This is a genomic window from Methylobacterium nigriterrae (assembly GCF_037106235.1).
Taxonomy (GTDB): domain Bacteria; phylum Pseudomonadota; class Alphaproteobacteria; order Rhizobiales; family Beijerinckiaceae; genus Methylobacterium; species Methylobacterium nigriterrae.
On sequence record NZ_JBAWTG010000012.1, the window covers coordinates 1 to 100,463 of the forward strand.

General features: G+C 70.5%; 89 protein-coding genes, 2 tRNA genes and 1 riboswitch. Of the genes, 50 read left to right on the forward strand and 41 right to left on the reverse strand.

What is annotated here, in order from left to right:
* A partial coding sequence (locus WDW90_RS09150) for a TCP-1/cpn60 chaperonin family protein (RefSeq protein ID WP_336487079.1) occupies positions 1-636 on the forward strand: 636 nt, incomplete at its 5' end.
* Between the two features lie 82 nt (positions 637-718).
* Here WDW90_RS09150 and WDW90_RS09155 read toward each other — a convergent pair.
* The gene (locus tag WDW90_RS09155; protein ID WP_336487080.1) at positions 719-1,429 is read right to left on the reverse strand and encodes a peptidase inhibitor family I36 protein; all 711 of its coding nucleotides are present in this window, start codon (positions 1,427-1,429) and stop codon (positions 719-721) included.
* Between the two features lie 23 nt (positions 1,430-1,452).
* Entirely contained in the window at positions 1,453-2,085 is a 633-nt protein-coding gene (locus WDW90_RS09160) for a 2OG-Fe(II) oxygenase family protein (RefSeq protein WP_336487081.1), read from the reverse strand.
* Positions 2,086-2,302: 217 nt separating this feature from the next.
* On the opposite strand from WDW90_RS09160, the gene WDW90_RS09165 reads away from it, so the two are divergent.
* The 4 genes from WDW90_RS09165 to WDW90_RS09180 all read left to right on the forward strand — a co-directional run bounded on the left by WDW90_RS09165 (position 2,303) and on the right by WDW90_RS09180 (position 6,288).
* On the forward strand, positions 2,303-2,608 hold the full coding sequence (locus tag WDW90_RS09165) for a hypothetical protein (protein ID WP_336487082.1): 306 nt from the start codon (positions 2,303-2,305) through the stop codon (positions 2,606-2,608).
* A 200-nt stretch (positions 2,609-2,808) separates the two neighbouring features.
* Positions 2,809-4,923: an ABC transporter ATP-binding protein/permease gene (locus WDW90_RS09170; RefSeq protein ID WP_336487083.1), complete on the forward strand. Its 2,115-nt coding sequence runs from the start codon at positions 2,809-2,811 to the stop codon at positions 4,921-4,923.
* Between the two features lie 216 nt (positions 4,924-5,139).
* Positions 5,140-5,433 (forward strand): hypothetical protein, encoded by a 294-nt coding sequence (locus tag WDW90_RS09175; protein WP_336487084.1) that lies wholly within the window; start codon positions 5,140-5,142, stop codon positions 5,431-5,433.
* A gap of 129 nt (positions 5,434-5,562) precedes the next feature.
* Positions 5,563-6,288 (forward strand): Crp/Fnr family transcriptional regulator, encoded by a 726-nt coding sequence (locus WDW90_RS09180; RefSeq protein ID WP_336487085.1) that lies wholly within the window; start codon positions 5,563-5,565, stop codon positions 6,286-6,288.
* 26 nt (positions 6,289-6,314) lie between these two features.
* Here the strand turns inward: WDW90_RS09180 and eda are convergent, their stop codons facing one another.
* From eda to WDW90_RS09195, 3 genes are all read right to left on the reverse strand, one after another.
* Complete coding sequence (gene eda / locus WDW90_RS09185) at positions 6,315-6,932, reverse strand: bifunctional 4-hydroxy-2-oxoglutarate aldolase/2-dehydro-3-deoxy-phosphogluconate aldolase (protein WP_336487086.1); 618 nt, start codon at positions 6,930-6,932, stop codon at positions 6,315-6,317.
* 100 nt (positions 6,933-7,032) lie between these two features.
* Complete coding sequence (gene edd, locus WDW90_RS09190) at positions 7,033-8,856, reverse strand: phosphogluconate dehydratase (protein ID WP_336487087.1); 1,824 nt, start codon at positions 8,854-8,856, stop codon at positions 7,033-7,035.
* Between the two features lie 197 nt (positions 8,857-9,053).
* On the reverse strand, positions 9,054-10,193 hold the full coding sequence (locus WDW90_RS09195; RefSeq protein ID WP_431311005.1) for an asparaginase: 1,140 nt from the start codon (positions 10,191-10,193) through the stop codon (positions 9,054-9,056).
* Positions 10,194-10,476: 283 nt separating this feature from the next.
* Between WDW90_RS09195 and WDW90_RS09200 the strand changes: the two genes are divergently transcribed.
* A complete protein-coding gene (locus WDW90_RS09200; protein ID WP_336487088.1) occupies positions 10,477-11,106 on the forward strand; it encodes a hypothetical protein in 630 nt (209 codons plus the stop codon).
* Between the two features lie 98 nt (positions 11,107-11,204).
* On the forward strand, positions 11,205-11,480 hold the full coding sequence (locus tag WDW90_RS09205) for a hypothetical protein (RefSeq protein ID WP_336487089.1): 276 nt from the start codon (positions 11,205-11,207) through the stop codon (positions 11,478-11,480).
* A 78-nt stretch (positions 11,481-11,558) separates the two neighbouring features.
* On the opposite strand, the gene WDW90_RS09210 is transcribed toward WDW90_RS09205, so the two are convergent.
* The gene (locus WDW90_RS09210) at positions 11,559-11,789 is read right to left on the reverse strand and encodes a hypothetical protein (protein ID WP_336487090.1); all 231 of its coding nucleotides are present in this window, start codon (positions 11,787-11,789) and stop codon (positions 11,559-11,561) included.
* 204 nt (positions 11,790-11,993) lie between these two features.
* On the opposite strand from WDW90_RS09210, the gene WDW90_RS09215 reads away from it, so the two are divergent.
* A complete protein-coding gene (locus WDW90_RS09215) occupies positions 11,994-12,566 on the forward strand; it encodes an NMCC_0638 family (lipo)protein (RefSeq protein WP_431311006.1) in 573 nt (190 codons plus the stop codon).
* A gap of 325 nt (positions 12,567-12,891) precedes the next feature.
* Positions 12,892-13,767, forward strand: a complete 876-nt coding sequence (locus tag WDW90_RS09220; RefSeq protein ID WP_336487092.1) for a DUF4336 domain-containing protein — start codon at positions 12,892-12,894, stop codon at positions 13,765-13,767.
* 164 nt (positions 13,768-13,931) lie between these two features.
* Here the strand turns inward: WDW90_RS09220 and WDW90_RS09225 are convergent, their stop codons facing one another.
* From WDW90_RS09225 to WDW90_RS09245, 5 genes are all read right to left on the reverse strand, one after another.
* Entirely contained in the window at positions 13,932-14,153 is a 222-nt protein-coding gene (locus WDW90_RS09225) for a hypothetical protein (protein ID WP_336487093.1), read from the reverse strand.
* Positions 14,154-14,182: 29 nt separating this feature from the next.
* Entirely contained in the window at positions 14,183-14,464 is a 282-nt protein-coding gene (locus WDW90_RS09230; RefSeq protein ID WP_336487094.1) for a hypothetical protein, read from the reverse strand.
* Between the two features lie 175 nt (positions 14,465-14,639).
* Positions 14,640-14,726: transfer RNA gene (locus WDW90_RS09235), tRNA-Leu, on the reverse strand.
* A 43-nt stretch (positions 14,727-14,769) separates the two neighbouring features.
* Complete coding sequence (locus tag WDW90_RS09240) at positions 14,770-15,960, reverse strand: FAD-dependent monooxygenase (protein WP_336487095.1); 1,191 nt, start codon at positions 15,958-15,960, stop codon at positions 14,770-14,772.
* 18 nt (positions 15,961-15,978) lie between these two features.
* A complete protein-coding gene (locus tag WDW90_RS09245; protein WP_336487096.1) occupies positions 15,979-16,236 on the reverse strand; it encodes a zinc-finger domain-containing protein in 258 nt (85 codons plus the stop codon).
* Positions 16,237-16,431: 195 nt separating this feature from the next.
* Here WDW90_RS09245 and map point away from each other — a divergent pair, with 195 nt between their 5' ends.
* The 8 genes from map (at position 16,432) to WDW90_RS09285 (ending at position 24,821) form a co-directional block, all read left to right on the forward strand.
* Positions 16,432-17,262, forward strand: coding sequence for a type I methionyl aminopeptidase (gene map, locus WDW90_RS09250; protein ID WP_336487097.1), 831 nt, complete (start codon positions 16,432-16,434; stop codon positions 17,260-17,262).
* Between the two features lie 40 nt (positions 17,263-17,302).
* Entirely contained in the window at positions 17,303-18,013 is a 711-nt protein-coding gene (radC, locus tag WDW90_RS09255) for a RadC family protein (RefSeq protein WP_336487164.1), read from the forward strand.
* Positions 18,014-18,269: 256 nt separating this feature from the next.
* Entirely contained in the window at positions 18,270-19,709 is a 1,440-nt protein-coding gene (locus tag WDW90_RS09260) for a circularly permuted type 2 ATP-grasp protein (protein WP_336487098.1), read from the forward strand.
* Between the two features lie 97 nt (positions 19,710-19,806).
* A complete protein-coding gene (locus WDW90_RS09265) occupies positions 19,807-20,751 on the forward strand; it encodes an alpha-E domain-containing protein (protein ID WP_336487099.1) in 945 nt (314 codons plus the stop codon).
* Positions 20,752-20,869: 118 nt separating this feature from the next.
* Positions 20,870-21,712, forward strand: a complete 843-nt coding sequence (locus tag WDW90_RS09270; RefSeq protein ID WP_336487100.1) for a transglutaminase family protein — start codon at positions 20,870-20,872, stop codon at positions 21,710-21,712.
* 570 nt (positions 21,713-22,282) lie between these two features.
* A complete protein-coding gene (locus WDW90_RS09275) occupies positions 22,283-22,630 on the forward strand; it encodes a helix-turn-helix domain-containing protein (RefSeq protein WP_336487101.1) in 348 nt (115 codons plus the stop codon).
* A 168-nt stretch (positions 22,631-22,798) separates the two neighbouring features.
* Positions 22,799-23,740 carry a hypothetical protein gene (locus WDW90_RS09280; protein ID WP_336487102.1) on the forward strand — a complete coding sequence of 314 codons (942 nt, stop codon included), beginning with the start codon at positions 22,799-22,801 and terminating at the stop codon, positions 23,738-23,740.
* A gap of 331 nt (positions 23,741-24,071) precedes the next feature.
* On the forward strand, positions 24,072-24,821 hold the full coding sequence (locus WDW90_RS09285) for a proteasome-type protease (protein ID WP_336487103.1): 750 nt from the start codon (positions 24,072-24,074) through the stop codon (positions 24,819-24,821).
* A 20-nt stretch (positions 24,822-24,841) separates the two neighbouring features.
* Here the strand turns inward: WDW90_RS09285 and WDW90_RS09290 are convergent, their stop codons facing one another.
* The 8 genes from WDW90_RS09290 to WDW90_RS09325 all read right to left on the reverse strand — a co-directional run bounded on the left by WDW90_RS09290 (position 24,842) and on the right by WDW90_RS09325 (position 34,280).
* The gene (locus WDW90_RS09290) at positions 24,842-25,516 is read right to left on the reverse strand and encodes a thiamine phosphate synthase (RefSeq protein WP_336487104.1); all 675 of its coding nucleotides are present in this window, start codon (positions 25,514-25,516) and stop codon (positions 24,842-24,844) included.
* Positions 25,513-26,328, reverse strand: coding sequence for a thiazole synthase (locus tag WDW90_RS09295; RefSeq protein WP_336487105.1), 816 nt, complete (start codon positions 26,326-26,328; stop codon positions 25,513-25,515). The genes WDW90_RS09290 and WDW90_RS09295 overlap by 4 nt, the downstream gene beginning before the upstream one ends.
* A 5-nt stretch (positions 26,329-26,333) precedes the next feature.
* Positions 26,334-26,546 carry a sulfur carrier protein ThiS gene (gene thiS, locus WDW90_RS09300; protein ID WP_336487106.1) on the reverse strand — a complete coding sequence of 71 codons (213 nt, stop codon included), beginning with the start codon at positions 26,544-26,546 and terminating at the stop codon, positions 26,334-26,336.
* On the reverse strand, positions 26,543-27,748 hold the full coding sequence (thiO, locus tag WDW90_RS09305; RefSeq protein ID WP_431311007.1) for a glycine oxidase ThiO: 1,206 nt from the start codon (positions 27,746-27,748) through the stop codon (positions 26,543-26,545). Before thiO ends, thiS begins: the two co-directional genes overlap by 4 nt.
* Positions 27,749-27,826: 78 nt before the next feature.
* Positions 27,827-27,954: riboswitch (TPP riboswitch) on the reverse strand.
* Positions 27,955-27,981: 27 nt separating this feature from the next.
* Positions 27,982-29,250 carry an adenylate/guanylate cyclase domain-containing protein gene (locus tag WDW90_RS09310; RefSeq protein WP_336487108.1) on the reverse strand — a complete coding sequence of 423 codons (1,269 nt, stop codon included), beginning with the start codon at positions 29,248-29,250 and terminating at the stop codon, positions 27,982-27,984.
* A 364-nt stretch (positions 29,251-29,614) separates the two neighbouring features.
* Positions 29,615-31,621, reverse strand: a complete 2,007-nt coding sequence (rpoD, locus tag WDW90_RS09315) for an RNA polymerase sigma factor RpoD (RefSeq protein WP_336487109.1) — start codon at positions 31,619-31,621, stop codon at positions 29,615-29,617.
* 200 nt (positions 31,622-31,821) lie between these two features.
* Positions 31,822-33,732: a DNA primase gene (dnaG, locus tag WDW90_RS09320; protein ID WP_336487110.1), complete on the reverse strand. Its 1,911-nt coding sequence runs from the start codon at positions 33,730-33,732 to the stop codon at positions 31,822-31,824.
* A gap of 83 nt (positions 33,733-33,815) precedes the next feature.
* On the reverse strand, positions 33,816-34,280 hold the full coding sequence (locus tag WDW90_RS09325; protein ID WP_336487111.1) for a GatB/YqeY domain-containing protein: 465 nt from the start codon (positions 34,278-34,280) through the stop codon (positions 33,816-33,818).
* Positions 34,281-34,464: 184 nt separating this feature from the next.
* Between WDW90_RS09325 and carA the strand changes: the two genes are divergently transcribed.
* The 9 genes from carA (at position 34,465) to WDW90_RS09370 (ending at position 45,271) form a co-directional block, all read left to right on the forward strand.
* Positions 34,465-35,715 (forward strand): glutamine-hydrolyzing carbamoyl-phosphate synthase small subunit, encoded by a 1,251-nt coding sequence (gene carA / locus WDW90_RS09330; RefSeq protein WP_336487112.1) that lies wholly within the window; start codon positions 34,465-34,467, stop codon positions 35,713-35,715.
* Between the two features lie 154 nt (positions 35,716-35,869).
* Positions 35,870-36,244: a hypothetical protein gene (locus tag WDW90_RS09335; RefSeq protein WP_336487113.1), complete on the forward strand. Its 375-nt coding sequence runs from the start codon at positions 35,870-35,872 to the stop codon at positions 36,242-36,244.
* A gap of 239 nt (positions 36,245-36,483) precedes the next feature.
* On the forward strand, positions 36,484-39,957 hold the full coding sequence (gene carB, locus WDW90_RS09340; RefSeq protein WP_336487114.1) for a carbamoyl-phosphate synthase large subunit: 3,474 nt from the start codon (positions 36,484-36,486) through the stop codon (positions 39,955-39,957).
* A gap of 125 nt (positions 39,958-40,082) precedes the next feature.
* Positions 40,083-40,559 carry a transcription elongation factor GreA gene (gene greA / locus WDW90_RS09345; RefSeq protein WP_336487165.1) on the forward strand — a complete coding sequence of 159 codons (477 nt, stop codon included), beginning with the start codon at positions 40,083-40,085 and terminating at the stop codon, positions 40,557-40,559.
* Between the two features lie 5 nt (positions 40,560-40,564).
* Positions 40,565-41,080 (forward strand): hypothetical protein, encoded by a 516-nt coding sequence (locus tag WDW90_RS09350; protein WP_336487115.1) that lies wholly within the window; start codon positions 40,565-40,567, stop codon positions 41,078-41,080.
* 118 nt (positions 41,081-41,198) lie between these two features.
* Positions 41,199-42,143: a mitochondrial fission ELM1 family protein gene (locus WDW90_RS09355; RefSeq protein ID WP_336487166.1), complete on the forward strand. Its 945-nt coding sequence runs from the start codon at positions 41,199-41,201 to the stop codon at positions 42,141-42,143.
* 23 nt (positions 42,144-42,166) lie between these two features.
* A complete protein-coding gene (gene trxB, locus WDW90_RS09360) occupies positions 42,167-43,144 on the forward strand; it encodes a thioredoxin-disulfide reductase (RefSeq protein WP_336487116.1) in 978 nt (325 codons plus the stop codon).
* Positions 43,145-43,487: 343 nt separating this feature from the next.
* Positions 43,488-44,378, forward strand: a complete 891-nt coding sequence (locus tag WDW90_RS09365; RefSeq protein WP_336487117.1) for a LysR family transcriptional regulator — start codon at positions 43,488-43,490, stop codon at positions 44,376-44,378.
* A gap of 494 nt (positions 44,379-44,872) precedes the next feature.
* The gene (locus WDW90_RS09370; RefSeq protein ID WP_336487118.1) at positions 44,873-45,271 is read left to right on the forward strand and encodes a hypothetical protein; all 399 of its coding nucleotides are present in this window, start codon (positions 44,873-44,875) and stop codon (positions 45,269-45,271) included.
* Between the two features lie 78 nt (positions 45,272-45,349).
* Here WDW90_RS09370 and msrP read toward each other — a convergent pair whose 3' ends face one another.
* The 4 genes from msrP to WDW90_RS09390 form a co-directional block, all read right to left on the reverse strand.
* Entirely contained in the window at positions 45,350-46,303 is a 954-nt protein-coding gene (msrP, locus tag WDW90_RS09375; RefSeq protein WP_336487119.1) for a protein-methionine-sulfoxide reductase catalytic subunit MsrP, read from the reverse strand.
* A gap of 153 nt (positions 46,304-46,456) precedes the next feature.
* Complete coding sequence (locus WDW90_RS09380; RefSeq protein WP_336487120.1) at positions 46,457-48,151, reverse strand: AMP-binding protein; 1,695 nt, start codon at positions 48,149-48,151, stop codon at positions 46,457-46,459.
* Between the two features lie 55 nt (positions 48,152-48,206).
* A complete protein-coding gene (locus WDW90_RS09385; protein WP_336487121.1) occupies positions 48,207-48,941 on the reverse strand; it encodes a hypothetical protein in 735 nt (244 codons plus the stop codon).
* A 64-nt stretch (positions 48,942-49,005) separates the two neighbouring features.
* Positions 49,006-50,505: a leucyl aminopeptidase gene (locus WDW90_RS09390; RefSeq protein ID WP_336487122.1), complete on the reverse strand. Its 1,500-nt coding sequence runs from the start codon at positions 50,503-50,505 to the stop codon at positions 49,006-49,008.
* Positions 50,506-50,721: 216 nt separating this feature from the next.
* Between WDW90_RS09390 and lptF the strand changes: the two genes are divergently transcribed.
* From lptF to rsmA, 5 genes are all read left to right on the forward strand, one after another.
* On the forward strand, positions 50,722-51,879 hold the full coding sequence (lptF, locus tag WDW90_RS09395; RefSeq protein WP_336487123.1) for an LPS export ABC transporter permease LptF: 1,158 nt from the start codon (positions 50,722-50,724) through the stop codon (positions 51,877-51,879).
* A gap of 12 nt (positions 51,880-51,891) precedes the next feature.
* A complete protein-coding gene (gene lptG, locus WDW90_RS09400) occupies positions 51,892-52,980 on the forward strand; it encodes an LPS export ABC transporter permease LptG (protein WP_336487124.1) in 1,089 nt (362 codons plus the stop codon).
* Between the two features lie 55 nt (positions 52,981-53,035).
* Positions 53,036-55,621, forward strand: coding sequence for an LPS-assembly protein LptD (locus WDW90_RS09405; protein WP_336487125.1), 2,586 nt, complete (start codon positions 53,036-53,038; stop codon positions 55,619-55,621).
* 123 nt (positions 55,622-55,744) lie between these two features.
* A complete protein-coding gene (pdxA, locus tag WDW90_RS09410) occupies positions 55,745-56,869 on the forward strand; it encodes a 4-hydroxythreonine-4-phosphate dehydrogenase PdxA (RefSeq protein ID WP_336487126.1) in 1,125 nt (374 codons plus the stop codon).
* A complete protein-coding gene (gene rsmA, locus WDW90_RS09415) occupies positions 56,866-57,729 on the forward strand; it encodes a 16S rRNA (adenine(1518)-N(6)/adenine(1519)-N(6))-dimethyltransferase RsmA (RefSeq protein ID WP_336487127.1) in 864 nt (287 codons plus the stop codon). The genes pdxA and rsmA overlap by 4 nt, the downstream gene beginning before the upstream one ends.
* Positions 57,730-57,760: 31 nt before the next feature.
* Here the strand turns inward: rsmA and WDW90_RS09420 are convergent, their stop codons facing one another.
* The 3 genes from WDW90_RS09420 to WDW90_RS09430 form a co-directional block, all read right to left on the reverse strand.
* On the reverse strand, positions 57,761-58,729 hold the full coding sequence (locus WDW90_RS09420; RefSeq protein ID WP_336487128.1) for a TIM44-like domain-containing protein: 969 nt from the start codon (positions 58,727-58,729) through the stop codon (positions 57,761-57,763).
* A 177-nt stretch (positions 58,730-58,906) separates the two neighbouring features.
* Positions 58,907-59,998 (reverse strand): ATP-binding protein, encoded by a 1,092-nt coding sequence (locus WDW90_RS09425; protein ID WP_336487129.1) that lies wholly within the window; start codon positions 59,996-59,998, stop codon positions 58,907-58,909.
* 109 nt (positions 59,999-60,107) lie between these two features.
* The gene (locus WDW90_RS09430) at positions 60,108-60,740 is read right to left on the reverse strand and encodes a S24 family peptidase (protein ID WP_336487130.1); all 633 of its coding nucleotides are present in this window, start codon (positions 60,738-60,740) and stop codon (positions 60,108-60,110) included.
* Positions 60,741-60,963: 223 nt separating this feature from the next.
* Between WDW90_RS09430 and WDW90_RS09435 the strand changes: the two genes are divergently transcribed.
* The 3 genes from WDW90_RS09435 (at position 60,964) to WDW90_RS09445 (ending at position 62,882) form a co-directional block, all read left to right on the forward strand.
* The gene (locus tag WDW90_RS09435; RefSeq protein ID WP_336487131.1) at positions 60,964-61,311 is read left to right on the forward strand and encodes a DUF952 domain-containing protein; all 348 of its coding nucleotides are present in this window, start codon (positions 60,964-60,966) and stop codon (positions 61,309-61,311) included.
* Positions 61,308-62,384: a quinone-dependent dihydroorotate dehydrogenase gene (locus tag WDW90_RS09440; protein WP_336487132.1), complete on the forward strand. Its 1,077-nt coding sequence runs from the start codon at positions 61,308-61,310 to the stop codon at positions 62,382-62,384. The genes WDW90_RS09435 and WDW90_RS09440 overlap by 4 nt, the downstream gene beginning before the upstream one ends.
* A gap of 174 nt (positions 62,385-62,558) precedes the next feature.
* Entirely contained in the window at positions 62,559-62,882 is a 324-nt protein-coding gene (locus WDW90_RS09445) for a hypothetical protein (RefSeq protein WP_336487133.1), read from the forward strand.
* Between the two features lie 6 nt (positions 62,883-62,888).
* On the opposite strand, the gene WDW90_RS09450 is transcribed toward WDW90_RS09445, so the two are convergent.
* On the reverse strand, positions 62,889-63,188 hold the full coding sequence (locus WDW90_RS09450) for a hypothetical protein (RefSeq protein WP_336487134.1): 300 nt from the start codon (positions 63,186-63,188) through the stop codon (positions 62,889-62,891).
* Positions 63,189-63,368: 180 nt separating this feature from the next.
* Positions 63,369-64,253 carry an HpcH/HpaI aldolase/citrate lyase family protein gene (locus tag WDW90_RS09455; protein WP_336487135.1) on the reverse strand — a complete coding sequence of 295 codons (885 nt, stop codon included), beginning with the start codon at positions 64,251-64,253 and terminating at the stop codon, positions 63,369-63,371.
* Positions 64,254-64,567: 314 nt separating this feature from the next.
* Here WDW90_RS09455 and WDW90_RS09460 point away from each other — a divergent pair, with 314 nt between their 5' ends.
* A complete protein-coding gene (locus WDW90_RS09460) occupies positions 64,568-64,924 on the forward strand; it encodes a hypothetical protein (protein WP_336487136.1) in 357 nt (118 codons plus the stop codon).
* Here the strand turns inward: WDW90_RS09460 and WDW90_RS09465 are convergent.
* Both WDW90_RS09465 and WDW90_RS09470 read right to left on the reverse strand, forming a co-directional pair.
* Positions 64,893-66,266: an MATE family efflux transporter gene (locus tag WDW90_RS09465; protein WP_336487137.1), complete on the reverse strand. Its 1,374-nt coding sequence runs from the start codon at positions 66,264-66,266 to the stop codon at positions 64,893-64,895. The genes WDW90_RS09460 and WDW90_RS09465 overlap by 32 nt on opposite strands.
* Positions 66,267-66,382: 116 nt before the next feature.
* Positions 66,383-66,739, reverse strand: coding sequence for a DUF6460 domain-containing protein (locus WDW90_RS09470; RefSeq protein ID WP_336487167.1), 357 nt, complete (start codon positions 66,737-66,739; stop codon positions 66,383-66,385).
* 265 nt (positions 66,740-67,004) lie between these two features.
* Here WDW90_RS09470 and WDW90_RS09475 point away from each other — a divergent pair, with 265 nt between their 5' ends.
* From WDW90_RS09475 to pdeM, 3 genes are read left to right on the forward strand one after another with little or no spacing between them, the layout of a single operon-like run.
* The gene (locus WDW90_RS09475) at positions 67,005-67,967 is read left to right on the forward strand and encodes an alpha/beta hydrolase (RefSeq protein ID WP_336487138.1); all 963 of its coding nucleotides are present in this window, start codon (positions 67,005-67,007) and stop codon (positions 67,965-67,967) included.
* The gene (locus tag WDW90_RS09480; protein WP_336487139.1) at positions 67,960-70,521 is read left to right on the forward strand and encodes a ligase-associated DNA damage response DEXH box helicase; all 2,562 of its coding nucleotides are present in this window, start codon (positions 67,960-67,962) and stop codon (positions 70,519-70,521) included. The genes WDW90_RS09475 and WDW90_RS09480 overlap by 8 nt, the downstream gene beginning before the upstream one ends.
* A gap of 35 nt (positions 70,522-70,556) precedes the next feature.
* On the forward strand, positions 70,557-71,270 hold the full coding sequence (pdeM, locus tag WDW90_RS09485) for a ligase-associated DNA damage response endonuclease PdeM (RefSeq protein WP_336487140.1): 714 nt from the start codon (positions 70,557-70,559) through the stop codon (positions 71,268-71,270).
* A 22-nt stretch (positions 71,271-71,292) separates the two neighbouring features.
* Here pdeM and WDW90_RS09490 read toward each other — a convergent pair whose 3' ends face one another.
* Positions 71,293-71,607 (reverse strand): hypothetical protein, encoded by a 315-nt coding sequence (locus WDW90_RS09490; RefSeq protein ID WP_336487141.1) that lies wholly within the window; start codon positions 71,605-71,607, stop codon positions 71,293-71,295.
* 73 nt (positions 71,608-71,680) lie between these two features.
* Complete coding sequence (msrQ, locus tag WDW90_RS09495; protein WP_336487142.1) at positions 71,681-72,562, reverse strand: protein-methionine-sulfoxide reductase heme-binding subunit MsrQ; 882 nt, start codon at positions 72,560-72,562, stop codon at positions 71,681-71,683.
* A gap of 334 nt (positions 72,563-72,896) precedes the next feature.
* On the opposite strand from msrQ, the gene ligA reads away from it, so the two are divergent.
* Both ligA and WDW90_RS09505 read left to right on the forward strand, forming a co-directional pair.
* Entirely contained in the window at positions 72,897-75,332 is a 2,436-nt protein-coding gene (gene ligA / locus WDW90_RS09500; RefSeq protein ID WP_336487143.1) for an NAD-dependent DNA ligase LigA, read from the forward strand.
* Between the two features lie 343 nt (positions 75,333-75,675).
* Positions 75,676-76,593, forward strand: coding sequence for a 3'-5' exonuclease (locus tag WDW90_RS09505; protein ID WP_336487144.1), 918 nt, complete (start codon positions 75,676-75,678; stop codon positions 76,591-76,593).
* 67 nt (positions 76,594-76,660) lie between these two features.
* On the opposite strand, the gene WDW90_RS09510 is transcribed toward WDW90_RS09505, so the two are convergent.
* Positions 76,661-78,859, reverse strand: a complete 2,199-nt coding sequence (locus WDW90_RS09510) for a 3-hydroxyacyl-CoA dehydrogenase NAD-binding domain-containing protein (RefSeq protein WP_336487145.1) — start codon at positions 78,857-78,859, stop codon at positions 76,661-76,663.
* A gap of 106 nt (positions 78,860-78,965) precedes the next feature.
* Here WDW90_RS09510 and WDW90_RS09515 point away from each other — a divergent pair, with 106 nt between their 5' ends.
* Entirely contained in the window at positions 78,966-79,748 is a 783-nt protein-coding gene (locus WDW90_RS09515; RefSeq protein WP_336487146.1) for an EAL domain-containing protein, read from the forward strand.
* A gap of 60 nt (positions 79,749-79,808) precedes the next feature.
* Here WDW90_RS09515 and WDW90_RS09520 read toward each other — a convergent pair whose 3' ends face one another.
* The 3 genes from WDW90_RS09520 to WDW90_RS09530 all read right to left on the reverse strand — a co-directional run bounded on the left by WDW90_RS09520 (position 79,809) and on the right by WDW90_RS09530 (position 83,631).
* Complete coding sequence (locus WDW90_RS09520; protein WP_336487147.1) at positions 79,809-80,291, reverse strand: DUF2059 domain-containing protein; 483 nt, start codon at positions 80,289-80,291, stop codon at positions 79,809-79,811.
* 122 nt (positions 80,292-80,413) lie between these two features.
* Complete coding sequence (locus WDW90_RS09525; protein ID WP_336487148.1) at positions 80,414-81,622, reverse strand: acetyl-CoA C-acetyltransferase; 1,209 nt, start codon at positions 81,620-81,622, stop codon at positions 80,414-80,416.
* A 215-nt stretch (positions 81,623-81,837) separates the two neighbouring features.
* Positions 81,838-83,631, reverse strand: coding sequence for an acyl-CoA dehydrogenase C-terminal domain-containing protein (locus WDW90_RS09530; protein WP_336487149.1), 1,794 nt, complete (start codon positions 83,629-83,631; stop codon positions 81,838-81,840).
* Positions 83,632-84,019: 388 nt separating this feature from the next.
* Here WDW90_RS09530 and WDW90_RS09535 point away from each other — a divergent pair, with 388 nt between their 5' ends.
* From WDW90_RS09535 to WDW90_RS09545, 3 genes are all read left to right on the forward strand, one after another.
* Positions 84,020-87,379, forward strand: coding sequence for a hypothetical protein (locus WDW90_RS09535; RefSeq protein WP_336487150.1), 3,360 nt, complete (start codon positions 84,020-84,022; stop codon positions 87,377-87,379).
* A 148-nt stretch (positions 87,380-87,527) separates the two neighbouring features.
* Positions 87,528-87,965 carry a DUF3429 domain-containing protein gene (locus WDW90_RS09540; protein ID WP_336487151.1) on the forward strand — a complete coding sequence of 146 codons (438 nt, stop codon included), beginning with the start codon at positions 87,528-87,530 and terminating at the stop codon, positions 87,963-87,965.
* A 153-nt stretch (positions 87,966-88,118) separates the two neighbouring features.
* Positions 88,119-89,132 (forward strand): adenosine kinase, encoded by a 1,014-nt coding sequence (locus WDW90_RS09545; RefSeq protein WP_336487152.1) that lies wholly within the window; start codon positions 88,119-88,121, stop codon positions 89,130-89,132.
* 34 nt (positions 89,133-89,166) lie between these two features.
* On the opposite strand, the gene WDW90_RS09550 is transcribed toward WDW90_RS09545, so the two are convergent.
* From WDW90_RS09550 to ubiG, 3 genes are all read right to left on the reverse strand, one after another.
* Complete coding sequence (locus WDW90_RS09550; protein WP_336487153.1) at positions 89,167-90,144, reverse strand: NADPH:quinone oxidoreductase family protein; 978 nt, start codon at positions 90,142-90,144, stop codon at positions 89,167-89,169.
* A 63-nt stretch (positions 90,145-90,207) separates the two neighbouring features.
* Positions 90,208-90,780, reverse strand: coding sequence for a YbhB/YbcL family Raf kinase inhibitor-like protein (locus WDW90_RS09555; RefSeq protein ID WP_336487154.1), 573 nt, complete (start codon positions 90,778-90,780; stop codon positions 90,208-90,210).
* Positions 90,781-90,826: 46 nt separating this feature from the next.
* Positions 90,827-91,576, reverse strand: a complete 750-nt coding sequence (gene ubiG / locus WDW90_RS09560) for a bifunctional 2-polyprenyl-6-hydroxyphenol methylase/3-demethylubiquinol 3-O-methyltransferase UbiG (protein ID WP_336487155.1) — start codon at positions 91,574-91,576, stop codon at positions 90,827-90,829.
* Between the two features lie 210 nt (positions 91,577-91,786).
* On the opposite strand from ubiG, the gene WDW90_RS09565 reads away from it, so the two are divergent.
* From WDW90_RS09565 to WDW90_RS09585, 5 genes are all read left to right on the forward strand, one after another.
* On the forward strand, positions 91,787-93,022 hold the full coding sequence (locus tag WDW90_RS09565; RefSeq protein ID WP_336487156.1) for an aspartate kinase: 1,236 nt from the start codon (positions 91,787-91,789) through the stop codon (positions 93,020-93,022).
* Positions 93,023-93,113: 91 nt separating this feature from the next.
* On the forward strand, positions 93,114-95,378 hold the full coding sequence (ptsP, locus tag WDW90_RS09570; protein WP_336487157.1) for a phosphoenolpyruvate--protein phosphotransferase: 2,265 nt from the start codon (positions 93,114-93,116) through the stop codon (positions 95,376-95,378).
* A 98-nt stretch (positions 95,379-95,476) separates the two neighbouring features.
* Positions 95,477-96,562 carry a peptide chain release factor 1 gene (gene prfA / locus WDW90_RS09575; protein ID WP_336487158.1) on the forward strand — a complete coding sequence of 362 codons (1,086 nt, stop codon included), beginning with the start codon at positions 95,477-95,479 and terminating at the stop codon, positions 96,560-96,562.
* Complete coding sequence (gene prmC, locus WDW90_RS09580; RefSeq protein ID WP_336487159.1) at positions 96,559-97,518, forward strand: peptide chain release factor N(5)-glutamine methyltransferase; 960 nt, start codon at positions 96,559-96,561, stop codon at positions 97,516-97,518. Before prfA ends, prmC begins: the two co-directional genes overlap by 4 nt.
* Positions 97,519-97,965: 447 nt before the next feature.
* Complete coding sequence (locus WDW90_RS09585; RefSeq protein ID WP_336487160.1) at positions 97,966-98,982, forward strand: DUF4167 domain-containing protein; 1,017 nt, start codon at positions 97,966-97,968, stop codon at positions 98,980-98,982.
* Positions 98,983-99,060: 78 nt separating this feature from the next.
* On the opposite strand, the gene WDW90_RS09590 is transcribed toward WDW90_RS09585, so the two are convergent.
* Positions 99,061-99,207, reverse strand: a complete 147-nt coding sequence (locus tag WDW90_RS09590) for a hypothetical protein (protein WP_336487161.1) — start codon at positions 99,205-99,207, stop codon at positions 99,061-99,063.
* Positions 99,208-100,020: 813 nt separating this feature from the next.
* Here WDW90_RS09590 and WDW90_RS09595 point away from each other — a divergent pair.
* Positions 100,021-100,185, forward strand: a complete 165-nt coding sequence (locus WDW90_RS09595; protein ID WP_336487162.1) for a YqaE/Pmp3 family membrane protein — start codon at positions 100,021-100,023, stop codon at positions 100,183-100,185.
* 63 nt (positions 100,186-100,248) lie between these two features.
* Here WDW90_RS09595 and WDW90_RS09600 read toward each other — a convergent pair.
* Positions 100,249-100,325 (reverse strand) — tRNA-Met (locus WDW90_RS09600).
* Between the last annotated feature and the right edge of the window lie 138 nt (positions 100,326-100,463).

Here is a 100,463-nt window from a genome sequence, read left to right on the forward strand (position 1 = left end):
GCCGGCGAGAAGTCGGACATCGAGGCCCGCGTCGGGCAGATCAAGGCGCAGATCGAGGAGACCACCTCGGACTACGACCGCGAGAAGCTGCAGGAGCGCCTGGCCAAGCTCGCGGGCGGCGTCGCGGTGATCCGCGTCGGCGGTGCGACCGAGGTCGAGGTCAAGGAGAAGAAGGACCGCGTGGACGACGCGCTCAACGCCACCCGCGCTGCGGTGGAAGAGGGCATCGTTCCGGGCGGCGGCACCGCGCTGCTGCGCGCCAAGAAGGCGGTCGCGGGCCTGTCGAGCGACAATGCCGACGTCGCGGCCGGCATCAAGATCGTCCTGAAGGCGCTCGAGGCCCCGCTCCGCCAGATCGCCTCGAACGCGGGCGTCGAGGGCTCGATCGTGGTCGGTAAGATCTCCGACAACACGGGCTCGGAGACCTACGGCTTCAATGCCCAGACCGAGGAGTACGTGGACATGATCCAGGCCGGCATCGTCGACCCGGCCAAGGTCGTGCGCACGGCGCTCCAGGACGCGGCCTCGGTTGCCGGCCTCCTCGTCACCACCGAGGCGATGGTCGCCGACGCTCCGAAGAAGGACGCGCCTCCCCCGATGCCGGGCGGCGGCGGCATGGGCGGCATGGACTTCTAAGAGGTCCGGCCACGGCCAACGGAAGAGGGGTCGCCGAGAGGCGGCCCCTTTTTCGTCGGGCTCGACGGAAGGCTTCGAGCGCTCAGCCGGCGCGGCGAGAGCAGCGCACGTAGGACGATGACCCCTTGCCGCTCGTCCAGGTGAGGCGGTCGCCGTCGACGAGGAGCCGCACCTGCGACGACCAGCGGCGGCCGCGGTCGCTGCAATCGGCCGCCATCACCCAGGCGTTCCCGCTGCGGCGCCCATCGTGGAAGTTGCAGGTGGTGCGCCCGGCCCGCGCCCCGTCCTCGGTGATCGTGGCGGGCAGGTAGCCGCGGCGGCGCGAGCGCGCGCCGCAGGCCGCGCCGGTCGGCCCCCAGGTGCCGACGTAATCGGCCCGCTCCGCCGTCATCGAAGCGGACTGGGCGGCCCCGAGGTTCGAGCCGGGGGTCGGGGCGATGTCCGGCCCCAGGCCCACGAAGGCGACCGGACGCGGCTGGACCGGCTCCTCGGCGGCCGAAGCCTCGGCCCGGCGCCGCGCCGTCGGCAGAGCGCCGGACGTGCGGGCCAGCTCGTTCGGAACCTCGAAGCCGGCCGTCTCGGATCGGCTCGGATCGAGCCGGGCGGGCGCCGCGCCGGGCCTGAGGGGCAGGTCCTCGGACAGGAACACGGCGCTGTAGCTGAACAGGGCTCCCCAGCCGGCCGCCAGGGCAAGCAGCATCGCGAACCATCTGACAGAGCCATCGCCCCGATCCGCGCGGGCCGCCTCCCCCGACGCGCCACCGGTCAGGGCCCCCTCGATCCCCACCGCCATGTCCCAATCCCCCGGTTCAACCCTCAGCGGCCGAAGATGCCCTTCAGGAACTGCGCGGTGCGGTTGCGCTTCTTCTTCCGCTCCAGTTCCGCCGCGTCCTTCAGCCACGCCACCTGCACGACCCGGCGCTCGCCCTCGAAGGGCTCGTGGCCATGCCAGGAATTGTCCGCTCGCAGGAATGCGAACATCGTGCCCATCGTCGGCGGCACTTCGACCGCGAACGGCGCATAGTTCTTGCCGTCGTAGAGGACGCGCAGGCGGCCGGCGGCGGGCGCGTCCCAGGCGTCGTTCATGTAGACGAGCAGCGTCAGGACCTTCGACGGGCCGTCGGTGTGGATCGAGCCGTACTTCAGCTGCGAGCGCTTCATGATGGTGGTGAGGCGCGGGCAGGACACGAGATCGACCCCGAACTTGTCGCCCAGGATCTTCGAGAAAGCGTCGCTCTCGAGCTCGTCGATCAGAGCCTTGAAACGGCCCTTGAGGGCGACCTCGTCCACCGTCAGGTAGCCGGGCTTGCCGATATCGGGGAAGTCGCGCCGGATCTCGTCGATCGCCTCGGCCTTGAGCACCCCGTCCGCCAGGGCGTAGCGATAGGGCTCGTGGCTGAGCGGCGCGGCGCGCACCGCATCGACATTGAGGATCGACAGACCGGACATCGAAGGTTTTTCCGCAATCGAGAGTTGAAGGTGCGCCGGTCGAATCCGTCAAGTTCACGGGCAACGGAATCTTAGCGAGTCTTCCTGCGCTGGGAATCCCCTAAATTCTCAGATTGCGGCGAGCGCGCGGCGGTTGCGGTGCGAGACCCTTTCCGCCCGGAACGGAAACTGCCATGCTTCACATCCTCGATGCTGCAAAGGCGGCCGGCCACCCGCGATGAGACGTCCTGCCCTCGCGCTTCTGCTCGGCCTCGCGACCGCGATGCCGGCCAGTGGGCAGACCCGCTCGGCGACGCCGCGCATGCTGTGCGCGGAGGCGATAGCGCTGGTGAAGCGGGAGGGCGCGGTGGTCCTGGGAACCGGAACCGCGCCGCCCGAGCGCTTCGTTCGCGACCGCAGCTTCTGCGAGTTCACCGAGATCGCGGAACTGCGCTTCGTGCCGACCCGCGACAACCCGCAATGCCCGATCGGCTATCGCTGTAAGGAGCCGGGCCTCGAGGATTGGGATTGGGACTGGAAATAGCACGCGCCGTCGCGGTGAGGACGCGACCGCGCGCCGCGGCCTCGCCGCGAGGTGCGTTCCATGACCAAAAATTCACAAGACAAGCCGTGAGTTGCGCCACTATCTCGCCATGAGCCGCCGTCACTGGCGGCCGGCCGGCCCTTGCGGAGCAGGTCTTGCCGCGGCCGGCCGGTGAAGGCGAAGGAAAAGGGGAGATGCGCGTGGCCGCAATCAGGAGCGGGCTCGGCTTCCAGGCCGCCCTCACGGCGATCTTCGCCCTCGTTCTGCTGGCGGCTCCAGGCGTGCCGTCGCCGCCCCTCTACGTGTCGCTGGCCGGCTTCGTGATGGCCGGCATCCTGCTCGCCTCGGCCCACCTCTCGGCCTACCTGAAGGTGTTCGTCTCGGTCTACGGCCTCGGCTACCTGATCCTGGCCGGCGGCAAGACGCTCGCCGCGATGGGTCTCCTGCCGCCGACGCTGGCGGCTCTGCTGCCCCCCTCCTTCGCGGCGACCGGCGCCGTCGTGTTCGGCGCGATCGTGCTCGGCATCTCGTATCTCGGGCCGATCCGCGACATCACGCTGATCGCCGACCCGTACTTCGCGTCCCGCGACGAGCCCACGCGCGAGATCGGGCCGTTCCGCTTCTTCGGCGCCACCGAGGGCAAGGTCGGGCAGCGGCTCGTGGCGCTCTCGATCTTCATCACCTTCGCGCAGGTGGCACTGCAGCTGCGCCTGAACTTCTGGTTCCGCGACCTCTTCAACGCGCTGCAGGAATACAATTCCGAAGTCTTCTGGTACCAGCTGATCTGGGTGTTCGGGCCGCTCGCCACGATCTGGGTGATCGTCGGCATGGTCGACACCTTCGTCGACGCCTCGCTCCATCTGCGCTGGCGGACCTGGCTGACCCGCAGCCTCTACGAGCGCTGGCTCGACGGCGGCACCCATTACCGCATCCCCTTCACGGGCGAGCACGCCGACAACCCGGATCAGCGCATCCAGTCGGACGTGAACCTGTTCATCTCGCAGACGACGACGCTGTCGATCCGCCTGCTCTCGCAGGCCGCGACGCTCGTCTCCTTCATGGTGATCCTCTGGGGCCTGTCGCGGGACTTCGTGCTGCCCTTCACCGACACCGTGGTGCCGGGCTTCCTCGTCTGGCTCGTCGTCGGCTACGCGGTCGTCGGCACCTGGCTGACCCATCTGATCGGACGGCCGCTGATCGGGCTCGATTTCCGGCAGGAGAAGGTCGAGGCGGACTTCCGCTTCTCGCTCGCCCGTTCGCGCATCTATTCCGAGCAGATCGCGCTGCTGCGCGGCGAGCGCGCCGAGAGCGTGCGGCTGTGGGGCCTGTTCCGCGAGATCATCGACAACTACCTCGGCATCATCTACCGGCGGATCAAGCTCGGCAGCTTCACGCTGTCCTACAGCCAGCTCAGCGTGGTGTTCCCCTACATCCTCGCGGCGCCCTCCTATTTCCTGAAGAAGATCACTCTGGGCCAGTTCCAGCAGACGGGCGACGCCTTCTCGAGCGTGCAATCGTCCCTGTCCTTCTTCATCAACTCCTACGTGACCATCGCGGCCTACAAGGCGAACACCAACCGCCTCGCTTCCTTCAAGCGGGCGATGACGAAGGCCGAAGCCCTGTCGGGCGCCGGATACGGCCTCGCCCAGGGCAACGAGACCAGGGCCGACGTGACGGCGTCGGGCCTCGCGCTGGCGCTGCCCGACGGCCGCGAGATCGTGACGGCCGACCGGCTCTCGCTCCCGAAGGGCGCCGCCACCCTCGTGACCGGCCCATCGGGCTCGGGCAAGTCCACCCTGTTCCGGGCGATCGCGGGCATCTGGCCGTTCGGCAAGGGCCGGGTCGACGTGCCGAAGGGTCAGTCGGCGCTGCTGCTGCCGCAGCGGCCCTACATCCCCCTCGGCAGCCTGCGCGGCGCGGTGGTCTATCCCAACACGACCGATCAGTTCTCGGACGCGGCGATCCGGGAGGCGCTCGTCGCTGCGCAGCTTCCGCAGCTCGTCGACCGGCTCGACGAGGTCGATGCCTGGGATCAGCGGCTCTCCGGCGGCGAGCAGCAGCGCCTCGCCATCGCGCGGGCCGTGCTGGCGAGGCCCGACTGGCTGTTCCTCGACGAATCGACCGCGGCCCTCGACGAACGGAGCGAGGCCGGCATCTACCGGATGCTGCGCGAGCGCCTGCCCGGTACGACGATCGTCTCGATCGGCCACCGCTCGACGCTGCACGAGCACCATGACCGACGTCTCGACATGCAGGCTGCGGCCGACGGCCGCTTCGAGCCGCGCGACCTGCGCCATGCCGTGCCGGCCGAGTGACCTGATGTCCACCCGGCCGGGCTCGCAATTGTCAAGTTTTAGACGATTGCATGCGTCGCATTCATCGATCTTGCCGCAACGCAAAAGGATTTGACGGCGTCGATCAACGGTAAGAGCCCGGAAGAGAGATAGATTTCACGGCTCCGCCTGGCGTTTATTTGGAACCGACTGCGAGATCGGTCGTTTTGCTCTGCGTTAATCATTTTGGAGGAACGCATGAGAAAGCTCACGACCGTCGCCGGCGCCTTTCTGCTGATGAGCTCCGCCGCCATAGCGGCGCCCTGCACGACGGGCACCACCGTCGGCAACCAAGCCAACAAGGACACGAGCTCGAACGTCGATCCAGGCTCGACCGCGAAGGTGAGCCCAGGCGCCAAGGCCGAGTCGCCCGGCACGGTCGGCGCCATGAGCAATGCCGGCTCGACGGGCGCGAACTCGGCGAACGACGTGAAGAGCCAGTCCGAGGGCAAGCCGACCGCTTCGCAGCAGGCGAACAAGGACGGCTGCTGATCCGGAACGGGCGCATCGCCCTGCATTTCGCCGACGCCCGCCCGGCCCTCGCCGCGGCGGGCGTCTCGCGTCGGAGCGCGGCGCCGGGCCGGCAGATCCGGATCGGCCCGTGCCACGTTCGAGAGAGCGATGCACGACCCGCTCGCTAAGAAACTGGCCTGCCTCGACCGCCTCTCGCCAGCGGAGGAGGGCATCCTTCGGACGATCGTCGCGCAGGTCCGCATCATCGAGCCGCGCCACGACCTCGTCGAGAACGGCAGCCGCCCGAGCAACAGCACGATCCTGCTCGACGGGTTCGCGGGTCGCTACAACCTCACGGATGATGGGCGCCGCCAGATCACCTCGATCCACGTCGCGGGCGATTTCGTCGACCTCCACAGCTTCCTCTTGAAGACGATGGACCACGGTGTCACCGCGCTCACGCGCTGCCGCGTCGGCCTCGTCCCGCACGCCGTCCTGGCGCAGATCACCGAGACGCAGCCGCATCTCACGCGCCTCCTCTGGCTGACGACGCTGATCGACGGGGCGATACACCGCGAATGGCTCCTCACCATGAGCCGCCTCTCGGCCCTCGAACAGACCGCGCACCTGTTCTGCGAGTTGTATACCCGCCTGAGCGCCGTCGGCCTCGCCAACGCGGCTGACCGCAGCATCCTCCTGCCGCTGACCCAGGGCGAGCTCGGCGACGTGCTCGGCATCACGACGGTCCACGTCAACCGCGTGCTGCAGGAGATGCGCGCCCGCACCCTCGTGGTCTGGAACGGCGGGCGCCTGATCATCCCGAACTGGGACCGGCTCGCCGAGGTCGGGCTCTTCAACCCGCTCTACCTGCATCAGCACAGCGAGCCGCGCTGAGCGCGTACCCCGGGCGTGACGGCGTGTCAGCCCCGCCGCAGCCTGGCGGCGGCCTCCGCCGCGCGGCGGATCGCGGCGACGTCCGGCGCACCGGCGGGAACGACCCAGCTGCCTCCGACGCAGAGAACCGGCTCGAGGGCCAGCCAGTTCGGCGCAGTCGCCTCGGTGATGCCGCCGGTCGGGCAGAAGCGGACCTGTCCGAACGGGCCGGCCAGCGCCTTCAGAGCCTTGATCCCGCCGGCCGCCTCCGCGGGGAAGAACTTGAACCGGTCGAGCCCGTGATCGAGACCGCGCATGATGTCGGCGGCATTCGCGACGCCCGGCAGGTAGGGGATGCCGCGCTCCAGGGCCGCCTTCGTCAGCGGTTCGGTCAGGCCCGGGCTGACGATGAACTGCGCGCCCGCGCCGATCGCCGCGTCGAGGTCGCGCGGGTTCAGGACCGTGCCGGCCCCGACGACCGCACCCTCGACCCGCGCCATGGCCCGGATCACCTCGAGGGCCGCAGGCGTCCGCAGCGTCACCTCGAGCGCGGTCAGGCCGGCTTCGACCAGCGCCCGCGCGATCGGCTCGGCATGGGAGGCGTCCTCGATCACCAGGACGGGAATCACGGGGACGGAGCGCATCAGGGCGTCGATGCTGGTCATGGCCGGTTCCTCTCGATGCAGGGGAGATGAGGCTGAGGGATCGCGCGCCGCCCGCAGGCGGGCGGCTCGGCGCGCAGGCAGCGGCGAAGGGCCCGGGGCCTCAAAGCCCCGCCGCCGCCAGCATCGCGGAGGCGCCCTGCTCGGCCCCGTCCGCACCGTGGCGCATGAAGGCGAAGAGTTCGCGGCCGGTGCCGGAGGCGGGTGCGGGCGGCGCGGACTCCTCGCGGGCGGCGAACTCGGCCTCGTCGACCAGAACCTCGAGCCGACCCTCCTCGGCGCTGAGGCGCACGATGTCGCCGTCGCGGATCCGGCCGATCGGGCCGCCGCCGATGGCCTCGGGGCTGAGATGGATCGCGGCCGGCACCTTGCCGGAGGCGCCCGACATGCGCCCGTCCGTGACGAGCGCGACCCGGTGGCCGCGGTCCTGCAGGACGCCGAGCGGCGGCGTCAGCTTGTGCAGTTCCGGCATGCCGTTGGCGCGCGGGCCCTGGAAACGCACCACCACGATCACGTCACGCTCAAGTTCTCCGGCCTTGAAGGCCCTCAGCACGTCGTCCTGGTCGGCGAAGACCCGGGCCGGCGCCTGGATCGTCCGGCGATGCGCCTCGACCGCGCTGGTCTTGAAGGTGGCGCGGCCGAGATTGCCCTTCACGAGGCGCATGCCGCCGTCGGCCTGGAAGGCGCTGTCCGGCCGGCGCAGCATGGTCTCGTCGTAGCTCTTCTCGGGGGCGGCCTCGTAGACGAGGTCCTCGCCGTCGAGCTTCGGGTCGCGGGCATGGTCGCGCAGGCGCGCGCCCGACACCGTCATGATGTCGTCGTGCAGGAGGCCCGCATCGAGCAGGCTCGCGATGACGAAGCTCATGCCGCCGGCCGCGTGGAAATGGTTCACGTCGCCCGAGCCGTTCGGGTAGACGCGCGCGATCAGCGGGACGACGGCCGAGAGCCGGTCGAAATCCTCCCAGTCGAGCACGATGCCGGCTGCCCGCGCGATCGCCGGAAGGTGGATCGCGTGGTTCGTCGAGCCGCCCGTGGCGAGGAGCCCGACCACGGCGTTGACGATGGCCTTCTCGTCGACGCAGCGCCCGAGGGGACGGTAGTCGTTCCCGTCCGCGCCGATCTCGGTGAGCCGGTGCACCGCGGCGCGCGTCACGGCCTGGCGCAGCTTGGTGCCCGGGTTGATGAAGGAGGCGCCCGGCATGTGCAGCCCCATCACGTCCATCATCATCTGGTTCGAGTTGGCGGTGCCGTAGAAGGTGCAAGTGCCCGCCCCGTGATACGAGGCGGCCTCCGATTCGAGCAGTTCCTCGCGCCCGACCTTACCTTCCGCGTAGAGCTGGCGGATGCGCTGCTTCTCCTTGTTGGCGAGCCCCGACGGCATCGGGCCGGCCGGGATCAGGATGGTCGGCAGATGGCCGAAGCGCAGCGCCCCGATCAGCAGCCCCGGCACGATCTTGTCGCAGATGCCGAGAAGCGCCGCCCCGTCGAACATGCCGTGGCTGAGGGCCACCGCGGCCGAGAGCGCGATGGTGTCGCGCGAGAACAGCGACAGCTCCATGCCGCGCTGGCCCTGCGTGACGCCGTCGCACATGGCCGGCGTGCCGCCCGCCACCTGGGCGGTGGCGCCGCGCTCGCGGGCGAAGAGCTTGATCTGGTCCGGATAGCGCCCGTAGGGCTGATGGGCCGAGAGCATGTCGTTGTAGGCGGTGACGATGCCGATGTTCATCGTCCGCCCGGCCCGGATCGCGGCCTTGTCCTCGCCGGCCGCCGCGAAGCCGTGGGCGAGGTTGCCGCAGGCGAGCGTCGGACGGTGCACGCCGCCCTCGCGCTCGCGCTCGATCAGGTCGAGATAGGCCCGACGCGAGTCCCGCGAGCGCTCGATCACGCGGGCGGTGACGGCTGCGATCTCGGGATGGGTCTCGGTCATTCCTCGTCCTTCCTGCTGTCCGCGAGCGGGCCCCGCCAGGCGCCGGCTGTAGACGGGCCACCGTCCCTTGTAAACGTTTACAAGATGCTCGGGAAGGTTCGCCGGGCTTCCTGCCGCCTCACTTATGCGTGCCCGCCCGCGATGGAAGGGGCGACGGTTCCCCGCGATCGGGCGAGCCGTCGCCGAGGACCGCCGGGTCAGTACTCCCAGAAGATGCGCTGCAACTCCTTGGTGTCCTGCGTCCTGGTCAGGGCCACGGCCGCGAGGATCTTGGCCTTCTGGGGATTGAGGTCGTGGGCGACCACCCAGTCGTACTTGTCGTCCGGCTGCTCGGCGTTGCGCAGCACGAAGCCGTCCGGCACGCGCGATGAGCGGACGATCAGCGTGCCGTTCGCCCGGATGTCTTTGAGCTTGTCCACGATGTAGCCCGGCACCGAGCCGTTGCCGGTGCCGGCATTCACGATCGCCTTGGCGCCGGCCTGGACGGCCGCGTCGTAGGCGCCCGGGTACATGTTGCCGGAGCCGTACACGATGGCGACGAGCGGCAGGCTGTCGATCGTCTCGATGTCGAATTCCGACGACGTGTTGTGGCGCTTCGTCGAGGCCCGGAGGAAGTAGGTCTTGCCCTCCACCACCATGCCGAGAGGGCCCCATTGGCTGAAGAAGGCGCTCGGCACGATGTTCGTGCGCTTCGTCGCGTCCCGGCCGGAGAAGATGTTGTCGTTCATGGTGACGAGGACGCCCTTGCCGACCGCCTCCTTGCTGGCGGCGGCCGTGACCGCGTCGAGGAGGTTCAATGCGCCGTCGGCCGAGATCGCGGTCGAGGGGCGCATCGAGCCCACCACGACGATCGGCTTGTCGCTGCGCACGACGAGGTTCAGGAACAGGGCCGTTTCCTCGAGCGTGTCGGTTCCGTGCGTGATCACCACGCCGTCGACGTCGTCCTGCTTGAGGAGTTGCGAGACGCGCTTGCCGAGTTGGACGAGCTGCGCGTCGGTGAAGCTTTCCGAGGCGATCTGGAAGATTTGCTCGCCGCGCACGTTCGCGACGTTCGCCATGGCGGGCACCGCGGCGATCAGCTTGTCCACCGGCACCTTGGCGGCCTGATAGGTCGCGCTGTTGCTGGCATCGGCACCCGCGCCCGCGATGGTGCCCCCGGTCGCCAGGATGACGACGTTCGGCTTGCCCGCCACGGTGGCGCTGCCGGATTCCGGCATCTCGCGGGCTTGGAGCGGCGTTACTGCGGGAACCGCTCCCATGGCGCCGATCAGGAAGGCCACCTGGGCGAGGCGCGCGGCGCGGCGCGGGCGGGCGGGACGAAGCTGGGCTGAGGGCATCGGCGAACCTTGTCTCAGGGAACGGCCGAGATGAGCATTCCTGGCCGCCGCAACGCAAGACGGAGACCGCCCGCCACGCCTGCGCGCCGTCGCGGAGCCGTCGGGCGGGCCGGATTTGCGACTCTCGGTCGTGTTATACGGCTGGATTCAACTCCGACGGGGAGATCCGCGTCCCAACGTCCGGCCGCGTACGCCGGCGGATTCGCGCGAGCATCCGGGGCGCGCGTGCCACGGCAGCGTCAAACTCGGACCCTACCCGCAGCAGGGGAAATAGAGGGTCCTGATGCACGCAAGAATCCTGAGTGCCGCCATCCTGCTCGCGACGCCTGCCTGGGGGCAGGATTACAACCGAACCGACCTGATCCGCGGTCTCTGCCAACCCGACGGATGCGACGAGTTCGGCATCGTCGCGGTCGAGCCCGTCCGGACGACGCCGGAGGGCAGCCTGAAGCGGACCCGGCTGAGAACCTTCCACGCCAGCTATGGCGGCCGCGTGTCCCGCGGCGAGGAGACGGGCTATGTCTATTGCTCGCCGACCAGGCCCGCGGTCATCGCCGAGAAGCAGGGCCGCACGGTGGGGATCCTGCTGGCGCCCTTCGCGACGGAGGATTCCCGCGAGACGGTCCGCCGCTACACCAACTTCACCGCCACCTACTTCGCGATCTGCCACGGGCCGGAGGCGGGCCGCCGGGCCGTGCGCGACCTGCGCGGCGTCGCGCAATCGCTCGGCTACCGCGCGGGCGCGACCCGCTCGCAGGTGGTCGACCTGAAACGGGCCGAGGACATCCTCATGCCGGGCCAGGGCAGCACTCCGGCCGTGGCCGGGCCGGAACCGAGGCCCGCGCGCGAGGCCCATGCCCGCCAGGACGACGCGGACGGGGCCCCGCCCGCCGGCGAGATCCCGGAAGACTGACCGGCGCCCGCGTGAGGGCGATCACAGTCGCCGGGCGCGTCCGACGTCATTCCAGCCTCCGCGGCCGAAACGATCGGCTGCCCAGATAGGAGGCATGAATGATTCGTTCGGTTCGGGTTATGGCCGCGCTCGTCGCGGTCGGTGTCGCTGCACTCGGTGCGACTGAGGCGTCCGCGCGCGGGGGCTTCGGCGGCGGACATGGTGGTTTCGGCGGCGGCTTCGGCCGCGGCTTCGGGCATCACGGCGGCTGGGGGCGGCATTACGGCTGGGGACCACGCTTCGTCGGCGTTGTCCCGGCCTATTACGGCACCTGCTACGTCAAGCGCTTCATCAACGAGGACGGCGACCTCGTCGTGCGCAAGATCTGCGAATGAAGCGGCGGTGGATGACGCGCGAGGGTCCTTCGGCCTCTCGCGCGTCTCCGATTCGGGCCTTGAGCCGCCCGCGAAAGGCTACTGCCCCTGCGGCTGCCCCTGGCCGCCGCTCTGCTGCTGGTCCTTCTTGTTGGCCTTGTGGTGGCCGACGGCGCATCCCGCGGCCGCGCCCATCTTGCCATGCCCGGCAACGCTGCCGGCCGCCCCACCGACGACCGCGCCCTTGATGCAGCCCTTGGCCTGCACGGCCGTGCCGCCGGCGAGCAGGGCGAGCGCGAGCACGGCGGCGAATGACACGGGATATCTCATGATGACCCTCTCGGTTGTACGCCGAACTCAACCGAAGGGATCGGCTCGGCGTTCCGCCCCGACACGACAGGCCGGGCGCGGCCGTGGCGCATTCGCGCCCGGTGCTGTCGCCCGTGGCCGACGCCGAATAGAAGCCGCGTTAAGCTGAGCCCCGCTGAAACGGGAAAGAAATGGAGATTATATCGTTTTCGCACCAGCCGCCGGATGTCGTATGCCGCGCCTCCTGGGAGAAACCGAGTGAGACTTCATCCCCTCGTTGCCGTAACGATTGCAACCGCATCGACATTCTCGCGACCCGCTTCGGCTCAAGCGCCTGATAATCCCTCTCCCGCTGCCGCTCAGCTGATCGGGCTCTTCACTCAAACTTGCGTGCAGTTCGCAGGGCGGCGGGATGCCTTGCGTGATTTCCTCACGCGGAAGGGCGTTCCGGAATTGAGCGAAGGAGGCAAGGCGATCTTCCTTCGAGCCCGCAAAGGCGTCGGCTACGACGCCACGAACAAGGTCACCCGTTTGGCGCTCGTATCCGAGGACAACGGCGCCTGCACGGCATTCATGGGGGAAGGCGGCAACGCCGATATTATCTCGCAGGTTCGTTCGCTCTTCAGAGGGCTGCATGTCCAGTTGGAACAGGTCTCAGATGACCAGAAGCCGGACAGGAGAACGGCGATCGACAGGCTGACGGTTGGTGACAAGGCGTACAATCTCGTCACGAGCACGAACGGTAATCCGAGCGCGTCGATACAAGCGGCGATCACTCTCTCATCCGCAGCTCTCTAGCTTTTTCTGCCTTCGGCTTCGGCCCGCCGACCGCACGCAGCGCCGTTTCGGGCCGGACCGCGCATCCGGAGGCGCACCACGCAGGTCGAGCGGGCGCCTGCTCTTGGTGCGGACGGCGGGAGACCCTCCGTACCAACGGACATCATTGAGAACGTTGATGTTTTTCGTTCGCCTTCGAGAGGCTTTGCAGCGACCTTCGTCGCGGCTGGCGAGTGCCTTCACGATGGGCTGGCGGTCGCCCTGTTTGGCTGACCAGCTCGCGGGACCCATGTGCTCCGAGGATAGGTTTTTGGAGAGAACCGAGAGCTGATGGGAGTTCGCGAGCTTGCCACACGAGACCAGTTACCCGCCGCTCAACGTCCCAAAGCAGGTTGCTGACGGGGTCTGGATCGTGGACGCACCGCCGCTTCGTGCGGGTGGTATGCCCCTCCCGGTCCGAATGACGGTGATCCGCCTCTCCGGCGGTGAGCTGCTCCTTCACTCGCCGGTCGCGTACACCGCCGGACTTCAGCGTGCACTCGAAACGATAGGACGCATCGGTCACCTGGTCGCGCCCAGTGTTGGCCACTGGCTGTTCCTAAGGGACTGGCAGTCGGCGTGCCCCGGTTCAGTGACCTGGGCGGTGCCAGGGCTTCGTGATCGCGGGCAGGTGCGCCGCGCTGGCGTTCGGATCGATGCTGAACTGGGGGACGAGCCACCCTCCATCTGGGCGGGCGAGATCGACCAAGTGCTCGTCGTCGGGCCGGTGTTCAAGGAGGTTTGCTTGTTTCATCGTCCGAGCCGGACGCTCCTCCTGACGGACCTTGTCATCAACCTGGAGGCCGATCGCCTGCCGCTGCTCGCGCGGCCCCTGGCTCGTCTGCTGGGGATTGTCGCTCCTGACGGCAAGGCCCCACTGTACCTCAGGCTCCTGCTGCGCACGAAACGGCACGAGGTGGCTCTGGCAGCGAGACGGCTCGTGGAGTTCGACCCGGAACGGGTCATCTTCGCTCATGGACGGTGGTTCCGACGTGATGCCGCCGAGCAGTTGCGTGACTCCCTAGCGTGGCTTCTAGGGCCGAGCGGCGGCGCCGGACGTGCTCGCGTTTCCGCGTTCGGCGATCGGACGCCAGCGCCGGCCCGGGTCTCCACTTTGTTCGCCGGGGTGGCGCTCATCTGCGTCATCGGAGCTCTTGCCTACGCGAGGCGGCGGAGTCGGTAGACCCGTGGTGCCTCCGGCAGCTTCGTTCGTGACGCGTGGGCCTGCGGTTCTCGCGGTCTCGGCCTTCCGGCCGGGAAGCCGCGGTGTGAGGTCCAAGGCCACGCGTGTGCCGCTCCGACGATCGGCCTGCCCCGGGCCATATCGGCGAGCGTGTAGCCGAAGGATCACTGCGTCAGGTCGCCTATGGCCCTGCCCCGCACCTCCTCGCATCGGAACCAAGCCGAGCCTGCCCGTACGCCTCGTGCGGACAGCTCGGTGAGCGCCTGCTCGACAGCCATCTGCCCGACCCGCTCGCAGCGGTCCCTGGTGTCGAACACCGCTGCCACGCCATCATCCCGCCGGGCGCCGGCGATGATGGTCAGGATGAGGAGGAAGCCCGTCTTCACTGACGAGTCCAGAGGCGCGACGGCTGCACCTACTGGCGCCCTGCCATCAGGTCGTGCGTGAGCACCGCGAGCTTGCCGATCAGGCTCGTGACATCGCCTCGCTGGCAAGACCACTGCGTGCCGACGGCCTCTCCGTCTGACGATACGGAGACGACAGCGACGGAGCGGAGCTTGCCCTCACGCGCGAGCGCGAGCTGGTCCTGGAGAACTTCGATCACGGAGGCGATCTCCTCATTCGCCTCCACAGGCGCAACGCGCGGTGTGAAGGCCACGACCGATGCACTCGTAGACGAACGCTCTGTCCGGTTCATCCTGCTACCCCTTGCTGCGATCAGTCCAGGGCGAGGTAGTCGCGGGGCATTGTGCGAGCAGTGTGGCAGCTTGGGTGTGCGTCCTTGCTCGCCTACGACCTTGCTCCGGCAGCGATGCCGGTCGGGGTGCCCTGACCGGAGAGAAAGCTGGCGATGGTCATGTTTCCGAGGACCATGGTGCGGACGGCGGGACTCGAACCCGCACGGCCTTGCGGCCGCAAGATTTTAAGTCTCGTGCGTCTACCGGTTTCGCCACGTCCGCATCCGCGCCTGCGGTAGCGAGGCGGGGTCGGCAGATCAAGCGCTCAGCCCAGCGGCCCGGGCCTCCAGCCGTAGAGCCAGGCGTAGCGCTCGCGCATGCCGTGCGGGCCGAGGCGGCGCATTACGGCGTTGCGGATGACGGCCGGGAGGCCGCGCGCGTGATAGGCGCGGCCGTTGCCGCGGGCCGCCTTCTGGACGCGGCGGGCACGGGACGCGCGGGCGTCGGCGTAGGCGGCCAGCGCCGCGGGCACGTCGCCGGCCGCGAGGCAGCGCGTCAGCACGGCCGCATCCTCGATGGCGAGCGCCGCCCCTTGAGCCAGGAAGGGCAGGACCGGATGACCGGCATCGCCCAGGAGCGCCACCCGCCCGCGCGCCAGCGGGCGGGAGACCGGACGCTCGACGAGGGACCAGACGAGCCAGGAATCGGGCATCGCCAGGAGCTCGGAGAGATCCGGCGCGACCCTGCGGAAATGCGCCCGCAGCACGGCCGGCTCGCCGAGGCGGCCCCAATCCTCGTCGCCCTGCCGTTCGGGCACGATCGCCACGACATTGATGCGCTGCCCGCCGAGGATCGGGTAATGCACCACGTGCCGCCCGGCCCCGAGCCAGAGGCCGGTCGCGTCGCCCTGCAGGTCTGGCGGGGCGGATTCCCGCGGCACCACGGCGCGCCAGGCCGCCATGCGGCAGGCCGAGAGCGGCCGCGGGTCGAGGTGCTGGCGCACGCGCGAGCGCAGGCCGTCGGCGCCCACCACGAGATCGGCGCGCAGGGTCTCGCCCTTGCCGCCGTTGACGCTCTCGACGGTCAGGGTGGCGGCGTCCGCGGTCTCGCTCAGGCCGGTGACGTCGCGCCCGACGAAGAGGCGGATGCCGGGCCGGGCCCGCAGCGCGTCGAGGAGCAGCGTCTGCAGGTCGGCCCGGTGGATCACGTAGTAGGGCGCGCCGTAGCGCTCGCGCGCCGTCGGCCCGAGCGTGACGGCGCCGATCCGGCGACCCGATTCGAGCGCCCGCACGGTCACGCCCGGCGGCTCGGTGGCGGCCCGCCGCAGCGGCGCCGAGAGGCCGAGATCGGCGAGCACCCGGCTCGCATTCGGCGAGAGCTGCAGGCCCGCGCCGACCTCGCTGAAGCCCGTGCGGCGCTCGATGAGCGTCACCGCGTGACCCGCGGCGTTGAGAGCGAGCGCCGCGGTCAGGCCGCCGATCCCGGCACCGACGATGGCGATGTCGAGGGTGCTCACGGCGATGGACCGCGCCTCCTACTCCGCCGCGGCCACGGTGCGGTCGATCCAGACGCAGGATTCCGGGTCGGCGTGGCCCGCCTTCAGACTCGGGCGATACCGGTAGAGCGTCGAGCAGTACTGGCAGATGATCTCGTGGTCGGCGCCCATGTCGAGGAAGACGTGCGGGTGGTCGAAGGGCGGCAGCGCGCCGATGCACATGAACTCCCGCGATCCGACATGGATCACGGCCACGCCGATGTCGTTGTGGAAGTGCGGTACCGCTTTGTCAGCCATCGCGTTCCTGCCTGCCGCCTCGGTGGCGGGCTCCATCCTATCCGCGCCGGGGCCGTCAGGCCACGGACGGCCATGCCTCTAGCCGCTCGCGGGGCGCAATCCTAGTGCGCGTTGCGCGCCTTCGGGTTGGCGCGCCCGCCCGCGCGCCGTACATAGGGCGTTCGAGACCGACGGCTTCACGAAGACCCCTCCCCGATGACCCAGCAAGAGCAAGCGTCCGCGCAAGGCGCGCGCCGCGCCCCCGAACCGCCGATCCACGGCCCGGAGGACTTCGAGGGCATGCGCCGCGCCGGCCGCCTGACGGCGGAGGCGCTCGACATCCTGATGGAGGCGGTCGCTCCCGGCGTCACCACGGAGCACCTCGACCGGCTCGCCTACACCTTCGCGATGGACCACGGCGCCTACCCGGCCTCGCTGTTCTACCGGGGCTACCCGAGATCGATCTGCACCTCGATCAACCACGTCGTCTGCCACGGCATCCCGAACGACAAGCCGCTGCGCGAGGGCGACATCGTCAACCTCGACATCTGCCTGATCCTCGACGGCTGGCACGGCGATTCGAGCCGGATGGCCTTTGTCGGCGAGGTGCCCCGCAAGGCGCAGCGCCTGTGCGAGATCACCTACGAGGCGCTGATGCGCGGCATCGCGGCGATCAGGCCGGGCGGCTCGACGAACGACATCGGCCGCGCGATCCAGGCCTTCGCCGAGGCCGAGCGCTGCTCGGTGGTGCGCGACTTCTGCGGCCACGGCCTCGGCCGCATCTACCACGACGCGCCGACCATCCTGCACTACGTCGAGCCGAGCTACGACGTCCCCCTGAAGCCCGGCCAGTTCTTCACGGTGGAGCCGATGATCAATCTCGGCCGCCCCGCCGTGAAGGTGCTCTCCGACGGCTGGACGGCGGTGACCCGCGACCGCTCGCTGTCGGCGCAGTTCGAGCACACGGTCGCGGTGACGGAGACGGGCGTCGAGATCTTCACGGTCTCGCCCAAGGGCCTGCACCAGCCGACGAATCCGCTGGCCTGAGGCGCCTTCCGTGAAGCGGCCGGCGCCGGGCGCCGATCTCCTGAGCGACGCCGTCGCGCCGGCGGCGGAGACCGGCGAGGCGCCGCATTATCTCGGGCATCGCGACCGCCTGCGCGCCCGCTTCGCGCAAGGCGGCGCCGACGCGCTGCCCGACTACGAACTCCTCGAGCTCGCCCTGTTCCGGGCGATCCCGCGCCGGGACGTGAAGCCGCTCGCCAAGGCCCTGATCCGCCGCTTCGGCAGCTTCGCCGAGGTGGTCAGCGCCGAGCCCGCGCGGCTCGCCGAGATCGACGGGATCGGGCCCGGCGTGATCGCGGACCTGAAGCTCATCGAGGCGGCCGGCCACCGGCTCGCCCGCGGCGCCATCGCGGAGCGACCGCTCCTCTCCTCCTGGGCCGCCGTGCTCGACTATTGCCGCGCCACCATGGCGTTCTCGCCGCGCGAGCAGTTCCGCATCCTGTTCCTCGACAAGCGCAACCACCTCATCGCCGACGAGGTGCAGGGGCGCGGCACGGTGGACCACACGCCGGTCTATCCGCGCGAGGTGGCCCGCCGCTCGCTGGAGCTGTCGGCGACCGCCATCATCCTGGCGCACAACCACCCCTCGGGCGATCCGGCCCCCTCGGCCGCGGACGTGAAGATGACGCGCGAAATCATCGGCGTGCTCGACCCGCTCAGGATCGTCGTCCACGACCACATCATCCTCGGCCGCAACGGGCATTCGAGCCTCAAGGGCCTGAAGCTGATCTGAGCGTACGCTTCCGGATATTTCGGGCCGGCCGGCGGAATCGATCGGACCGGCCACGAGATCTCGCCGGCACCGGGGCCATTCCTGCACGGAAGCGGCGCTGCATTGTCTCGTTCGCGCGGCTTTTACTGGCCTGTTCAGGCGCTCATCGGTCGACACGCCCCGCTCCGCCGCGTTGTGTGCGGCTTTGTCGTGGCCCTCTTAACCCTTTGCGTGGCGCGCCTCTTGCCTCTAGCCTGAGGTGTCAGGGAGGCAGGCAATGGCGCGCGCGGCGTTCGACGAGATGACCGGTGGCGACATCGGCGCGATGGACCCTACGGCGGTCCGCGAGGCCTACGGCCAGCTCAAGACCTGGCTCGACTCGACCCCGCCCGAGCATTTCAACACCCGGCGCAGCCAGGCGGAACTGCTCTTCCGGCGCATCGGCATCACCTTCGCGGTCTACGGCGACAACGAATCGACCGAGCGGCTGATCCCCTTCGACATCATCCCCCGGGTCCTGACGAAGCCCGAATGGGGGTTCCTGGAGCGCGGCCTCAAGCAGCGCGTGACCGCCATCAACGCGTTCCTCAGCGACATTTACGGGCCGCAAGACTGCATCAAGGCCGGCATCATCCCGGCCGACCTCGTCTACCGGAACGCCCATTACCGCATGGAGATGCGGGCGTTCCGGGTGCCGCACGACCTCTACGTGCACATCGCCGGCATCGACATCGTGCGGACCGGCGAGAACGACTTCTTCGTGCTGGAGGACAATGCCCGCATCCCGTCGGGCGTCTCCTACATGCTGGAGAACCGCGAGGTGATGCTGCGCCTCTTCCCGGACCTGTTCTCGCGCCATCGCGTGGCGCCGGTGGAGAACTATCCCGACGCGCTGCTCGCGACCCTGCGCAGCCTCGCGCCCACGACCGCGACCCGCGATCCCACCGTCGTCCTGCTCACGCCGGGGCGCTACAACTCGGCCTTCTACGAGCATTCCTTCCTGGCCGACAAGCTCGGCGTCGAGCTCGTCGAGGCGTCCGACCTCTTCACCAAGGACGACGTCGTCTACATGCGCACCACCGAGGGACCGCGCCGGGTCGACGTGATCTACCGCCGCCTCGACGACGACTTCCTCGACCCGCTGGTGTTCCGGCCCGACTCCGTGCTCGGCGTGCCGGGCATCATGAACGCCTACGAACGCGGCTCGGTGACGCTCGCCAACGCCGTCGGCACCGGCATCTCCGACGACAAGGCGGTCTACAGCTACATGCCGGAGATCGTGAAGTTCTTCACCGGCGAGGAGCCGATCCTGCACAACGTGCCGACCTATCGCTGCCGCGAGAAGGAGGCCTTCGCCTACGTGATGGACAACCTGCACGAACTCGTCGTGAAGGAGGTGAACGGATCCGGCGGCTACGGCATGCTGGTGGGGCCGCACGCCACCAAGCGCGAGATCGAGGAATTCGGGCGCCGCCTGCGCCACGCGCCGGAGGGCTTCATCGCGCAGCCGACGCTCTCGCTCTCCACCTGCCCGACCTTCGTCGCCTCCGGCGTCGCGCCGCGCCACGTCGACCTGCGGCCCTTCGTGCTCTGCGGCGCGGACGAGATCCGGATCGTGCCGGGCGGCCTCACCCGCGTCGCGCTCAAGGAGGGCTCGCTCGTGGTGAATTCGAGCCAGGGCGGCGGCACCAAGGACACCTGGGTCCTCGATGCCTGACGTCCGCCTGAAAATTGGGCAGGCGAACCTGCCCTGATCCGAGGCATTTTTCGCCGTCGGCCGCCCCGGCGGCCGCGGCCTTCGTAGCGAAGATCCCATGCTGTCCAGGACCGCCGACAACCTCTACTGGCTCTCGCGCTACGTCGAGCGCGCCGAGTTCGTGGCCCGCATCCTCGACGCGGCGCACCGCCTCGCCTCGCTGCCCACCGCCTATGGCGGCGGCGAGACGAACGAGTGGGCCTCCGCGCTCGCCTCCGCCGGCGACACCGCGGTGTTCAAGCCGCTCTACGACGGCATCAACGCCGACACGGTCAGCAACTTCCTGGCCTTCAGCCCGCTCAATCCCTCATCGATCCGCAGCTGCATCGAGACGGCGCGGGAGAACGCCCGCAGCGTGCGGACGGCGCTCACCACCGAGATGTGGGACACGATCAACGGCGCCTGGCTGGAACTGCGCAACTACGAGGGGCGCGACCTCAACCGCGAGGAATTCTCGCGCTTCCTGGACTGGGTGAAGGGCATCTCGCTGACCTTCGACGGCTCGGCCTACCGGACGATGCTGCGCAACGACGCCTACTGGTTCACGCGGCTCGGCACCGCCATCGAGCGGGCCGACAACACGGCCCGCATCCTCGACGTGAAGTACCAGATCCTGCTGCCGGCCCACGAGAAGGTCGGCGGCAGCCTCGACTACTTCCAGTGGACGACGATCCTGCGCGAGGTCTCGGCCTTCAACGCCTATCACTGGGTCTACCGCGAGAGCATCAAGCCGCTGCTGGTGGCCGACCTCCTGATCCTCAACCGCCAGATGCCGCGCTCCTTCGCGAACTGCTACGGCGTCCTCGTGGAGCATCTCGACCTGATCGCCGACGCCTACGGCCGCCGCGGCGCGAGCCAGCGGCTGGCGGGCAACCTGCTCGCGCGGCTGGAGAGCGAGGACATCGACCGGGTCTTCGCCGCGGGCCTGCACGAATTCGTCAGCGCCTTCATCGAGGAGAACAACCGGGTCGGCGAGGCGATCATCGCGCAGTACCTTGTCTGACGAGGACGCCTTGTCGAGGCTCCGGGCCTGAGGCTACCCTTGAAAACCAAGCAATTCCGCAACGCGTTACGGCTGGTCCCGTGCCGGCGGAAGCGGTTCTGAACGGCAGTATCCAGGCATGCGCATCCGCCTCGTCCACGAGACCATCTACGCCTACGAGCAACCGGCGCGCGGGCTGATCCAGGTCATGCGGCTGACCCCGCGCGACCATGACGGACAGTACGTGCGGCGCTGGCGCATCGAGCCCTCGGTGGACGGGCGGATGACCGAGCGCGAGGACGGGTTCGGGAACATCGTGCACTGGTTCACGCCGGACGAGCCGGCCGACGCCCTGACGGTCCGGGTCTCCGGTGAAGTCGACACGAACGAGACGCACGGCATCGTGCGGGGCGCGGTGGAGCGCCTGCCCGACCTGTTCTACCTCCGCGAGACCGACCTCGTCTCGCCGAGCGACGAGATCCAGGAACTGGCCGAGCGTACGCAGGCCGCGGGGGACCGGTCGGTGCTGCCCTGCCTGCATCGCCTGCTCGCCGCCGTGCACGACCACATGGATTTCGAGCCGGGCCCGGCCAGCGCGAGCACGACGGCGGCACGGTCCTTCGAGGCCGGAAAGGGCGTCTGCCAGGACCTCACCCACGTCTTCATCGCGGCCGCCCGCCACCTCGGGATCCCGACCCGCTACGTCTCGGGCTACTTTCACCGCCGCGACGGGACGGCCGAGCAGGAGGCCGGGCACGCCTGGGCCGAGGCGCTGGTGCCCGACCTCGGCTGGGTCGGGTTCGACCCGTCACAGGGTCTCGGCACGGACGAGGCCTATATCCGGGTGGCGATCGGCCTCGACTATCTCGGGGCCGCGCCGATCCGCGGCAGCCGCACGGGCGGCGGCACCGAGACCCTGGACGTGCGCCTCCGCGTCGAGCCGGCACAGGCGCAGGTCCAGCAGCGGCAGAGCCAGGCCTGACCGTTTTTCGTCCGACCCGGCCGCCCCCCTGCACGCGATCCGTGCGGGCGCATGAGCTCCCAGGATCGCACATCGTGACGGGCGACAGACTTCTGGATGTGGCCCGCCCCTCTCCCGTCCTGGCTTGGCGTTTCACCCATCGCGGTCGGCGATGATCCTGTGACACACGCCGCGCTTCCCCTCCCGCTGGGAGGAGCGGCGCGTCGCGAGGCGTGAGCGCGCAAGCCCGCCGAGAGACGGCCTGGGATAGGCGGCGACCCTTCCGGATCACGCGTCCCCGCGCCCGGTCCAATCCGCGAACGCAACCTCTCCCGCAGGGGAGTGTCGGATCGATCGCCATCCGCGCCGCGTCCGGGCAGGCGCGGCATGCTGGTCACATCCGCCGAGCGTTGCGATCGTAAATTGTCTCACGCCCGGCGACGCGCTCGGGACGCGAAAGTATCGCGCCTGATCTCGCGCCCACGCAGACAAACATTACCTAAGCGATCTTTTGACTGGTAAATATCGTTCTGGTTGCCAAGTTTCTCGCCTAGAGCGGCCCGCACCAGGAACGAAGGCAACGCGTTCGGAATGTCCACACGCGGGCAAAGGCTTGTCGAGGCGATGAAGTTGCGCGGGATTCAGAAACAATTCGCACTGGCCTATAACGTCAACGTCAACGAGAGCACGATCACGCGATGGAAGAACGACGGGCCGATGTCGATCGATAACGCAATATCCGTATGCCAGTACCTGGATATATCGCTTGACTGGTTCTTAACGGGGAACGGCTTGATCGATCAGCACAAGCTGACATCGTCTCCCAGCATTGATGCGGATGACAACCTCGTGGCGTCGTTCCGGCCGCTGACACACCTCATGACCGAAACGTCGAGATCGCTACTCTTGAGGTTCTTCGATTCTCTCGCCGACCGCTGAGGCCGCGCGGCGCCGCAAATTGCACGTTGCGCAAGACTATTCTTCAGATATTGCCTGCAAAGCAATTCCCAACGGAACACACGAAAATAATCCGATCTATGATCGCTGCGGGTGAAGCATCGAGCAAAACTCTCGATGAGCCCAACATGATCATAGCAGGATATTGCGATGCCAACTCCAATCACGATCAATGTGAGGAATAACAGCCTCTCAGCGCAGAGCTTCTTCTTTTTCCAAGCGCCCGCGATCTATAGCGGCGGCTCGGAATTCTATACTAATAGCCTCTATACGCAGACCCTGCTTCCGTATAGCCAGTCCGGCGCGGTGCTGACATTCTCGCTGGTCCTCCAGTTTCTCGCCGGGGTTCAGCAGCAGGTCCAGCCGCCCGTCGTCGGTCAGCCGTCCGGGCAGCTCGCGGCGAGCCAGCCGATCGGCCTGACGCCGGCGCCCGGCGGGGCGCCCACGAACAACACGACGACGATGATCCTTCCGTCGTTGGGATTGACGATCCCGGTCTCGACGCAGGGTCCTCAGCCGGGGTCGTTCCGGATCGTCACGCCGCCCTTCAATCCCGCCCTGCAGAGCTACAATGCCGGCTCAGCGATCCAGAACGTGTCCGGCGGCATCACGCTCTCGAACTTCGTGACGGCGTTGCCGAACAGCAATCTCGACTGCCAGCCGGTGCTGCAATTCTACGTCGCGACCGGAAACTACACGCCCGGCACCGTGATGAATTTCACCTCCTCGTCGGCGACGGCCGCGCTCTGCGACGCGACGCCGGGCTATCAGTCGTTCAACGTCACCTATAATTCGGACGGCACCTGGACCGTGCAGCCCTCCGCAGCGCTCCGCGTCTCGCGCGCGAACGCGCCACCGATCGCGCCGCCTGTCGCGCCGCCGAATGCCGAGATCCTGAACGAGGCGGGAACCGGCGTGGTGGCGCAGGGTTACGCGGGCAACTTCAACGCTCCGGTCATGGTCACGGACCTCGTTCCCCCGAACTCGGTCGACCGCCTCAAGGAGTACCAGGTCGGTCCGGTCGGCGGTCCCTATCGGGGACGCACTTGCACGTATGTCGATTACCTGACCGACAGTGCGACCTTCAGCTGAACCCGGATGCGGGCGGACGCGATCCGACCTCATGACGACGCCGTGCGGCGGCAGACCGCCCGGACCGCCGATTGAGCCGCTGATCCGCGTGGCCCGCAGCGACCTCGGGTTGCCGAGCGTGTGATCCGGGCGGCCCCGGGAGCGAGAATCGCGCCCCGGGGCCGTGGCCTTTCGCCTGTCACGGCGCCGAACGGGCCGAGGTCAGCGGCGGTCGGCGTGCGGTCCGGCTGGCCTGCACGGTGGCGGCCCCGGTGAAGGGCACCCTTGCCAGTCTGGAATCGACGTGCCATCGGGCTTCTTCCACGCCGGATCCTGTCCCAGGCCATTCGCGATGACCTATTGCGTCGGACTCCTCGTCGAAGATGGCCTCGTGATGATCGCCGACACCCGCACCAATGCGGGGCTCGACGACATCTCGACCTACCGCAAGCTTCATCACTTCAACGTGCCCGGCGAGCGGGTGATGATGCTGGCCTCGGCCGGCAACCTGTCGGTGACGCAATCCGTCCTGAGCCTGCTCGCCGAAGGCGTCGAGGGCGACGACGGCGAGCCCAGGATGAGGCTCGTCGAGGCGCCGACCATGTTCCAGGCGGCCCAGCTGATCGGCCGCGCCATCCGGCGTGTGCGGACGATCGAGAAGGACGGGTTCGAGGCAGCGAACCTGCGCTTCTCGGTCTCTCTCCTGTTCGGCGGCCAGATCGGCGTCGAGCCGATGCGCCTGTTCCTGATCTACTCGGCCGGCAACTTCATCGAGTGCAGCGGCGACGCGCCCTTCCTGCAGATCGGCGAGCACAAGTACGGCAAGCCGATCCTCGATCGCGCGGTGAAGTTCCAGACCGATCTCTACGACGCCCTCAAGGTCGGGCTCGTCTCGATGGACTCGACCATGCGGTCGAATCTCGGCGTGGGCCTGCCCATCGACATCGCGGTCGCCCGCCGCGGGGCCCTCGACCTCGAGGTCAACCACCGCATCGAGGCCGGGGAAACCTACTTCCACGACCTGCGCGAGCGCTGGTCCGCGGCCCTGCGGGCGGCCCACCGGGCGATCCCGCGGCCGCCCTACGGTCCGGCGCCGAAATAGGGCCGGGGCGCGCCGGCCGGTCAGGCCGCGGGCGGCAGGCGCGGCGGGTTCTCGGCTCCGGTCGGGTCCCCGCGCTCCCAGGCGCCCAGGAACGCCCGCGTCGCGGCGGCCGGATCGCGCGCCCGCATCAGCCCGCCCATCACGGCGATGCCGGCCGCGCCGGCCGCGCGGCAAGCGGAGGCGTTACCCGCCCCGACGCCACCGAGGGCGAGGACCGGCAGGCCGTGCGCCGCCGCCGCGGCGCGAAGCCCGGCAAGCCCGAGGGCCGGGCCGTAGCCGGGCTTGCTCGCGGTCTCGAAGATCGGGCTCAGCGTCACGTAATCGGCGCCGGCCGCGGCGATCTCGGCGAGTTCGGACGGTCCGTGCGCCGAGACGCCGATCAGCGAAGCCGGGGCCAGGATCCTGCGGGCGGCCGCGATCGCCCGCGGCCGCGTCCCCCCGGGCAGGTGCACGCCGTCGGCGCCGATGGCGGCGGCGAGCGCGGCGTCCCGGCCGATCGTGAGGCTGGCGCCGGCCGCGCGCGCGAGCGCCAGCAGGCTCTCGGCGAGGCCGCGCCGCGCGGCCGGGTCGAGGTCGGGATCGCGCAGCCAGATCCAGCGCCCGCCGCCATCGAGGATCGCCCGCACGGTGTCCGCGAGGCCCGCGGCGCGCCCGTGCCGGTCGGTGACCGCGAGGAGCGCCGCCGGCAGGCTCACGAGCCGACGAGGCCGAGCTGGGGGCTCGACGGCTCGGCCCGGCCGCGGCGGGGGATGCGGCCCGCGAGATGCGCCTGCCGCCCGGCCTCGACGGCGTGGCGCATCGCCCGCGCCATCCGGACCGGGTCGTCGGCCCTCGCCACCGCCGTGTTGATCAGGCAGGCGGCGGCGCCGAGCTCCATGGCGATGACGGCGTCCGAGGCGGTGCCGATGCCGGCATCGACGATCACCGGCACGCCGGCGCGGCGGCAGATCAGCTCGATATTGGCCGGATTCGCCACGCCCATGCCCGACCCGATCAGCGAGCCCATCGGCATCACGGCGGCGCAGCCGATATCCTGCAGGCGCTGGCAGGTGACGGGATCGTCGTTGCAGTAGGGCAGAACCACGAAGCCGTCATCCACGAGATGGCGGCACGCCTCGATCAGCTCGGCGACGTCCGGATAGAGGGTCTCGCGGTCGCCGATGACCTCGACCTTGATCCAGTTGGTGTCGAGTGCCTCGCGGGCGAGCTCGGCCGTCATGATGGCGTCGCGGGCCGTCTCGCAGCCCGCGGTGTTCGGCAGGAAGCGGTAGCCCTTCAGCATCCGCACCGTGTCGGAGCCGTGGCCCTGCAGCGAGACGCGGCGGATCGAGGCGGTGACCATCTCGGCGCCCGAGGCCGCGACGGCGTCGCGCATGATGGCCTGCGTCGGGTAGCCGGCGGTGCCGATCAGGAGGCGCGAGGAGAGCCGCACGCCCGCGATGACGAGGGCGTCGTCGTCCGGCGCGCGCAGCGGCGTGACGGTGTCGACGGTGTCGGTCGAACTCATGGCTCCTAGCCTCCCTGCATGGCGCGGACGATCTCGACGCGGTCGCCCTCGGCGACCGGCGTCCGGGCCCAGTCGCGGCGGCGCACGACCCGGCCGTTCAGCGCGATGGCGATGCCCTGCGGGCCCTCGATGCCGGTCTCCTCGGCCTCGACGCGGAACAGGGCCTCGATGTCGGCGGCCTCGCACTCGCGGGGCTGCCCGTTGACGGTGAGCTTCATGCCGATGCCCTCAGGGTGCCGGTGCGGGCGAACCGGGACAGTCCGAAATCGCGGGCGAAGGCCGGCACTGCGCCGGTCTCGACCAGGGAAGCGACCGCCTCGGCGGTCGCCGGGCCGAGGAGATAGCCGTTGCGGTGATGCCCGGTCGCCACGACGAGGCCGGGGGCGATCTCGCCGATGATCGGCGCGTCGTCGTCCGAGGTCGGGCGGTAGCCGCTCCAGACCGCGTCGACCTCCATCTCCTCGATGCCGGGCAGGACCCGGCGCGCGCCCTCGAGCAGGGCGTAGAGCCCGCCCGCCGTGACGCCCTCGCGAAATCCGCAATCCTCGACCGTGGCGCCGACGATGAGGTGGCCGTCGCCCTTCGGGGCCATGTGGATCTGCTCGGTCCAGACCATGTGCCCGAGCGTGCCGGTGCGCCGCGTGGTCCTGAGCGCCAGCGACTGGCCCTTGATCGGGCGCACGGGCAGGCTCAGGGGTTCGGGCAGGAGGCTCCCCGCCCCGCTCCAGGCGCCGGCCGCCAGGATCACTGTCCCGGCCGCGATCGGGCCGGCTCGCGTGCGCAGGCCGGTGACGCGCCCGTTCGTCCAGTCGAGCGCCTCCGCGGCGCATCGCTCGACGATCGTGACGCCCGCCCGCCGGCAGGCCTCGGTGAGCGCCGCCATGACGAGGCGCGGGTCGACCTGGTGGTCGAGCGGGCAGAACACGCCGGCCGTGACGGAGGGGCGCAGCGCCGGCTCGCGGCGGCGGACCTCGCTCCCGGCGAGCCACTGCGCCGCGACGCCCGAGCGCCGCTGAAGGTCGTAGCGGAAGCGCAGGCGCTCCACCTCGTCCCGCCCGATCGCGAGCACCAAGGTGCCCTCCTGACGGTAGTCGATATCGGTGCCCGAGGCGGCCTGCAGCGCGTCCCGGAAGGCCGGCCAGCGGCGCAGGCTGTCCAGCGCCAGAGGCAGCAGCAGATCGGAACCGGGCTCGTGCTCGGCCGCGGGCGCCAGCATGCCGGTGGCGGCGAGGCTCGCGCCGGCCCCCACCGTCTCGCGCTCGACCACGGTGACCGAGCGCCCGCTCTCCGCGAGCCTCCATGCGGCCGACAGGCCGATCAGGCCGGCACCGACCACCACGATGTCGGCGCGCTCCGGCAGGCCGGCAGCGGCAAGGGTCGAGGGCGCCGCACGGCGCTGTCCGATGGGTGATGTCGGCACGGATGCCAAGACGAGATCTCCGCGATGGCCCGCAGAGATTGGTGTCCCTCAGCTTCTCTCGGAAGCAACCGGGTCTTCGGGAAACCCGCGGTCCAATCCCTACGCCGGTATGAGCCGGATCAGGTTCGAAGGATTTCCGCGCCGCCATCCTGCCGGATGGCCCATCGGTTTCTCAGCCCCTTGCCGGGGATCTCCCTGGAACGCCCCTAGATTGGGGCGTGGCTCTCGCCGGGTCAAGCCCGCTTCAGGCAGGCGGCGGGCTTGCGGCCGGGCCGGTAGACCAGCATCGGCTCCGGGAAGCCATCGAGGACGTGCTCGCCCAGGGGCTCGGGATCGCCCCAGAGGAAGTCCACGAAGGGCTTGGACATCAGGAGCGGCTCGCCGAGGGTCCGGTTCAGCCGGGCGATGCGGCTCGCGAGGTTGACGTCGCGGCCGATCACCGTGAAGTCGAGGCGCGCACCGGAGCCGACATTGCCGTAGGCCGCCTCGCCGTGATGGAGCGCGATGCCGGCCGCCACGGGATTGGCGAAGCGGCCGAGGCCGTTCGCCTCGTCGAGCGCCGCGAGGGCCGCCTGGGCGGCCGTCAGAGCCCCCTTGGCGGCGCCGCCGAGATCGTCGCCGGGCTCGCGGAAGATCGCGAGGAGCCCGTCGCCCAGATACTTGAGCACCTCGCCGCCCTCGCGCTCGATGGCCGGCACGAGGCAGTCGAAGAAGATGTTCAGGAGGTCGACCGCCTCCTCGGGCGTCATGTCGGCGGAGATGTGCGTGTAGTCGCGCATGTCCGCGAACAGGATCGCCGAGCGGATGCGCTGGACATGGCCCCGGCGGATCGAGCCCGACAGGATCGCCCGGTGCGGCTCGTCGCCGACATAGATCCTGAGCACCTGGTCGAGCTGCTTGTTGATGAGGCGCATCTCCATCACGGCCGCGAGCGTGGGCATGATGAAGCGCAGGATCGCGATGTCGTCGTCGCGAAAACCCGCCTTCGCGCGGGTGGCGAAGGTGATGCCGTTGCGCGCGCCGTTCGTGAAGATCAGCGGCGCGACGAGATAGTGCCGATACCCCGCCGCCCTCAGCTCCGGCAGGATCGCGTAACGGTCGGCGGGCGTCTCGTCGAGGTCGAGGATGAGCCACTCGCCGGTCTGGTGCACCGTGTAGAAGGGGCTGGCCCGGTAGGCGTTGTCCGAGGCCTCGCCGTGCGGGAACAGGCGCACCGTCGCGCCCTCCTCGCGGCTCCACGAGCGGCCGACGCCGGCATATTCCGAGTGCAGGGTGTCGATCGCCGTGCTCGCCCGGTCGACCGGCACGTCGAGCTCGTTCAGGCGCTCGGCGAGACCCGCCAGGAGATCGTCCGCCGCGAGCACACGGGTGCCCTCGCTCAGCAGCCAGTCCCGCAGGGCGACGCATTCCTGGAGCAGGCCGAACGGCACGCCCTCGGCCTCCGAGCCGTCGGCTTCGGCGGTCGGCGAGGGCGGCGACTTCTGTGGGCCAAGGTCGAGCATACGGCCAAGGTGGTGGTGCGGCGGGCGGTCAGCAATGGTCGCGCACGGAATCGCGACACGCGGACAATACTGTCGGTTGTCCGAAACCAGAAATAGGGGCGCGGCTTTCAGGTTCAGCCACCTCCACGCGCTTCTCCTCGCCGCGGATCTCAGGCTCGGCCGGGATACTCCCTCGCCTGCCCAGGTCGGGCAGGATCGGTCCGCGCGGGGACGGGAAGGGCGTCGCGGCCCGACAGCTCGTCACCCGACAGCTCGTCACCCGACGCGACGCGCCGTCGGCAAACCCGCACGGGCGGGCGCCAAGCCGTTCCCGCGCGCCGCCGGGCGAACCCGCGCGCTCGCCCTGGAACGGGCCCGCCCCCGCTCAGTTGTCGAGGAAGCTCCGGAGCTTGCGCGAGCGGCTCGGGTGCTTGAGCTTGCGCAACGCCTTCGCCTCGATCTGGCGGATGCGCTCGCGGGTCACCGAGAATTGCTGGCCGACCTCCTCCAGGGTGTGATCGGTGTTCATGCCGATGCCGAAGCGCATGCGCAGCACGCGCTCCTCGCGCGGCGTCAGCGACGCGAGCACGCGCGTCGTCGTCTCGCGAAGATTGCTCTGGATCGCCGCGTCGATCGGCAGGACGACGTTCTTGTCCTCGATGAAGTCGCCGAGGTGCGAATCCTCCTCGTCGCCGATCGGCGTCTCCAGCGAGATCGGCTCCTTGGCGATCTTCAGGACCTTGCGCACCTTTTCCAGCGGCATGGCCAATTTCTCGGCCAGTTCCTCCGGAGTCGGCTCGCGGCCGATCTCGTGCAGCATCTGGCGCGAGGTCCGGACGATCTTGTTGATCGTCTCGATCATATGCACCGGGATGCGGATGGTACGGGCCTGGTCGGCGATCGAGCGGGTGATCGCCTGCCGGATCCACCAGGTGGCGTAGGTCGAGAACTTGTAGCCGCGGCGATACTCGAACTTATCGACGGCCTTCATCAGGCCGATATTGCCTTCCTGGATCAGGTCTAGGAACTGCAGGCCGCGGTTGGTGTACTTCTTGGCGATCGAGATCACGAGCCGGAGGTTGGCCTCGATCATCTCCTTCTTGGCCTGGCGGGCTTCGCGCTCGCCCTTCTGGACCATATTGACGATCTTGCGGTACTCGCCGATCTCCAGGCCGGTCTCGGAGGCGAGCGTCAGGATCTGCTCGCGCAGGTCCGCGACCTGCCGGCCGCCCTTCTCGACGAGGTTCTTCCAGCCCTTTCCGCCGAGCGTCCCGACCCGGTCCATCCAGTTCGGATCGAGCTCCCAGCCCTGGTAGTGGCGCAGGAACTCGTCGCGGGCGACCCCGTGGCTCTCGGCGTAGCGCATCAGCCGGCCCTCGTGGGAGAGGAGCCGCTTGTTGATGTCGTAGAGCTGCTCGACCAGCGCCTCGATGCGGTTGTTGTTGAGCGAGAGCGACTTCACGTCGGCGACGACGACGTCCTTCAGCTCGTTGCGCTTCTGGTCCTGGCTGCGCGTCGCCTCGCCGCCACCCGCCTTCAGCTCGGCATGCTCGTTCTGGAGCCTGCGCAGCTTGCGGTAATTGTCGGCGATCGCGTCGAACGTCTCGAGGACGCGCGGCTTGATCTCGGCCTCCATCGCGGCGAGCGAGACGTTGTTCTCCATGTCGTCGTCGTCGTCGCCGCCCTCGGGCGGCGCCGGGGGCTCGCCGTCGCCCTCCTCGCCCTCCTCGCCCTCCTCGCCCTCGGCGATCTGCGGCGCGTTCTTGCCGTCGGGGCCGGCATAGGTGGCTTCGAGGTCGATGATGTCGCGCAGCAGCACCTTGCCGTCGACGAGCTCGTCGCGCCAGATGATGATGGCCTGGAAGGTCAGCGGGCTCTCGCAGAGGCCCGCGATCATCGCCTCGCGCCCCGCCTCGATGCGCTTGGCGATGGCGATCTCGCCCTCGCGGGAGAGGAGCTCCACGGAGCCCATCTCGCGCAGGTACATGCGCACGGGATCGTCCGTGCGGTCGGTCGGCTCCTTGGTGGTGGTCGCGACGGCGACGGCCCGCGCGGGCGACACCTCGGCAACCTCCGTGCCCTCGGCCGCCTCGTCATCCTCGGCCGCCTCGCCGTTCGCCGGGCGCTCGCCCGCTGCCTCGTCGGTCTCCTCCGCCTCGACGACGTTGATGCCCATCTCGGAGAGTTGGGCCAGCACGTCCTCGATCTGGTCCGGGTCCGATTGCCCATCGGGCAGGACCTCGTTGACCTCCTCGTAGGTGACGTAGCCGCGCTTCTTGGCGAGCTTCACCATCCGCTTGACCGAGGCATCCGTCAGGTCGAGAAGCGGCCCGTCGGTCTGCTGTTCCGGAGCGGTGTCCGTCTCGTCCCGTTCAGTTGCCTTCGTCGCCATGATCAGCCTATTGTTTTCGTGGCCGCGTGATGCAGGGGCTTTGGGGCTGCTCTCCGCCATCGACGCCGCAATGCATGTGAACCCGCGGCCGGTTCGCGCGCCGGCCGCTTCAATCCCAGATCCCGGTATGCAAGCAAGACGCTTGACCGATTGTTAACTATGCGACGCAGACACGTCGCGTCCCCGCCTTTGCACCAGCTTCACGGCGCGGTCGAGTCGGTCGTCTCGGGCAAGTCCGCCTCGGCCTCCGCTCCGGCGATGACGGCCAAGCGCTCCTTGACGTCGCACAGCCACGCGAAGTTGGCCTCGGTTTCCTCCTCGACCAATGCCCGTTCCGCCTGGCGGAGTTCGCTATTTAGCGCTCCCGCCTTGCGGTGCAAGATCACGGCCTGACGCAATGCGTCTTCGAGACGCAGCGGATCCGCGTGCGGATCGAGCGCCCAGCGGTCTCCCGGACGCACGCGCGCCGCGAGGCGTGCCGCCGCCGCCTCGAGCCCGGCCCGCTGCAGGCGGTTCCCGACAACGGAGGAGTCGGCCTCGGCGGCATCGGCCGCGCGGTCGAGCAGGAACGAGCGGAGGGCGTGGGCGTCCGGATCCTCGAGTTCGAGCGCGGCGAGGTCCTCGACATTGAGGCCGAGAAGCTCCGGGTGCGCGAGCAGGCTCGCCACGATCATCGCTTCCCGGAAATGACCGCCGCCGGCGAATCCGGTGGAGCGGGCGAGCAGCGGACTCGGGCCCGCGGTCAGCCGGGGCGACGGCGGCGGGTCCCCCGGCCGGCCGGCCCGGCGCTGGAAGCCGTTCGGCCGACCGCCTGGTTGATAAGCGCCGCGCTGATGCCCGGCGCGCGGCGAGAGCGCGCGCAGCCTCTCCTCGATCTCGTCCCGGTAGAAGCGCCGGACGGTCTCGTCGCGGATACCCAGGACGGTCTCGCGCAGGCCCTTGGCGAGGCCCGCCCGACGCTCCGGGGTGTCGCGGGGACCGGCCTCGACGGCGCGCGCCCACAGAATCTCGACGAGGGGCTTGGCCGCGTCCAGCACCCGGTCGAGCGCCGCCGAGCCGCCGGAGCGCAGCAGGTCGTCCGGATCCTGTCCTTCCGGCAGCAGGGCGAAGCGCAGCGACTTTCCGGGCTCCAGCAGCGGCAGCGCCACGTCGAGCGCCCGGAAGGCGGCGCGCTGACCGGCACCGTCGCCGTCGAAGCAGAGCACCGGCTCGTCGGCGTGGCGCCACAGGAGGGCGACCTGCTCCTCGGTGAGCGCGGTGCCGAGGGAGGCGACCACGTTCGGATGTCCGCCCATCGTCATGGCGATGGCGTCGACGTAGCCCTCCACCGCGACGATCGTGCCGCGCTCGTGCGCGGGCTTGCGGGCCTGGTGCAGGTTGTAGAGCCCCTGGCCCTTGTGGAAGAGCGGGGTCTCGGGGGAGTTCAGGTACTTCGCCTTCGCGTCCGCCTGCATGGCCCGGCCGCCGAATGCGATGACGCGCCCGCGCAGGTCGGCGATCGGGAACATGATCCGATCGCGAAACCGGTCGTAGGGGACGGCGACCCCCTCGCCCGCGTAGAGAAGGCCGAGCTCGGCCATGAGGTCCTTCTCGACGTCCTTGGCGGCGAGGAAGTCGCGCAGGCCGTAGCGCTCGGGCGTGGCGTAGCCGAGCCGGAAGCGGGCGCGGATCTCGCTCCCGAGGCCGCGCCTGTCGAGATAGGCGCGGGCCTGCGCGCCCGCCGGCCCACGCAGGCACTCCTCGTAATAGGCGGCGGCGAGTTCCATCACCTCGACGGCGCCGCGCCGCCGCGTCTCCATCTCGCGCGCATCCGCACTCGGGGCCGGCAGGGCGACGCCGGCCTCGGACGCCAGCCGCTCGACGGCTTCGGGAAAGCTCAAGCCCTCCGTCTCCATCAGGAAGGTGAAGACGTCGCCGTGCTTGCCGGACGAGAAGCAGTGATAGAACTGCTTCTGGTCGTTCACGTAGAAGGAGGGCGTCTTCTCGGCGTTGAACGGCGACAGGCCGCGCCACTCGCGGCCGGCCTTCTTCAGCCGCACGCGCCGGCCGATCACGTCGGAGGCCGGCAGCCGGGCGCGGATCTCTTCCAGGAGGTGGGGCGGGTAGCGCACGCTCAGGTCCGGGCTGACGGGCCGAGCATCATACGGGTTCGCCGCGGCGGAGTCTCAGGCGGGGCGCCGACTGTGCCCGTGATTCACCCCTGAGCCCCGAGGACCGCCTTCACCAGCCCGCTCGCCTTGGCGAAATCCATGCGGCCCGCGTACCGGCCCTTCAGGGCGCCGATGACCTTGCCCATGTCCTTCGGACCGGCGGCCCCGGTCTCGGCGACCGCGGCCTCGATCGCGGCCTTCATCTCGCCGTCGGTCATCTGCTGGGGCAGGAAGCCCGCGATGATGGCGGCCTCCGCCCGTTCGTTCTCGGCGAGCTCGGGGCGGCCGCCCTGATCGTAGACGCCGGCCGATTCGTTGCGCTGCTTGATCATCTTCTGCAGGAGCGAGAGGATCTCCTCGTCTGTGGCAGGCTCCTTGCCGAGGCCGCGCGCCTCGATGTCCTTGTCCTTCAGCGCGGCCTGGATCATCCGCACGGTGGCGAGCCTGCTCTTGTCGCCGGATTTCATGGAAAGTTTCATCTCGGCGGTGAAGCGCTCGCGCAACGACATCGTGGACTCCAATTCGAAAACCTGTTGGGTGGCCTGCAATTGGCGCCGGTTGAGGCGCGGGCGGGCCGGGTCCACATTGACCCCGACGCGGCCCGCTCGGTATGAGCGCGGTTGCGTTTCAAGCCACCCCTGCGCGCCAATCCGAACGGCGCCGGGTCGGCCGGACATAAGCGAGATCACGCCGATGCTGCAAGACGATGGCGCGCCCGCGCATTCCCGCCCCGCGCCCGGGCGGTCATCGCCCGAGCCCTGGGCCGAGCCGCTGGTCACGGCCCTCCTGGTCCTGGCGGATGGAACGGTCCTCGAGGGATTCGGCATCGGCCGGACGGGCGTCGCCGACGGCGAGGTCTGCTTCAACACCGCGATGACGGGCTACCAGGAGATTCTGACCGATCCGTCCTATGCCGGGCAGATCGTCACGTTCACCTTCCCGCATATCGGCAATGTCGGCACCAACGACGAGGATCTGGAGAGCCTCGAAGCGGCGCCGGCTTCCGGCGTGCGCGGCGTGGTGATCGCCTCGGCCGTGACGCAGCCCTCGAACTGGCGCTCATCGAGCCACCTCGACGCGTGGCTCAAGGCCCGCAACATCACGGGCATCACGGGCGTCGACACCCGCGCGCTCACCGCCCTGATCCGCGACCGCGGAATGCCGAACGCGGTGATCGCCAACGATCCGGAGGGCCGATTCGACCGCGAGGCTCTCAAGGCACGGGCGGCCTCACTCGCTCCGATGGAGGGCCTCGACCTCGTGCCTCCCGTGACGAGCCGCGAGAGCCGCGACTGGACCGAGACGGTCTGGGCGGTGAAGGGCGGCTACGGCAAGCGCCAGCTCGGCCAGGGCTTCCGCGTCGTCGCGATCGATTACGGCGTGAAGCGCAACATCCTGCGGCTGCTCGCCGATGCCGGCTGCGACGTGACCGTGGTGCCGGCCACCACCAGCGCCGAGGAGATCCTGGCGCTGAAGCCCGACGGGGTCTTCCTCTCGAACGGCCCCGGCGACCCGGCCGCAACCGGCACCTACGCGGTGCCCGTGATCCGCAAGCTCCTCGACGAGCGTGTGCCGACCTTCGGCATCTGCCTCGGGCACCAGCTCATGGGCCTCGCGCTCGGTGGGCGCACGGTGAAGATGGCGCAGGGCCACCACGGCGCGAACCACCCCGTGAAGGACAAGACCACCGGCAAGGTCGAGATCGTCTCGATGAACCACGGTTTCGCGGTCGATCCGCAGAGCCTGCCGGGCAACGCGGTCGAGACCCACGTCTCGCTCTTCGACGGCTCGAATTGCGGCCTCACCTTGAGCGATCGCCCGGCCTTCTCGGTACAGCACCACCCCGAAGCCTCACCGGGCCCCAAGGACAGCCATTACCTGTTCGAGCGGTTCGTCATGCTGATGCGCGAGAACAGGCCGGAGCCCGAGATGCGTGAGGGCTGAGAGGGACCAAGCGCTGCCATCATGATGGCGCCGGCCGGGCCGCCGGCGTCATAAAAAACTCGGCTTTGCCTCTCAGAACCCGCGGCAACCGCCCCTTAACGACGATACCGCAACGATCGTCCGGGGGCGCTTGGCTGATTGAAGGGGCTGCCGGATGACCTTGGACGACGCGCGCGACGACTTCTCGCGGCTGCATCGCATCTTCACCTTCCATCTGGGCGTCGCGGTCGGGCTGTCGTGGATGACGGCGCTCTACGCCGCCTGCTACGCGCCGTGGGTCCGCAACATCCGCGCCTTGCTCGATCCGACGAGCCTCGATCGCGTCGAGAGCACGCTGTCCTTTCTGTTCGTGATGCCGGCGGTGCTCACGATGGCCTGGATCACGGTCTATTTCGGCCGCGAGGTCATGCGCCGCTCGCAGACCCTGTCCAACCTCGCCCTCGAATTCGCTGCCGCCGCGGCGGTCGCCTTCGGGGTGTTCTATCTCTCGATCGACCGGGCCGTCGCCGCCCTCTACATCGGCCTCTGAGGCCGCCGAGCGGCGCCGGTTGATGGCGCCCGCAAGCGTTTTGTGCCTGCCGACACGGCGGACCGCGAAGAGGCGCCTGGCCCCACAGCCCGCGCCTATCGTGCTCTTTCAAACGTGATCGGCTGCGTGTACACGCGGGCCTCAACGACAATCCACGCCGCACGCGCTCGCCTCGATGCCGCCCCGCTGCCCGCGGCGCCGCGCGAGGTCGGGTGCGCGTGCCTGCAAGAAGGCGTCCGATGCCCAAGCGCACCGACATCTCCTCCATCCTGATCATCGGTGCGGGCCCGATCATCATCGGGCAGGCCTGCGAGTTCGACTATTCCGGCACTCAGGCCTGCAAGGCGCTGCGCGAGGAGGGCTACCGGATCGTCCTCGTCAACTCGAACCCCGCGACCATCATGACCGACCCGGACATGGCGGATGCGACCTATGTCGAGCCGATCACGCCCGAGATCGTCGCCAAGATCATCGAGAAGGAGCGCCCCGACGCGATCCTGCCGACCATGGGCGGCCAGACCGCGCTGAACTGCGCCCTCTCGCTCCAGCGCATGGGCGTGCTCGACAAGTTCGGCGTGCAGATGATCGGCGCCACGGCCGAGGCCATCGACAAGGCAGAAGACCGCCACCTCTTCCGCGATGCGATGACGAAGATCGGCCTGGAGACGCCGAAATCCGCCCTCGCCAACGCCTCGGCCGCCAAGAAGGCCGACCGCGAGAAATACCTCGCGGAATTGGCTCGCATCGAGGCCGCCAGCGCCGATCCCGAGACCCGCAAGGCAGCGCTCGCCGAGTTCGAGCGGAAGTGGCAGGGCGCGGAGGGCGACCGGCGCAAGCGCTACGGCGAGCACGCGCTCGGCCAGGCGCTGATCGCGCTCGCCGAGGTGGGGCTGCCGGCGATCATCCGCCCCTCCTTCACCATGGGCGGCACAGGCGGCGGCATCGCCTACAACCGCGAGGAGTTCCTCGAGATCGTGGAGCGCGGCATCGACGCCTCGCCGACGAACGAGGTTCTGATCGAGGAGAGCGTGCTCGGCTGGAAGGAGTACGAGATGGAAGTCGTCCGCGACAAGGCGGACAACTGCATCATCGTCTGCTCGATCGAGAACGTCGATCCGATGGGGGTGCACACCGGCGATTCGATCACAGTCGCCCCGGCGCTGACGCTCACCGACAAGGAATACCAGGTGATGCGGGACGCCTCGCTCGCGGTGCTCCGCGAGATCGGCGTCGAGACCGGCGGCTCGAACGTGCAGTTCGCGATCGACCCCGAGAACGGGCGCATGATCGTGATCGAGATGAACCCACGCGTGTCGCGCTCCTCGGCGCTGGCCTCGAAGGCCACGGGCTTCCCGATCGCCAAGGTCGCGGCGAAGCTCGCGGTCGGCTACACGCTCGACGAGATCGCCAACGACATCACCGGAGGCGCCACGCCCGCCTCGTTCGAGCCGACGATCGACTACGTCGTCACCAAGATCCCCCGCTTCGCCTTCGAGAAGTTCCCGGGGGCCGAGCCGACGCTGACCACCGCCATGAAGTCGGTCGGCGAGGCGATGGCGATCGGGCGCTGCTTCGCGGAATCGCTGCAGAAGGCCCTGCGCTCACTGGAGACGGGGCTAACCGGGCTCGACGAGATCGAGATCGAGGGCCTCGGCAAGGGCGACGACCACAACGCCATCAAGGCCGCGATCGGCACGCCGACCCCGGACCGTCTCCTCAAGGTCGCGCAGGCTCTGCGCCTCGGCGTCAGCCACGAGGAGGTCCACGCCTCCTGCAAGATCGATCCCTGGTTCCTCGAGCAGCTCCAGGCGATCGTTGATCTCGAGAACCGGGTGAAGGCCCATGGCCTGCCGACGACGCCGGGCGCGTTCCGCCAACTCAAGGCGGCGGGCTTCTCCGACGCGCGCCTCGCCGTGCTCGCGGGAACCGACGAGGCGAGCGTGCACGGGAGGCGCCGGGCGCTGTCGGTGCGGCCGGTCTTCAAGCGGATCGACACCTGCGCGGCCGAGTTCAAGGCGCCGACCGCCTACATGTACTCGACCTACGTCGCGCCCTTCGCCGGGACCGTCGCGGACGAGGCGCAGCCGAGCGAGGCCAGGAAGGTGATCATCCTCGGCGGCGGCCCGAACCGGATCGGCCAGGGCATCGAGTTCGATTATTGCTGCTGCCACGCCTGCTTCGCGCTGTCGGAAGCCGGCTACGAGACCATCATGGTCAATTGCAACCCGGAGACGGTCTCGACCGACTACGACACCTCGGATCGGCTCTACTTCGAGCCGCTCACCGCCGAGGACGTGCTGGAGATCATCGAGACCGAGCGCCAGGCGGGCACGCTCCACGGGGTGATCGTGCAGTTCGGCGGCCAGACGCCGCTCAAGCTCGCCCGGGCGCTCGAGGCCGCGGGCGTGCCGATCCTCGGCACCTCTCCCGACGCGATCGACCTCGCCGAGGACCGCGACCAGTTCAAGCGCCTCCTCGACAAGCTCGGGATGAAGCAGCCGAAGAACGGCATCGCCTACTCGGTGGAGCAGAGCCGGCTGGTCGCGGCCGATCTCGGCTTGCCCTTCGTGGTACGCCCGAGCTACGTGCTCGGCGGGCGCGCCATGGCAATCATCCGCGACGAGACGCAGTTCGCCGACTATCTCCTCGATACGCTGCCGAGCCTGATCCCGTCGGAGGTCAAGGCGCGCTACCCGAACGACAAGACCGGCCAGATCAACACGGTGCTGGGCAAGAACCCGCTCCTGTTCGACCGCTACCTGTCGGACGCGGTCGAGGTCGACGTCGACGCGGTCTGCGACGGCGAGGAGGTCTTCATCGCCGGCATCATGGAGCACATCGAGGAAGCGGGCATTCACTCGGGCGATTCCGCCTGCTCGCTGCCGCCGCGCTCGCTCTCCCCCGAGATCATCGCCGAGCTCGAGAGGCAGACGAAGGCGATGGCGTTGGCCCTCAAGGTCGGCGGCCTGATGAACGTGCAGTTCGCCATCAAGGACGGAACAATCTATGTGCTCGAGGTCAATCCCCGCGCCTCCCGCACCGTGCCGTTCGTCGCCAAGGTGATCGGCAAGCCGATCGCCAAGATCGCGGCGCGGATCATGGCGGGTGAGCGCCTGGCGGGCTTCGGGCTCGCGCCGACGGCGCTGCCGCACGTCGCCGTGAAGGAAGCGGTATTCCCGTTCGCGCGCTTCCCCGGCGTCGACGTGCTGCTCGGCCCCGAGATGCGCTCGACCGGCGAGGTGATCGGCCTCGACGGCGGATTCGGCGTCGCCTTCGCCAAGAGTCAGCTCGGAGCGGGCTCGCCGATGCCGAGGACCGGGACGGTGTTCGTGTCGGTGCGCGACGCCGACAAGGCCCGCATCCTGCCAGCGATCCGCCTCCTCAAGGATCTCGGCTTCACCATCCTGGCGACGGGCGGCACGCAGCGCTTCCTCGTCGAGAACGGCGTTCCGACGGAGCGCATCAACAAGGTGCTGGAGGGCCGGCCGCACGTGGTCGATGCCATCAAGAACGGCGACATCCAGCTCGTCCTCAACACCACCGAGGGAGCCGGTGCGCTGTCCGACTCGCGCTCCCTCCGGCGAGCGGCCCTCTTGCATAAAGTGCCGTACTACACCACTCTAGCCGGCGCGATGGCGGCGGCCGAGGGGATCAAGGCCTACCTCGAGGGCGACCTCCAAGTCCGCGCCTTGCAGGAATACTTCGCGGCCTGAACCTTCTGACGGGACGTGCTTGATGCGTCCCGCGGCGTCCGGGGTTCAGGGCCTTCTCATCATGGCCCGGAGGGAGCGAAGTCGTTCCCGGCCGGGCCTATTCATTGTGGCGCGAGACGATGACGATAGACAAGGTTCCGATCACGGTGCGTGGCTTCGCGGCTCTCGAGGAGGAGCTGAAGCATCGCCAGCAGGTCGAGCGGCAGCGGATCATCCAGGCGATCGCCGAGGCGCGGGCGCTCGGCGACCTCTCGGAGAACGCCGAGTACCACGCTGCCAAGGAGGCGCAGTCCCACAACGAGGGCCGCGTGCTCGAGCTCGAGAGCATGATCTCGCGCGCCGAGGTCATCGACGTCACCAAGCTGTCGGGCAACAAGATCAAGTTCGGCGCGACCGTGAAGCTCGTCGACGAGGACACCGAGGAGGAGAAGACCTACCAGATCGTCGGCGAGCCCGAGGCGGACGTGCGCTCCGGCCGCGTCTCGATCACCTCCCCGATCGCCCGCGCGCTGATCGGCAAGGGCGTCGGCGACACCGTCGAGGTGACGACGCCCGGCGGCGGCAAGTCCTACGAGGTCGTCGGCGTCCAGTACGGCGCCTGAGCGTCATGGCCGCACAGCCCCTACTCCGCCGGATCGCCGGCCTCGCCGCCCTGTTTCTCCTTGGCGGCCCGGCCGCGGCCGGCGACTTCCCGAATCTCAACGGCGCGCGCTTGTCCGACGTGCGCGTCGACGTCCGGCCCCTGATCGCACAGGGAAACGGGCCGCAGGCCGAGGCGCTCCGCGCCGACCTGACGGCCGCGCTCAGGCGCAGCTTCGCCGACCGTCTCGGCGGGCGCGGCCCGAGCCTCGTCGTGCTGATCCGCGGCCTCTCGCTGCGCTCCTATGTCGGTCCCGACCATGGCGGCCGCGGTTTCGGCGGCGGCGGCCAGAACGATTACCTCGACGGCGAGGCACTCCTCGTCGGGCCGCGCGGCGAGATCCTCGGTCGTCATCCCCAGCTCACCGCGACGCCGTCGAGCTACGGCGGCGCCTGGTACGATCCGCTCTCGGAGCGCCGCCGCGTCACGGCCATCGCCGACATCTACGCCGGGTGGCTGCGCCGCCAGCTGCCCGTGGACTGACGTGGCCGACCTCCTCGCCCGACCCCCCTCCGCCGATCCGGCCGCGGGTGAGCCGGCCGCGGCCCGGCCCGACGCGGCCCCGGCCCCGCCGGCCGCTCTCGCCCGCGCGCGGGCCTGGATCGTCACGGACGGGAAGGCCGGCGACGAGAACCAGTGCGTCGGCATCGCCGAAACCCTCGGGCTCGCCTATGAGATCCGGCGCATCCCCGCCCGCGGACCCTTCGGCTGGACCGCCCCCTGGGGCCCGATCGACCCGCGCGAGGCGCCGGGGCGCCAGGCCGGCGCCCTGTCGGGAGATTGTCCCGACATCGTCCTGGCCTCGGGCCGACGCTCGGTGCCCTATCTGCGGGCCCTGCGCCGGGCCGGTGCCGGCCGCACCTTCACCGCCTTCCTCAAGGATCCGCGCACCGGGCACGACAGCGCCGACTTCATCTGGGTGCCCGATTACGACGACCTGCGCGGACCCAACGTCTTCACGACCCTGACGGCCCCCCATCTCGTCACGCCGACCCGGATCGCGGCGGCCCGCGCCAGGCCCGACCCGCGGCTCGCCGACCTCGCAGGCCCCCGCATCGCCGTGCTGATCGGGGGCGACAGCCGCCATCTCAGCTACCGCAAGGCCGACATGAAGCGGCTGCTGGCGGATCTGCGCAAGCTCGCGGGCAGTGGCTGCCGCCTGATGGTGACCGTATCGCGGCGCACGCCGGCCCCGCTGAGCGACGCCCTGCGCAGGCTCGTCGCCGAGACCGGCGGCTTCTTCTGGGACGGGACCGGCGAGAACCCCTACATCCACATGCTGGCTCTCGCCGAGAGCGTCGTCGTGACCTCCGATTCCGCCAACATGGTCAGCGAGGCCGTCAGCACCGGGGCGCCGGTCCTGCTGTTTGACCTGCCGCGTACCTATATCCGGCATCGCCGCATGTTCGCGGGCCTCGCGATGGCCGGTGCGCTCAAGCCCTTCACCGGTCGTTTGGAGGCTCTGGACTACAAGCCGATCGACGCGACGCCCGTGATCGCACGGGCGCTCGCCGAGGCTTACGCGGCGCACCGCACGGCCCGCTGACGGGCCGACGAAACGAGGACGATATGGCCCATACCCACGCCAAGCTCGTGATCATCGGTTCCGGGCCGGCCGGCTACACCGCCGCGATCTACGCCGCCCGCGCCATGGTCGAGCCGCTGCTGATCTCCGGCTTCCAGCCGGGCGGGCAACTGATGATCACCACCGACGTCGAGAACTATCCGGGCTTCGCCGAGGCCATCCAGGGGCCCTGGCTGATGGAGCAGATGCGCCTCCAGGCCGAGCATGTCGGCACCCGGATCGTCTCGGAATACATCACCAAGGTCGATCTGAAGACCCGGCCCTTCCGGCTCGAGGCCGATTCCGGCGAGACCTATTCCTGCGACGCGCTGATCATCGCGACCGGCGCCCAGGCGAAATGGCTCGGGATCCCCTCGGAGGCGAAGTTCCAGGGCGGCGGCGTCTCGGCCTGCGCCACCTGCGACGGCTTCTTCTTCCGCGGCAAGGACGTCGCGGTGGTCGGCGGCGGCAACACGGCCGTCGAGGAGGCGCTCTACCTCGCCAACCTCGCCCGCAAGGTCACGGTGATCCACCGCCGGGGCGAGTTCCGGGCCGAGCGCATCCTGCAGGAGCGTCTGTTCAAGCACCCGAACGTCGAGGTGCGCTGGCATCAGGCCGTCGAGGAGGTCTGCGGCGAGACGCAGCCGGCGCCCGCCGTGACGCATCTGCGCCTCAGGGACACGCGCAGCGGCGCGATCAGCGAGGTGAGAACCGACGGCCTCTTCGTGGCGATCGGCCACCAGCCGGCCACCGCGATCTTCGAGGGGCAATTGCCGATGCGGCAAGGCGGCTACCTGACGGTGACGCCCGGCACCACGACGACCGAGATCCCCGGCGTGTTCGCGGCCGGGGACGTCACCGACGACGTCTATCGGCAGGCCGTGACGGCCGCCGGCATGGGCTGCATGGCCGCGCTCGAGGCTGAGAAGTACCTGGCGAACCTCGAGGTGGGAGAAACCCCGCAGCAGGCGGCTGCCGAGTGATTCGTGGCCCGGCCCGGCGCAACCCCGGGCCGGACCGCCGCGCGGCGGTCCGTCGAGGAACGGAATCTGCTCCGGCGAATGCGGTCCCGCCCGTCGTCAACAAAATCTTCGCAAATGGACTTGCGCTGAGGCGCGCCCAAATCGCAAGAGGGAAGTCCTATCCTGACGATGGCGGCGCGGACCGACATCGTCTCGTTGCGCACGGGCGGCGTCGGACCTTTCGGCCGGTTCCGCGAATGCTTGGCGCGCAACCAGGGCGGCGGGGGCAGGCTCCATCCGGCGGCGGCGACCGGCGGCGTGGGCTGCGGGCCCTCGGGGCCGGTTTGCGTTCGGGAGTTACGCCGTGGATTGGGACAAGATCCGGATCTTCCTCAACGTGGCGGAGGCCGGCAGCTTCACGAAGGCGGGCGACGATATCGGGCTCAGCCAGTCGGCGGTGAGCCGGCAGATCAGTGCGCTGGAACGCGAGCTCAAGGCGCCCCTGTTCCACCGGCACGCCCGCGGCCTGATCCTCACCGAGCAGGGAGACCTGCTGTTCCGGGCCGCGCGCGACATGAAGCTGCGGCTCGAGAACACCAAGGCCCGGCTCGTCGAGACGAGCGAGCGGCCCTCCGGCGACCTGCGGGTGACGACGACGGTCGGCCTCGGAACATCCTGGCTCGCGCAGCGCGTCGCCGAGTTCCTCGACCTCTACCCGGACGTGCGCATCGAGCTGATCCTCACCAACGAGGAGCTCGACCTCGCCATGCGGGAGGCAGACGTGGCGATCCGCATGCGCCGCCCGGCCCAGCCCGACCTGATCCAGCGCCGGCTCTTCACGGTGCATTACCACGCCTTCGCCAGCCAGGATTACATCAAGCGCTTCGGCGAGCCGAAGACGATCGACGATCTCGACGAGCACCGGCTCGTCTCGTTCGGAGGCAACGAGCCCTCCTACCTGCTCGCCGCGCACTGGCTCGCGAGCGTCGGGCGCGAAGGCCGGGAACGGCGCCCGATCCATTTCACGGTGAACAACGTGGCGGCACTCCAGCTCGCCATGGAGACGGGCGCGGGCATCGGCATCCTGCCGGACTACGCGATCAACGGCGAGGGAAGCCTCGTTCAGGTCCTGCGCGAGAGCGAGATGCCGAGCCTCGAGAGCTACCTCGTCTACGCCGAGGAGATGCGCACCGTGGCGCGCGTGCAGGCGTTCCGCGACTTCCTCGTCTCCAAGGCGCAGCGCTGGACCTATTGACGCGCCCGCGGCCACGACTGGTCCTCAGCCAAGCATTGACCCGCCCGATCTGTTTATTTTCGAACGGGCGCACGTTGTGCCCAACCGATTATTAATGAGATCAAGTCTAGGATCCGGGCGCCTGCAATCGCGCAGATCGGAACCGGGAACAGCGTCCGCGGGCCGTGGTCCCGTCGATAGGAACAGTCATGACGGCTGCAGCCTCCGCGAATGTCGCACCCCCACGCAACGGCCTTCAGAGGAGGGACGGCGCGCCGGGAGTTGCGGGCAAGCCGGCCGGAGCGCCCAAGCCCCAGGCGACCGCCGCGCCGGCGAGGAGCGCGGGCCAAGCTGTTTCGGTAACGCTGTCGAATCAGGCCAGGGCTGCTCTGGCGACGAGGTCCGCGGCCGATCCCGCGGGGGAGGTCCCGGCCGACACGTCTCTCGCCGGTCTGGCGCAGCGGAAGACCGACGCGTTGGCCGAGCGTCTTGCCTCGGCGTTCAAAAATCTGGGCATGCCGCTCGATGACGAGACCACGCTGAAGCTCGACAGCTTCGGCAACGTCACCACCGACAGCCCCTACAAGAAGAAGATCGAGAAGTACTTCTCCCTCGATCCCGAGGCCGCGAAGGCCTTCAGGGAGGTCGCTTCGCTCAACGCGATGCGCGCCGCGCAGCGGGCACTCGAGATGTATGCGGAGGAAAAGCGCCGGGCCAGCACGGACGATGAGAAGACTCTGGCGTTCAACCGGTACACGGCGCGCGGCATCGTCATTCAGAACCTGTCGGGCGAGATGTCTTTCCAGGACGGCAAGCTCACCTCGGCCTCGATGACCTACATCTCGGCGATATCCGACCTGCGCGGCTCGAAGGCGCCGGATCGGGGCGCAGCGCCGGTGTCCCTCCTCGTCTGAGGGAGATGGATCGGCCGGCAAGCCGGAAGCCGGCACCAGGCGCCTCGCATCGGCCGGAGCGGTCGAACGGAGATCCCGTCACACGAACAGCCGCTCCCTCTCCAGCCCCTTGTAGAGGCCGGCGACCTGCTCGCCGTAGCCGTTGTAGATCAGCGTCGGCACCCGCTGGTCGGTCCCGAGCACGCGCTCGCTCGCCTGGCTCCAGCGCGGATGGGGCACGGCCGGGTTCACGTTCGCCCAGAAGCCGTACTCGGAGGATTGCAGCCCTTCCCAGAAGGTCTTCGGCCGCTCGGCGACGAAGGAGACCCTGACCAGGGACTTCGCCGACTTGAAGCCGTACTTCCACGGCACGGCGAGGCGGATCGGCGCGCCGAACTGGTTCGGCAGCGGCTTCCCGTAGACGCCCGTCACCAGGAAGGCGAGGTCGTTGCCGGCCTCCTCCATCGTCAGCCCCTCGATGTAGGGCCAGGGGTAGAAGAACTGTCGCTGGCCCGGCGCCACCGCCTTGTCGAGGAAGGTCTGGAACTGGACGTACTTGGCGCCCGATGCGGGCTTGGCGAGCGCCACGAGCTTCGAGAGGGGAAAGCCCGTCCACGGCACCGCCATGGACCACGCCTCGACGCAGCGATGGCGGTACAGCCGCTCCTCCAGCCCCGCCTTCCGGATCAGATCCTCGACGCCGATCTCGAAGGGCTTCTCGACGAGGCCGTCGATCTTGATGGACCAGGGCGAGGTCTTGAGCGCGTTGGCGGCGGGCAGCACCGTCTTCGAGGTCCCGAACTCGTAGAAGTTGTTGTAGTCGCCGCTGAAGCGCTCCGGCGTCACCGCCCGGTCGAGCGTGTAGGCCTCGTTGCGCGGGGCAGGATAGGTGGCCGCGGCAGCGGTCGCCGCGTCGGCCCGGGACGGGCCGAGCACCGCGGCGGCGGCAAGGCCCGCCGCACCGCCGATGAGGCCGCGGCGGCTCAGGAAGACGTCCTCGGGCGTTGCGAGATGCTCGGGGACCTCCCAGCCGCGCCGACGCTTGATCAACATGCTCACTCCTCCGGGCGCGCGGCGCGGTGTCCCGAGACTTGTCCCGGCGCCTGCGCGGCGCAAGCGGCCACTGGCTCACCATTCGGCGAGGATGAGACTCGGTTACGCGACGGGACCGGCGAAAGTTCTGGCCCGCGTCGCCGCGACGCGCCCTCAGCCCGCCGGCGCGTCGTCGCGCAAGGCCCGCCGCAGCACCTTGCCGACATTGGTCTTCGGCAGGGCATCGTGGAAGACCACCCGCCGCGGCACCTTGTAGCCGGTGAGCTGCTCGCGGGCATGCGCCCGGATCGCGTCCGCGGTGGCGGCCTTGTCGCGCAGGACGACGTGCGCGACCACCATCTCGCCGGTCTCCGGAAAGGGCGCGCCGACCACGGCGCATTCGAGCACGGCCGGATGGCTCGCCAGCACGTCCTCGACCTCGTTCGGGTAGACGTTGAAGCCCGAGACGAGGATCATGTCCTTCATCCGGTCGACGATGCGCACCTGACCGTCCGGCTCCATCACGGCGACGTCGCCGGTGCGGAAGAAGCCGTCCGCGGTGGTGGCGCGGGCGGTCTCGTCGGGGCGGTTCCAGTAGCCCTTCATCACCTGCGGGCCCCGCACGCAGATCTCGCCGGGAACACCCAACGCTGCCGGCATGCCGTCGGCGCCCCGGATCGACACCTCGGTCGAGGGCAGCGGGTAGCCGATCGTGCCCGACCAGTCCGTCAGCCGGTAGGGGTTCACACAGACCACCGGCGAGGTCTCGGACAGGCCGTAGCCCTCGATGATCGTCTGCCCGGTCACCTCCTTCCACTTGGCCGCCACGGCCTTCTGCACGGCCATGCCGCCCGCCACCACGTAGTCGACCCGCGAGAAGTCGACCGTGCCGATCTTTGGGTGGTTCACCAGAAGGTTGAACAGGGTGTTCACGCCCGAGAAATGCGTGAAGCGGCTCTTGGCGAGCGTCTTGATGAACCCGTCCGCGTCGCGCGGATTGGGGATCAGCAGGCAGCACCCGCCGTTCTTCATGAAGAAGAAGAAGCAGCAGGTCAGCGCGAAGATGTGGTAGAGCGGCAGCGCCGTCACCATGACGCGGCCGGGCTCGGGATCCGTCGCCTCGAACCAGAGCTGGCTCTGCTCGATATTGGCCATGATGTTGCGGTGGGTCAGCATCGCGGCCTTGGCGACGCCGGTCGTGCCGCCGGTATATTGCAGGAAGGCAAGATCCCCGGGCTCGATGCTCGGCCGCCGGCGGCTCAGGCCCCTGCCCTGCCTGACGACGGCGTCGAGGCGCGTCGTGCGGTTCGCCGGCAGGGCGAAGGCCGGCACCGCCTTCTTGATGTGGCGCGAGGCGAGGTCGATCACCTTGCCCTTCAGGCCGAGCCCGTCGCCCGGCCCGGCCACCACGATCCGCTCGAGCCCGGCCAGGTTCGGCAGCGCCTGCGCGACCGTGTGGGCGAAGTTCTCCAGCACGAACAGGGCACGCGCGCCCGAATCCTGGATCTGCGCGGTCAGTTCGCGGGGCGTGTAGAGCGGGTTGACGTTGACCACGGTGCAGCCCGCGATCAGAACGCCGAACAGGCTCGCGGCGTAGGCCGGCACGTTCGGCATCATGATGGCGACGCGGTCGCCCTTGGCGAGGCCCTGCGCCTGCAGCCAGGCGGCGATCGCCTCGGCCGAGGCGCCAAGGGCGGCGTAGGTGACGGACTTGCCGAAGCAGGTCACCGCCGGCCGGCCGGCGTAGCGCGCCAGGCTGGTCTCGAACAGATCGACCAGAGTCCCGAGGCGATCGAGCTCGATCTCCGCGGGCATGCCCGGCGGATAGGCCGAAAGCCATGGACGCGTGGCTCGGAAGTCCTGGATCACGACGATCCTCCCTGATGGCGCGGCAGCATGGGTCTGCCCTCGGGTTATGGCCCCGTTAAGCCAGGCTGTAGCGGGATCGAGGCCCCTTGATCAAGGCTTTGATGAAATTAGTATGTGCGCGCCGTGCCACGATCACGCTGTGCGGAAGGAGGGCGATGAGCACCAATCCGGCGCCGATTCCGAATTCCGGTATGGTGAGCGGCCGCTTCGGCCAGGGCCCGATTCCGGCCTCGCGGGCAAGGCCCAGCACCGCGAAGGCGAACCACAGGGCGAGGTAGCGCTGCACGAGGCCGGCGCTTCCCGAGACGAGCCCCCGGCGCCAGCCCCGGCGCGGGCGCAACGGGTTGCCGGAGAGCGCCGCCGGGATGCCGACCGCGCAGCCGTAGCTGAACGCGACGGCCGCGGCGCCGAGTGCGTAGGCGAGCCAGAGGGGCAGCCCCTGCAGGAACGCGATGCCGCCGGTCATGAAGCCGCTGCGCAGGATCGCGCCTCCGAAGGTCGGGTGCAGGCTGAGGGCGAGGAGCGCCGCGACGCCGAGGAGCGCGAAGGCGAAGCGGCGGGCGGGGCCGGCCGGGCCCGGCGCGCATGCCGCCGCCAGGATGCGCGCCAGCCCGTAGACGAGCGCGGCGGCGTAGAGCGGGTAGCGGTCGAGGAAGAAGCCGTAGAACCGGCTCTCGGCCCAGGGCGCCAGCGCGGCGCGCTGATCGAAGCCCGTCGCCGCCGCGAGCGCGACGGCCAGGAGCGCGGCGAGGAGGGGCGCGGCGGCTTCGGCGACAGACGCGGGTTTCACGCGGCCTCCCGGGATGTGGACCGTCCGGCCTCCCGGCGAGCCGGGAGGCACGGGCAGCACGCGCCTACCGCGCCTCGTAATGCTCGCGCACGAGCCGGTCGAGCAGGCGGACGCCCCAGCCGGCGCCCCAGCTGCGGTTGATCTCGTTGGCGGTCGAGGACATGCCGACGCCCGCGATGTCGAGATGGGCCCAGGGCACCTCGTTCACGAAGCGCTTGATGAAGGTCGCCGCCGTGGCCGCGCCGCCGTGACGGCCGCCGGTGTTCTTCATGTCGGCGAATTTCGAATCGATCGCCTTGTCGTAGGCCGGGATCAACGGCATCCGCCACACCTTCTCGCCGGTCGCCTCGCCGGCCGCCGTGATCCGGGCGGCGAGCTCATCGTCGTTCGAGAACAGGCCCGCGATGTCCTGCCCGAGCGCCACGATGATGGCGCCGGTCAGCGTCGCGAGGTCGATCATGAGCTTCGGCTTGTAGGCGCTCTGCACGTGCCAGATCACGTCGGCCAGCACGAGGCGGCCTTCGGCGTCGGTGTTGATGACCTCGATGGTCTGGCCCGACATCGAGGTGACGATGTCGGAGGGCCGGTAGGAGGCTCCGTCCGGCATGTTCTCGACGATGCCGATGGCACCGATCACGTTCGCCTTCGCCTTGCGCGACGCGAGGGCGTGGAGCGTGCCGACCACCGCGGCCGCGCCGCCCATGTCGCCCTTCATGTCCTCCATGCCGCCGGCCGACTTGATCGAGACGCCGCCGGAATCGAACACCACGCCCTTGCCGATCAGCGCCACCGGGGCCTCGGAGCGGTCGGCCGCCCCGTTCCAGCGCATCACGACGACCCGCGGCTCGCGGGCGGAGCCTTGCGCCACCGCCAGCAGCGCCCCCATGCCGAGCTCCCGCATCTTGGCGGGCTCGATCACCTCGACCTCGACGCCGAGCTTGGTCAGCTCCGAGGCGCGGCGGGCGAATTCTTCCGGGTGGAGCACGTTCGGCGGCTCGTTGATGAGGTCGCGGGCAATGACGACGCCCTCGGCCACGGCCGCGCTCGCGCGCGCGGCCGATTCCGCGCCGGCATGGTCGACCAGCATCACGCTGAGGCTCGTGCCGCCGTTCTCGTCGGCGTCGGGCTTCTTCTTGGTCTTGTAGCGGTCGAAGCTGTAGCTGCGCAGGCGCGCCCCGAGGGCGAACTCGGCGGCGTTCTCCGGGGAGACCTGCGCGCCCGGCCAGTCGAGGAGAACGCGCGCGCTGCGACCCGAGACCTTGCCCGCCGTGAAGCCCCCGAGCACCGGCCATTCGACCTTGGCGCGGTCCTTCTCGGAGCCGAGCCCCACGACGACGAGGCGGTCCGCATCGATGCCGGCCGGGGCGGGCACGCTGAGCGCCGAGAGCGGGCGGCCCTTGAAGCGCTCGCCCGCCGCGGCCCGCGCCACGAGGTCGGTACCGGCGCTGCCGAGGACGTCGCGGGCGGCGCCGCCGAGCGACAGGTCGTCGCCCACGAACACGACGAGATCGCCGGGGCCCGCCGGAGAGACCGGACCGAAGCTGATGGTGATACCGTCCGCCATGTCGTTGCTTTCCGTCCTGCGATGATGTCTCTGGCCCGGGCCGGGCGCGGCCGGCTTCCTGTGTAGCCGCTGAGGCGGAGAACGCAACGCGGCCGCTGCGCCCATAAAACGGCCCAAGTTGAGGAGCCCTGAGCCATCCGTGACCGTGTGGGGGGCGCACCGCACGATGGGGCGAGCCCGGACGCGCGTCCGGCGGGGGCCTGATCGCGAGACCCGATGACGCAGATCGAGCGCTACATCTTCCGCATCGCGCTCTCGGCCTTCCTCGCCTGCCTGCTCGGCCTCACGGGCACGATCTGGGTGACGCAGGCCCTGCGCGAACTCGACCTGATCACCGCCAAGGGTCAGACGCTCCTGATCTTCCTGTTCGTGACGGGCCTGTCGCTTCCGACCCTGATCGTGGTGATCGCCCCGATGGCCCTGTTCATCGCGGTCCTCTACGCGCTGAACAAGCTCAACGGGGATTCCGAGCTCATCGTGATGTCGGCGGCGGGGATGAAGCCCCGCAGCATCCTGCGGCCCTTCCTGACCCTGGCGCTCGCCGTGAGCTTCCTCATCGCCTTCCTGACGATCCAGGTGATGCCGTCGAGCTTCCAGGAACTGCGCGACGTGGTGACCCGCGTGCGCGGCGACTTCATCGCGAACGTCGTCAAGGAGGGGCAGTTCACGGCGCTCGACAACGGCATCACCTTCCATTTCCGCGAGCGCGGACAGGGCGGCACGCTGCTCGGCCTGTTCATCCAGGACAAGCGCGAGGCCGGCAAGACCAAGGTCTATCTCGCCGAGCGCGGCCAGGCGATCGACGTCGACGGGCAGAGCTACCTGGCGCTCGAGAAGGGCAGCGTGCACCAGCAGCAGAAGGACTCGCGGGATTCCTCGATCCTCACCTTCGAGCGCTACACGATCGACCTCGCCGCTTTCGCGCCGCCCGACGCGGACGTGATCTACAAGCCGCGCGAGCGCTCGACGATGCAGCTCCTCTTCCCGGACCGGAGCGAGGGCTACTACAAGCTTCAGAAGGGCCGTTTCCGGGCCGAGCTCCACGACCGGCTCTCCTCCTGGCTCTACCCGCTTGCGCTCGCCTTCATCGCCTTCGCGGCGCTCGGCGACGCGCGCACCACGCGCCAGGGCCGGGGCCTCGCGGTGGCGGGCGCGGTCCTGGCCGTGGTGCTGCTGCGCATCGCGGGCTTCGCGGCGAGCAGCGCGGCGGCCCGCAGCCAGGCGGCGGTCGTCGCCGTCTACGCGGTGCCGCTCCTCGCCATCGCGCTCTCGGCGCTCGTCATCTTCCACGGGCCGGCGGTGCGGGCCTCGGGCGCGCGCCTGCGGCGCGCCCTGAGCCCCCGCCCGCGCAGGCCCCGCCTCGCGGCGAGCTGAGGAGGCGGCCCCGTGCTGATCGGCGCGACCCTCGGACGCTACTTCGCCATGCGCTTCGTGCGCACGGTGCTGGGCGTCTTCGTCACCGTCTTCGCCCTCGTCTACACCCTCGACTTCGTGGAGCTCCTGCGGCGGGCGGGCGACGCCGAGGGCGCCTCGCCGGGGCTGATGGCGCAGCTCTCGCTCTACCGCACCCCGGCGGTCGCCGAGGGGGTGCTGCCCTTCGCGGTGCTGTTCGGCTCGATGGCGGCCCTGCTGCAGCTCTCGCGCAAGCTCGAGCTCGTCGTGGCACGCGCGGCCGGCATCTCGGCCTGGCAGTTCCTGCAGCCCGGAATCTTCGTGGCACTGGCGCTCGGCGCCTTCACGGTCGGCATCTACAATCCGCTCTCGGCGGTGCTGAAGCAGCGCTCCACCGAGATCGAGGCCAGGATCTTCGCGCGCTCCACCAAGGCGAGCTCCGGCAAGGACCTGTGGATCCGGCAGAAGAGCCTCGACGGGCAGGCCATCATCCGGGCCGAGACCGCGGTCGAGGGCACGACGACGCTGGCGGGCGTCTCGGTCTTCACCTTCGACGAGGCCGGCTCCTTCGTCTCGCAGATCGAGGCCGCGCTGGCGACCCTGCACGACGGCTACTGGGAGTTGAGCGAGGCACGCCTGCTCGCGCCAGGCACGCCGCCCGAGAGTTTCGGCACCTACCTGATCGCCTCGACCCTCGAACCGGGGCAGGTGCGCCAGCGCTTCACCCCTCCGGAATCTGTGCCTTTCTGGCAACTTCCCGAGACCATCGCGCGCAGCGAGCGGGCCGGGTTGGATGCGACCCGCTACCGACTCCAGTATGATGTGCTCTGGGCCCGGCCGATCCTCTTCGTCGCCATGGTTCTCGTCGCGGCAACCGTTTCCTTACGGTTCTTCCGCTTTGGTGGCGTGGGCAAGCTCGTGCTGGGAGGGGTTGCGGCGGGGTTTGCCCTCTACGTCGCCCGTCAGGTCATGGAAGGTCTGGGAGCCTCCGGCATCGTGGCGCCGCCGGTGGCGGCATGGTTCCCGGCCGTGGTAGGGAGTCTTCTCGGTACACTCACGCTTCTGTACCAGGAGGACGGCTGAGGCTTCGGCCCGGACGGGAGACGAGGGATGGCCGTGGCTGAGGTTGAAACACGCGTTGCGTAACGTCGCCGACATTGCGAGGAAGGCCGGCTTGGCCGCGTTGCTGACGGCTGCCGCGCCTCTCGTGGCGGACGCCGTGGCGCCCGCGGCCGCGCAGAGCCTGCCGAAGAGCGCCGCCGGCAAGCCCGGCGACAAGCTCCTCGTCGAGGCCGACGAGCTGATCTACGACAACGACAAGAACACGGTCACCGCGCGCGGCAATGCCGAATTGCATTATGGCCCGCGCACGCTCCAGGCCGACCGGGTCCGCTACGACCGGGCCACGAGCCGCGTCTTCGCCGAGGGCAACGTCCGCCTCACCGACCAGGACGGCGCCGTCGTCACCGGCGACCGGATGGAGCTGACCGACGATTTCAAGAACGGCTTCATCGATTCCCTGCGCATTCAGCAGACGGTCGAGAAGAAGGGCGAGGTGGTCCGCACCCGGTTCTCCGCGCCCCACGCCGAGCGCGTCGACGGCGAGCAGACGAGCTTCGACTACGGCACCTACACGGCCTGCGAGCCCTGCAAGGACCATCCCGAGAAGCCGCCGCTCTGGCAGGTGCGCGCCGCCAAGATCATCCACAACAACGAGACCCACACCGTCTCGTTCGAGGACTCGACGCTCGAGCTCGCCGGCATCCCGGTGGCCTACCTGCCCTATTTCGAGGCCGCGGATCCGACCGTGAAGCGCAAGAGCGGCTTCCTGACGCCGCGCTTCATCTCCTCGACCGCGCTCGGCACCGGTGCGGCCGTGCCCTACTTCTTCAACCTCGCGCCGAACTACGACCTCACCCTGTCGCCGGCATTCGTGAGCCGCCAGGGCGTGCTCGGCCAGGCGGAGTTCCGGCACCGGCTCGAGACGGGCTTCTACAACCTGCGCCTCAGCGGCATCTTCCAGACGACGCCGAGCGCCTTCCTGCCCGGGCCCCTCGGCGCGGGCGACCGCGACTTCCGCGGCTCGATCGAGAGCCGGGGCCGGTTCTACATCAACGACCGCTGGCGCACCGGATGGGACGTCGTCGGCGTCACCGACAAGTGGTTCCTCGACAATTACCGGATCCGCAACCAGAACATCACCACGGACTATTTCCGCGAGGCGGTCTCGACCGGCTACCTGATCGGCCAGGGCGACCGTTCGTGGTTCGAGGCGCGCGGCTACTACTTCAAGGGCCTGTCGAGCTTCGACTGGCAGAAGGAGCAGCCCGTCGTCACGCCGGTGATCGACTACGACAAGCGCATCAACGGCCCCGACCCGCTCGGCGGCGAGGTCCGCTTCGAGGGCAACATCACGAGCCTGAGCCGGCAGGCGACCGACTTCCAGGGCCTGCCGCGCACGGGCAGCTACCTGTTCAGCCCGAGCTTCAACGGGATCAGCTATCCGCTCTACGAGACCTGCACGATCTTCAACCGCGCGTCCTGCCTGATCCGGGGCCTGGCCGGCGAGGATACGCGCGCCTCCGCGCAGGTCTCCTGGCGGCGCAGCTTCATCGATGCAGCCGGGCAGGTCTTCACGCCCTTCGCCTATCTGCGCACCGACGCGTTCTTCGTGAACCCGAGCCTGTCCGGCTACCAGAACGCGCTCGCGCCCACCTTCGCCAATTTCGACGATGGTTTCTCGGGCCGCGTGATGCCGGCGATCGGCCTCGACTACCGCTACCCATTCGTCAGCGATTTCGGGCCGCTCGGCGTCCATACCCTGGAGCCGATCGCCCAGGTCATCGCGCGGCCGAGCGAGACCCGGATCGGCCGCCTGCCGAACGAGGACGCCCAGAGCCTCGTGTTCGACGACACCTCGCTGTTCGAGTGGGACAAGTTCTCGGGCTACGACCGCGTCGAGGGCGGCGTCCGCACCAATCTCGGCGGCCAGTACTCCGTCGTCACCCCCGCCGGCTGGTATGCGAACGTGCTGTTCGGCGAGTCGATCCAGCTCGCGGGCGTCAACTCGTTCCGCCGCGGCGACTTCGCCAATGTCGGCTTCGACTCGGGCCTCGAGACCAGCCGCTCGGACTTCGTGGGGCGCTTCCAGCTCTCGCCGAACCAGAACATCAGCCTGATCACCCGGGCTCGGTTCGATCATTCGGACTTCAAGGTCAACCGCTTCGAGACCGGCGTCACCGCCCGCTTCTCGCCCTTCCTGCCGCTCTCCCTCTCGGCCTTCTATTCCTTCTACGAGGCGCAACCGCTGCTCGGCTTCAGCCACCGCCGCGAGGGCATCACCGCCTCGGCGACCTACAACATCACCCCGAACTGGTTCGTCACCGGCTCGGCGCTCGTCGACCTGACCCATTACCTCGACACGCGCGACGTCTATGCGGACGCCTTCAGCGCCTACCTCGCCAACCCGGTCGGCATCGTGCCGATCTACCAGAACCCGGGCCGCTTCTACCTGTCCGGCATGAGCGTCGGCGGCGGCTATCAGGACGAGTGCACCACAGTCTCGCTGAACTACATCGTCTCGCCCATCGCCACCGCGATCGGCGTGCGCGAACGCAACCAGACCGTGCTCCTTCGGGTCGAGCTCAAGACGCTCGGCGAGGCGGACCTGCGCCAGAACGTCGGCACGTCGAGCACGGCCGACGGCATCGCCTCGGTGCGCTGAGCGCTCGCGGAGACATCCCGGGACTGTTAGAAGGCCGGCAACCGACGGGTGAGCGCGCATCGTCCTATCGGGGCGCCGGGATGCCCGGCGGCTTCACGCGTCGGCCCCGGAGGCGGACCTTCCATGACCCCCCTCGCCCTCACCCTCGGCGATCCGGCCGGAATCGGGCCGGAGCTCGCGCTCGCGGCCTGGGCGGCCCGGACCGTGCATCCCGCCTTGCCGCCCTTCTTCCTCGTCGGCGATCCGGCTTTCCTGGAGCGGCGCGCGAGCCGCCTCGGGCTGCACGTGCCGGTGGCGGAGATCGACCCGGAGACCGCCGCCGAGGTCTTTCCGCGGGCGCTCCCGGTGGTGCCGTTGCCGAGCGGCACCGCGATCGAGGCGCAGCCGGGCAAGCCCGACCCCGTCAATGCGGGCGCGACGCTGGAATCGATCACCGCCGCCGTCGGCTTCGTGAAGGCCGGCCGGGCCTCGGCCGTCGTCACGAACCCGATCGCCAAGTACGTGCTCACCCAGGTCGGCTTCGCCTATCCCGGCCATACCGAGTTCCTGGCCGCGCTGTCGGTGCCCCCCGGGACGCCCGCGCCGCTCCCCGTCATGATGATCTGGAGCGAGGGGCTCGCGGTCGTGCCGGTCACGATCCACGTGGCGCTCCGGCGCGTGCCCGAGCTCCTGACGCAGGAGCTCGTGGAGCGCACCGCCCGCATCGTCGCGCGCGATCTCACGGCCCGCTTCGCGATGGCGCGCCCGCGCCTCGTGCTGGCGGGCCTCAACCCGCATGCGGGCGAGGCCGGCACGATGGGCACGGAGGACCGGGACGTGCTCGCGCCCGCGGTCGAGCGGCTGCGGGCCGAGGGCCTCGACATCCGGGGTCCGCTGCCCGCCGACACGCTGTTCCACGCCCGCGCCCGCGCGACCTACGACGTGGCGCTGGCACCGACCCACGACCAAGCGCTGATCCCGATCAAGACCATCGCGTTCGACGACGGGGTGAACGTGACGCTCGGCCTTCCCTTCATCCGGACCTCGCCCGACCACGGCACGGCCTTCGACATCGCCGGCCGGGGCGTCGCGCGCCCAGACAGCCTGCTGGCAGCGCTGCGCCTCGCCGACCGGCTCGCCCGCAACGTCGCGGCCGCCAAGCCTGCCCGGGCACCCAACGCCGACGTGATTCCGCTGAGCGCCTACGCCGACCGGCCACGCCCGGTCACGCATTGGCCCACGCATTTCGACCCGACCGACGAATTATGACGGCGCCCGACGGTCTGCCGCCGTTGCGCGAGGTGGTGCAGCGGCACGGGCTCGAGCCGAAGAAGGCGCTCGGGCAGAACTTCCTCTACGATCTCAACCTCACGGGCCGCATCGCCCGCGCGGCCGGGTCGCTCGCCGGCGTCACAGTGGTCGAGGTCGGCCCCGGCCCCGGCGGCCTCACGCGGGCGCTCCTCGCGGCCGGCGCGGGCCGGGTGGTCGCCATCGAGCGCGATCCCCGCGCCCTGCCGGCGCTCGCGGAGATCGCCGATCGTTATCCGGGCCGGCTCACCGTGGTCGACGCGGACGCGCTCGCCTTCGACCCTCGCCCGCTCGTAGGCGCCGGACCCGTCCGGATCGTCGCCAATCTTCCCTACAATGTCGGCACGGCGCTGCTGACGGGGTGGCTCGACGGAGAGACGTGGCCGCCCTGGTGGGAATCGGCGACCCTGATGTTCCAGCGGGAGGTGGCCGAGCGGATCGTGGCGGACGAGGGCGCGCGCGCCGATTACGGGCGCCTCGGCGTGCTCTGCGGCTGGCGCACCGAGGCGAGCATTCTGTTCGACGTCGCGCCGTCCGCCTTCGTGCCGCCCCCGAAGGTGACGTCGAGCGTGGTGCGCCTGGTGCCCCGCGCCGAGCCCCTTCCCTGCCGGATCGGGACGCTCGAAGCCGTGACGCGCGCGGCTTTCGGCCAGCGCCGCAAGATGCTGCGCCAGAGCCTGAAGTCCCTCACGCCCGAGCCTGGCAGGCTCCTCGCCGCCACCGGCATCCCCGAGACGGCACGGGCCGAGGAGGTGCCCGTTGCGGGATTCGTCGCGCTCGCCAACGCCTACGACGCGCAAACGAAAGCCGGCGCCGCGTGAGCAGCGCCGGCTGATCGCGTCGGGACGATCCTCAGTTCGTCTGCTGGATCGCCGAGAGGATCCAGGGCCGGCCCTGCTGGCGGACGAACGTCCACAGCTCGGTCGCCTCGGAGGGCTCGGTCTCAACCACCCGGTTGGTGTTCCGGTCGAGCTTCACGTCGTTGAGCGCGTAGCGCATCGCGACGGTGGCGTACTCGGTCGGACCCTCGCCCCAGGCTTCCGCGAGATCGCCTTGCAGGAGCTTGACGTTCGAGATCCGGTTGACCACGCCGCGGGCGGCATTCGCCTGCAGCTCCTCCTCGAAATAGCCCGCCATCTCCGGGGTGGCGAGATTGCGCAGGGCGACCCGGTCCTCGTGGGAATAGGCATCCTGGATCTCGCCGAGCAGCCGCTCGAAGGCCTGATAGTCGTTCGGGCCGATCTGGACCGGACGCTGCTGAACGGGACGCTGGGGGGCGCCACCCATCATGCCGCCGATGCCGCCCTGGCCAGGATTGCCCGGATTGCCGCCCGTGCCGTTGTCGAGCCCGGAGCGCGCGTAGGGCGCACCAGCGCCGGCCGGCTGGCCCTGGCGGCGGCGGAACCAGCGCACCGCGAAGGAGACGAGCAGCACGACGAGGCCGACCTGAAGCAGGAGGCCCAGGAACGACGCGATGCCGCCGAGCCCCCCGAAGAAGCCGCCCCCGAGCAGCGCGCCGAGCAGGCCCGCGCCGAGGAGACCCGCGAAGAAGCCGCCGCCGAAGCGCCGTCCCTGGCTCGGGGCCTGCATGCCGGGATTGTTGAAGCCCGCGCCGGGCTGGGTCTGCGAGCGCTGGATCGGCGCGGCGCTGCCCGGCGCCGTCGGTGTCGCCGACGGCGCGTTGAAGGTGCGCGACCCGCGCGAGCCGGCGCTGCCGCCGCCGCCCGGGCGAGCCTCGACGACGGGCGCCGCGACCGTCAACGCGGCCGCGAGCGCCAGGAGGGCCGCCGTGCGCTTGCGACGGGTGGTGGAGGTGAGCATCTGTTCGCCTCTGTGCGTGGAACCGTTCGAGAATACATCGTGGCGTGGTCGCCATCGATAATGTGGGGACGGTTGAGGCGGTGTTTTAGTCCGTCGAACGGCAAAGTTTTCGTGGATGAAAATCGCCCGGCGGACGTGCTTGGTCAAGAATACCCGTTCCCGCGCGACTCGTTCCCGTCATCCCGCCGCGGGAAAGATCAGGCGCACGCTCGTCCCCTCGCCCGGGTGGCTGTCGAGCGCGATGGTGCCGTTCTGGCGCTTCATCAGGCCATGCACGATGGCCAGGCCGGCACCGCGCCCGGCCTCGCGGCTCGTGGCGAACGGGGCGAGCGCGCGCGCCAGCATCTCGGGCGACATGCCGGAGCCGGTATCGTCGATCGCGATGCCCACCGCTCCGTCGCCGGGACGCTGCAGGCCGCGGTCGCCCGGCGCCACGCGGAAGGTCGCGATCCTGATCCGCCCTCCCTGCGGCATCGCCTCGCAGGCATTGGCGACGATGTGGCCGAGGGCGAGCTCGACCTGGGTCGGGTTGCTCAGCGCCGGCGGCAATTCGGGCGTCGGCTCGACCTCAAGGGTCACGCCCGGCGGCAGGTTCGGGCGCAATTGCTCCGCGATCCCGGCCACGACGGCGTCGAGGTCGACCGGGCGCACGTCCGGGGCGATCCGGCGCGAGAAGGCGAGGAGCTGCCGCGTGAGGATCGCGGCGCGCTCGGCCGCGTCGGTCGAACGGGTGACGGCGCGCTGGACGAAGGGCTCGGGCCGGTCGCCGAGCCGGCGCTTGAGCCCGTCGATATAGCCGATCAGTATCTGCAGGAAGTTGTTGAACTCGTGCGCGACGCTGTTCGTCAGGAGCCCGAGCGCCTCGCGCTGGCGCGACAGCCTGAGCGCGCCCTCCGCCTCCCGGCGCCGCGTCACGTCGACGATCTGTCCGAGCCTGAACGGGCCCCCGCCCACGGGCGCGAGCGTCAGGCTCGCCCAGAAGGAGGTGCCCCCTCGGGTGATCGCCAGGAACTCGGCGGTCTCCGACCCGGCGACCTCTTCCGTCCCCGCCGCCGGCACCCGCTCGCCGAGGAGGCCGATCAGGTCGCGCCCTTCGACCGCGCTGCGATCATAACCGGTGAGCGCCAGGAAGGCCGCATTCGCGTAGACGATCGTGCCCTCCGCACCGGCCAGGAAGGTCGGCACCGCGGCGGCGTCGAGAAGCGCGATCCAATCCGGATCGACGCCGGCACGGGGCCCGTTCCGAACGTCCGCTACGGGCTCCGCCATGATCCATCCCGGCTCGACGGGCCGCGAGCCCCGACGACCTATCGATAGCGGCATCGCGGTAGGGGGCCAAGCGGAAGCACAACCGTGGGACGGAACGCGGCCGGGCCCGCTACTGGCGCACCCACATCACCCGGGCCATCCAGGCGATCTCGCCGACATTCACGACGCGGTCCTCGTGGTCCGGGTTGAGCGACGACAGCTCCACCGTGCGGGCGGTGCGGCGCTTCAGCTCCTTGGCCAGCACCTCGCCCGCATGCAGGCGCACCACCACGCGGTCGCCCTTGCGGACGCCGGCGGTCGGCGAGACGATCAGCACGTCGCCGTCGCGGTAGAGCGGGATCATCGAATCGCCCTGGACCTCCAGCGCGAAGGCCCGCTCCTCGCCGAGATCCGGAAACTCGATCTCCTCCCAGCCCGGCCCTCCGGTCGGCATGCCCTCGTCCGTGAAGAGGCGGCCGGCGCCCGCCTGCGTCATGCCGATCAGCGGGATCATCGCCCGCGGCGGCCCCTCGCGCGGTTCGATCAGCCGCAGGAACTCGTCGAGGCTCGCGCCCGTGGCGGCGAGCACCTTCGAGACCGATTCGGTTGAGGGCCAGCGCTTGCGCCCGTCGGGCCCGATCCGCTTCGAGCGGTTGAAGCTCGTGGCGTCGAGTCCCGCGCGGCGGGCCAGCCCGGAGGCGGAAAAGCCGTGACGCTCGGCCAAGCGATCGATCGCGGTCCAGATCTGCTCGTGGGACAGCATGTCGGGCCCAAGCCTGCGCCGGCCGCTAAGACGCACGGCCTAGTTGTAGGAAACTAGAACTAATCGGCCGGAAAGGCAATTGATCTTCTGCGTATTTCGCCACTCGTTTCCGCACCGTCCCGGCTGGTACCCGGCGCGTCCGCCAGCGGGGAGCCGCGCGCCGGGCGCGGTTGCGGAGGCCCCGCCACTCGCCTAATCGACGGCCGCCAACCGGACGCTATCGATGCCCCTCATCTACAAGATCTGCCCCCGCGCCCTCTGGCGGGAGGCCGAGGCCGCGGGCCGCTTCGACGGCGCGCCCGTCGACCGCGCGGACGGTTTCATCCATTTCTCCACCGCCGCACAGGTGACCGAGACGGCCGCCCGGCACTTCCATGGAGCCACCGATCTCCTGCTCGTGGCCGTGGAGGCGGATGCCCTCGGCGCAGCGCTCCGCTTCGAGCCCTCGCGCGGGGGCGACCTGTTCCCGCATCTCTACGGCGCGCTTCCCTTGAGCGCCGTGCGCTCCGTGGACGACCTGCCGCTCGGGGCGGAGGGCGGTCACGTCTTCCCGGCCGGGATCCCGGCATGATCGGCGCCCTCTTTCCGCTTGTGCGCCCGGTTCTGCACGGCCTCGATGCCGAGAGCGCGCACAACCTAACCCTTCGGGCCCTCAGCCTGATGCCGCCGCGACGGCCCGCGCCCGATGATCCGCGCCTCGCGGTCGATCTGCTCGGCCGCCGCTTCCCCAACCCGGTCGGGCTCGCCGCGGGCTTCGACAAGGGCGCCACGGTGCCGGACCAGCTCCTCGGGCTCGGATTCGGCTTCGTGGAGGTCGGCGGCGTGGTTCCGCGGCCTCAGCCCGGCAACCCGCAGCCCCGCGTGTTCCGCCTGACCCGCGACGGCGGCGTCATCAACCGGTTCGGCCTCAACAGCGAGGGGCTCGCGGTGGTCTCGCGACGGCTCGCCGCTCGGGCCGGCCGCCCCGGCATCGTCGGCGTCAATATCGGGGCCAACAAGGACTCCGCCGACCGTCTCGCCGACTACGCCGCCTGTACGCGCGCGCTCGCGCCGCTCGTCGGCTTCGTCACAGTCAACGTGTCCTCGCCCAACACGCCCGGCCTGCGCGACCTGCAGGGCGAAGCCTTTCTGGACGAGTTGCTGGCGCGCGTCATCGAGGCGCGGGACGCGGTGCATCCGGCCACCGCCGTGCTCCTCAAGATTGCCCCCGACATCGCCCTCGACACTCTCGACGCGATCTGCGCCACGGCAGTCCGGCGCGGCGTCCAGGCTCTCGTCGTGTCGAACACCACCATCGCGCGGCCCGATTCGCTCGCCGAGGCAGCGCTCGCGCGTGAGACCGGCGGCCTCTCGGGCCGGCCCCTGTTCGGCCCCGCGACGCGGCTTCTGGCCGAGACCTACCTGCGGGTCGGCGGGCGGGTGCCGCTCGTCGGCGTCGGCGGCATCGATTCGGCCGAGGCTGCCTGGACCAAGATCCGGGCGGGCGCGAGCCTGCTGCAGCTCTACTCGGCGCTCGTCTATGCTGGCCCGGGACTCGTCCCGGACATCAAGGCCGGGCTCGTCCGGCGCATGAAGGCGGAGGAGCTGACCGGCCTCGCGCAGGTCGTCGGGCGCGATGCCGGGGACTTGGCGCGCACGGCCTGACACTTGCGCGAAGGGGAGCCTGACAAGCTTTCGGACAGTTCCCATTGCGACGGATGAAGATGTGGAAATCTTTCCATCGGACGATAAGAGGATTGTAACGTTTTCGGTGCAGGCTCGGTCAGCGATATTCAGTCATCGCAGCTGGAATGCCGATCAGACGAGCCGGCCTCGACCTTGTCGGGCGCCGGCGGGATGGCCGCCATGTTCTCCTGGATCCGTGCGCCCTTCATCAAGACCCGCGCTCCGCACGCGGCACCCGCTCGCTACAACATCCGGGCGACGATCCGCGACGGTCGCGCGAGCCACGCCTGCATCATTCGCGAGTTGAATCGCACAGGCGCGTTCATCGAGTTCGAGCGAAGGCCGGCGGGCAAGCTCGGATCGACGTTCGACCTCCGGCCGGAGACCGATCGCACCTTCCGGCGTGTCAGACTCCTCTGGCAGCACAACGATCAGGCGAGCGTCGAATTTCTCACCGCCTGGGCCATCGCGCGATAACGGCGATCACGGTCGCCGGCCGGTCCCGGCCAGCACCGCGCAGGCGGCGCCGGCCCCGAGCAGCAGCCACTTCACGGGCAGCCATGCGGCGCCCTCGCCGGGGACGGGACGGTCGACGAAGCGGCCGGGCGCAACCTCGACGCCGGGCCTGCCATGGGCCTGCGCGTCCGCGATCTGGCCCGGCGTGACCGCCCATTGCGCGTCCCGTGCGCGGTCATAGGCCATCATCGCGAGGCCGACCGCGAGACCGGCGACGAGCGCCGCCAGGATCCGCACCCGCATCCGCAGGAAAGGTATTCGGGTCATCACTGCCGCATAAGTCGAGCGGGCGCCGGGCTCAAGCGCGCGCCCGATTCCGTTGCGTGCGTGAGGGCAAGCCGTACCCGCCTGAGAGCCTAGGGAGACCGCCTGCCCAGTACCTCTTGGATGAGAGGTCCGCGCCGAGACGCGCTCGCCGGGCTCGAGGAAGCGGCGGCTCGGGGCGGCCTAGAAGCCTTTCGCCGAGATGGCGTCCGACCATGCGACCGCGCGCTTGGCCATGCCGATATGCTGGCGCTCGTACATGCGGCCCTCGACCTTGATGGCGCCGCGCTTGGCATTCTCGGGCTTGTCGAAGGCTTCGATCACGAGACGGGCGCGACGCACTTCCTCCTCGGTCGGCGCGAAGGAGGTGTTGGCGGGCTCGATCTGATTCGGATGGATCAGCGTCTTGCCGTCGAAGCCGAGGTCGCGGGACTGGCGGCACTCGGTGCGGCACCCCTCGACGTCGGCGATGTCGTTCCAGACGCCGTCGAGGATGGTCAGGCCCTCCGCCCGTGCGGCGGCGAGCGTGAACATGATCCAGGGCAGCATCGGCACGCGGCCGGGCACGAGCTGCGCCCAGGTATCCTTGGCGAGATCGTTCGTCCCGAGCACGAAGCAGGTGAGGCGCGTGCGCGGGTCGCGCCGGGCAGCGGCGATCTTCTGGATGTTGAGGATCGCGGCCGGGGTCTCGATCATCGCCCAGACCTTGATCTCGGGCGGCGCGTCGAGGGCCTCGAGATGGTTGGCGATGCTCTCGAGCACCGCGGGCGAGGACACTTTCGGCATCAGGATCGCATCCGGGCGCGCCTCGATGGCGCTGCGCAGGTCGGCCTCGCCCCAAGGGGTCGGCGGCGCGTTCACCCGAATGATCAGCTCCCGGTCGCCGTAGCCGCCGCTCTTGACGGCGGCGCAGACCTGCTCGCGGGCGATGTCCTTCTCCTCCGGCCCGACCGCGTCCTCGAGATCGAGGATCAGCGCGTCGGCCGGCAGGGTCTTCGCCTTCTCCAGGGCGCGCAGGTTCGAGCCCGGCATGTAGAGGACGCTGCGGCGGAGACGGAGATCGGACATGGTGTGACCCTTATTTCGGTTTGCGCGCGACCCTAGAGCACGGCGCCGCCCGCACCAATTCGTTGAATTCTAAATGCGCGATAGACGGCTCCGTTTGACACCGACTCGCGCCGGCCGAGGTTACGCGAAGCCGGATCCGGCCGGATGCCCGGCGGTCGCTGCGGAGGCAACCCGCATTGACGGCCCGGGTCAGCCGGCAACACCCTGATTCGCCGCGCGGCGCCAAGACCAGCAAAATCCTGCGCCTCCGCGCGCCCCCTTTTGGTCACGTTCGATTGGTCAAAGGCCGCCCGAACCATTGGGGGTGTCGTAGGATGAAGGCGATCTGTTTCGGCCTGATGCTGGCCGTGGCCGCGCCGCAGGCCGCATCGGCGGCGAGCAACACGGCGGTCGGTGCCGGTTCCGGTGCCGTGGCGGGCGCGCTCGTCGCCGGGCCCGTCGGGGCGGTGGCGGGCGCCATCATCGGGGGCGTCATGGGCTCCTCGACCGAGCGGGCGGCCTCGCGCCGCCATCGCCGGGTCCGGGCCCTGCGCCGCCGCGCCCAGGTCATGCCGGTCCGCGGCACTGTCCAGCGAAGCGCCGAGCGCGAAGCCGCGCCCCGCACGCTGACGCCGACGGCGCCCGCGGCGACCGGCTCCGTCAGCGGGACGGCCTGGAAGGATCCGCGCTGAAGCGGCCGGGCGCGGTGCGGACTTCGCCGAAGGTCCGGCGGGCGAGACCCGGATAGGCGAGCGCCTGGCCGATTCCGCGGGCCGCCAGGAAACCCAGGAAGGACAGCCACAGGCCGGCATTGCCGAGGTCGGCATACCGCACGGCCGCGAGTGCGAGCCCGTAGGCGAGGAGCGCGGCCAGCATCAGGTCGCGCATCGCCCGGGTCCAAGTGGCGCCGATATAGATGCCGTCATAGGCAAACGGCGTCGCGGCGATGAAGGGCGCTGCCGCCGCGAAGGCGAGGTAGCGCCGCGCCGCCTCTCGCACCTCCGGGCTCGTCGTCACGGCGTCGATGAAGGCGCCGCCGAGCACGAGGCAGATCACGCTCACCCCGAGGCCGAAGCCGATGCACCAGCGCAGGCAGAGCGAGACGGCGCGCCGGAAGGCGGCGGCGTCCCGCGCGCCGACCGCCTGCCCGCACAGGGTCTCGGCCGCCGTTGCGAAGCCGTCGAGGAAGAACCCGCCGATCAGGAAGAGATTCCAGAGGACGGCGTTCGCCGCCAGCACCGTGTCCCCTGAGCGGGCGCCGAGTGCCGAGAACAGCGCGATGGCGCTGACGAGGGCGAGCGTGCGTGCGATCACGTCGGCATTGACGCTCAGCATCCGCCGCAGCGAGGCCGGATCGCGCACCGCCGACAGCGGCACGCGGAACGGGTAGGAACCGAGCCGGGCGAGGACCAGCAGTCCGAGGCCGAGCCCGGCGGCCTCCGCCAGCACGGTGGCGAGCGCCGCGCCCGCGAGTCCGAGCCCGAAGCCCAACACGAGCACGAGGGTGAGCGCGATGTTGGCGAGGTTGATCACCACCTGCAGGAGAAGGCCGAGATCCGTGCGACCGCGGCCGAGCACGGACCCAAGCACCGCGTAGTTCGCGAGCGTGAAGGGTGCGGCGAAGATGCGGATGTGGAAATAGACCGCGAGGCCCTGCGTCACCGCTGGGCTTGCGCCGCTCAGCGCGAAGGCGCCGGCTGCCAGCGGCCCCTGCAGCAGGACCAGGGCGAGGCCCGCGAGCGCGCCGGCCGCCAGCGCCCGCGCCAGGGTGCAGTCCACCTCGCCGGCATCCCGCGCGCCGACCGCCTGCGCGGTCAGGCCGGCCGTCGCCATGCGAAGCGACCCGAAGGACCAGAAGATCGCGTCGAAGATCACGGCCCCCAGCGCCACCGCCCCGAGAAGCGCCGCGTCGCCGAGACGACCGATTACCGCGGCGCCGACGAAGCCGAGGAGCGGCGTCGTGACGTTCGCGAGCGTCATCGGCAGGGCGAGCGCGAGGACGCGCCGGCCGGTCGCGGGACCGGGGGAGGTCATCGTCTAGGTGAAAGGTTCGTGTTGCGGATTCGTGTCTCGGCGTAGGATCCGCGCGCAGCCGGATCAAGCCGGCGCGGCTCACGAAGGCGGGAGCGGCCGGTCGCTCTCGGACAGCCCTACTTGGACACTGCCAACAGCCGCGAGATCAGCCAGAGCGGCACCACCACCACGGCGCCTGCCAGGATCCAGCCGCCGAAATCGTGGAAGGTCTCCAGGCCGAGGTCGATCAGCACGCGCAGGGTGTCGTAGGCGTGCCAGAACAGGCGGGCGGGTGTCAGCCCCAGCATCGCCATGAGGGCGCCCACGACCACGGACAGGAACAGGAGGCGCACGAACACCGCCGCCGGCGAGCCGCCGAGGAAGCGGTGCAGGCCCGAGCGGGTGCGGTAGCCTGGATGGCCGGAATCCCGGTACCCTGGCGGCGGGGCTCCGTATTGCGGTCCCTGACGGCGCGGTTCGTGCTCGACGATCATGCGTGTCCCCTGAAAGCGCTCTTCCAAGCGCCCGAACCCGGCGGAAGCGTGACGCATGCGTCACACCTTCGCGAAACCACATCGCTCCCCGGGCGTTAGGCCGTTTCGCAGATCGACCCGAGATGGCAATGCGGCGCCGGCCCGCCAAGATGCCGGTGCAAGGCGCGCTTTGCGCATTCCGCCCTGCGTGCGCCGGGCGGACAAATCGTCCAAGCTTGCGCACAACCGTGTTACGCTCGACCACTTCTGACGAGACTGGCCCACGATGATCGACCACGCCCTCTTCGACCCGGCGACGATCGATCCCGAGACCGAACGGCTCAATGCCGAGATCGTCGCCGCCCATGCCGCGCAGGCGGATCCCTGGGATCTGCCGATCGCGGAGGTGCGCGCTCGCCGGCGGCGCGGCACCCAGGCCTCACCCGCGATGCCGCGGAGTGCGAGGGCCGAGACGACGATCATCGAGGGGCCGGGCGGGCCGCTGACTCTGCGGGTGATCCGTCCCCGGCTGAAGCCGGGCCAGACCGCCCGCGGCGCCTACCTGCATATTCACCGGGGCGGCTGGGTCTGGGGCTCGGCCGACGAGCAGGACCCCTGGCTGGAGCGGATCGCGGATCGGTGCGGGTTCGTCTGCCTGTCCGTCGAGTACAGGCTCGCGCCCGAGCATCCCTACCCGGCGGCGTTGGAGGATTGCGAGGCGGCGGCCCTCTGGCTTGCCGGCCCCGGCAAGGCCGAGCTCGGCGTCTCCGCGCTCACGATCGGAGGCGAATCGGTCGGCGCGCACCTCGCCGTGATGGTGCTTCTGCGCCTGCGGGACCGGCACAAGCTGCCGCGCTTGTTTCGGGGCGCGAACCTCAACGCCGGCTTCTTCGACCTCGGGCTGACCCCGAGCGTGCGCAACTGGGGCGACGAACGCCTCGTCGTGAATACGCGGGACCTGACCAACTTCGCCAATGACTACGTCCGGGAGGGCGTCGACCGGAGGCGTCCTGACGTCTCGCCCCTCTACGCCGATCTCAAGGGACTGCCGCCGGCCCTGTTCACCATCGGCACGGCCGACCCGCTCCTCGACGACACCCTCTACATGTCGGCCCGCTGGGCGGCTGCCGGCAACGGCGGCCATACGGCGGTCTATCCGGGCGGCTGCCACATCTTCATCCGTTATCCGGGCGCGATGACGGAGCGGGCGCTGGAACTGATCGACCGTTTCCTCACGGCCCTTGCCTGAGGATCCGCTTCTCCCCCCCGCCTTCGCGGAGTGGTTCGCCGGACGCGGTTGGCGCCCCCGCGCGCACCAGCTCGACCTCCTGCGCCTTGCCGGCCGAGGACGCTCCGCACTCCTCGTCGCGCCGACCGGTGCGGGCAAGACGCTGGCGGGCTTCCTGCCGAGTCTCGTCGCGCTCTCCGGGCGTCGGGCGAGTGCGCGCCCAGGCGGCCTCCACACCCTGTACGTCTCGCCCCTCAAGGCGCTGGCGGTCGACATCGCCCGCAACCTCGAGGCGCCGGTCGCCGAGATGGGCCTGGGCATCCGGGTCGAGACCCGTACGGGCGACACCCCGGCCCACAAGCGCACCCGCCAGATCGACCGCCCGCCCGACATCCTGCTGACGACGCCCGAGCAGCTCTCGCTCCTGATCGCCCATCGGGAGGCGGCGGACCTCTTCGCGGCCCTGCGCTGCGTCGTCCTCGACGAGCTGCACGCCCTGGTCACCTCGAAGCGCGGCGACCTGCTGTCGCTGGCTCTCGCGCGCCTGCACCGTCTCAGCCCGGGCCTCACGGCGATCGGCCTCTCCGCGACCGTGCGGGAGCCGGACGCGTTGCGGCGATATCTCGTGCCGCAGAAGGCGCTGCCGGGCACCCCCGATCGGGACCCGACTCCCGCTCCCCCACGGGAGAGCGAACCCACGCTCGACCCTCCGCCCATGGCCGACCTCGTCGTCGTTCAGGGCGGCGCGAGGCCCGATCTGCACATGCTCGAGATCGGCCAGCGCCTGCCGCTCGCGGGGCACACCGCCTACCAGTCGATGCCCGCAATCTACGAGCTGATCCGACGGCACCGCACGGTTCTCGTCTTCGTCAACACGCGGCTACAGGCCGAGTACACGTTCCAGGAGCTGTGGCGGCTGAACGACGATGTGCTGCCCATCGCGCTCCACCACGGCTCGCTCGACGCCCAGCAGCGCCGCCGCGTCGAGGCCGCGATGGCGGCGGGACAGTTGCGGGCGATCGTCTGCACCGCCACCCTCGATCTCGGCATCGACTGGGGCGACGTCGACCTCGTCGTCAACATCGGCGCGCCGAAAGGCGCGAGCCGGATCATGCAGCGGATCGGGCGCGCCAACCACCGGATGGACGAGCCGTCCAAGGCCTATCTCGTGCCGGCCAACCGCTTCGAGATGCTGGAATGCCGGGCCGCCCTCGACGCCGTCGAGGAGGCCGCGCAGGACACGCCCGACGCCCGCCTCGGCGCGCCGGACGTGCTCGCCCAGCACGTTCTCGGCATGGCCTGCGCGGACGCCTTCGACCCGGTGGCGCTCTACGAGGAGGTCACCGCGGCCGCGCCCTATGCCGGGCTCTCCTGGGAGGAGTTCGAGCAGGTCGTCGACTACGTGGCGACCGGCGGCTACGCCCTGCGCGCCTACGAGCGCTTCGCCAAGATTCTGCGCGGTGCCGACGGCCTCTGGCGGGTGCGCGACGCGCGCGTCGCCCAGCAATACCGCATGAATGTCGGCACCATCATCGAGGCCGCGAAGGTCAAGGTGCGCCTTGCCCGGTCGCTGCGCGGAAAGCCCGGCACGGTGCTGCCCAGGACGGGCCGCGTACTCGGGGAGATCGAGGAGGACTTTGCCGAGACGCTCACGCCCGGCGACACCTTCCTGTTCGCCGGCGAGGTGCTGCGTTTCGAAGGCCTTGCCGAGGACGAGGCGATGGTCACGAAGGCAGGTCCCGGCACGGACCCTGCCATACCCTCCTACGCGGGCGCCAAATTCCCGCTCTCGACATTCCTGGCCGCGCGGGTGCGCGCGCTGATCGCCGATCCGTTCGAGTGGGACCGGCTGCCGAGACAGGTTTCCGATTACCTTCTGCAGCAGCGCCGCCGCTCGATCCTGCCGGGGCCGCGCGACCTTCTTGTCGAGACGTTCCCGCGTGGGGGGCGCCACTACCTCACGGCTTTCCCGTTCGAGGGGCGCCTCGCCCACCAGACGCTCGGCATGCTGCTGACGCGCCGGCTCGAACGGGCGCGCCTGCGTCCGCTCGGCTTCGCCGCCAACGATTACGGTATCGCGATCTGGACGACGCGCGACGTGGGCGAGCGCATCGGGTTCGAGCCGGCCTTCCTTGAGGAGCTGTTCGCCGAGGACATGCTTGGCGACGACCTGGAGGCGTGGCTCGACGAATCCGCCATGATGAAGCGCACCTTCCGGCAATGCGCAGTGATCGCGGGCCTGATCGAGCGGCGCTTCCCCGGCCAGAGGAAGACGGGGCGGCAGGTCACGATCTCGACCGACCTCGTCTACGACGTGCTGCGCAAGCACCAGCCCGATCACCTACTTCTGCGTGCAGCCCGCCAGGATGCGGCAACCGGACTCCTCGACGTGAGGCGCCTCGGTATGATGCTACAGCGCATCCAGGGGCGAATCATCCACAAGGCGCTCGACCGCGTCTCGCCGCTCTCCGTCTCCGTCATGCTCGAGATCGGGCGCGAGCGGGTCTACGGCGAGGGGGCCGACGAGATTCTGGCCGAGGCCGAGGCGCAGCTTCTCGAAGAGGCGCTGGCGTGAATGGTGAACCCGCTCCGTCATCTGAGGATGCGATCTTGGCGCTCGGCCAGAGACTTGAGAAGACTGGCAAATCTCCCGGCCTGGAGCTTGCCGGCGAGACCCTGACCCTCGATCTGTGCGGCGGCCTCTGGCTCGAGGCCCACCGAACCCTGATCGTCTCCGACCTGCATCTGGAGAAGGGGTCCGCCTTCGCGGCGCGGTCGGGCCAGTTCCTGCCGCCCTACGATACCCGGGAGACGCTGGCCTGCCTGCACGAGGCGGTTGTGCGCTTCGATCCCGCTCGGGTGGTGGCGCTCGGCGATTCCTTCCACGACGCGCGGGGGCCGGAGCGGATGGAACCGGGCGACCGTGCCATGGTGGCGGCCCTGCAGGAGGGGCGCGACTGGGTCTGGATCGCCGGCAACCACGACGCGAGCGTCACCGAGGGCGTCGGTGGCCGCTACGCCGAGACGCTGATGCTCGGCAATCTGAAGTTGCGCCACGAACCGACCCCCGGCGCCGCCGCGGGCGAGATCGCCGGCCACCTCCATCCCTGCGGCAAGGTGGCGATGCGGGGCCGCGCCGTGCGGCGGCGCTGCTTCGTCACGGACGGGCACCGGCTGGTCATGCCGGCCTTCGGCGCCTATGCGGGCGGCCTCAACGTGCGCGACCGGGCCTTCGAGCCCCTCTTCCCGAACGGCTTCACGGCGCATCTCCTCGGCGACGGGCGCGTCTTCGCGATCGGCCGGGCGATGCTGGCGCGGGACTGAGGAACCGGCAAACCGGGCCGGGCTACTGCAGCGTCCTCACCTCGCACTGCGCGTAATCCGCGCTGCCCTTCACGTAGGCGTTGAGCTTCTGCAGGTAGGCCTCCGCGAGGGGGCGGAAGGCCTGGAGCTCGGCGTTGTAGGCCTTGACCGCGTCGTTGTAGCTGTAGGCCTCCCAGCCTGGGCAGCCGCCCTTGGCGTCGAGGCAGGCGGGCTTCGGCGGCAGGGCGGGCTTCGTCGGCTTGGCCTCGGGCGGCGGCGGCTCGGGGCGCGTGCAGGCGGCCCTCGCCGGGGCTCCGAGCGCGAGGGCGAGCCCCAGCGCGATGACGGTCCGTCGCATCGTTGCATTCCCGTGGCCGAGACCGGCCGGAAGCCCGCTTGTGCCGGCTCCCGGGCCCGGGAACAAGGCGCCCCTACTCGGCCGGGGCGATGCGGGCCGGCCGCGCGGGGGGCCGAGCCCGCGCGCCGTCCGGCTCGCCGCGCAGGAGGCCGACGAGGGGCAGCGCGAGGCCGGCGGCGAGCACCCACCAGGCCGGCCGGATCATCCCGGAGAAATCGAGGTTGGCCCCGAGCACCATCGCCGGCGGGATGCCGTTGCGCAGGCCGTACCAGGCCGCCTCGAGGAGCGCGGTCGCGAGCGCGGTGCCGGCCGCGAGCCCGAGGAGCGGCAGCGGCCGCGAGGGCAGGCCCGCCCGGTGCAGGCCCCGCCAGCCCATCAGGAGCAGGAACAGCCCCGTCCAGAAGACCGGGTCGGAGACGTCGATCTTCGACTGCAGGAAATAGTGCAGCAATCCCAAGGCGGTGATGGCGTAGACGAGCCGGTGCAGACGGTTCCAGCCCTGGCCCATCCGGCGGATCGCCGCGTCGGTCGAGGTCACCCCGAGCGCGATCAGGCCGACGAGCGCCACGAAGCCGATCGTCAGGTAGACGCGCAGCGCGATCTCGCTGACGACCTTCGTGAGGACGAAGTTCTGATCCACCACGTAGAGGGCGAGGTGGATCAGCGCGTAGGCGAGCGCCGTCAGCCCGAGCATGCGGCGCAGGTTGATCAGCCTCGGCCAGTTCGCGATGCGCCGGAGCGGCGTGACGGCGAGCGAGAGCAGCAGGAAGCGGATGCACCATTCGCCGGTGCCGTGCAGGAGCGCCGTGATCGGCTTCGCCCCGAGCGCATCGAGGCGGTAGGCGGCCGCGAGGTAGAGGCCCGGCGCGAGCGCTGCCAGGAAGGTGGCGAGCTTCGGGAACGAGAGACGGCCGGCGCGGTCGAGCCAGGGCAGAGGGAGCGTCCGAGAGGCCATCGCGGGGTCTGACTGTTCCTGGAAGTTGTGCAACCGAGAGGTCGGAGGCGCGGGGCGCGCGCCGGTCATTCGCCGCGCCGAGACCTGCCGTTACGTCCCGGATATGGGTTTTGTTGGGAAGCGCGGCCGCTTCAAAACGTCGCCCGCGAAACGGAACAAGTCATGAACACTGGTGCCGTTCCGCGCCGCCGGGGCAAACGGGAAAGATCACGTCACGGCGCCGCTTCGGCCGGGGACGGGTGTGGAATGCCCGGCACCGAGCCGTCGCGCCGCCGATGTCCCTGCGTTAGGTTCGCGGCCCGCCCATTCCCGAAAACGGACGCATCACCCCTCCATGGCTGCCAGAACCCAACGGGAGACCGCGCGAGCGGGGGCCGACCTCGACGCGATGACGTCCGAGGAGGCGCGGGCCCGGCACGAAGCTCTGTCCGTCGAGATCGCGGAGGCCGACGAGGCCTATCACGGGGCCGACGCGCCGATCATGACGGACGCCGAGTACGACGCGCTCCGGCGCGCACTCGAGGACATCGAGGCGCGCTTCCCCGATCTCGCCGGCACCGGCGCGGCGAGCGTCTCGGTCGGCGCGAAGCCGTCGGAGAAGTTCGCGAAGGTGCGGCACGCCGTGCCGATGCTCTCGCTCGGCAACGCCTTCGCGGACGAGGAGGTCGAGGAGTTCGTCGCCCGCGTCCGGCGCTTCCTCAACTGGCCGGAGGGCGAGCCTCTCGATTTCACCGCCGAGCCCAAGATCGACGGGCTCTCCCTCTCGCTGCGCTACGAGCGGGGCCGGCTCGCCACGGCGGCGACGCGGGGCGACGGCGAGGTCGGCGAGAACGTCACCGCCAACGCCCGCACCGTCCCGGACATCCCCGGGACGCTCCGGGGGACGGACCTGCCGGAGGTCTGCGAGGTGCGCGGCGAGGTCTATCTCAGCCACGCCGACTTCGCCGCGATCAACGCCCGGCAGGAGGCGGCGGGCAAGCCCCTCTTCGCCAATCCGCGGAACGCCGCGGCGGGATCGCTGCGCCAGCTCGATCCCGCCATCACGGCCTCGCGGCCCTTGCGCTTCTTCGCCTATGCCTGGGGCGAGGTGAGCCCGCCCTTCGAGGGCACGCAGCACGGGGTGATGGAGCGCTTCCGCGCCTGGGGCCTGCCCGTGAACCCCCGCACGGCGCTCTGCGACGGGGCGCGGGCGATGCTCGCCCATTACCGGGCGATCGAGGCCGAGCGGCCGGATCTCGGCTACGATATCGACGGCGTCGTCTACAAGGTGAACGACCTGAGCCTGCAGCGCCGGCTCGGCTTCGTCTCGCGCGCACCCCGCTGGGCGCTCGCGCACAAGTTCGCGGCGCAGACGGCCTTCACGGTGGTGGAGGGCATCGAGATCAATGTCGGCCGCACCGGCTCGCTCAACCCCCTCGCCCGGCTCCGGCCCGTGACGGTCGGCGGCGTCGTCGTGTCGAACGCGACGCTCCACAACGAGGGCTACGTGCGGGGGGTCGGGGCGGATGGCGAGCCGATCCGCGAGGGCCGCGACATCCGGGTCGGCGATACCGTCGTGGTGCAGCGGGCGGGCGACGTCATCCCCAAGGTGATGGACGTCGTTATCGAGAAGCGGCCGGCCGATGCCGAGCCGTATGAATTCCCCACCACCTGCCCGGCCTGCGGCAGCCGGGCGGTCCGCGAGACCAACCCGCGCACGGGCAGGCTCGACGCGGTGCGCCGCTGCACCGGCGGCCTGATCTGCCCGGCCCAGAGCATCGAGCGGCTGAAGCACTTCGTCTCCCGCAACGCCTTCGACATCGAGGGCTTCGGCGAGACCTACATCGAGGTGCTGTTCGAGGCCGGCGTCGTGCGCCAGCCGGCCGACCTGTTCCGGCTCGACTTCGAGCGGCTCAAGGCCGCGGTCCTCGCCCGCCGCGAGGCTTTGTCCGCCGAGCGCCGCGCCGCCGGCGAGCCGCCCCCGAAGAAGGCCGCGAAGCGGAAGGGCGAGGACGAGGACAGGGCGATCAAGAACCTCGTGGCGGCGGTCGAGGCGCGCCGCAGGCTGCCGCTCAACCGCTTCCTGTTCGCGCTCGGCATCCCGCAGATCGGCGAATCGACCGCCAAGGCGCTCGCCAAGCGCTTCCCCGACATGCCGGCCTTGATCGCGGCGTTGCGGGCGGCCGCCGACGCGCAGGCCGGCCCGGACTGGATCGAGATCTCGACCGTGCCGCGGATCGGCCCGACCACGCGCGACCGTCTGCTGCGGGCCGAGGGCGAGGAGGGCGAGGAGGGCCCGCGCGCGCGCCTCACGGCGAGCCAGCGCGAGAGCCTGACCGCCCATTACGGGAGCCTCGAGGCGGCCGAGGCCGCGCTCGCCCGCGCCGCCGCGCAGCAGCCGGGCGAGGCCTATCACCACTTCGCCGATGACGGCGAGATCGGCCCCGTCGCGACCGATTCGCTGATCCAGTTCTTCTCCGAGCCCCACAACGAGGCGGCCGTGCAGGCGCTGCTCGCCGAGGTCGCGGTCGAGCCCATGCAGGCGGCGGGCTCGGCCGCCGCCTTCGCTGGCAGGACCGTGGTGTTCACCGGCTCGCTCGAGCGGATGACCCGCAACGAGGCCAAGGCCACGGCCGAGCGCCTCGGCGCCAAGGTCTCGGGCTCGGTCTCGGCCAAGACCGACCTCGTGGTGGCCGGCCCCGGGGCCGGCTCGAAGCTCAAGGACGCCGAGAAGCACGGGGTCAAGGTGATCTCGGAGGAGGAGTGGGTCGCGATGGTGGAGAGCGCCTGATATGGCGCCCGCCCGATCCCTTCGGTTCGGCGCAAGTCCTCCCACCTTCCCCTCATCCTGAGGAGCCGCAGCGCAGCGGAGGCCTCGAAGGAGGGCTCCAGAGAGGCCAAGAGGCCGCTGGAGGCCTCCTTCGAGGCCGCTGGCGCGGCGCCTCAGGATGAGGTCGAGGGGTGGGATGAGGGCGAGGGTGGGAGCTCTTACCCGCGCCGACGGGACCACGCGGATTTGGCATGAGGCCGGTCGTCTCCGCGGGGTCGGGCCTCCCGCCCCGCTGCGGCCCAACGGCCCGTTCGGGTGAAACCCGGTTGCGCCGCGACTCCCCCTCCCCCTATCGTCGCCGCCGATGACAATCCTGGCGATCGATTTCGAGACGGCGAACGAGCGGCGCGACAGCGCCTGCGCGGTGGGGCTCGCGTGGATCGAGGGGAACCGCGTCGTGCGGCGCGAATCGCGGCTGATCCGGCCGCCGGAGCTGCGCTTCGCGCCCGGCAACATCCGGGTCCACGGCATCCTGCCGGCCGACGTGCGGGGCGAGCCCGAATTCCCGGCCGTGATGGCGGAGTTCCTGGCCGATCTCGAAGGCGGGCTGATCCTCGCCCACAACGCGCCCTTCGACCTCGGCGTGCTGCGCGCGGGGCTCGCCGCCTACGGGCTGCCGGTGCCGGCCTTCTCCTATCTCTGCACGCTGCAGATCGCCCGGCAGGTCTTTCCGGACCCGGCCGGCTGCGGCCTCGGCAAGGTGGCGGCGCGGCTCGGCATCCGCTTCGAGCACCACGATGCGGGCGAGGACGCCTATGCCTGCGCCGAGATCGCGCTGGCAGCCGTGCAGGAGACCGGCGCGGAGGACGTTGCGGGGCTGCCGCGGGTGCTGCCGCTGCGCGTGACGACGCTGCCCGCCGGACCGGACCTGCCGCGCTGGCGGCCGCCCGGACGCGAGGGCCTCGGCGGCCGGGCGGCCTTCGTGGCGCGCCGCGGCCGGCAGGCGGAGGACGAGATCCGCTTCGCCATCCGTGGCAGCACCGGCAACCGCTACGAGGTGGCGCTCGAGGAGCGGCCCTTCGGCCTGTATCTCCGCTGCACCTGCATGGCCGGCCGCAACCGCCGCCGCTGCCGCCACGTCGACGCGATGGTGGACGGGGACGTCACCGACTTGGTCTCGACCAATCTCGCGGATGTCGAGCGCCTGCGCCGGCTGATCGCGTCGGCGCCGGCCGGGCACCGCGTCGAGCCCGAGCGGGTGCGGCGGGTGCAGGCGGCGTAGATCGATCGGTGGTGCGCAACCCCTCTCCCGCCTGGCGGGGAGAGGGGTGCCGTCGCGGGCGCCGCGCCTACGCCGCGTCCTTCACGGCGCCGTAGAAGGTGCCGCCGGTCTCGGCCATGCGGGCGAGGTTGTCGGGCACGGCGAAGCGCGGGCCGTGCTTGGCCTCGAGGCTGCGGGCGAGGTCCGCGAAGGTCTTGGCGCCCATGAAGTCGATGTAGGACAGGGCGCCCCCGGTGAAGGGCGCGAAGCCGAAGCCCAGGATCGAGCCGACATCGGCCTCGCGCGGATCCGTCACCACGCCCTCGCCGACCGTGCGGGCGGCCTCCAGCGCCTGCACCACGAGCAGGCGGTGCTTCAGCTCCTGCACGTCGATCGTGTCGGGGTCGAGATGCGTCGGCTGCAGGTCCCTGAGGCCGGGCCAGAGGCGCTTCGGGGCCGCGTCCGGGTAATCGTAGAAGCCCTTGCGGTTCTTGCGCCCGAGCCGGCCCTGATTCTCAACGAGCTCGACGAGGAGCGCCTTCTGGCCCGGATCGACCGCGTCGGGGCCGAGCTGCGCCTCCGTGGCCCTGGCGATCTTGAGGCCGAGATCGAGCGCGACCTCGTCGTTGAGCGAGAGGGGCCCCACCGGCATGCCGGCCATGCGGCCGGCCGCCTCGATCATCGCGGGTGGCACACCCTCGAGCAGCATCTTGTGCCCCTCGAGCAGGTAGGCGGTCACGCAGCGATTGGCGAAGAAGCCGCGCGAGTCGTTGACGACGATCGGGGTCTTCTTGATGGCCCGCACGTAGTCGAGGGCGGTGGCGATGGCGCGCTCGCCCGTGCCCTCGCCCTTGATGATCTCGACGAGCATCATCTTCTCGACCGGCGAGAAGAAGTGGATGCCGACGAACTGATCCGGGCGGCGCGACGCCTTGGCGAGGCCCGAGATCGGCAGCGTCGAGGTGTTGGAGGCGAAGATCACGTCCTCGCCGATCACCGCCTCGACCTTGGCGATCACCTCGGCCTTCACCTTCGGGTCCTCGAACACGGCCTCGATGACGAGGTCGCAACCGGCGAGGTCGGCGTAGTCGGCACTCGTCCGGATGCGGGCGAGCAGCGCGTCGCGGTCGGCCGTCTTGGCGCGGCCCTTGTTGATCTGGTTGGTGACGAGCGTGTGGGCGTAGGCCTTGCCCTTCTCGGCAGCCTTCACCGACTGGTCGATCAGCACCACCTCCATGCCGGCATTGGCGGTGACGTAGGCGACGCCCGCGCCCATGAAGCCGGCGCCGACCACGCCGACCGTCCCGACGCTCGTCGGGGCCACATCCCTCGGCCGGCGCGCGCCCTTGTTCAGCTCGCCCATGGAGATGAACAGGGTGCGGATCATGGCCGCGGCTTCGGTGGAGCGCAGGATCTTGGCGAAGTATCGGCTCTCGACCCGCAGCGCGAGGTCCATCGGCAGCTGCAGGCCCTCGTAGACCGAGGCCAGGATCGCCTTGGCGGCCGGATAATTGTCGTGCGTCTCGCGCCGGTAGATGGCGTTGGCGGGCGGCCAGATCATCATGCCGGCGGGCGAGTAGACCTTGCCGGAGGGCGCCTTGAACTTCGGCACGTCCCAGGGTGCGACGGCCGAGCCGCCGGCCTTGATCCACTCCTTCGCCCTGTCGACGATCTCCTCCTTCGGGGCGACGGCGTGGACGAGGCCCATGTTCCGCGCCATCAGCGGGCGGATCTGCTCGCCCTTGAACAGCATCTGCAGCGCGTCGCCCGTCTGCATCAGGCGCGCCACGCGCTGCGTGCCGCCGGCGCCGGGAAACAGGCCGACCTTGATCTCCGGCAGTCCGACGCGGGTCCTGTCGTCATCTGCCAGGATGCGGTGGTGGCAGGCTAGCGCCAGCTCGAAGGCGCCGCCGAGGCAGACACCCGAGACCGCCGCCGCGAAGGGCTTCCCGCAGGTCTCGAGCCTCCGGTAGAGGAGCGTCAGGCGGCGCGATTCCTCGAAGAAGTGGCGCATCGCCGCCTCCTCGCCCTGCTCGGCCTTGAGGCGCTCGTATTCCCGGCCGAGGCCCTGCAGCATGGTCAGGTCGGCGCCGCCCGAGAAGTTGTCCTTGCCCGAGGCGATGACGCAACCCTTGATGGCGGCGTCGCCCGCGACGGCGTCGACGATCTGCGCGAGCTCGTCCATCACCTCCGGCGTGATGACGTTCATCGAGCGGCCGGGCATGTCCCAGGTGGCGAGCGCGATGCCGTCGGCATCGGTCTCGAAGCGGAAATTGACCAAATTCATCGCTGATCCTCGTTCTGCCGGGTCATGATCTGTCGGGACGTTAAGGAGACGGGAGGGAACGTCACCCTAGAGTTGTGCTCGGGGGGATCACCAGGTCCTGAACACGATGAGCCATCTCAAGCCGTGCCGCGCCTGCCGCGACGGCGCCGAACTCGACTTCGCCTTCACGATGGCCTTCCAGCCGATCCTCGACCTGGCTCGGGACCGGGTCTGGGGCTACGAGGCCCTGGTGCGCGGGCCGGAGGGCCAGTCGGCCGCCTCGATCCTCGACCGGGTGACGGACGACACGCGCTACCGGTTCGACCAGGCCGCCCGCGTCCGGGCGATCGAGCTGGCCGGCCGCCTGTTCCCGCGGGACGGCGAGACGCGCCTGTCGATCAACTTCATGCCGAACGCGGTCTACGAGCCCGCCGCCTGCATCCGCGCCTCGCTGGAGGCCGCCCGCCGCGTCGGCTTCGCCCACGAGCGCATCATGTTCGAGTTCACGGAGAACGAGCGCTTCCGCGACACCGAGCACGTGCGCCGGATCGTCTCCGAGTATCGCCGCCAGGGTTTCCTGACGGCCCTCGACGATTTCGGCGCGGGCTATGCGGGCCTCAGCCTGCTGGCGAATTTCCGCCCGGACCTGATCAAGATCGACATGGACCTGATCCGCGGCATCGATGCGGACGAGGGCCGGCGGGGCATCGTCGCCGGCCTCGTCGCCATCGCGCGCGCCCTCTCGGTCACGGTGTTGGCCGAGGGGATCGAGACGCGGGGCGAGCTCGATGCCCTGCGGGACCTCGGCATCACCCTGTTCCAGGGCTACCATTTCGCGCGTCCTCTCCTGGAGGGCCTGCCGGAGGTCGCCGGCTTCGGGGAGCCGGCGTCCCTGGAGCGGGTTGCCTAGGATCTGCATGCTCTGACCGCGCCCCCGAGGCGCTCCCCGAATCCGCGCCGATGCCGGCCCTCAGCGGGCCGGCATCGGCATCCCGGCCGGGCCGCCCTCGCCGTCCCCCGCCGCCGCCACCGACAGCATGTTGAGGAGCTTGGTCACCGCGTTCTGCGAGATCGTGGTGACCGTCGAGGACGGATCGGCGTTGATCGCCTGGAACTTCTGGTAGGTCTTGTCGTCGTAGATCGCGTTGATGCGCTTCAGCTCGTCGAGCGAGAACTTGTCGGCGTATTCCTTGGCGAGGCCGTCCAGCATGACGGTGCGCTGGCGCTCGAACTCGGCGCGCACCTCCTTGCGGACGGCGTCGGCCTTGTCGTCCTTCATGGGCGCCACGGTCTTCTCCAGGGCGCCATTGAAGCCGTTCTCCAGGTTCTTGATCAGGGTCTTCTGAACCAGGGCCTTGGCCTCCGCGAGCTTGTCGGCGGCCTCGTCGGCGCGGGCGGCGAGCGGCAGGGCGAGGGCCGTAGTCAGGCAGAGGGCGGCGAGCAGTCGCGTCATCGTGGCGTTTCCCTTGTGCTGTCTCGGTCCGTCGCGCCTCGGCGACGGCCGGGCCGCCCTCTACCAGTGTTCGCAAGGGTTTGGGAGGCGCGCCCCCGCGCCGCACCCCTCGGGCGTCCGGGTCAGACCCGCTCGATGATGGTCGCCGTGCCCATGCCGGCGCCGATGCAGAGCGTCACCAGCGCCCGCTCCTTGCCGGTGCGCTCCAGCTCGTCGAGCACGGTCCCGAGGATCATCGCGCCGGTGGCGCCGAGCGGATGGCCCATCGCGATGGCCCCGCCATTGACGTTGACCTTGGCCGGGTCGAGGTCGAAGGCCTGCTGGAAGCGCAGCACCACCGAGGCGAAGGCCTCGTTGATCTCGAACAGGTCGATGTCGGAGAGCTGCATGCCGGCCCGCGCTAGCACCTTGCGGGTTACGTCGACCGGGCCGGTCAGCATCAGGGCCGGATCCGAGCCGATATTGGCAAACGCGCGGATGCGGGCGCGGGGCTTGAGGCCCGCGGCGTCGCCGGCCTCCTTCGAGCCGATCAGAACGGCGGCCGCGCCGTCCACGATGCCCGAGGAGTTGCCGGCATGGTGGACGTGCTCCACCGCCTCGACGTCCGGATGCGCGTCGGTCGCGACCGCATCGAAGCCGCCCATCTGGCCCATCTGCACGAAGGAGGCCTTGAGGCTCGCCAGCGACTGCATGTCGGTGCCGGGCCGCATATGCTCGTCCCGGTCGAGCAGCGTGATGCCGTTGACGTCGCGCACGGGCACGACCGAGTTCTTAAACAGGCCCTGCTCCCACGAGGCCGCCGAGCGCTTCTGCGACTCGACCGCGTAGGCGTCGCAGGCGTCGCGGCCGAAGCCGTACTTGGTGGCGATCAGGTCGGCCGAGACGCCCTGGGGCATGAAGTAGGACTTGATGGCGATGGCCGGGTCGACCGGCCAGGCGCCGCCCGAGGCGCCGAGGCCGACGCGGCTCATCGACTCGACGCCGCCGCCGACCGTCATGTCGTGCTGGCCGGCCATGACCTGCGCCGCCGCGAAGTTGATCGCGTCGAGGCCCGAGGCGCAGAAGCGGTTGATCTGCACGCCCGGGACGTGGGTGCCGTAATCGGCCACGAGCGCGGCCGCGCGGGCGATGTCGCCGCCGGCCTCGCCGACCGGATCGACGCAGCCGAGCACCACGTCGTCGACCCTGCGCGTGTCGAGGTCGTTGCGCTCCTTCAGGGCGCGCAGGGCGACCTCGGCGAGGCGCAGAGCCGTCACCTCGTGCAGCGACCCGTCCGGCTTGCCGCGCCCGCGCGGGGTGCGCACGTGATCGTAGATGTAGGCCTCGGGCATGTGTGTTTCCTCATTCAGACGAAGCCGACGCGATCCGTCCTCCCTCCCCTACCTCATCCTGAGGTGCCCGCGTGAGCGGGCCTCGAAGGAGGGCTCCAGACCGCGCATGGACCGCTGGAAGCCTCCTTCGAGGGCGCTCGCGCGCCACCTCAGGATGAGGTCGGGGGCGGGACGGATGGCGGAGCGATCATGCCTGTCGTTCGATACGCGCGTCCTCAAAACGCCTCGGCCGGCAGCGCCATCGTGCTGTCGGCACCGGCCTTGATGCGGGCGAGGCGCAGGGCCGTCTCGGGCAGCATCCGCTCCATGTAGAAGCGGCCGGTGACGAGCTTGGCGTCCATCCGCTCCGCCGAGGCTGCGTCCTCCCGCTTCCTGGCCAGCGCCGCCTTGGCGATGCGCGCCCACATGTAGCCCATCGCCACGAGACCGAGGAGGTGCATGCAGTCGCTGGCGCCCGCGCCCGCGTTGTCGGGCTTCGAGAAGGCGTTCTGCATGAACCACATGGTAGCGCCCTGCAGGTCGTTCAGGCCCGCCTGGAGGGGGGCCGTGAAGCCCTTCAGCGCCTCGTCCTCGCCGTGGTCCTTGATGAAGGTCTGGACCTCGCCGAGGAAGGCCATCATGGCGCGGCCGCCGTCCTTCGGCAGCTTGCGGCCGATCAGGTCCATCGCCTGGATGCCGTTGGCGCCCTCGTAGATCATGGCGATGCGGGCATCGCGCACGAATTGCGACATGCCCCATTCCTCGATGTAGCCGTGGCCGCCGAACATCTGCTGGGCCGCGACCGCGTTGTCGAAGCCCCTGTCGGTGAGCACGCCCTTCACCACCGGCGTCATCAGGCCCATGTGGTCGTCGGCCGCCTGACGCTCCCTGGCGTCCTGCGAGCGGTGCACGATGTCCGATTGCAAAGCCGTCCACAGCACCAGGGCGCGGCCCGCCTCGTTGAAGGCGCGGATCTGCATCAGGGTGCGGCGCACGTCCGGGTGGACGATGATCGGGTCGGCGGACCGGTCCGGCGCCTTGGCGCCCGTGAGCGCGCGGCCCTGCAGGCGGTCCTTCGCGTAGGCGACCGCGTTCTGGTAGGCGACCTCCGACTGGCCGAGCCCCTGCACGCCGACCGCGAGGCGGGCCTCGTTCATCATCACGAACATGGCGTTGAGCCCGCGATTCTCCTCGCCGACCAGCCAGCCCGTGGCGCCGTCGTAGTTCATCACGCAGGTCGAGTTGCCGTGGATGCCCATCTTGTGCTCGATCGAGCCGCAGGACACGCCGTTGCGCGCGCCCGGCGAGCCGTCCGAGTTCACCAGGAACTTCGGCACCACGAAGAGCGAGATGCCCTTGGTGCCGGCCGGCGCGCCCTCGATGCGGGCGATCACCAGGTGGACGATGTTCTCGGCCATGTCGTGCTCGCCGGCCGAGATGAAGATCTTGGTGCCGGTGAGGCTGTAGGAGCCGTCGCCGTTCGGCACCGCCTTGGTCTTGAGGAGGCCGAGATCCGTGCCGCAATGGGGCTCGGTGAGGTTCATGGTGCCGGTCCAGGCGCCCTCGACCATCTTCGGCAGGTAGGTCCTCTTCTGCTCCTCCGAGCCGTGGACGAGGAGCGCCGCGACCGCCCCCTGCGTCAGGCCCGGATACATGCCGAGCGCGAGGTTCGCGCCCGAGACGAATTCCTGGATCGCGGTGTTGAGGGTGTGGGGCAGGCCCTGGCCGCCGAATTCCTCCGGCACCGACAGGCCCATCCAGCCGCCCTGCGCGTAGGCGTCGTAGCCGGCCTTGAATCCCTTCGGCGTCGTCACCGAGCCGTCGGGGTTGCGCGCGCAGCCCTCCTCGTCGCCGATGCGGTTGAGGGGCGCGAGAACCTCCTCGGCGAGCTTGCCGCCCTCCGACAGGACCGCCTCGACGACGTCGGGCGACGCCTCCGAGAAGCCCGCGAGGTTGTCGTGGCGATGGAAGCCGAGCACGTCGTTCAGCAGGAACAGCACGTCCTCGACCGGGGCGCGATAGCTCGGCATCTCGTATCCTCCGCATCCGGCGAACCTTGCGGTCGGGCGACCGGCGATTCCCTCGATAGTTCATATGTAAACTATCTGGGGCGGCAAGGGCAAGGGGGAGAGCAAGGGGGAGCGCGAGGGGACCGGCCACGATCGGCGCGCGCCGCGCTCGGCTCCGGCCCGCGGGATGCCCGGCACCGTGTCGGCCTCCGCACGGTCGATGCCGCGCCGGGCCGGCGCCCGAGCGGGCGACATCGGCGAATGTTCGAATTGAGACAGTGCTTAACGGCCTGTTTACCAAGAAAGTCAAATGTTGCTCACAACCGACCCGATGTCGCGCGTCCAGGGCCCGTCCCGAGACGCCGCGACGCATCGGAGCGGGCGCCGGAAGCCGCCGACCCCAGGTCCGATGATGAGACGTAACGCCACGCCGAGCTTCGAGAGCTTCGATCCCGACGTGCTGGACGCGGCGCGCGAGGTGGCGCGGCGGGCGGGCGTGCCGCTGGAGACCTGGATCGCCTCCGTGGTTCCCGCCGAGGCCAAGCCGCAGGCCCGCAAGCGCCGCCGCGCCTCCGACGCGGCGCCGGGGGCTCCCTCCGGGGATCCGCCGCCGCAGCCCCGCGCGACGCCGGCCCAGAGCCGCCGGGCGCCGCCGAGGCCGGACGCGTCACCCCAGCCGCGGGCCGTCGCGCCGGCCCCTGCCGACCGCTTCGCCGAGACCGTCGACACGCTGATGCGGCGGCTCGACGCCATCGATCGGACCATCACGCAGGACCGGCAGGCCTCGCAGGACGCGGCCGCGCGCCGGATCGCCGATATCGAGGGCCGGATCAGCGACGCCCTCGGCGCCGGCTCGGCCCCGGTCCGGCAGGTGGCCGAGCGCCTCGGCGACATCGAGCGCCGGATGACGGAGCTCGGCGAGCAGCTCGCCCAGCCGCGCCCGCTCGGGCGCCGCGGCCGGCCCGCCCTCGCGGAGGTGCGGGATGCCGTCAGCGAGATCCGCCAGCGCCAGCGCGAGCTCGATGCGGGCGCGGCCACGCCGGACTCGGGCGAAGTGGCGGATCCGGGCGTGGTGGCGGCGATGCGCCAAGACCTCGCCCGGCGGCTCGACGCCACCACGCCCGAATCCGGCGAGCGGACGCCCTCCCCAGCCATTTCCGAGCTTCAGCGCGAGACGAACCGGCTGCGCGAATCGATCGGCGGCCTCGCGACCGGACGCGACGTCGGGGCGCTCGAACAGGCCATGCTGACGCTCGCCAGCGGCGTGCAGCGCGCGCAGGAGCCGGCGGACCTCGCCGCCATCGCAGCGCCGATCGAGCTGATCCGCGTGCAGGTCGAGCGGCTGGCCGACGACGTCGCCGACAACGTCCATGCCCGCGTGGCGAGCGACGTGGAGCGCCTCGCGAACCGTGTCGACAGCGTGCTCGCCGGGGGTGCCGGCGGCTTCGCCGACCGCGACGCCCTCTCGGACCTGTTCCGTGAACTCGACGAGATCCGCCGCCTGATCGCCTCGCTGGCCGGTCCCGAGCGCATCCAGGGACTGGCGCAGGGCCTGCAGGCGATCAGCTCGCAGATCGCGCAGCTCCAGACCGGCTTCTCCGCCGACCATCCCGACATGGCCGAGCTGCGGCCGCTCCTCGAGGAGATCCGCAGCGGCCTGAAGACGCCGAGCGCCGGCGCCATCGCGGGGCAGATCCAGGCGCTCGCCGCCAAGGTCGACGCCCTCCACGACAGCGCCGCGCGGGGTCTGCCGCAGGATTCCCGGGCGATCCTCGGGCGGATCGACGCGCTCGCCGACAAGGTCAACCCGGTCGGCGAGCTGATCGGCCGCCTCGAGGATCTCGGCGAGAGCCTGCGCCGGCCCGCGGCCCAGAGCGGCGAGATCGCCTCGATCCAGGGCATGCTGCGCAACCTCGCCGAAAAGGTCGACCGGGTCGGCGCGCGCTCGGGCGGCGAGAGCCTCGACGCGCTGGAGAAGCAGGTCCTGGCGCTTGCCAGCCGCCTCGATTCCCGCGGCGCCGATCCGGCGCTGGCGGGCCTCGAGCGCAGCATGGGCGAACTCATCGCCCAGGTCTCGACCCTGCGCGACGAGGCGCCGATCGCGGCGGCCGTCGAGCGGGCGACCCGCAGCGCGGTGGCCGAGGCGAAGGAATTCGGGCAGCTGCGGGCGGGACTCGCGGACCTGCGCAGCCAGCAGGCTGCGGCCGACCAGCGCATTCTGGCGACTCTGGAAGGCGTTCAGACCGCTCTCGATCGCCTCGCGATCCGCGTCGGCCCGGAGGCGGCGGGCGGCGCCCCCGCCCTGGCGACGCCCGCAGCCCGGGCCGAATCCCTCGAGGACAGGCTCCTGTCCTCCACCGGCGTGCAGCCGCCGCGCGCCCGCGCCACCCGCCGGCCGGACATGCCCCGCGTCTCGGTCGCGGCCGCCGAGGCGGCCCAGATGAGCGACGAGCTTCTGGAGCCCGGAGCGGGCCGCCCCGCGCGCGAGCGCCAGGCTCCCGCCCACGAATACCCGGAGCCCGGCCCGGAGGCCGCCTCCGACATCAAGACGAGCTTCATCGCGGCCGCCCGCCGGGCCGCGCAGGCCGCCCAGGCCGAGGTCGCCACGGAGGCGGGCCTCGCCGGCGAGCGCCGCGACGACCGGCTCGGCCTCCGCCGTACGGTGGCCGGCTCGGAGCCGGGGGCGCCGGGCCGGGTCGCGCGCCTGCGGGCCGAGATCGACCGGCGCCGCCGGCCGATCCTGCTCGGCCTCGCCGCCATCGTGCTGATGCTCGGCGCGCTCCAGGCCATCACCATGCGGGGCGATCCCGAGCCTGCCCCGGCGCCGCCCCGCATCGTCGAGGCCGCGCCCAAGGAGACGCCCCCGGCGGCCGCCGAGGCACCCGCGGCGGCTCCGGCTCCCGCCGAGCCCCCGGCCGCGCCTGCGCCGGACCCCCAGACCACGCAGGCGATTCCCGGCGGCGGCGAGGCGCAGCCGGCACGCCCGCCGGCGCCGCAGACGCGCTCGGCGCTGCCGTCCGTGCCCGGCATGTCGGCGCTCGGCGGCGAGCTCGCCGGAATCCCGACCGGCCTGTCGAAGCTGCGCCAGGCGGCGCTCGACGGCGACGGCGCCGCCATCTACGAGCTCGCCTCCCGCGAGGCGGACGGGCGCGGCATGCCGCGCGACCTCGCGCTGGCCGCCAAGCTCTACGAGAAGCTCGCCCAGGCCGGCTACGCGCCGGCGCAGTACAAGCTCGCCGGGCATTACGAGAAGGGCTCGGGCGTGGTGCGTGACCTCGGCCCGGCCAAGCTCTGGTATGGCCGCGCCGCCGAGCAGGGCCATGCCCGCTCGATGCACAACCTCGCGGTGCTCTACGCCGAGAACCCCTCGGCCTCGGGCCGGCCCGACTACGCCACCGCCGCGTCCTGGTTCCGGCGCGCGGCCGAATCCGGCGTGCGCGACAGCCAGTACAACCTCGCGGTGCTCTACGCCCGCGGCCTCGGCCTGACGCAGGATCTCGTGCAATCCTACGTGTGGTTCTCGGCGGCCGCCCAGCAGGGCGACGAGGATGCCGGCAAGAAGCGCGACGACGTGGCGGCCAAGCTCGGCCCCGGCGACCTCGCCCAGGCGCGCGGCCTCGCCTCCGCCTTCAGGCCGCGCCGGCTCGATCCGGCCGTGAACGAGCCGCCGGCCTCGAAGGACGCGGCGAACTCCGCCATGACGCTCCTCGGCGCCCCGCCCCCGACCGCCGCGCCGCAGGGCCACACGCTGCCGGGCAAGCGCACCTGAGCCGGGGCACCGACCCGGCGGCCGTCAGGCCGGCGCGCGGAAAGCTTGACGGGATGCCGCAGCGCGGGAACCCCGCGCTGCCAGGGCCGTATTGCTCTTCGGAGACATCCCCGGCCGCCCGCTCGGCGGCCCGCAGCCCGGAGGATGGATGGCGCGCGTGTCACCGGTCCCGATCGGCGCCCTCGTCCTGGGCGTGGCCGGGCTGATCCCGTTTCTCGGCTTCGCCGCGCTGGCGGTCAGCGGCAGCGACGGCGGCCTCGGCACGATCGGCCTGTCCCCGCGCACGATCCTCTCGGCCTACGGTGCCGTCATCGCCTCCTTCCTCGGCGGCATCCGCTGGGGCGCCGCCGCAGCCCGCAACGCCGGCAACGCCGACTACCTCCTGGCCATCATCCCCTCGCTCCTGGCCTGGGCGGCCCTCGCGGCGCCGGCCCCCTGGGACCTGCGCATCCTCGGAGGCCTCGTCCTGGCCTGGGGCCTCGTCGACCAGGACCTGCCGCGCAGGGGCCTCGTGCCGGTCTGGCTCGGGCGCCTGCGTCTGGTGCTGTCGGGCGTCGCGGGCGCGGCGCTGCTGGTCGCGGCGTGAATTTCCTCGCTTCCCTGGGCGACGGCCGGCCCGCACGCGGGTGATGCGCCCGCCCTCGCGGCCGCGCTTCGGGCCCGCCCCTCGGCTTGACCCCCGGCCACGCCGATGCGAGAGCCGCCGGGGCGCCCTCGCGCGCCGGAACGGGATCCCTGCATGAGCGCACCCCTCGATCTCCTCGTCCTCGGCAACGCGATCGTCGATGTCATCGCCCGCACCGACGAGGGCTTCCTGTCGGCGCAAGGGGTCGCGAAGGGCGCCATGCAGCTGATCGACGAGCCGCGCGCGGAGGAGCTGTTCTCCGCCATGGGCCCGGCGACGATCGTCTCGGGCGGCTCGGGCGCCAACACGGCGGTCGGGGCCGCGATCCTCGGCGCGAAGACGGGCTTCGTCGGCAAGGTAAGGGAGGACGAGCTCGGCCGCCTCTTCGCCCACGACCTCAAGGCGACCGGCGTGGCGTTCGGCGTGGCGCCGGCCAAGGACGGCCCCGCCACCGCACGCTGCTTCGTGCTCGTGACGCCGGACGGCGAGCGCACGATGAACACCTATCTCGGCGCCTGCCAGGGGCTGTCGCCCGCCGACGTCAACGAGGCGACGGTGGCGAGCGCCCGTGTCACCTACCTCGAAGGCTATCTCTGGGACCCGCCGGCCGCCAAGGACGCGTTCCGCAAGGCCGTGAGGATCGCCCACAATGCCGGCCAGGCCGTGGCGCTGACCCTGTCGGACGCCTTCTGCGTCGGGCGCTACCGGGACGAGTTCCTGGGCCTGATCCGCGACGGCAGCATCGACATCCTGTTCGCCAATATCGGCGAGCTGCAGAGCCTCTACCAGACGGACGACCCGGACGCGGCGATCCGGGCGCTTCGCGACGAGCGAGACAATCGCGGCCGGCACCTGCTCGGCCTCGTCACCCGCTCGGAGGAGGGCTCCGTGGTGGTGAAGGGCGGCGAGATCCGGGCCGTGGAGGTCTCGCCGGTGCGCGAGGTGGTGGATTCGACGGGCGCGGGCGACCTCTTCGCGGCGGGCTTCCTGGCCGGGCACGCGCGCGGGCTCGACTACGTCACCAGCGCCCGCCTCGGCGCGCTCGCGGCCGCCGAGGTGATCCAGCATATCGGCGCCCGGCCGCAGGGCGACCTCGTGGCGCTGGCCAGGGCGCGCGGCCTGATCTGATCCGGCCTCCGATCGAGAGGCGCCCTCCGCCGGATCAGGGCCTCAGCAGCACCTTGCCGACCGCCTCGCGGCGCTTGAGGATGCCGAGCGCCGCCGCGTAGTCCTCCAGCGGGTAGACGCCGTGCACCTGCGCGGTGAGGCGCCCCTCGGCGACCCAGGCGAGAAGCTGGCGCTGGTTGGCCTGGTGGGCCTCCGGCTCCTGCTCGAGGAACACGCCCCAGTGCACGCCCTGCACGTCGATGCCCTTCAGGAGGACGAGGTTGAGGGGCAGGCGCGGGATCTCGCCCGCCGCGAAGCCGACCACGAGGAAGCGGCCCTTCCAGGCGAGTGCCCGCAGCGCCGGCTCGGCGAAGTCGCCACCGACCGCGTCGTAGACCACGTCGACGCCGCGCCCGCCCGTCATCCCGCGCAGCGCGTCCTTGAGGGTGTCGGGGCTGTAGACCAGCCCCTCGTCGGCCCCGTGCCGGCGGGCGACCGCGAGCTTCTCCTCCGAGGAGGCGCAGGCGATGACGCGGGCGCCGAGCGCCCTGCCGAGCTCGACCGCCGCGAGGCCGACCCCGCCCGAGGCGCCGAGCACCGCCAGCGTCTCGCCGGGCTGCAGGCGGGCGCGGTCGCGCAGCGCGTGCAGCGAGGTGCCGTAGGTGATGGTGAGGCCCGCCGCCTGCTCGTCGCTCACGCCCTCCGGCACCGGGGTCAGATGGCGCAGCCCGACCGCGAGACGCTCGCGGCAGGTGCCGAATTTCTGGTGCACGATCACCCGGTCGCCGACCGCGAGGGGGGCGGACGAGCCGGGCCCCAGGGCCTCCACCACCCCGCAGGCCTCGCCGCCGGGCGAGAACGGAAGCTCCGGCTTCACCTGGTACTTCCCGGCGATGATCAGCGTGTCGAAGAAGTTGAGCCCCGCGACGCTCACGCGGACCAGGGCCTCGCCGGGGCCTGGCACCGGATCGGGCAGGGTCTCGATCGAGAGATCCTCGGGCCCTCCGAGCCGGGTGCACAGCAATGCCTTCACGTCGCGCCCTCCATCCGTCGGCCCCGCTTGCACCGGATGCGGCCGCGGGCGCAAGCGCCGGGCTCAGGCCCGCGCGTAGGTGCCGGTGATCCCGCCCTTGGCGAGGACGTGGCCCCTCATCGCGTCGAGGAGCGCGCCGCGCCCCGGCGAGGTGCCGAGGTCGAGCGTCGCGTCGAGGGCGTAGACCTGGAAGACGTAGCGGTGCGGCCCGTGCCCGGTCGGCGGGTCGGGGGGCAGGTACTGGTCCCTCAGGAAGCTGTTCTTGCCGAGGTTGTGATGGGCGCCGGGGCCGGCGGGGCTCGCGAGCGCGCCCTCCGCGAGCGCGGCATCGTGCCCGGCGAGATTCCAGACGAGGAGGTGGACGAGGGGCTTCGGCGTCGGGCTGTCGGCGTCCTCGACGAGGATCGCGACGCTGCGCGCTCCCTCCGGCACGCCCGTCCAGGCGAGCGGCGGCGAGGTCCCGGCGCCGTCCTGCGTCGAGCGGGCCGGCAACGCCGCGCCGTCCGCGAACGCCGCGCTCGTCACCGTGAGCGTCGCGGGCACGTCGGCGAAGGCGGCGTGATAGGCCGTCTTCTCCAGGCCGGCCTTGAGGCCGGAGAGGGCCTCACCAAGCGCGTGCGGGATCTTCTCGAGCATGGGGCCTCCGGGCTGACCGGCGTCAACGGCGGCGGGCGCCTTCGGTTCAGGCCGGCCGCTCGGCGGTGATCATGTAGTTGACGCTTCGGTCGCGGCTCGCCCGCCAGCTGTCGCCGAGCGGGTTGTAGACGACGCCCGTCGTGTCGGTGAGCGTGAGGCCGCCGGCCTCGACGGCCCGCGCCAGCTCGTCGGGCGTGACGAACTTCTCCCAATCGTGCGTGCCCTTCGGCAGCCAGCCGAGCACGTACTCGGCCCCCACGATGGCGAGCGCGAAGGAACGCATGGTCCGGTTGATCGTCGCGGCGAACATCAGGCCGCCGGGCTTCACGCCCTGGGCGGCCTTGCGGATGAAGGCCGGCATGTCGGCGACGTGCTCGACGACCTCCATGGCGAGCACGATGTCGAAGCGCGCGCCCGCATCGACCACGGATTCGACGGTCTCGGCCCGGTAGGCGACCCGCACGCCCTCGGCCTCGGCATGCGCGGCCGCGACCCGGATGTTGGCCTTCGCGGGATCGAGCCCCGTCACCTCGGCGCCGAGACGCGCGAGCGGCTCGGAGAGCACGCCGCCGCCGCAGCCGACATCGACGAGGCTCAGCCCCTCGAGCGCGAAGGGCGCGGCCGGATCGCGCCCGAAATGCCGGCACGCGGCGTCGCGGATATAGGCGAGGCGCACGGGATTGAACCGGTGCAGCACCCGCATCGGGCCGCGCTCGTCCCACCACGTCGACGCGAGGGCGTCGAAGCGCGCGACCTCGTCGCGGTCGACGGAGGAGGCAGTCGTCTCAGGATTCATCGGCTCCCCGGGGCCTCGTGCGCCGTTTCGAGGCGCGGGCATCGCGCGACGCCCCGTCGAGCCGGCCTTGTGATTGACAGGTTGGTGCACCCCTTGTACCCGCCGAGGCCCGACCCGGTATAGCCGCAACCTGCGGCGAGGGACGCGCGGGTCCCGCCCTCTCGCGGGGTGCCCCCGACATGCTCTGAAGGTCAACGACGCGGACGCGACATGCCCCGTTTGGTGATGAAATTCGGCGGCACCTCCGTCGCCAACGTCGACCGGATCCGCAACGTGGCGCGCCACGTGGCGCGCGAGGTCGCGGCCGGCTACGACGTCGCCGTCGTGGTCTCGGCCATGTCCGGCAAGACGAACGAGCTCGTCGGCTGGGTGAAGGACGCCGACGCCCTCTACGACGAGGCCGAGTACGACGCGGTCGTCGCCTCGGGCGAGCAGGTGACCTCGGGTCTCCTCGCCGTCGCCCTGCGGAAGGACGGCATCCAGGCCCGCTCCTGGCAGGGCTGGCAGATCCCGATCGAGACCTCCGACGCGCACGGCTCGGCCCGCATCGCGGCGATCGACCCGGCGCGCCTCGACGAGAGCTTCCGGCGCCGCGAGGTCGCGGTGATCTCGGGCTTCCAGGGCATCCACCGCGAGACCGGTCGCATCACCACGCTCGGCCGCGGCGGCTCGGATACCAGCGCCGTCGCGGTGGCGGCCGCCATCGGCGCCGAGCGCTGCGACATCTACACGGACGTGGACGGCGTCTACACCACCGACCCGCGGGTGGTGCCCAAGGCCAAGCGCATGGAGCGCGTGACCTTCGAGGAAATGCTGGAGATGGCCTCGCTCGGCGCCAAGGTGCTGCAGGTCCGCTCCGTCGAACTTGCCATGGTGCATCGCGTGCCCACCACCGTGCGGTCGAGCTTCGACCCGCCGGACGCCGCCCGCCCCGGCACCCTCATCTGCGACGAGGACGATATCGTGGAACAGCAGATCATCACCGGGATCGCCTTCGCCAAGGACGAGGCGCAGGTCACGCTCCGCTCCGTGAAGGACAGCCCCGGCGTCGCCGCCGCCATCTTCGGTCCGCTCGCCGACGCCAACATCAATGTCGACATGATCATCCAGACCGTGTCGGGCGACCAGTCGACCACCGACATGACCTTCACGGTGCCGGCGGCCGATTACGAGCGGACCCGCACCATCCTCGCCGGGCAGCGCGAGACGATCGGCTACGGTCAGATCGAGGGCGCCACCGACGTTGTGAAGGTCTCGGCGATCGGCGTCGGCATGCGCAGCCACGCCGGCGTCGCCGCCAAGGCCTTCCGGGCGCTCGCCCAGAAGGGCATCAACATCCGGGCGATCACCACGTCGGAGATCAAGTTCTCGGTGTTGATCGACGCGGCCTATACGGAGCTTGCCGTTCGCACGCTCCACTCGCTATACGGCCTCGATCAGGCTTGAACCTCCGCGCCGGGGCGACCGACGCGTCGCCTTGCGTTATGAGTTTGGCGCCAAGGTTGCACCGGCCGCCGAAGGTTGGATTGACGAGACGATGCCCGCTGCGCCCGGAGGCCCGCGCCTGCTGCTGCGCCGCCTCCGCGAAGCCATGGCGGAGCCGGTCAGCCCACAGGCGCGCCTGGACCGTATCGTCGTCCTCATCGCGGCGAACGTCATCGCCGAGGTCTGCTCCGTCTACGTCCTGCGCGACGACAACACGCTCGAGCTGTTCGCCACCGAAGGGCTGAACCGCGAGGCCGTGCACCTCACCCGCATGCGGGCCGACGAGGGCCTCGTCGGCCTGATCGCCCAGACGGCCGAGCCGCTCTCGCTCTCCGACGCCCAGTCGCACCCGGCCTTCGCCTATCGCCCGGAGACGGGCGAGGAGGCCTACCACGCCTTCCTGGGCGTGCCGCTCCTGCGCGCCGGCAACACGCTCGGCGTGCTCGTCGTCCAGAACAAGACCTACCGGGTCTATTCCGAGGAGGAGATCGAGGCGCTCCAGACCACCGCCATGGTGCTCTCGGAGATGATCGCCTCGGGCGAGCTGCAGACCCTCGCGCCGGGCGCCGGCTCGGCCGCGCGGCGGCCCGTGAGCCAGCGCGGCGTGGCGCTGGCCGAGGGCATCGGCCTCGGGCATGTGGTGCTGCACGAGCCGCGCATCGTCGTGAAGACGCTGATCGCCGAGAACGTCGAGCGCGAGGTCGAGCGCCTCGAAGTGGCGATCGAGGAGGTGCGCTCGGCGATCGACGCGCTCGTGGAGCGCGGCGACTCGATCGGCACGGGCGAGTCCCGCGAGGTGCTCGAGACCGTGCGGATGTTCGCGCACGACAAGGGCTGGCTGCGCCGGATGCGCGAGGCCGTGGTCTCGGGGCTGACTGCGGAGGCGGCCGTCGAGCGCGTCCAGTCGGACAACCGCGCCCGGATGCTGCGCCAGAGCGATCCCTACCTGCGCGACCGCCTGCACGACCTCGACGACCTCGCCAACCGCCTGCTGCGCCAGCTCATCGGCCCGGAGGCGTCCGGGCGCGGCGGCGCCATGCCGGAGAACGCCATCCTGGTGGCCCGCTCGATGGGGCCGGCCGCGCTCCTCGACTACGACCGCACCAGCCTGCGCGGCGTCGTGCTGGAGGAAGGCGGCCCGACGAGCCACATCGCGATCGTGGCGCGCGCGCTCGGCATCCCGGCGGTCGGCGAGGTCGAGAACGCCACCGCGCTCTGCGATGCCGGCGACGCCATCATCGTGGACGGGGTGGCGGGCGAGATCCAGGTCCGCCCCGGTCCCGAGATCGAGGCGGCCTACGCCGAGATGGTGCGCCTGCGCGCCCGCCGGCAGGAGCAGTACCGGGCTCTGCGCGACGTGCCGGCGGTGACCAGGGACGGCGTGCGCATCGGCCTGCAGCTGAATGCGGGCCTCCTCGTCGACCTCGCGCACCTGAACGAGACCGGGGCGGAGGGGATCGGCCTGTTCCGCACCGAGCTGCAGTTCATGGTGGCCGAGCGCATGCCCTCGGCCGCCGAGCAGCAGGGCCTCTACGAGGCGGTGTTCGCGGCCACCGGCGACAAGCCGGTGACGATCCGGACCCTCGACATCGGCGGCGACAAGATCCTGCCCTACATGCCGAAGCTCGAGGAGGAGAACCCGGCGCTGGGCTGGCGCGCGATCCGGATCGGCCTCGACCGCCCGGCCCTGCTCCGGGTGCAGCTGCGCGCGCTCCTCAAGGCGGCGGGGGGGCGCCCCCTCAAGATCATGTTCCCGATGGTGGCCACCGTCGACGAGTTCGTGCGCGCCAAGGCCATCGTCGACCGCGAGAAGGCGCATCTGCGCCGCCACGGGCACGCGCTGCCGAGCGATTGCCGCCTCGGCGCGATGATCGAGGTGCCCTCGCTGCTCTTCCAGATCGACGAGATCGCGGCGGCCGCCGACTTCCTCTCGGTCGGCTCGAACGACCTGATGCAGTTCCTGTTCGCGGTCGACCGGGAGAACCGGCGCGTCGCCGACCGGTTCGACCCCTTGAGCGCGCCGGCGCTGCGGGCCTTCCGGGTCATCGCGGAACGCGCGGCCGCGGCAGGCTGCCCCGTCACCGTCTGCGGCGAGATCGGCGGGCGCCCGCTCGAGGCGATGGTGCTGATCGGGCTCGGCTTCCGCGACCTCTCGATGTCGCCGGCCGCCATCGGCCCGGTGAAGGCGATGGTGCTCAGCATGGACGCCGCCGCGGTGCGCGCCGTGATCGACGCGGAGCTCGAGCGGACGAGCGACGGGGCCTCGCTCAGGCCCGCGCTCACCGCCTTCGCGAAGGCGCAGGGCGTGCCTATCTAGGGAATGACGGCGCCGCGCGCCCTGCGCGCCGGCCCCTGCGGGTCCGAGACGCGATCCCGCATTGTCCCGCCTCCACGCTTCAGAGTATCAGCCGGGCGATGACCCCTCTTCCTTCCGAGCGCCTCGATGCCATCCTGGCGCGCCACGACATCGTCACCGCGACGCTGAGTGCCGGTTCGGCCGATTCCGACACCTTCGTGCAGCTCTCGCGCGAACTCGCCGACCTCGATCCCGTGGTCGCGGCGATCCGCGCCTACCGGCTGGCCGCCGGGAACCTCGCGGGCGTCGAGGCGCTCATCGACGAGCCCGGCAGCGACCCCGAGATGCGGGCGCTCGCCGCCGAGGAGAAGCCGGAGGCCGAGGCGGCCCTGGAGCAGGCCCACCGCACTCTCCAGCTGATTCTGCTGCCGAAGGACGCGGCGGACGAGAAGAGCGCCATCCTGGAAGTCCGCGCCGGCACAGGCGGCGACGAGGCCGCCCTGTTCGCGGGCGATCTGTTCCGGATGTACGCGAAATACGCCGAGTCCAAGGGCTGGAAGGTCGAGGTGATCTCCGAGAGCGAGGGCACGGTCGGCGGCTACCGCGAGGTCGTGGCCGAAGTGAAGGGGCGCGGCGTCTTCGCGCGGCTGAAGTTCGAGAGCGGCGCCCACCGCGTGCAGCGCGTGCCCGAGACGGAGACGCAGGGGCGCATCCACACCTCGGCCGCGACCGTGGCGGTGCTGCCGGAGGCGGAGGAGGTCGACATCGTCATCAACGACGCGGACCTGAAGATCGACACGATGCGGGCACAGGGCGCGGGCGGCCAGCACGTGAACAAGACGGAATCGGCGATCCGCATCACCCACGTGCCGAGCGGCATCGTGGTCTTCGTCCAGGAGGAACGCTCCCAGCACAAGAACCGGGCCCGCGCGATGGCGCTCCTGCGCGCGAGGCTGTTCGACGCCGAGCGCACCGCCAAGGATTCGGCCCGGGCCGCCGACCGCAAGGCGCAGGTCGGCTCCGGCGACCGGTCCGAGCGCATCCGAACCTACAACTTCCCGCAGGCCCGGGTGACGGACCACCGCATCAACCTGACCCTCTACAAGCTCGAGGAGGTGCTGGCCGGCGCCGCCCTCGACGAGCTCGTCGACGCCCTCGTCACCGAGCACCAGGCCGAATTGCTGGCGGCGGAGGGGATGGCGTGAGCGGCGAGCCCGCGCCGCCTCTCGATCCCGACACCCCGCGCAGCCTCGCCCTGCGGCAGGTCGCGCGAGCCCTCGCGGCGCGTGGGCCGACGAGCGCACCGCATTCGGTCGGGGAGCGCGTCGAGCCGCCCGAGCCCGCCTCCGAGCCGGAGCGAGGCGCGGCAAGCGACGCCCGCTTCCTCCTCCTTCACGCGCTCGGGCTCTGCGCGACCGATCTGGTCCTGCGCGGGGATGCGCCGATCGGCCGGCCGGGCGCGCAGGCGCTCTCCGACGCGCTCGCGCGGCGGATCGCGGGAGAGCCGGTGGCGCGGATCGCGGGCGCGTGGGAATTCTGGGGGCTGCCCTTCCACCTGTCGCCGGCGACGCTCGTCCCGCGGCCCGACACCGAGACGCTCGTCGAGGCGGCCCTCGCGGCGATCGGCGACCGGGACCGGCCGCTGCGCATCCTCGATCTCGGCACGGGCTCGGGCTGCATACTGGTGGCGCTGCTGACCGAGTTGCCCCGCGCCTTCGGCATCGGCCTCGACCGCTCCTTCGCGGCGCTCCGGACGGCCAGGTCCAACGCGGCGCTGAACGGCGTGGCCGGGCGCGCCGCCTTCCTCAACGCAGATTGGTGCGCGAGCCTCGGCGGCCCCTTCGACCTGATCGTCTCGAACCCGCCCTACATCGCGCGCGCCGTGATTCCGGGCCTGTCCCGCGAGGTCCGCCTGCATGATCCGATCGAGGCCCTCGACGGCGGCGCCGACGGGCTCGACGCCTACAGGCGCATCCTTGCGGGCATCGCGGCCCCTCCCCATCTCCTCGTGAAGGACGGCGTGCTGGCACTGGAGATCGGGTTCGATCAAGCCGCCCTCGTGTCGGATCTCGGCCGATCGGCCGGGTTCGCCGATGTCAGGGTCGGCCGCGACCTCGCGGGCCACGACCGGGTCGTGGTGCTGCGCCGCACGTTTGTGTGAAGATCCGGCCCCGTTGCCCTAGGACGAAGGCCGGCTTCTCACGAAAAAATGCTTGTTGGACAGGGAGCAAGCCGCTAGTGTCGCAATGCAGGTCGCGAACGGTCCGTTAAGACGGGCAGCGGTAAGGTCGGCGACGATACCTTCCGCCGAGTTCGCTGATCTCCTCACCACCGAGCAGGCGCGTTTTCTCTCGATCGCGATGCGGCTTGGTGACATTCGAACCTGACAATCGAACGGCGTCGCGGACGCAAGCGTAGGCCCGATTGGACGGGACGGCCGGAACGGCAACAGATCGCGGAACCTCAGCGGCGGCACGCCGAAGTCTCGGCGTCGGGCCCGTGCGGGGAGCCGGATCCGAGCCGGTCAGGGAACAGTCGCAACGGCAGACGCGCCTTTTGCACGAACGAGGGTCAATCGAGACCGATGAGACCAAATCAGAATAGACGGATGCGTGGCCGCAATCGGCCGAAGGGTCCCAATCCCCTGACCCGCTCCTACGAATCGAACGGCCCCGACGTCAAGATTCGCGGCACTGCCCAGCACATCGCCGACAAGTACGCCCAGCTCGCGCGCGACGCGCAGGCCGCCGGCGACCCGGTGGCGGCCGAGAACTACTTCCAGCACGGCGAGCACTATTTCCGGATCATCTCGACCGCGCAGGAGCAGAACAGGCAGCAGCTCGGCACCGGCTACGCCCGCCAATCCTACGAGGACGACCTCGACGAGGGCGACGACGAGGGCTCCGGCCAGGGCGCGCCCGGGCAGAACGGCCACGGCTACAACGGCTACGGCGACGATTATGCCGATCCGGGCCAGCAGCCGCAGCCCTACGAGCCACGGTACGAGGGCGGCTCCGATGGCCGGCAGCAGGGCCGGGGCGATCGGCCCGACCGCCGCGAGCGCTTCCAGAACCGCAATGAGCGCGGCCAGCGCTTCGACAACAATCGCTACGACAACCAGCGGCAGGAACGGCCGGATTACGGTCGGCAGGACCAGCCGCGCACCGATTACGGCCGCCAGGAGCAGGCTCGCCAAGACCAGACGCGTCAAGACCAGGCTCGTCAGGATCAGCCCCGCGAGTCGCGCTTCGAGAATGGCCGCGGCGAGTATCAGCGCCCCGAGCCTGTCCGGCAGGACGGATCGCGCGGCAGCCGCGGCGAGGCGGTCGAGGCTCCGCCCCGGCGCGAACGCCGCCGCGAGGAGGCTGCCCGCCCGGCCGAGGAGACGAGCGCCCTGCCGGCCTTCCTGATGACGCCGACCCGGGCCCCCGCCGCGATCGAGCCGCAGGCGGCCCCGGTCAACGGCGCTGCCGCCCACGAGGCGGAGGCGGCGCCGTCCGTCGAGGAGGCACCCCGCGCGGCTCCGAAGCCGCGCCGTCGCCGGCGGCCGCGCTTCGAAGGCGGCGAGGGCGCCGAGGGTGCGCCCGAGGGCAATGCCGCCGACAGCGCGTCCTCCGCCGAGTAGGATCGGAGAGGGGTTCCTTCCGGACCACATCAGCCGCTCTCGGGTTCGAGAGCGGCTTTTTTCTTGGGTGACGGTAGCTCAACGCGAAGCCGGCTTCCAGGACGACGACCAGTCGCGGAAAGCGACGACGCGATGCACGAGGCGGCGGTGGCGCGCCGCCTCCCCGAAGGGCGCAAGCTCCCAGTCCCAGGCCTGATCGGCCGCGGGCAGGACGGTACCGTGCATCAGATCGATCCGGTCCGTGACCGGCGCCGCTCCGATCCTCCTCCTGTTCGAGGATGTCGGTGACGAGGCAGATCCTGGCGGGAAGCCGGGCGAGCGCGTCGAGGTGTCTCTCGATGATCCGGCGCCCGAGATCCGGCGGCCCCGGCAGGCCTCGCGCGTCGAACCAGTCGATCGGCAGGATCGGCAGTTGCGAGAGCAGGTTCGCCGACACAACGAGATCGGGCTCAAGGCCGGAGCAGAGCGCACCGACGGTATCAGTGGGTTCGCGCGCGGATCCGAGGATCATCGGGCCGGCTCCGCTCAGATCGGCCGTGACCCGCTCGACGTTGCGGTAGCGGCGCATCGCGAGCCGCGCGGGCCAGGGATGAACGGCATCCACGAGGACGACGCGGTCGAAGCGTTCCGCGAGCAGCGGCAGCGGGACATCGTCGAGCAGGCCCCGAGCCGAGCACGATCACGGTCCGCCGATGCCCGAGCCCGGCCACGGCGTCCGCGATCACCGCCCGGGTTCTCGTCAGGTGCGGCGACCAGGCTGCTCGGCAGCGTCGCGAGCGAGCCCAGAGCGAGACGCTCTCGCGAACATGGCCGAGGCGACGGTGCCGCAGCGGCGCCGGGGTCGCGAGATACAGGGCCCATTCGAGCAGCACGAGCGCCTCCCGCCTCTATCAGCCTTCCGACAGGGAGAGCACGGACGGCGTCGCGGGTCCCGGCCCCCGGTTCCGATCACGCATGCGGGTGACCGGGAACGGAAACGGCCGAGCTTCGTTCTCCCGTCAAATCCCCTCCCCTCTCACCGTCTACGCCGGAGCCAACGTGTCGAAACTCGTCCGCATCCTGCTCGCCATCTTCCTGCCGCCGATCGCCGTGCTGGTGACGGAGGGGATCGGCCTGCAGTTTCTCCTCAACATCCTGCTGACGCTGCTCGGCGGCATTCCGGGCATGGTCCATGCCCTGTGGATCATCATGCGTCGAGCGTGAGGGTTGCCCGAACGCGAAACGCCCATCCGGGCTGGCCGGATGGGCGTTTCGATGTCGGGAATCTGGTTGCGGGGACAGGATTTGAACCTGTGACCTTCAGGTTATGAGCCTGACGAGCTACCGGGCTGCTCCACCCCGCGCCGGCGGCCGCGCTTGCGCGGCCGGAGGGCGTGTCCGTGATCGTGATGAGGGATTGGTTCTGCTGTTTGCGGGACTGGCGGCGACCGACTCTCCCGTGTCTTGAGACACAGTACCATGGGCGCTGGCGCGTTTAACGG

What these genes read in the sequence shown, in the direction of transcription:
- WDW90_RS09155 (WP_336487080.1), bottom strand. Translation starts at nt 1,429, where the DNA reads ATGGCGGTGGGGATCGAGGGGGCCCTGACCGGTGGCGCGTCGGGGGAG.
- WDW90_RS09160 (WP_336487081.1), bottom strand. Translation starts at nt 2,085, where the DNA reads ATGTCCGGTCTGTCGATCCTCAATGTCGATGCGGTGCGCGCCGCGCCG.
- WDW90_RS09165 (WP_336487082.1), top strand. Translation starts at nt 2,303, where the DNA reads ATGAGACGTCCTGCCCTCGCGCTTCTGCTCGGCCTCGCGACCGCGATG.
- WDW90_RS09175 (WP_336487084.1), top strand. Translation starts at nt 5,140, where the DNA reads ATGAGAAAGCTCACGACCGTCGCCGGCGCCTTTCTGCTGATGAGCTCC.
- WDW90_RS09180 (WP_336487085.1), top strand. Translation starts at nt 5,563, where the DNA reads ATGCACGACCCGCTCGCTAAGAAACTGGCCTGCCTCGACCGCCTCTCG.
- eda (WP_336487086.1), bottom strand. Translation starts at nt 6,932, where the DNA reads ATGACCAGCATCGACGCCCTGATGCGCTCCGTCCCCGTGATTCCCGTC.
- edd (WP_336487087.1), bottom strand. Translation starts at nt 8,856, where the DNA reads ATGACCGAGACCCATCCCGAGATCGCAGCCGTCACCGCCCGCGTGATC.
- WDW90_RS09195 (WP_431311005.1), bottom strand. Translation starts at nt 10,193, where the DNA reads ATGCCCTCAGCCCAGCTTCGTCCCGCCCGCCCGCGCCGCGCCGCGCGC.
- WDW90_RS09200 (WP_336487088.1), top strand. Translation starts at nt 10,477, where the DNA reads ATGCACGCAAGAATCCTGAGTGCCGCCATCCTGCTCGCGACGCCTGCC.
- WDW90_RS09205 (WP_336487089.1), top strand. Translation starts at nt 11,205, where the DNA reads ATGATTCGTTCGGTTCGGGTTATGGCCGCGCTCGTCGCGGTCGGTGTC.
- WDW90_RS09210 (WP_336487090.1), bottom strand. Translation starts at nt 11,789, where the DNA reads ATGAGATATCCCGTGTCATTCGCCGCCGTGCTCGCGCTCGCCCTGCTC.
- WDW90_RS09215 (WP_431311006.1), top strand. Translation starts at nt 11,994, where the DNA reads ATGTCGTATGCCGCGCCTCCTGGGAGAAACCGAGTGAGACTTCATCCC.
- WDW90_RS09230 (WP_336487094.1), bottom strand. Translation starts at nt 14,464, where the DNA reads ATGAACCGGACAGAGCGTTCGTCTACGAGTGCATCGGTCGTGGCCTTC.
- WDW90_RS09245 (WP_336487096.1), bottom strand. Translation starts at nt 16,236, where the DNA reads ATGGCTGACAAAGCGGTACCGCACTTCCACAACGACATCGGCGTGGCC.
- map (WP_336487097.1), top strand. Translation starts at nt 16,432, where the DNA reads ATGACCCAGCAAGAGCAAGCGTCCGCGCAAGGCGCGCGCCGCGCCCCC.
- WDW90_RS09260 (WP_336487098.1), top strand. Translation starts at nt 18,270, where the DNA reads ATGGCGCGCGCGGCGTTCGACGAGATGACCGGTGGCGACATCGGCGCG.
- WDW90_RS09265 (WP_336487099.1), top strand. Translation starts at nt 19,807, where the DNA reads ATGCTGTCCAGGACCGCCGACAACCTCTACTGGCTCTCGCGCTACGTC.
- WDW90_RS09270 (WP_336487100.1), top strand. Translation starts at nt 20,870, where the DNA reads ATGCGCATCCGCCTCGTCCACGAGACCATCTACGCCTACGAGCAACCG.
- WDW90_RS09275 (WP_336487101.1), top strand. Translation starts at nt 22,283, where the DNA reads ATGTCCACACGCGGGCAAAGGCTTGTCGAGGCGATGAAGTTGCGCGGG.
- WDW90_RS09280 (WP_336487102.1), top strand. Translation starts at nt 22,799, where the DNA reads ATGCCAACTCCAATCACGATCAATGTGAGGAATAACAGCCTCTCAGCG.
- WDW90_RS09285 (WP_336487103.1), top strand. Translation starts at nt 24,072, where the DNA reads ATGACCTATTGCGTCGGACTCCTCGTCGAAGATGGCCTCGTGATGATC.
- WDW90_RS09295 (WP_336487105.1), bottom strand. Translation starts at nt 26,328, where the DNA reads ATGAGTTCGACCGACACCGTCGACACCGTCACGCCGCTGCGCGCGCCG.
- thiS (WP_336487106.1), bottom strand. Translation starts at nt 26,546, where the DNA reads ATGAAGCTCACCGTCAACGGGCAGCCCCGCGAGTGCGAGGCCGCCGAC.
- WDW90_RS09310 (WP_336487108.1), bottom strand. Translation starts at nt 29,250, where the DNA reads ATGCTCGACCTTGGCCCACAGAAGTCGCCGCCCTCGCCGACCGCCGAA.
- rpoD (WP_336487109.1), bottom strand. Translation starts at nt 31,621, where the DNA reads ATGGCGACGAAGGCAACTGAACGGGACGAGACGGACACCGCTCCGGAA.
- WDW90_RS09325 (WP_336487111.1), bottom strand. Translation starts at nt 34,280, where the DNA reads ATGTCGTTGCGCGAGCGCTTCACCGCCGAGATGAAACTTTCCATGAAA.
- carA (WP_336487112.1), top strand. Translation starts at nt 34,465, where the DNA reads ATGCTGCAAGACGATGGCGCGCCCGCGCATTCCCGCCCCGCGCCCGGG.
- WDW90_RS09335 (WP_336487113.1), top strand. Translation starts at nt 35,870, where the DNA reads ATGACCTTGGACGACGCGCGCGACGACTTCTCGCGGCTGCATCGCATC.
- carB (WP_336487114.1), top strand. Translation starts at nt 36,484, where the DNA reads ATGCCCAAGCGCACCGACATCTCCTCCATCCTGATCATCGGTGCGGGC.
- WDW90_RS09350 (WP_336487115.1), top strand. Translation starts at nt 40,565, where the DNA reads ATGGCCGCACAGCCCCTACTCCGCCGGATCGCCGGCCTCGCCGCCCTG.
- trxB (WP_336487116.1), top strand. Translation starts at nt 42,167, where the DNA reads ATGGCCCATACCCACGCCAAGCTCGTGATCATCGGTTCCGGGCCGGCC.
- WDW90_RS09370 (WP_336487118.1), top strand. Translation starts at nt 44,873, where the DNA reads ATGCCGCTCGATGACGAGACCACGCTGAAGCTCGACAGCTTCGGCAAC.
- msrP (WP_336487119.1), bottom strand. Translation starts at nt 46,303, where the DNA reads ATGTTGATCAAGCGTCGGCGCGGCTGGGAGGTCCCCGAGCATCTCGCA.
- WDW90_RS09390 (WP_336487122.1), bottom strand. Translation starts at nt 50,505, where the DNA reads ATGGCGGACGGTATCACCATCAGCTTCGGTCCGGTCTCTCCGGCGGGC.
- lptF (WP_336487123.1), top strand. Translation starts at nt 50,722, where the DNA reads ATGACGCAGATCGAGCGCTACATCTTCCGCATCGCGCTCTCGGCCTTC.
- pdxA (WP_336487126.1), top strand. Translation starts at nt 55,745, where the DNA reads ATGACCCCCCTCGCCCTCACCCTCGGCGATCCGGCCGGAATCGGGCCG.
- rsmA (WP_336487127.1), top strand. Translation starts at nt 56,866, where the DNA reads ATGACGGCGCCCGACGGTCTGCCGCCGTTGCGCGAGGTGGTGCAGCGG.
- WDW90_RS09420 (WP_336487128.1), bottom strand. Translation starts at nt 58,729, where the DNA reads ATGCTCACCTCCACCACCCGTCGCAAGCGCACGGCGGCCCTCCTGGCG.
- WDW90_RS09425 (WP_336487129.1), bottom strand. Translation starts at nt 59,998, where the DNA reads ATGGCGGAGCCCGTAGCGGACGTTCGGAACGGGCCCCGTGCCGGCGTC.
- WDW90_RS09430 (WP_336487130.1), bottom strand. Translation starts at nt 60,740, where the DNA reads ATGCTGTCCCACGAGCAGATCTGGACCGCGATCGATCGCTTGGCCGAG.
- WDW90_RS09435 (WP_336487131.1), top strand. Translation starts at nt 60,964, where the DNA reads ATGCCCCTCATCTACAAGATCTGCCCCCGCGCCCTCTGGCGGGAGGCC.
- WDW90_RS09440 (WP_336487132.1), top strand. Translation starts at nt 61,308, where the DNA reads ATGATCGGCGCCCTCTTTCCGCTTGTGCGCCCGGTTCTGCACGGCCTC.
- WDW90_RS09450 (WP_336487134.1), bottom strand. Translation starts at nt 63,188, where the DNA reads ATGACCCGAATACCTTTCCTGCGGATGCGGGTGCGGATCCTGGCGGCG.
- WDW90_RS09455 (WP_336487135.1), bottom strand. Translation starts at nt 64,253, where the DNA reads ATGTCCGATCTCCGTCTCCGCCGCAGCGTCCTCTACATGCCGGGCTCG.
- WDW90_RS09460 (WP_336487136.1), top strand. Translation starts at nt 64,568, where the DNA reads ATGAAGGCGATCTGTTTCGGCCTGATGCTGGCCGTGGCCGCGCCGCAG.
- WDW90_RS09465 (WP_336487137.1), bottom strand. Translation starts at nt 66,266, where the DNA reads ATGACCTCCCCCGGTCCCGCGACCGGCCGGCGCGTCCTCGCGCTCGCC.
- WDW90_RS09470 (WP_336487167.1), bottom strand. Translation starts at nt 66,739, where the DNA reads ATGATCGTCGAGCACGAACCGCGCCGTCAGGGACCGCAATACGGAGCC.
- WDW90_RS09475 (WP_336487138.1), top strand. Translation starts at nt 67,005, where the DNA reads ATGATCGACCACGCCCTCTTCGACCCGGCGACGATCGATCCCGAGACC.
- WDW90_RS09490 (WP_336487141.1), bottom strand. Translation starts at nt 71,607, where the DNA reads ATGCGACGGACCGTCATCGCGCTGGGGCTCGCCCTCGCGCTCGGAGCC.
- msrQ (WP_336487142.1), bottom strand. Translation starts at nt 72,562, where the DNA reads ATGGCCTCTCGGACGCTCCCTCTGCCCTGGCTCGACCGCGCCGGCCGT.
- ligA (WP_336487143.1), top strand. Translation starts at nt 72,897, where the DNA reads ATGGCTGCCAGAACCCAACGGGAGACCGCGCGAGCGGGGGCCGACCTC.
- WDW90_RS09505 (WP_336487144.1), top strand. Translation starts at nt 75,676, where the DNA reads ATGACAATCCTGGCGATCGATTTCGAGACGGCGAACGAGCGGCGCGAC.
- WDW90_RS09510 (WP_336487145.1), bottom strand. Translation starts at nt 78,859, where the DNA reads ATGAATTTGGTCAATTTCCGCTTCGAGACCGATGCCGACGGCATCGCG.
- WDW90_RS09515 (WP_336487146.1), top strand. Translation starts at nt 78,966, where the DNA reads ATGAGCCATCTCAAGCCGTGCCGCGCCTGCCGCGACGGCGCCGAACTC.
- WDW90_RS09520 (WP_336487147.1), bottom strand. Translation starts at nt 80,291, where the DNA reads ATGACGCGACTGCTCGCCGCCCTCTGCCTGACTACGGCCCTCGCCCTG.
- WDW90_RS09525 (WP_336487148.1), bottom strand. Translation starts at nt 81,622, where the DNA reads ATGCCCGAGGCCTACATCTACGATCACGTGCGCACCCCGCGCGGGCGC.
- WDW90_RS09530 (WP_336487149.1), bottom strand. Translation starts at nt 83,631, where the DNA reads ATGCCGAGCTATCGCGCCCCGGTCGAGGACGTGCTGTTCCTGCTGAAC.
- WDW90_RS09535 (WP_336487150.1), top strand. Translation starts at nt 84,020, where the DNA reads ATGATGAGACGTAACGCCACGCCGAGCTTCGAGAGCTTCGATCCCGAC.
- WDW90_RS09540 (WP_336487151.1), top strand. Translation starts at nt 87,528, where the DNA reads ATGGCGCGCGTGTCACCGGTCCCGATCGGCGCCCTCGTCCTGGGCGTG.
- WDW90_RS09545 (WP_336487152.1), top strand. Translation starts at nt 88,119, where the DNA reads ATGAGCGCACCCCTCGATCTCCTCGTCCTCGGCAACGCGATCGTCGAT.
- WDW90_RS09555 (WP_336487154.1), bottom strand. Translation starts at nt 90,780, where the DNA reads ATGCTCGAGAAGATCCCGCACGCGCTTGGTGAGGCCCTCTCCGGCCTC.
- ubiG (WP_336487155.1), bottom strand. Translation starts at nt 91,576, where the DNA reads ATGAATCCTGAGACGACTGCCTCCTCCGTCGACCGCGACGAGGTCGCG.
- WDW90_RS09565 (WP_336487156.1), top strand. Translation starts at nt 91,787, where the DNA reads ATGCCCCGTTTGGTGATGAAATTCGGCGGCACCTCCGTCGCCAACGTC.
- ptsP (WP_336487157.1), top strand. Translation starts at nt 93,114, where the DNA reads ATGCCCGCTGCGCCCGGAGGCCCGCGCCTGCTGCTGCGCCGCCTCCGC.
- prfA (WP_336487158.1), top strand. Translation starts at nt 95,477, where the DNA reads ATGACCCCTCTTCCTTCCGAGCGCCTCGATGCCATCCTGGCGCGCCAC.
- WDW90_RS09585 (WP_336487160.1), top strand. Translation starts at nt 97,966, where the DNA reads ATGCGTGGCCGCAATCGGCCGAAGGGTCCCAATCCCCTGACCCGCTCC.
- WDW90_RS09590 (WP_336487161.1), bottom strand. Translation starts at nt 99,207, where the DNA reads ATGCACGGTACCGTCCTGCCCGCGGCCGATCAGGCCTGGGACTGGGAG.